Raw genomic sequence first — 95,569 nt, forward strand, 5'->3', positions numbered from 1 at the left:
CGGGTTCCGGGCGGGGGTGGTCGTCACCCGGGCCCTGCGGGACTTCGGCGCCGCCCACCCGGATGTCGAGGTGCACGCCCGTCGGGTGGAGTGGGACGACCAGGAGGAGCTGATCCTGGACGGGACGGTCGACATCGCCTACGTACGCCGCCCGGTCCGGGAGCAGGGCCTGAAACTGCTGCCGCTGTTCAGTGAGGCCCGCGTGGCGATGCTTCCCGCCGACCACCGCCTCGCCGGAAAACAGGAGCTTTCCCTGGCCGACCTGGCGGACGAGCCCCGGCTGAGTTACGCCACCCCCGCCACCCCCGCCGGCCCCGACGACCTGCCGATCCGCACGATCGAGGAGAAGTTCGAGTGCGTGGCGAGCGGGGCCGGCATCACGCTCGTACCGGAGTCCGTGGCCCGGCAGTACTCGCGCCCCGACATCACCTACGTACCCGTCCCGGAAGCGGACCCGGACGAGGTGCTCCTGGCGTGGGAGGCGAGCCGCAGGTCACCGCTGATCCCGGCGTTCGTACAGGCCGCAGGGGCCTGAGGCGGGGCCCCTCTGCGGCGCAGGGGGCGCTCCCCGCCGGTCGGGGCCCCGCCGCCGTGTCGCGGGGAGCCGGTCAGCCCTGGGTGGCCGCGGCCTGCAGGGCGATGCGGTCCTCACCCGCGTACACGTTCATGGAGCTGCCCCGCAGGAAGCCCACCAGGGTCAGACCGGTCTCCGCGGCCAGGTCCACGGCCAGGGACGAGGGCGCCGACACCGCGGCCAGCACGGGGATGCCCGCCATCACGGCCTTCTGCGCCAGCTCGAAGGAGGCCCGGCCCGAGACCAGCAGGATGGTCCGGGACAGCGGCAGGTCCCCGTTCTGCAGCGCGCGGCCGACGAGTTTGTCGACCGCGTTGTGCCGCCCCACGTCCTCGCGTACGTCGAGCAGCTCGCCGTCCTCGGCGAACAGCGCCGCCGCGTGCAGGCCCCCCGTCCGGTCGAAGACCCGCTGGGCCGCCCGCAGCCGGTCGGGGAGGCTCGCGAGCAGCTCGGGATCCACCCGGACCGGGGGAGTGTCGGCGATGGGCCAGCGGGCCGTCGTACGGACCGCGTCCAGGCTCGCCTTGCCGCACAGGCCGCAGGACGAGGTCGTGTAGACGTTGCGCTCCAGGGTGATGTCGGGGATCGCCACGCCCGGCGCGGTGGTCACGTCCACCACGTTGTACGTGTTTGAGCCGTCCACCGTGGCGCCCGCGCAGTAAACGATGTTCTGCAGGTCCTTCCGCTCGGCCAGCACACCCTCGCTGACCAGGAATCCGGCGGCGAGCGCGAAGTCGTCGCCGGGGGTGCGCATGGTGATCGCGAGCGGCCTGCCGTTGAGTCTGATCTCCAGGGGTTCCTCGGCGACGAGCGTGTCCGGACGGCTGGAGACCGCCCCGTCCCGGATTCGGATCACCTTGCGTCGTTCCGTGACTCGTCCCATGTCCTGATCAGCCCCGGTTCTGTACGTGCTGGTAGCCGAAACGGCCCTTGATGCAGAGGTTGCCGTGGGTCACCGGGTTGTCGTGCGGGGAGGTGACCTTCACGATCTCATTGTCCTGCACGTGCAGGGTGAGGTTGCAGCCCACTCCGCAGTAGGCGCACACGGTCGTCGTCCGCGTCTGTGCGGACTCGTCCCAGGTACCCGCCGCGCGCATGTCGAACTCCGACTTGAACGACAGGGCTCCCGTCGGGCACACCTCGATGCAGTTGCCGCAGTACACACACGCCGAGTCGGTGAGCGGCGCGTCGTGCTCCACGGCGATCCGGGCGTCGAAGCCGCGCCCCGAGACGGAGATCGCGAAGGTGTTCTGCCACTGTTCGCCGCACGCGTCCACGCACTTGTAGCAGAGGATGCACTTGTCGTAGTCGCGTACGTACAGCTCGTTGTCGATCTTCGGTGACTCGTCCACGCGGGCCGCGTCCGGGCCGAAGCGGTCCGGTTTCGCCTCGTACTCCTTGATCCAGTCGGCGGCCTTCGGCGTCGTGGACAGGTCGACCGAGGACGCGAGCAGTTCGAGGACGATCCTGCGGCTGTGCCGGGTGCGCTCGGTGTCGGTACGGACCTCCATGCCGGCCTCCGCCTTGCGGGAGCACGCCGGTACGAGCGTTCTGGACCCCTCGACCTCGACGACACAGACCCGGCAGGCGTTCCTGGGCCGCAGTGTGTCTCCCTGGCACAGGGTCGGGACGTCCTTCCCGGCCGCCCGGCAGGCGTCCAGGATCGTGGCGCCCTCGGGGACCCTGGCCTCCTGCCCGTCGATCGTGAACTCGACGAGCCGGCGCGGCACCCCGAGCGGTATCGCGGTCATTCGTACGCCCCCAGACGGTCGATGGCGGATTCCACGGCGTTCCACGCGGTCTGCCCGAGACCGCAGATCGAGGCGTCCCGCATTGCGCGGCCGACCTCCCGCAGCACGGCGATGTCGTCGGCCGCGTCTGCGCCCGTGCGCTCCGCGATCCGGTGCAGCGCCTCCTCCTGGCGCACGGTCCCGACCCGGCACGGCACGCACTGGCCGCACGACTCGTCGCGGAAGAACTCCGCGATCCGCAGGAGCAGCCGAGGGAGCGGAACCGTGTCGTCGAAGGCCATGACGACGCCCGAGCCGAGCGTCGTGCCCGCCTCCCGGGTGCCTTCGAAGGTGAGCGGGATGTCCAGCTCGTCGGGGCGGACGAACCCGCCGGCCGCGCCGCCCAGCAGCACGGCGCGCAACCGGTCCCGTACCCCGGCCAGCTCCAGCAGCTCACCCAGGGTGGCGCCGAACGGCAGCTCGTAGATCCCGGGCCGGTCGACGCTGCCCGACACACAGAACAGCTTCGGCCCGGTGGACCTCTGCGTACCGGTCGCCGCGTACGCCGGTGCGCCCATCGTCAGGATCGGCAGGACGTTGACCAGGGTCTCCACGTTGTTCTCGACGGTGGGTCTGCCGAACAGACCCTTCTCCACGGGGAAGGGCGGTTTCGAGCGCGGTTCCCCCCGGTAGCCCTCGATGGAGTTGAAGAGGGCGGTCTCCTCGCCGCAGATGTACGCGCCCGCGCCCCTGCGGATCTCGATGTCGAAGGCGTATCCCTGGCCGAGGATGTCGTCGCCGAGCAGTCCCCGCGCGCGTGCCTGCGCAAGGGCGTGCTCCAGCCGGCGCAGGGCCCGCGGGTACTCGCCGCGCAGGTACACATAGCCCTGGTGAGCGCCGATCGCGTACGCGGCGATCGTCATCGCCTCGACGAGCGCGTACGGATCGCCCTCCATGATCACCCGGTCCTTGAAGGTGCCAGGCTCGGATTCGTCGGCGTTGCACACGAGGTAGTGCGGATGGTCGGGCTGGGACGCGGTGGCCTGCCACTTGCGGCCGGTGGGGAAGGCGGCGCCACCCCGCCCGGCCAGACCGGAGTCGGTGATCTCGCGGATGACCCCGGCGGGGCCGAGCGCGAAGGCCCGGCGCAGGGCCGCGTAGCCGCCGTGGGCGCGGTAGTCGTCGAGCGAGGACGGGTCGACGACGCCGACACGGCGCAGCAGTGTCAGTGACGGGTCACCTGCCTGGGGGACCGCCATCGCCGCCGGTGGCTCATCGGGCGCCGAGTCGGGTGCGCTCGCGGCGAGGACGGCGGCTTCGACGGTCGTCGGCGCCGACACGGCCGTACGCACCGGATCCCCGGCCCTGACCGCGAGCGCGGCCGGGGCGCGTTCGCACAGGCCCAGGCATGGACTGCGCTCGACCGAGACACCACCTGAAGGGCCCAGCCGGGACTCGATCCCGGCGCACATCTCGCCCGCCCCGGCCGCCGCGCACGCGAGGTCCGTGCATATGTGGAGCACGGTCGCGGGACGGGGCTCGACCGAGAACATCGCGTAGAACGTGGCGACCCCGTACGCCTCAGCCGGCGGCACGGTCAGCCGCCGGCACAGATAGCCGAGCGCGCCCTCGCTGATCCAGCCGATCCGGTCGTTGAGGGCGTGCAGCCCCGGCAGCAGCAGATCGCGGCGCTCGCGGGCCTCGCGGCCGCCGCGCGCCCACCTCAGGTCGGCGTCGGACCGGTCCGCGCCCTCCCACGAGGACTCCGGAGGGCCCAACAGGGCGTCCACGGCCGCCCGTTCCTCGTCCGTGGGTTTGCCGTCGCCGAAGTGCAGGTCCACCACATCACCTCACGTGAATCGGGGCCGGAAGCTTCTCGATCCGGATCGCCGACGCCTTGAACTCCGCCGTGCCCGCGATCGGGCAGTTGGCCTCGATCGTCAGCTGGTTGGTGTCCACCTCGTCGGGAAAGTGCATGGTCATAAAGGCGAGCCCCGGGCGGAGGGCGGTGTCGACCCACACGGGCGCCACGACCGATCCGCGCCGCGAGGTCACCCGGACCTCCTCGCCCACCACGATCCCGTACCGCTCGGCGTCCTCCGGGCACAGCTCGACATACTCGCCGCGCCGCAGCGGGGAGGCGAAACCGCCGCTCTGCACCCCGGTGTTGTACGAGTCCAGCCGCCGCCCGGTCGTCAGCCGGATCGGGTACTCCTCGTCGGTGAGGTCGACCGGCGGATCGTGCCGGACGATCCCGAACGGCGCGGGCATGCCACGCCGGCCCGGGTCCGTTTCCCACAACCTGCCGTGCAGATAGGCCGGTTCGAGCTTCTCCGTGGTGGGGCAGGGCCACTGGATGCCCTGGTGCTGTTCCAGGCGCTGGTACGTCATTCCGTAGTGGTCCGGCGACACCGACCTCAGCTCGTTCCAGACGGCCTCGGCGTCGGCGTACTTCCACTCATGACCGAGCCGTGCCGCCAGATCGCAGATGATGTCGATGTCCTCGCGTGCCTCACCGGGCGGGGTCACCGCCCTTCGTACACGCTGAACCCGCCGCTCGCTGTTGGTGGTCGTGCCGTCGGTCTCCGCCCATCCGGCGGTCGCGGGCAGCACGACGTCCGCCAGTTCGGCGGTCTTCGTCAGGAAGATGTCCTGCACGACGAGGAAGTCGAGCGCCCGGAGCCGTCGCACGGCCTGCTCGCTGTCCGCTTCCGACTGCGCCGGGTTCTCGCCGATGCAGTAGACGGCCCTCAGCGTGCCCTCGTCCATCGCCTCGAACATCTCCGTCAGGTTCAGCCCGTAGTGCGGCTGGATGACGGTGTCCCAGGCGGATTCGAACTTGTGGCGGGCCTCCGGGTCGAGGATGTCCTGGAAGCCGGGCAGGCGGTTGGGGATCGCGCCCATGTCGCCGCCGCCCTGCACGTTGTTCTGGCCGCGCAGGGGCTGCAGGCCCGAGCCGTAGCGGCCGACATGGCCGGTGAGCAGGGACAGATTGATCAGCGCGCGGACGTTGTCGGTGCCGTTGTGGTGCTCGGTGATGCCAAGGGTCCAGCACAACTGGGCGCGTTCGGCGCGGGCGTAGGCGTGGGCCAGTTCCTTGATGGCGCGGGCCGGTACGCCCGTCACCTTCTCGGCGAGCGACGGTGTCCACGGTTCGACGAGCTCCCGGTACTCCTCGAAGCCGGTCGTCGCCCGTTCGACGAACGCCTCGTTGGCGAGGCCGGCGTGGATGATCTCGCGGCCGATCGCGTGCGCCATCGGGATGTCCGTGCCGACGTTGAGGCCGAGCCAGCTCTCCGCCCACTCGGCGGTGGAGGTGCGGCGCGGATCGACCGCGTACATCCGGGCCCCGTTCCTGATCCCCTTCAGGACGTGCTGGAAGAAGATCGGGTGGGCGAAGCGGGCGTTGGAGCCCCACATCACGATGACGTCGGTGCGCTCGATCTCCTCGTACGACGACGTCCCGCCGCCCGAGCCGAAGGCGGCCGACAGGCCCGCGACGCTGGGCGCGTGGCATGTGCGGTTGCAGGAGTCGACGTTGTTCGTACCCATGACGACGCGCGCGAACTTCTGCGCCACGTAGTTCATTTCGTTGGTCGCGCGGGCGCAGGAGAACATGCCGAATGCGCCCCGGGCCGCCTCGAGGCCCCGCGCGACGCGCTCCAGCGCCTCCTCCCAACTCGCCTGCCGGAAGGGTTCGTCGCGGGAGTCCCGTACGAGCGGGTGCGTGAGCCGGGTGTAGGTCCTGGGTTGGCGTTTCCTCATGCGGCGCTCCTCAGCGCGAGCAGGTCCGAGATGGCGTGCACGGTGCGCAGGGTGGGCACTTCGATGCCGGTGATCTCCGCCAGCTCGACGACAGCGGCGAGCAGGACGTCGAGTTCGAGCGGTTTGCCGCGCTCCAGGTCCTGGAGCGTGGAGGTGCGGTGGTCGCCGACGCGTTCCGCGCCCGCGAGGCGCCGTTCGATGGAGACGCCGACGGCGCAGCCGAGGGCCTCGGCGACCGCGAGTGTCTCGGTCATCATGATCTCGATGACCTTGCGGGTGCCGCCGTGCAGGCACATCTGCCGCATGGTCGCGCGGGCCAGCGCGCTGATCGGGTTGAAGGAGATGTTGCCGAGCAGCTTGAGCCAGATGTCGTTGCGCAGGTCCGGTTCGACCGGGCACTTCAGGCCGCCGGCCTGCATGGCCTCGCTGAACTCCAGACAGCGGGCCGAGACACTGCGGTCGGGCTCGCCGATGGAGAAGCGGGTGCCTTCCAGGTGGCGGACCACGCCCGGCCCTGCGAGCTCGGTTGCCGCGTAGACCACACAACCGATGGCCCGTTCGGGCGCAAGCACCGCACTGACCGCGCCGTCCCGGTCCACGCTGTCCACGCGGTGGCCGTCGTAGGGGCCGCCGTGCCGGTGGAAGTACCACCAGGGGATGCCGTTCTGGGCGGCCACGACCGCCGTGGTGTCGTGCAGAAGGGGCTCGATCAGCGGTCCGCACGCCGCGTACGAGTTGGCCTTCAGGCCCAGGAACACATAGTCGGCCGGGCCGATCTCGGCCGGGTCGTCGGTGGCGTGGGCGTGCGCGGTGTAGTCGCCGCGCGGGCTGAGCACCTGCACCCCGTGCCGCCTCATGGCCGCCAGATGCGGTCCACGGGCGACGAGGTGCACATCGGCGCCCGCGCGATGGAGCGCGGCACCGACGTAGGCGCCGATCGCACCGGCGCCGAGGACTGCGACTTTCACGAGAACACTCCGTTCGGTCGAGGGAGTACCGCGGAGGTGGGGATGCCGAAGCAGGATGTCTGATTCCGGGATGCCGAATCTTGTCGACGGAATATTGTCTACAGTATGGGGGTTGGGTCGGCAAGGGCCGGCGCAGCACAGGAAACCGGTTGGGCCCCCTGCGATCATCAGCGTCTATCAGCGCGACACACCCGCCACGCACGACGCGTTCGAACTGACCGTGGTCTTCGCCCGCTTCCTGCTCCCGCAGATCTTCTTCTACGGCGTGTTCAGCATCTTCGGCCAGGTCCTCAATGCCCGGAACCGATGCGGCGCCATGACGTGGACCCCGGTCCTCAACAATCTTGTCCTGATCGCCATGTTCGGCCTCTACCTCGGCCTGATGACCGCCCCCGAACAGGTCTCGGACATCACCGACGCCCAGGTCGGACTGCTCGGAGCCGGGACAACACTCGCTCTGGCCCTCCAAGCACTCGCCTTGATCCCCTACGCCCACGCGGCCGGTTTCCGGTTCCGGCCGCGCTTCGACTGGCGCGGCACCGGTCAGCTTCATCGCAGCGTTCACCAACATCATCGGAACGACCCCGGGCCGCTCCCGAACCAGTCGCCAGACCACCGCCCACGCATCTCAACTCCCGACGGTGGTCAAGTAACCGGCTCCAGCCGCTATTGGTGCGGCATCCAGGCGATCGGCCACAGGAATCCGGTCGCGCGGCTGCAGGTCCGCACCGGCAACGGCCGGCGGCAGCGCGGAGACCCTCCTCGCGTTGAGTGACCGATCAGGGTCTCCGAGTCGCCAACTGTCAGCAGAGAACCCGCAAACCGGAGATCAAAGAGGCCACGCGGCCATCAGGTCCAGCTGCGGCTCCCGCCAACTGTCGATCAAAGTCACAGGTGGGTGTGACCGTTCACCGCACCGTGGATACCGCTCACCGCATACGGTCGACCTGACGGTTCTCAACTTCCGTTCCTCCGCCTACCGTTCGGGATCATGAGCCCCCCAGTCGCTCCCCCGGGATGGAGCCGTTGGCTGGTCCCGCCCGCCGCTTTGTCCGTTCATCTCTCCATCGGCCAGGCCTACGCCTGGAGCGTGTTCAAACCGCCCCTGGAATCCGCCCTCCATCTGAACGGCACCGAGAGCGCGCTGCCCTTCCAGCTCGCCATCGTGATGCTCGGCCTGTCGGCCGCGTTCGGCGGGACGCTCGTCGAACGCAACGGGCCGCGCTGGGCGATGACCGTCGCCCTGGTCTGCTTCTCGTCCGGCTTCCTGATCTCCGCGCTGGGCGCGGCGAGCGAGCAGTACTGGCTGGTCGTCCTCGGCTACGGGTTCGTCGGCGGCATCGGTCTCGGCATCGGCTACATCTCACCCGTGTCCACACTGATCAAGTGGTTCCCGGACCGGCCCGGCATGGCCACCGGCATCGCCATCATGGGCTTCGGCGGCGGCGCGCTGATCGCCTCGCCCTGGTCGGCGCAGATGCTGAAGTCGTTCGGCACCGACCACTCCGGTATCGCGCTCGCCTTCCTCGTGCACGGACTGTCGTACGCCGTCTTCATGCTGCTCGGCGTCCTGCTGGTACGGGTGCCGCGGACCGAGGACCGTACGAGCACAGCGGCCGGGCCGAGCGCGTTCGAGGGTGTGCAGGTCTCCGCCCGCAACGCCGTGCGCACCCCGCAGTTCTGGTGCCTGTGGATCGTGCTCTGCATGAACGTGACCGCCGGCATCGGCATCCTGGAGAAGGCTGCCCCGATGATCACGGACTTCTTCGCGGACACCTCCACCCCCGTGTCGGTCTCCGCGGCCGCCGGCTTCGTCGCGCTGCTGTCGGCGGCGAACATGGCGGGCCGCATCGGCTGGTCGGCGACCTCCGACCTGGTCGGGCGGAAGAACATCTACCGCGTCTACCTGGGCGTCGGCGCGCTGATGTATCTGCTCATCGCGTCGTTCGGTGACTCCTCCAAGCCCCTGTTCATCCTGTGCGCGCTGGTGATCCTCTCCTTCTACGGCGGTGGATTCGCGACCGTCCCCGCCTATCTGAAGGACCTCTTCGGGACGTACCAGGTCGGAGCGATCCATGGCCGGCTGCTCACCGCCTGGTCGACGGCCGGTGTCCTCGGGCCGCTGATCGTGAACTGGATCGCCGACCACCAGAAGAGCGCCGGCAAACACGGGTCGGCCCTCTACAGCGTGTCCTTCATGATCATGATCGGGCTGCTCGTCGTCGGGTTCATCGCCAATGAGCTGGTCCGGCCCGTCCACCCCCGCCACCACATTCCCGCACCGAAGGAGGCCACCGATGGCCGGCGAGAGCAGCCCGCCTGACCGACGTGCCCTGATCGCCCTTGCCTGGCTGTGGGTGGGGGCGCCACTCTGCTACGGCCTCTACGAGCTCGTGCTCAAGGCCAAGCAGCTGTTCACGGGGTGAGGCCCGGACGGCCGTACGGGACATGCTCGGGCGTCCGAGAAGCTGCGGGAAGCCGACAACACGGGCGCCCGATTCCTGTCGCTTCACATGCCGCCGTACCCGTGAGTCACTGATCAGACTGGTGGATCCCGCTACCCACGGCAACGAGGGGGAACCACCCATGTTCGGCTCGCGCATCGCCGCCGTCGGCCACTACCAGCCCGCCAGGGTACTCACCAACGAGGACCTGGCGGGCATGGTCGACACCAGCGACGAGTGGATCAGGACCCGGGTCGGCATCCGGACACGTCATATCGCCGGGCCCGACGAGCCCGTCGACGAACTGGCCGCGCACGCCGCCGCCAAGGCGCTCGCGGCGGCGGGCCTCGCGCCCGGCGACATCGACCTGGTCGTGGTCGCCACCTCCACGGCCATCGACCGCTCGCCGAACACGGCCGCCCGGGTCGCGGCCCGGCTCGGCATCCCGTCCCCGGCGGCGATGGACGTCAACGTCGTCTGCGCCGGCTTCACACATGCCCTGGCCACCGCCGACCACGCCGTGCGCGCGGGCGCGGCCACCCGGGCACTCGTCATCGGCGCCGACAAGATGTCCGACGTGACGGACTGGAGCGACCGGACCACCTGCGTGCTGGTCGGGGACGGCGCCGGAGCCGCCGTCGTCGAGGCATGCACGCCCGGTGACGGGCCCGGGATCGGGCCCGTGCTGTGGGGCTCGGTGCCCGAGATGGGGCACGCGGTGCGCATCGAGGGCACGCCCCCGCGGTTCGCCCAGGAGGGGCAGAGCGTTTACCGGTGGGCGACCACCCAGCTGCCGCCCATCGCACGCCAGGTCTGCGAGCGGGCCGGGATCGCGCCCGAGGACCTCGCCGCCGTCGTGCTGCACCAGGCGAACCTGCGCATCATCGAGCCGCTCGCCGAGAAGCTCGGCGCCGTGAACGCGGTCGTCGCCCGGGATGTCACCGAGTCCGGGAACACCTCCGCGGCCAGCATCCCGCTCGCTCTGTCGAAGCTCGTGGAGCGCGGGGAGATCTCGGGCGGTGACTCCGTGCTGCTCTTCGGGTTCGGCGGGAACCTGTCGTACGCCGGGCAGGTCGTCCGGTGTCCGTGAGCGGTCGCCGGGCGGTCGTGTCGAGCCGCCTCTGAGGGGCCGGGTCAGGTCGTCCCCGGGCGGCCGTACCGAGCCGTCCCCGAGCTGCCGTGTGACGAGGCCAACTCCCCCCGTCCCTGACCATTGTGCGCCGTAGACTGTAGACGAAAGACAATCCATACTGGCTTTCCGGCTACTGCGCTGCCGTTGCCCTGGAGGGGGACCGCGATGTTGTCGACAGGACTGCCGCAGGGGGCGGTGCCCAAGCTCGAGCGGCCCGGTCCGCTGCGCGACCGGGTCTACGAGGCGCTCCTCGAACTCATCACCACGCGTGCGCTCCAGCCCGGTCAGCATCTCGTCGAGAGCGAGCTCGCCGGGCACCTCGGGGTCTCCCGGCAGCCGGTGCGCGAGGCGCTGCAGCGGCTGAACACCGAGGGATGGGTCGATCTGCGGCCCGCCCAGGGGGCGTTCGTGCACGAGCCGACGGAGCAGGAGGCCGACCAGCTCCTCACCGTTCGTACGCTGCTGGAGGCCGAGGCGGCCCGGCTGGCCGCGGCCCATGCGGGCAGCGCCGGCATCACGGCCCTGGAGGAGCTGTGTGCGGAGGGCGAGAAGGCCGTCGCCGCCGACGATGTGGACGGTGCCGTCGCGATGAACGCCCGCTTCCACGCGAAGATCATGGAGCTGGCGGGCAACGCCGTCCTCGCCGAACTCGCCGCACAGGTCGACCGCCGGGTGCGCTGGTACTACACGCCGGTCGCCCGGCAGCGCGGACAGCAGTCCTGGGTCGAGCACCGCGCGCTGATCGCCGCGATCGCGGACCGTGACGAGCAGCGTGCCACGCAGCTCATGCGCGAGCACACCGAGCACACGCGGCAGTCGTATCACGCACGGGCGCAGTCCTGAACCTGCTTCCTGCCGGGGCTCCCGGGTCGGTTGCCCGGGCCGGACCCGTGCGGAACCGACTTTGTCCCGTGAGTGGAGAAAGCCGGCAGCAATCCGTGCGCAACTTCGTCCCAGCCCCGGCAGCCGCTGTTCCCCTCGAAAGCCCGACAGCGGTGGCCGAAATGAGGCGGGGAGGGGTTCGTGCGACGCATGACGGCACGACCTGCGAACGCACATCAGGCCCGGCTGCTCAAGCTGTTGCGCGACGGGACCCAACTCCCGGGCTCAGCTGGGTGATCAGGTGTCCGCGCGGGACTGGGGCTCGCCCCGAGGAGCGCAAGGCACAGGCGCTGCTCATGCTGGAGTCCGTCACCCGCAACGTCTCGGTCTCCTCCCTGTCCCGCTTCTCGCGCGGAGGCCGGCTCGACCGCGGCGCCGAACTCGGCGCGGCCCGCGCCGCCACTCGCGAGGTGTCGCTGCGCCCCGACAACCCCTCCGTACCGATCCGCACGCTCTCCGGCGGTCGGCGCCCGCCCGCGAACTCGACGAGCACCGCACCCTCTCCCTTCTGGCGGTGCTCGCCGTGCGGTGCCGTCAGCCCGCGGTCTGCGGCTGAGGAGCCCGCGTCACCTCTCGGCTTCGCCCCGGCTGCCGCAGCAGCAGGGCGATCACCGCCGCCACCATCGAGACGGCGCCGGCCAGCGCGTATGCGCCGTTGTAGCCCCAGGCTCCGACCACCATGGAGCCGAGGCCGCCGCCGAACAGGCCGCTGATCAGCTTGCCGCTGTACACCAGCCCGTAGTTGGTGGCGTTGTAGTTCTCACCGAAGTAGTCCGGGGTCAGCGCCGCGAACAGCGGGTAGAACGCGCCGCCGCCGAAGCCGGAGAGGAAGGCGAAGAACAGGAACAGCCACTCGCTCCTGACGTCGCCCGCCCAGATCACGCCGAACTGGGCGAGCCCCAGGACCACGATGACGAACACCAGGGTCGGCTTGCGGCCCCACCGGTCGGACAACCAGCCCACGACCCCGCGTCCGATGCCGTTGATGACCGCCATGACGCCCATCGACGACGCCGCGACCAGGGGACCGAAGCCGACCTCCTTGGCGAAGTCGACCTGGAACGAGATCCCGAAGATCGACACGCCGGCGGTCATCACGATGGACACCCACATCAGGGGCAGCATGCCGGTCCTGATGGCCTCCTTCGGCGTGTACTGCCGTGCCGCAGGGGGGTTCTTGACGAGGCTCGCCGCGTTCTTCCGGTTGCCGGATCGGGTCAACGGATCGATGTCCGCGGGCCACCAGTTCTTGGGCGGGTCCTTGAAGAAGAACGCGCACGCGAAGACGACGACCATGATGTAGCAGCCGATGAGGTCCAGCACACGGTGGTAGTTCGCGGTGTCGAACGCGTAGTTGAAGATGAAGATGAACGGCAGCGAGCCGTAGGCGAATCCGCCGTTGACGAACCCGGTCCGTGCGCCTCGCCGCTCGGGGAACCACTTGCCGACCATGTTGATACAGGTCGCGTAGACCAGGCCGGCGCCCAGCCCGCCGATGACGCCGAAGCCCAGGATGGCGAGCCACACGTTGCTCAGGTGCGACAGAGCGAGGAAACCGGCGACGCACATCGCGGAGCCGAGGAACATTGCCTTGCGGGCGGTCAGGATGCCCTTCTCCCGCAGCCAGCCGGCGGGGAAGGCGATACCTGCCTGGAAGAACACCCAGATGCTGAGGATCCAGAAGGTGTTGCTCTGTGTCCAGCCGTGCGCATGGGACAGGGTGTCCTCCGCGGAGCCGTACGCGTATTCGAAGACGCTGATGCCCATCATGGCGATCCACGGCAGATACACCATGAGCTTGCGGGAGTGGCCGAGGATGTCCCGGTCGGTCTCCCCGATGCGGTAGACACGGCCGTGAGCGTCGGTCACTTCGCGATAGGGACGGTGCGCGGCGTCGGGGCCGGCCGATGAGCTGTTCGTTGCCATGGGGTCTGCCGTCATGTCACGCCATCTCCTCGCCGAGCGGGTGCGGGTTGGGGACGATGCGCCGGACGTCGGGCCTGCCCGGTGCCTTGAGGAAGAGGGCCAGCACTGCGGAGGCCAGGCCGATGGAGCCCGCAAGGACGAACGCGCCGTGGTAGTCCCACTCACCGACGACGACCGCGCCCAGTCCGGACCCGACGAGCCCTGAGATCAGCTTCGAGCTGTAGACCATTCCGTAGTTGGTGGCGTTGTTGTTCTCGCCGAAGTAGTCCGCCGTCATGGCCGCGAACAGCGGGAAGATCGCGCCGCCGCCGAAACCGGAGATCATGGAGCAGACCAGGAAGAACGGCATGCTGCCCACCTGGCCCGAGACCAGCACGCCGAACTGGGCCGTGCCGAGCACGATGCAGACGATGATCAGCGTGTTGCGGCGGCCGTAGCGGTCGGAGATCCAGCCGATGACGCCGCGCCCGGTGCCGTTGACGATCGCCTTCAGGGACATCGCCGTGGCGACGATGCCGCCCGCGAAGCCCATGTCCTTGCCGAACGGAACCTGGAAGGCGATCCCGAAGATGTTGATACCGGCCGTGCACAGCAGACAGAACCACATCATCCACAGCACGGGCGTACGGGCGGCCTCCCTGGGGGTGTACTGCCTGACCGCCGGGGGGTTCTTCTCCAGCGCGCGGCGGATCTTCGGATCCTGGGTCATTTTGAGGGGGTCGACGTGTGCCGGCCACCAGTTCTTCGGCGGGTCCTTGAAGAACCAGCCTGCCGTGGCGACCACCAGGCACAGTCCGATGCCGACCCAGCTGAGCACCACCTTGTAGTTGCTCAGGTCGAGCACGGAGGTGAACAGGAACACGAAGGGTACGGATCCATAGGCGAAACCGCCGTTCACGAAGCCGGTCTTGCCGCCCTTGCGCTCCGGATACCATTTGCCGACCATGTTCACGCAGGTCGCGTAGACGAGGCCGGCACCGATGCCGCTGCACATGCCGAAGCCGAGGTAGGCGACGATCACGTTCGGCGCGAAGGCCAGCGCAAGATAGCCCAGCAGCGTTCCGCAGGCGCCGATCAGCATGGCCGTGCGGGCGGGCAGTCTGCCGCTCTCCCGCAGCTGTCCGGCGGGGAAGGCCACGGCCGCCTGGAAGAACACCCAGACGCCCATCAGCCAGAAGATGTGTCCGCTGCTCCACAGATGAGCTTCGTGGAGCGTGTCCTCCGCCGATGTGAACGCGTATTCGGCGGAGCTGATGCCCATCATGCCCACCCAGGGCAGGACGACCATCCATGTACGTTTACGGCCCATGATGTCGACGTCCGACTCGCCGATCCGGTACACACGGCCGTTGCGGTCCGTCACCTCTCTGTAGGGGACGGTTGTCGATATATCGGTGGATGTCATATTGCCCAGCACCCCTTGCTTCGAAAGTTCTGGCCAGCGCCCCCTGTCCAATGCCTTTCGTGCGCGCACGGGTCCGGAGGGCGGTCGACGCGCACCGTCGGCCGCCCCCGCGTTCACTCACCTCATGAACCGCCCCCCAACAGGCCCGCCGCCCGCGCCGAGCGGGCTGCGTTTCGTCCGGGGGCAACCCCCGGGCCTCCGGCCGATTCTGCGTGTGCCGGGGTCATCGCAGGACCCCCGCCGCCCGCGCCCAGCGGGCTGCGTTTCGTCCGGTGCAACCCCCGGGCCCCCGGCCGATTCTGCATGTGCCGGGCCATCACAGGACCCCCGCCGCCCGCGCCCAGCGGTACTTCGCGCCGAGTACGGCCACCGGCTTCTCGGTCGTGTACGGGTATGCCACGACCCCTCGCTCGTACAGGTACTGGCAGGCCTCCTCGACCTCGACATCACCGGCGAGCGACGCCACCACCGGCTTCTCGACGCCGCGCTCCCGGAATTCGGCCACCACGCGCGCGGTGAGTTCGGCGAAGACCATCGGAGGGGTCACGATGGTGTGCCAGTAGCCCAGCACCAGCGCATGGATGCGGGGGTCCTCCAGACCCAGTCGGATCGTGGCCTCGTACGTCGACGGCGGCTCGCCCCCCGTGATGTCCACCGGGTTGCCCGCCGCTCCGAAGGGCGGGATGAACTTCCTGAAGGACGCGTCCAGGTCAGGCGGGATCTCCATCAGGGACAGGCCGTTGTCGGTGACCGCGTCGGACAGGAGTACGCCGCTGCCGCCGGCCCCGGTGATGATCACGACGTTGTCACCCTTGGGGGTGGGCAGCACCGGCAACCCGCGCGCGTACTCCAGCATGTCGTTGAGCCCGGGCGCCCTGATGACGCCGGCCTGCCGCAGGATGTCGTCGTAGACGGCGTCGTCGCCCGCGAGTGCCCCGGTGTGCGAACCGGCGGCCTTCGCACCCGCCGCCGTGCGGCCCGCCTTCAGGACCACGACCGGCTTCTTCGGGACGGTCGCCCGTGCGGCCTCCACGAAGGCGCGCCCGTCCTTGAGGTCCTCCAGGTGCATCGCGATGCACTCGGTGTGCGGGTCCTCGCCGAACCAGGTCAGCAGGTCGTCCTCGTCGAGGTCCGACTTGTTGCCGAGCCCGACGATCGCTGAGACACCGGTCTTCGTGGTGCGCGCGAAGCCCAGGATGGCCATGCCGATGCCACCGGACTGCGAGGTCAGCGCGACCCCGCCCTTGACGTCGTACGGCGTGCAGAACGTGGCGCACAGGTCCTGCCATGTCGAGTAGTAGCCGTAGATGTTGGGACCGAGCAGCCGGATGCCGTACCGCTCGGCGATCGCCACGATCTCGGCCTGCAGTGCGTGCTCGCCGGTCTCCGCGAACCCGGAGGGGATCAGTACGGCGTTGGGGATCTTCTTGCGTCCCACCTCCTCCAGGGCCGCGGCCACGAACTTGGCGGGTATCGCGAAGACCGCCACATCCACCTCACCGGGAACGTCCGTGACACCCTTGTACGCCTTGCGGCCCAGAATGTCATCGGCCTTGGGATTCACCGGATGGATCTCTCCGGAGAAGCCGCCGTCGATGAGGTTGCGCATGACCGAATTGCCGATCTTGCCCTGTTCGTTGGAGGCGCCGATCACGGCGATGGAAGACGGCTGCATCAACCGCCTCATGGAGGTCAGGATTTCGTCGCGCGTGTAGCGGCGGCGCTCCTGGGGAGGCGCCTCGGAGATGATCACGCGGATGTCCGCCGCGACCGCGCCCTCCGGGGTGGCGATCACCGGGTTGAGATCGACCTCGGCGATCTCCGGGAAGTCCGCCACGAGTTGGGACACCCGGCGGATCTGCTCGGCGATCGCCCACCGGTCCACACCTGCCTGTCCGCGCACTCCGCGCAGGATCTCGGCCGAGCGGATCGAGTCGAGCATGGACAGTGCCTCGTCGGCGTCCACGGGCGCGAGCCGGAACGTGACGTCCTTGAGGACCTCGACGAGCACTCCGCCCAGCCCGAACGCCACGACCTTCCCGAAGGTGGGGTCCGTGACCGCGCCGACGATGACCTCCTGCCCCTGGGGGAGCAGCTCCTGAACCTGAACACCCTCGATGCGGGCATCAGGGGCGTAGGCGCGTGCGTTCTCGATGATCTTGTGGAACGCGGCGCGTACGTCCGTGGCGCCCTCCACGCCGACGATCACACCGCCGGCGTCGGTCTTGTGCAGGATGTCCGGCGAGACGATCTTCAGTACGACGGGCCCGCCGAAGCGCGCCGCGTACGCCACCGCCTCGTCGACGTCCGTCGCAAGCTCCTCGCCCGGTACGGCGATGCCGTAGGCGTCGGCGATCACCTTGCCCTCGGGCGCGGTGAGCGCGCTGCGCCCCTCCGCCCGCACGGCGTCGAGGAGCGACCGCACCTTCAGCACCCGGTCTTCGGCCATCACGTCAGATCACTCCGTTCGACTTGAGCAGGCGCAGCTCCTCGTCGCCGAGGCCCAGCTCGCCGATGTAGATCTCTTCGTTGTGCTCGCCGAGCAGCGGTGAACCGGTCACCTCGACGGGGGAGTCGGAGAGCTTGAGCGGGCTGCCCACGGTCACGAACTCGCCGCGCTCCGGGTGCGGTACGCGCACCACCATCTCGTTCTCGGCCAGTGACTGGTCCTCGATGATCTCCTTGGTCGACAGGATCGGCCCGCACGGGATGTTGTGGGCGTTGAGCCGCTCCAGCACCTCCCACTTGGGGAGCGTCGACGACCACTCCTCGATCAGCTGGAACATCTTGTTGAGCTTCGGCAGCCGGGCCTGCGGCGTCGACCACTCGGGGTCGTCCGCGAGTTCGGGCCGGCCGATGAGCTCGCTGATCGGCTTCCAGCCGACGGGCTGCACGATGACGTACACGTAGTCGTTCGGGCCGCCCGGCGCGCACCTGACGGCCCAGCCCGGCTGGCCGCCGCCGGACGCGTTTCCGGACCTGGGAACCTCCTGGCCGAAGTCCTCGTTGGGATATTCAGCGAGCGGCCCGTGTGCCAGGCGTTGCTGGTCCCGCAGCTTCACCCGGCACAGGTTGAGTACAGCGTGCTGCATGGCCACGTTGACCCGCTGCCCACGCCCGGTGTGCTCCCGCTGATACAGCGCGGCGAGTATCCCCGCCACGGCGTGCACACCCGTCCCCGAGTCCCCTATCTGGGCCCCCGTCGCCAGCGGCGGCCCGTCCTCGAAACCGGTGGTCGACATCGACCCGCCCATGGCCTGCGCGACGACCTCGTACGCCTTGAAGTTGGTGTAGGGGCCGTCGCCGAACCCCTTGATGGAGGCATAGACGATTCGTGGATTGATCTCCTGGATGCGGTCCCAGGTGAAGCCCATGCGGTCGATCGCGCCCGGTCCGAAGTTCTCGACCATGACGTCGGAGCGCCGGATCAGCTCGGTGAGGATCTCCTTGCCGCGCTCGGTCTTGGTGTTGAGGGTGATGCTCCGCTTGTTGCAGTTGAGCATCGTGAAGTAGAGGGAGTCGACATCCGGGAGGTCGCGCAGCTGTCCCCGCGTGATGTCACCGGTCGGCGCCTCCAGCTTGACGACGTCCGCGCCCAGCCAGGCGAGCAGTTGGGTCGCGGAAGGTCCGGACTGCACATGGGTCATGTCCAGGACACGGATGCCTTCGAGAGCCTTGGTCATGACAAGCGCTCCTCACTTGTACATGGTCTGGTTCATGGTTCCGGGGGCGTATGCGTCCGGGTCGACCCAGACGTTGATCAGCGAGGGCTTCCCGGACTCGCGGGCGCGCCGGAGCGCTGGGCCGATGTCGGCGGGGTCACGGACCTCCTCGCCGTAACCGCCCAGCATCTGGGCGAACTTGTCGTAGTGGACGTCGCCGAGCGTGTTGCCGACCCGTTGGCGTTCCTCGCCGTACTTGGCCTTCTGGCCGTAACGGATCTGGTTCATGGAGGAGTTGTTGCCGACGATGCCGACGAAGGGGAGGTTGTAGCGGACGAGGGTCTCGAAGTCCCAGCCGGTGAGGGAGAACGCCCCGTCACCGAACAGAGCGACGACCTCCTTGTCGGGCCGCGCCTGCTTGGCCGCGAGCACGAACGGGATACCGACGCCGAGGGTGCCCAGCGGCCCCGGGTCCATCCAGTGACCGGGGGACTTGGGCTGGACGACCTGGCCGGAGAAGGTGACGATGTCGCCGCCGTCTCCGATGTAGAGCGAGTCCTCGGTGAGGAAGTCGTTGATCTCGCTGACCAGGCGGTAGGGGTGAATCGGTGAGGCGTCCGACTTCAGCTGAGGCAGCCGCTTCTCGATCGCGGTCTGCTCGGCGGCGCGCAACTCGTCGAGCCACTCCTTGCGCTTGGACGCGCCCCCATTGCTGTATCCATTAAAAGCGTGCCCGGAGGCCGCCTCGGTCACCGACTTCAGAACGAGTCCCGCGTCACCGACGATCCCGAGGTCGATGTCCCGGTTCTTGCCGACGGTCCGGTAGTCGAGGTCGATCTGCACGACGGTCGCCTGCTGCGACAGCCGCTTGCCGTAGCCCATGCGGAAGTCGAAGGGCGTACCGACGACGACGATGACGTCCGCGTTGGAGAAGGCGTACCGCCGCGACAGCTGGAAGTGGTGCGGGTCGCCGGGCGGCAGGGTGCCGCGTCCGGCGCCGTTCATGTACGCCGGGATGTTCAGGGTGCGCACCAGGTCGATGGCCGCCTCGGTGCCTCGGGTCGTCCACACCTGGCTGCCCAGCAGGATCGCCGGCTTCTCGGCATGGACAAGCAGGTCGGCGAGCTTCTCGACGGCCTCGGGGTCGCCGGCGGAACGGGTCGAGGCGCGGTAGTGCCCGGCCTTCGGGATACGCGCTTTCTCCCGCGGCACCTTGGCGTCGAGCACATCGCGCGGAATCTCCAGGAAGGAGGGCCCGGGCGCGCCGTGATAGCACTCCCGGAACGCCATGGACACCATGTCCGCCGCGCGCGCCGTGTCCGGCACGGTCGCCGCGAACTTGGTGATGGGCGTCATCATGTCGACATGCGGCAGGTCCTGCAGGGACCCCATCTTGTGCTGGCTGAGCGCTCCTTGGCCACCGATCAGCAGCATCGGGGACTCCGCGCGGAAGGCGTTGGCGACACCGGTGACGGCGTCGGTCGTACCGGGACCCGCCGTGACGACCGCGCAGCCGGGTTTGCCGGTGATGCGCGCGTAGCCGTCGGCGGCGTGGGCGGCGACCTGCTCGTGGCGTACGTCGACGACCTCTATGCCTTCGTCCACGCACCCGTCATAGATGTCGATGATGTGGCCGCCGCACAGGGTGTAGATGACCTCGACACCCTCCGCTTTGAGTGCCTTGGCGACCAGGTGCCCACCGGAGATGAGGTCCTGGCTGTTGTCGTCGGGCATGGCGAAGTCCTGTCCCTTCGTAGGGGGTTGGAACGCTCTCGCGGTACATTGCATACAGTCGACGAATACTGTATGAAGCTTGTTATCCCGCATCCGGTGGGTGGTGTCCAGGGGGCGTGCGGCACTTTTCAGACAGGAGCCGGAATGGACCTGTACGAGTACCAGGCAAGGGAACTCTTCGAGGAACACGGCATCTTGGTGCCACGGGCCGAGGTCACGGACTCGCCCAAGGAGGCCCGTGAGGCCGCCCGCAGGCTCGGCGGCCGCGTTGTCGTCAAGGCACAGGTGAAGACCGGCGGCCGCGGCAAGGCGGGCGGGGTCAAACTCGCCGCCGACCCGGCCGCCGCCGAGCTCACGGCACGACAGATCCTCGGCATGGACATCAAGGGACACACCGTCGGCAAGGTGATGCTGGCCCAACCCGTCGACATCGAGACCGAGTTCTACGTCTCCTACGTACTCGACCGAGCGGCGGGCAGCTTCCTCGCCATCGCCTGCGCGGAGGGCGGTATGGAGATCGAGGAGGTGGCGGCCGACAGGCCCGAGGCCGTGGCGCGGATTCCCGTCGACCCGGCCGAGGGCGTCACCTCCGCCAAGGCGGCCGAGATCACCGAGGCCGCCGGGCTGCCGCCGAGGACCGTCGACGTGCTCGTACGGCTGTGGCAGGTGCTCGTCCGCGAGGATGCCCTGCTCGTCGAGGTCAACCCGCTCGTGCGCACGCGTCAGGGACAGATCCTCGCGCTCGACGGCAAGGTCACCCTCGACGACAACGCCCGTTTCCGGCAGACCCGTTGGGGCGCCGGGGCCGCGGAGCACGACGACCCGCTCGAGGCGCAGGCCGCGGCCAAGGGGCTCAACTATGTGAAGCTCGACGGCGAGGTCGGCATCATCGGCAATGGCGCGGGCCTCGTGATGGCAACCCTCGACGTCGTGGCCGGCTGTGGCGCCCGCCCTGCCAACTTCCTCGACATCGGCGGCGGAGCCTCGGCCCGGATCATGGCCGACGGGCTGTCCGTCATCCTCTCCGACCCGGCCGTGAAGTCGGTCTTCGTCAACGTCTTCGGCGGGATCACCGCCTGCGACACAGTGGCCGAGGGCATCGTGCAGGCCCTGGAATCCGTCCAGTTGACCAAGCCGCTCGTGGTCCGTCTCGACGGCAACAACGCCGCGCGGGGCCGGGCGATCCTCCACGACCGGGCGCACCCCCTGATCCAGCAGGCCACCACCATGGACGGCGCCGCACGGCGCGCCGCCCAACTCGCCGACGCCGTCTGAAGGAGCCCGTCATGGCCATCTACCTCACCAAGGAGAGCAAGGTCCTCGTCCAGGGCATGACCGGCGGCGAGGGCATGAAGCACACCCGCCGCATGCTCGCGGCAGGTACGGACGTCGTCGGCGGAGTCAACCCGCGCAAGGCGGGCCGTACCGTCGACTTCGACGACCGTGCCGTCCCGGTCTTCGCCTCGGTACGCGAGGGCATGGATGCGACGGGAGCCGATGTCACCGTCGTCTTCGTCCCGCCCGCCTTCGCCAAGGCGGCCGTCATGGAGGCCGCCGACGCGGGCATCGGCCTCGCCGTCGTCATCACGGAGGGCATCCCGGTGCACGACTCGGTCGCATTCCAAGCCCACGCCAAATCGAGGGGGACGCGGATCATCGGCCCCAACTGCCCGGGTCTGATCACCCCTGGCCAGTCGAACGCGGGCATCATCCCCGCCGACATCACCAAGCCGGGCCGTATCGGACTGGTCTCCAAGTCGGGCACGCTCACCTACCAGCTCATGTACGAACTACGGGACATCGGCTTCTCGACGTGCGTGGGCATCGGCGGCGACCCGGTCGTCGGCACGACCCACATCGACTGCCTGGCCGACTTCGAGGCCGACCCCGACACCGAACTGATCGTGATGATCGGTGAGATCGGCGGTGACGCGGAGGAGCGGGCGGCCGAGTACATCCGCGATCACGTGACCAAACCGGTGGTCGGCTACATCGCGGGCTTCACCGCACCCGAGGGGAAGACGATGGGGCACGCGGGGGCCATAGTCTCCGGCTCCTCCGGCACGGCGCGGGCGAAGAAGGAGGCTCTGGAGGCGGCAGGGGTGAGGGTGGGCGGTACGCCCACCGAGACAGCGCGTCTGGTGCTCACCCGACTGGAGACGGGGGAGTGATGTCACTCATAGTTGACGTCAGGTTACTTTCCGGTGTGACGCCGCCTCGCTAGCTTCGTCAGTACGACGTCTTCCCGCAGCCATGTACGACCTCCCACCCGTCGCCCGCCGCCACCTCTCCAAGGAAGACCCTGCGGGCCCTTTTTCTCTCGACTGTGCACCGAGAGCGGAGCAATCGAATGGCACCCACCCTCACCCTCAAAGCCGGTACGTCCTGGTCCGACGCCTGGCGGCGCTGCCTCGCCGTTGCGCCCGAGGCCTTCCGGGACGACCGCGTCCTCAACCTCTGGGACTCCTCCTGGCAGACGGACGGCCGGGCACTGCCCGCCACCAGCCCGGTCGACGGCACCCCCATCGCCGGCCCGCCTCGCCTGGACCGGGCCACCGCACGGCGCGCCGTAGGCGCGGCCCTCAATCAGCACCGCGCCTGGCGTCATGTACCCCTGCCCGAACGCCGGTCCCGGGTCGCCGCGACCTTGGACGCCCTCACCGAACACCGTGAACTGCTCGCCCTCCTCCTCGTCTGGGAGATCGGCAAGCCCTGGCGGCTCGCGCAGGCCGACGTCGACCGGGCCATCGACGGCGTGCGCTGGTACGTCGACGGAATCGAATCGATGGTCGGTGACCGGTCCCCGCTGGACGGCCCGGTCTCGAACATCGCGAGCTGGAACTATCCGATGAGCGTGCTCGTTCACGCAATGCTGGTACAGGCCCTGGCAGGCAACGCGGTCATCGCCAAGACCCCGACCGACGGCGGTGTCGCCTGTCTCACCCTGGCCTGTGCGCTCGCCGCACGTGAAGGAATCCCCGTCACCCTCGTCAGTGGCAGCGGAGGTGAGCTGTCGGAGGCGCTGGTTCGGGCGCCCGAGATCGGCTGCGTCTCCTTCGTCGGCGGCCGCGACACAGGCGCCGCGGTGGCCACGGCCGTCGCGGACCTCGGTAAGCGGCACATCCTGGAACAGGAGGGTCTGAACACCTGGGGCATCTGGAACTACTCGGACTGGGACGCTCTCTCCACCGTGATCCCCAAGCTCTTCGACTACGGAAAACAACGCTGCACGGCGTATCCGCGCTTCGTCGTCCAACGGTCCCTGTTCGACGAGTTCCTGACGGCGTACCTGCCGGCGGTCCGCACCCTCAGGGTCGGCCACCCACTGGCCGTGGACAAGCGTGCCGACCCGTACCCGGAACTGGACTTCGGCCCGGTGATCAACGCGGCCAAGGCGAAGGAGCTGACCGACCAGATCGCCGAGGCGATCGACCGCGGCGCGATCCCTCTGCACCGCGGCAGGCCGGAGGATGCGCGCTTCCTCCCCGGTCAGGACACGTCGGCGTACGTCCACCCGGTCACTCTCCTCAATCCACCCCGGTCCTCCCCCCTCCACCATGCGGAGCCGTTCGGCCCGGTCGACACGATCGTCCTGGTCGACACGGAGGCGGAGCTGCTGGCGGCGATGAACGCGTCGAACGGTGCGCTGGTCGCCACACTGTCCACGGATGACAGGGCGACGTACGGCCGCCTGGCACCGCAGATCCGCGCCTTCAAGGTCGGCCACGCCAAACCGCGTTCCCGCGGCGACCGCGACGAACTCTTCGGCGGCTTCGGCGCGTCCTGGCGCGGGGCGTTCGTGGGCGGCGAACTGCTTGTGCGTGCGGTGACGCAGGGCCCGGCGGGGGAGCGGCTGCCGGGAAACTTCCCGGATTACCAGCTCATGCCGTGACGGCTGGCCGGGTGGTGCATGAGGCCGGCGGACGCCTCCCGGCGATGATCTCGTCGGCCAGCCACCGTGCGACACCCGGCGGGTAGGGCCGAGGCAGATTGAGCACAATATGGTTCATCCCGGCGGCGACGAGCTCGTCCACAGTCGCGCGCGTCGTCGCCGGGTCGTCGTACGACACGAGGAGTTGCACGGAACGCGTGATCTCGCGCGGATCACGCCCGAGGTCGGCGCAGTGCGCGTCGAGCACGCGCACGCGCTCGGCGACGAACTCCACGCTGTTGTGCGGCGGTCCCGGGATGTTCCACATGTCGGCGTGCTCGGCGACCAGCCGCAGCAGACGATTGCCCCAGCCGCCCATCAGCAACGGAGGCCCTGGTCGCTGCACGGGTTTGGGCTCGCACCGTGTGGCCCTCAGCCGATAGTGGCGCCCTTCGAAGTCGAAGACGTCCCGGGTCCACATCCGCTTGAGGATCTCGACGGTCTCGCCGAGTCGGGCGATTCCTTCCGCCGGTGGGATCAGCGTGAGCCCGTACGCCTCGTACTCGGCGATCGCCGGATTGTCCCCGGTGATCCCGCCCGCGCCGGGCGGCTGATGGGTGCCCCCGACGCCGATTCCCAGGACCAGCCGACCGCCGGAAACGACGTCCAAGGTCGAGGCCATTTTGCCGAGGACCGCGGGCGGGCGGATCCGGTTGCTGGTGACGAGCACCCCGAGGCGCAGCCGCTGGGTCTGAGCGGCCAGTGCGGAGAGCAGGGTCCAGCTCTCGTGCGCCTGCCCGTCCTTGGGTCCCGCGATGGGTTGAAGGTGGTCCCAGAGCCGGGCGTCCTCGATTTCGGGCACGGCATCGGCTTCCAGCCAGACGCGGCGGATGTCCTCGTAGGAGACGTGCATGGGGGCGGTCTTGATGCCAAAGCGCACAGACGTCATGACAGTCAGCATACTAAATCATCAGTACTGCTGACGATCAGTGCCGGATACAGTCAGGGCATGGCCAGTGATCAGCTCCCGGCGCCCCTGGAATCCCGGCTCGGCTACCTCCTCAAGCACGCGCAGCAGCGCTTCGCCCGCTCCTCCGCCGAGGCACTCGCACCTTTCGGGATCGACGGACATGAGCTGGCCGTCCTGGTGGTCCTCGCCGGCGAGGATCCGCTGTCCCAGGTGGAGGTGGCCGCCCGGCTGGGCGTCGACCGCACCACGATGGTGGCGCTGGTCGACGGCCTGGAGCAGCGCGGCCTGGTGGAGCGGCGACGTAGCGTGCAGGACCGACGCAAGAACATCGTCGAGCTGACCGCTGCGGGCGAGGAGTGTCTGCGACGGGGTGAGCGAGCTCGCCGCGAGGCAGAGCGCCGTTTCCTCGCCCCACTGGACGAGGAGGAGGCGGCCTCGCTTGTAAGGGCCCTCCAGCGCCTCGTGGCTACGGAGCGCATCGCGGAGTGAGGGTTTCGTTGCCAAAAGTAATCAATCCGGTCCGGGGTCCTCGGGCTGCACTTCCCCGTGCACGGGACGGATACGCAGGTGAAAGGTACTTCGAAACCTTGGTATTGTTGTCCCTGTCGCCGCGGGGAGCACCCCAAGGCGGCAGACACCTGGTCCGGGTGGCGGAATGGCAGACGCGCTAGCTTGAGGTGCTAGTGCCCTTTATCGGGCGTGGGGGTTCAAGTCCCCCCTCGGACACAGAGTGGGACGTTCACGAGATCGTCCCGAAGCGTTCACGAATTACCGGTCGAGTCATGTGACTCACCGGTATTTCGTCGTTTCTGGGGCCTCGAGCCTCGTGATCGGCTCGATGAGGGGGTGAGGCGGTGGCGGTCCAGGTACTGCGCCTCTCACCTGCAGAAACAGGACATGCCTGCGCGACGGCTGGTAGCCGTGGCGCAGGCATGTGGGGTTTTCAGGGGGCGGAGCGCGGCGGAGGTGCGTCACTCGCGTGGCGGAGGCTCGACCTCCTCGGTCGGAAGCGGTCGCGCCAGGGGCGGGTCGGAGGGCTCACCGGGTTGGGTGACGGCGCTCTGCGTGCTGGCCTTGCGGGGCTGGATGCCCTGGTCGCGGAGGAACCGTCGGATGGCTCTGAGGTTCGCCACAAAGATGATGACGGCATTGAGCAGGGTCTGTGCGACGCGTCCGTGCGGCAGGCGGAGCTGAGGATTGGCGATGCTGTCGAGGGCGGACTTCTTGAGGTTGCCGTTGCCGCCCTCGTTCTGACTGCGCAGTCCGGACCAGGCTTCCTGCCACAGAGGGGTGAACAGGGGGTATTTCTGCCGCCACTTCGCCAATACGGTGCCCGGCACGGTGATGCTCTTCCCCATGCAGATGTCTGGGTAGACGGGGGTGTCCCGCTTGGGCCTGGGGATGGTGGGCAGGGCTGCCGGGGCACGGACAGTAGGGGCGTCGAGGTCGACGACGGTGGACGGGCGTGGCTGGGGCCGGCGGTAGCAGGTGACCGTGGCGTGCGGCCCGAGGGCGGGGCACTGTCTGCGCTGGTCCCCTGCGGGCCCGTACTCCTTGATCTTGGTCTGGTATTCCTTCCGGGACTGGATCAGGTTGAGTGCGTGGGCGCGGTCCTCGTCCGTGCGGCTGTCGATGTATGTGGCGCCCGCAGTGATGAGCGGGGCGGGCATCAGCGGGCAGTAGAACTCGCCGCCGACCAGCCGCATGCCGCGGAACTCTCCCTGTCGGTCGACCTTGTCGTCGTTGTAGTGCTTCACCGCGTTGAGGCCGAGTTTGAGCAGCTGCAGATGCAGGTTGTGAGGCTTGGCCTGGGTGATGCCCCGGTCGGCGCAGAACAGGTCTTTGACCAGGCCTCGTTCGAAGGCCGGCTGGATGGCGCGCAGGGCGGCCGGGCCGGGTTCGGTGCCCGGGGTGTGAAGGATCATGCCGAGGCAGACCGCCGGGTAGGCGCCGGCGAGGTCGCCATGGCCATGGCCCGGGAACGCGGCCATCATGGCGTAGCGGAACTCTCTCTTCTCCGGCGCCTTGGCCCTCTTCTCCTGTGTCGACTTGGTCTTGCGAGGCGGTGGCTTGTTCGCCGTGCCACGCCGGGTGCCAGTGTTCGTGGAAGCCGCAGGTTTGCCGCTGGGTCCCGCCTTCTTCTGCTTCTTCTGCGTTCCTCCCTTCACGTACATCCCGGCGGTGATCTCAAGCGAGGCCCGGTCCTGGTGGTAGTCCGGCTCTTTGCCCCAGACCGGGACCGGAGTGTCGTCGACCGCGATGTGGCCAGGCCACCGAGCGAAGTCGCCGCGCCGGTAGGAAGCCATCACCGGAGCGAGAACCAGATCCTGGGCGATGGCCTCCAGATTGCGCACGGTGTCCTGATTGGCGCGGGCATTCCACTTCCGTCGGATCTTCTTGGCCTCGCTGAGCGACAGCCGCTTGCGGCGGTCGTGTGGTGCCGGGTCGAGGCGCCGGGTCATCGAGGCCCAGGACCGGTAGACGCGCTTCGACGTCGCGTACTGGTGGTGCGCGACGCGGTCGATCTCTTCTCGGGTTGCACCCTCGGGGATGTGCAGGTCGACGTTGGGGACGTCAAGGAGGGCCTTGGATCCTGGAGACAGGGCGAAGAAGAGTGTCTCCCATGCGTCGTTGATGTTCGCGCTCTTGCCCATGTACTGCGACAGGATCAGGCCGATCAGCACTGTGCGGAACGGGAAGCCCTTCGGGCCTGGCCGGTGCTCGTTGGAGGGAAGGCGTTCCAGTACTCCGCTGTGGCGCACGAGGTCGAAGACCTGCCTCACAACGCGGTCGCTGAGGGTACGGCCGGGGGCCTGCGGTGCAGGGCGTAAGGCGAGGCCGGTACGCCGGCAGGGTTTGTCCTCCGGGTTCTTCCTGCTCATGCCGCCGCCCCCCTCAACAGATCGGATGCCTCCGCTTCGGGCACGTCGTGGAGGAAGACGAGGTATCGCGAGAGGCTGTGCAGGGTCCCGAGTCCCGACGCTTTGAGGATCACCTTCAGCGGAATACCTGCATTCAGCAGTTCGACGAGCCAGGTCGTACGCAGCCGCTGGGTCTGCAGCACTGCACCGTCACAACGGCCGATGATCCGCGGATACCTGGCCAGCCAGTCCGATGCGATGTGCTTGCTGGTGCGGTCCTGCCAGTCTGGCCGGAAGGCGTACGCGTCTGCCGGGATGTGGGCGGCTTCCGCCAGCAGCAGTTCCTCGTAGGCGTACCGGCATACGACAGTGCGCGGACGGCGCCCGTGCACCTTGACCAGTGCCCGGCCGGTGGGGCCCGCGAGGATGTCCCGCCCCTGAACGTACACAAGATCCTCAACGGCGAGCCCGCAGCCGACGCCGAGACAGAACAGAAGACAGGCGTTGCGCCGCTGGGCGGGGGTGGGCAGGCTCTGCGCCCAGATCAGCCAGTAGGCGATTTCCGCCGGCGGGTAGGGGGCCACTGGGGCGGCGGTGGCCTTCAGCCGGATCGGCGGATGCTGTCCGAGCTGGTCCAGCAGGAGTGCTTCGGAGGCCCGGCGCAGCTGGCTGCTGCAGGTTCGGCGGCTGTTGGCGGCCATGTCGCGGCAGCCGACGAGGATGAATCGTTCGACGGTGCTCTGGTCAAGGATCACCGAGGGTTCGAGCGGGAGGCCCTGGGCCTCGACCCAGGCGACCAGCCGTGCGAGCGGCGTCATGACCACGTCTGGGCCGTAGGGTCCCGCTGCGACCGCCATGAATCCCAGCGAGCGGACGACCGGAGCGATGCGGCGCCACTGGGCGGGCGGCACCGTCTCCGCCTTCGGTGCGTAGGCCAGCAGGCGATTCGACACAGCGACCTCCAGGCGCAAGGTCCATGACAGGTGGCCGGTTAACCGGCCGCTGGTGTCAGTGTCGATCACGATCTGAAGGAACGCATCTTTATGACCGGAGGCCGAGCGCGCACGGCGCCGCCATGGAGCTACGCCGTCGATCCGGAGGAGTGGCCGGATGCCCGGATCGCCGGGGAGCCCGCCGCGGCGGTGGTCCAGACGATTGCCCGCCGCCTCGCCGCCGCCCTGCGTGAGAGGCCGGAGCTCTCGCTGCGTGCACTGGCCGCACAGAGCAACGTCGGCAGACAGACCATCGGCGATCTGCTGGCGGGTGCCACCTGGCCGGATGTGCTGACGGTCTGCCGACTGGAGCGCGCCCTGGGCCTGGCGCTCTGGCCCGGATCGAATGCGACCCAATGTGCTCATGACTGATCCCCAATTGCCTATTTGAGGCCAGTCGTGCACGCTCAAGTACGGAATGGCGCAGACGCCCTATAGCGCCACCCGTGGGAGCGCTAGAGTGAACGTGCGCGACGGACCGGAACCCTGCTAGGAGAAGCGTCCGTTCGCGTGTTTGGCGGCCTCCCTCGACCGCTAATCGAGGGAGGCCTGCTTGTTGGGTTAGGGTCGTTCTCGGGTGGATCAAGCAGCCCGGGATGACAGCACGGCCCGGAACATTCCCGGTGCTACGTTTTCCACCTCGCCAAGTTGCTTCATGCGGTTGAGGGTTTTTCCTACGGATGAGCGGACCGTCGCGTCCGCTCCCGGGCGCACCGCCGCCGCGATATCGGTGATGGACATTGCCTCTTGAGCGGCGCACAGGAGTGTGAGGATCGCATCGCGCATGCTTCCGTTACGCGGTGGCCCCAGGGCCCGAGTGCCAATATCCGGGCGCGCATCTTCGGGCGAAGGATCCTCGTCGGCGACGGAAACTTCAGACGGACCCTCCCGGGAAGGCTGGGCGGTTTCCGCGTCCTCGCCAGTGTCCGGCGGCTCTTCGCGGACATCGGTGGATTCGACGCCCTGGCACATCATCGCGTACACAGCTTCCAATGTCGCCAATTCGCCGCGCAGTGAAGTGATCAGCTCCTTCACGGCATGCAGGGCCTGACCGATGTAGACACCCTTGTCTGACGCAGGTGCGTTGGTCTGGTATCCCGCCATAGCGAACTCCTAAGGAAGGTCGCTGCCCAGTGTAGGGACGGCACACTGTGGCACGCACGCAGTTCCTGTGAGGCGCTATCAAACGGTCAGCAGTGCGCTCAAGCACGGCAAGTCCGGTCGGGGTTAGCGCAGGACTCGACCCGTCTTGGCGCAGAGTTGGCTCGTCGGGTTCGTGCGATGCCGCACCGGAACTGGTGAGACGTGCAACCACAGAATTCTGACGTGTGGATTCTGTCGAAGCTCCCGGTCTCCGGGAACGTTTGAGCGTTACGGTTCCTTCATGGTGGATGGCAAGCATCTGTCGGCGACAGAGGCCTTGGCGTCGGTGACGAAGGCCCTGGATGTTCTAGTCCTGGCGTATGACCGGGGGGAAGTCGGTGTTACCGAAACCGCCCGGGAGCTCGGTATCTCACGTTCCACCGCACACCGCATCCTGGTCACCCTGCAGCGCACAGGTTTCCTGCGCCACGATCCTGGCCAGCACGGATACTCAGCGGGGCCGCAGCTCGTACGTATGGGACTGGCCGCGATCGCCCAGCTGGACGTCCGACGACAGGCGCGCAGACCCCTGGAGGAGCTCTCCGAGAAGCTGCAGGAGTCGGTGTGCCTGTACTCCCTGGATGCGGCGGTCGTCCGACTACTCGACGGAGTCGAGTGCCGGCATGTCCTGCGCGTCAGCGTTCCGCTCGGACAGGAGCTCCCTGCCCACGTCACAGCGGCGGGCAAGGCCCTGCTCGCACTGCGCGACCCGGCAGATGTACGCGCGACACTCCCGGCCGTGCTCCCTGCCACGGCGGCAGGAAGCATCACTGAGTGGCCGCTGCTTGAAGTGGAGTTGGAGGAAGTCAGAGTCCGGGGATGGGCGGCAGACCTCGAAGAAAGTGCACACGACCTGCACGGCGTAGGCGTGGCCATCCGTAACCGCATCGGGGAACCGCTCGCCGCGATCTCCGTGTACGCGCCCGCCGTACGTCTGCGTGAACAGGACATGCCAGCGGTTGCCACGGCCCTGCAGGAGACCGCCACCACGATCGCCAGGGCAAAGTGACAGCGGGTTCCGAGGTGCCGGGACTCAAGGCCCCAACGTGATCCGCCCGTCCGGGATCCACCCCTCCAGGTATCCCGTCAACAGCACATCCACATCTGGCAGATCGCACCGTGTGCACAACTCCTGCCACTGCTCAGGCCCCGCCCAGCGTGTCGCTCCCCTCCAGGACAGATAATCCGGCGGATCACCAGCTTCAGCGAGACGAAAGACGAACACGTGCGCCTCTCGACGGCTCCGGCCTACGGGCACAGGCACCTGAGCCCAGCGGCATCCTTCAACAGCGCCCCCGCGCACCGGCATCGCGCCGACCACATCGCGGAGTACGCGCACTGCCACCTCACGGTAGGTCTCTGTGGCTCGGGCGGATCCTGAAGGGAGCACCCATCGGGGAAGAACTCCAGACAGGTCGTCTGCCACCAGCGCAAGCCGCCCGTCCGAGCTCAGCAACGCGACGAAAACCACCCGCCGCATCCTGGGAGGCGGCACGGCAGGGAGCCCCGAACTCTCGGCAGCGTCCAGGAAGACAGGCACAGTCCGATCCTGACATGCGGCCGCTTAACCGGCCACTCGTGTCCCGGATCGACGCGAGTTTCATCTCTAAGCTCAATGCGGTGAGTGTGATCCGTCGCCCCTGGGCAGCCCACAAGCCGTACGGAGATCGGCCTGGCTGAGCTTGAGACCGGTGTTGTTGAGCGACTCGAAGATGCGGTGCACGTTGTCACCGCGCTCGGCGGTGACGGCGACGAGCGTGAGCCTGGAGGTGATGGCATGCTCGAAAGCGGTAGGCGGCGGTCACTCGGTCCCCGGCAGCCTGATCCGCTGGGGTGTCCAGGATGTGCGCGGCGTACTGCGGACGGTCGGCCTGCGTTGGCAGCAGACGGTACCGGTCGGCGCCCTTGCGGCGCTTGTTGATCAGGTATTCCTCGTCCACCCGCTCGGCTTCGTCAGGTTCGGAATCCGCGATGTGATCACGGATCGCGGCCAGCGCCAGTGTCGTGAGGCGCTGCTGTCCGTCCACCACCAGCCAGCGCGGGAGCGTCGGCTCGTTCTGCGGCGAGGGCGCGAGGACCACCGAGCCGAGGAAGTGGGTGCTCCTTTTGTCCCCGGGCTCCACCAACTCCGCCTGCTCCAGGATGTCGTCCCACAACTGCGCGAGTTGTTTCTCCGTCCAGGAGTACGTCCTCTGGCAGAGCGGCACTTGGGACTGCTGTGCCCGCCCCTGTACGAGATCGGCGAACAACGTCTCCTTCGCCTGCAACTTCGCGCCCCCTCTTCACCGATGACCTTCGTCATGCGTCGGGCGGGCACTCTATGACGTCACGCCGGACGGCACGGTGATGCTTATAGTCACCCCGCCGGACTCTCCTGAGGTGTACCGGCCCCCACTCCGGCCTCCACCAGGAACGGACTCGCCTCGCCCGACCACGACACGTACAGACAGTCGCGCGCTCTGGTGCAGGCGACGAACAGCAGGCAGCGCTCCGACATCATGTCCGTCTCGTGCTGCTTGGCGTCCAGCTCGGCCGGCGTCACCGCCTTCGCGAAGGGCACGGCACCGTCGTTGGCGCCGATCACCGCGACGCAGCGGAACTCAAGTCCCTTGAATGAGTGCATGGTTCCGACGCGTACGGCATCCGCCGCGCCCGCGGTGTCGGCGGACCGCAGCGATACGGCGGGGATGCCGGCGGTCTTGAGGTGGGTCACCGCCTTGGCGCACGTCTTGTTGAACCGGGTGCTCACCCCGATCTCCTCGGCGTCGACTCCCGCATCCAGCCACGTCCGCACTTGGGCGACCAGAGCCGCGAGTTCGACGTCCTCGTCCGCCGCCGCGTGCACGGCAGGCCCGTCGCCGTGCAGGGCGGAGCGGTATCCGAGCAGCGTGTCGTCGCGGCCCTCGTCCTCCAACTGGGCGATGGGACGGCCGATGAGCAGGGCGGTGGACCAGCGCAGGATCTCCTGGGTGCTGCGGTAGTTCTTGCGCAACTTCACCGACCGCCCGGTGACCTTGATGCCGAGCGACTTCAAGGACACCTTCGAGTCGTAGATGCGCTGGTGCGGGTCGCCCGCGATGAACAGGTCGTCCGGGCGGGCGGGCACGGCCGCGCGCAGCAGACGCCACTGCGCCGGGTGCAGGTCCTGCGCCTCGTCCACCACCACATGCCGGTATTGCGGCCCCTTCTCCGCCAGCAGCCGCGCCGCCTCCGCGCAGGTCTGCAGCCAGGTCCGGGCCCCGTCCGCGGCCAGGCCGTTCGTGAACCGCTCCACTGTCTCCCACACCAGCGGCCGCTCGGCCGCCGTCAGCCGGCTCCCGCGCCCACGCCGGTCCGCCGACTCGTACTCGGCGAGGCTTCGGATGTCCTGGGCGAGGATGACGTGCCGGTACTCCTGGGCGAGGAACTGCGCGCTGCCGGGGAAGCCGGTCGCCTTGGCGGCCTTGCCCCAGCGGCTCTCCTCCTCGTTGTTCATCAGCGGCCGCAGAGCCACCGCGCCCGGCGCCTCTGCGACGACCCGGCTGGCGAATCCGTCCACCGTCGAGATGTCCACCTTCTCGCGCAGTTCCAGGTCCTCCACCAGCGACTCGAGGCCGGAGCGGAGCGCGTTGACGAGCGCGTTGGTGTAGGTGGTGAGCAGGATGCGGTCCCCGTCGCGCAGGTGCCCCAGCAGGTGCTTGACGCGGTGCAGGGCGACGACGGTCTTGCCGGTGCCGGGCCCACCGGTGACCTGGGCCGGCCCCGAGTACGACGCCCGGTAGGCCACCTTGCGCTGCGAGGGGTGCAGGAACACCCGCCAGGCCGCGAACGGCTTCTCCAGGATGTCCCGCAGTTCCTCCGGCGCCGTGACCAGCGCGATGCGCGCCCGGGTGTGCCGGATCGCCGTCTCGTAGTCCTGCGTGTCCACCGGCTGCGTCGACGCCTGGAGGGCGGGCGCGACGATGTCCTGCCACACCTCCTCGATCGGGATCCCTTCGGCGAGGTACTGCAGCACCTCCCGCTGGTCCTGCGGCAGCAGCGGCGCGAACACCTCCAACTGCTCCTTGTCGACGAGTGACCGCGCCTGCCGCAGCGTCTCGTCGTCGATGCCGAGAGCCTTAAGGTCCCCGTCGGAGAACTCCGCGAACAGCCGCTTCGGGGAGCCCTCCGCGACCCGCTCGTACGCCGGCGTGAGCTCGTCCAGGGTCGCGGCGTCCCGGATCTCGACGGCCCGCGTCACCTCGTTGATGCTGGCCTTCTGCTTCTTCGCCCAGGCGATCGCCTTGTCGTGCTGCATGACCCGCAGCAGGATGAACGTGTCCCCGGTCGGCGGAGCGAGGACCACACCGCGCCAGAACTGGTCGATGCGGATCGTCCGTATCTGCTTGTCCTTCGCGTTCGTCAGGCTCTCCAGCTTCAGCCCCTGATCCTTGAAGAGCTGATCGAGGGTGAGCTGGTTGAACTTCTCCCAAGCCTCGAGCACGCCCTTTCTGACCGGGGGCTGGAGCTTGGGGAGTTCGGCGAAGAAACCGATGTCGAAGGCGAGCTGCGGCATGAGGGGATCCTAAGGGCCGGGCGGGGTGCGATGCGGGCGGAGTGCCAGGTCAGGGGGAGGATCTGGGGCTGCCACCGTCGAGATCCAGACGGATCACGGCCAGCGTCTCGGCGACCTCGGCGGTGAGTTCGTCGTCCGGGCCGAACACCATGCACAAGTCCTCGTGCAACGGCTCCAGGACGTCGAAGGCATCCGCGGCCCGGCCCTGCGCGAGCAACAGCATGCCGATGTCGCGCCGCAGTTCCACGGCCGTCTCGCTCATGTCGCCGTCCACGGACCGGACGACGTCGAGGACATCGTGCAGTCCCGCCAACGCCTCAGTGACCTGCCCGAGTTCGCCCCGGCAGCGCGCCGCCTGCGCCCGGCTGTCCAGCGCCTCCTCACTGCCCGGGCCGCTCACCCGCCCGTACGCGTCGGCGAGCGCCTCGAACTCGGGCAGCGCGGCCCGGTGGTCGCCCGCCAACTGGCGGCTGACCGCCCGTCGCATACGCAGCCCGAGGACCGCCTTGTTCTCCGAGCCGAGGGCGCGCGCGGCGGGCTCGATCATCTCGCCCACCACCTCGGCGGCCTGCGCGTAGCGCTCCTCCTCCAGCAGGGCGCGGTAGTGCGCGTGGACCTCCCGGATCTGCTCCCGCAGCGCCTCCCGCTCGGCCGCCGGAACGGCGGGCGGGAGACCGGGCCCGGCGTCGGCACCGGCGGGCCGTGCGCCCGCGGTGCCGGCGCGCGAGCGGGGCGCGTACGGGCGGCGGAAGATCCCGGTCGGGTCGGGCGTCCCGGCGGGCCCCGCCTCCTCGGGCGTCGACTCATCGCCGGGCGGGGGCAGGAAGGGCCGCAGCCGCTCGTACACCTCCTGCACGTCCGCCGGACGCGCCTCGGGCGCCTTGCGGAGCAGGTGCAGGACCAGGGTCTCGAGCTCCGCCGGCACCTCGGGACGCAGTTGCCGCAGCGGCGTCGGGGTGGCGTTGACGTGCTGCATCATCAGTTGCCACTCGCTGTCCCCGGCGAACAGCGGCCGCCCGCAGAGCAGTTCGTGCAGCACGCACCCCAGCGCGTACAGGTCGGCGCGCGGTGTGACCCGCCCGCCGCGCACCTGTTCCGGTGCCATGTACTGATGCGTCCCGATGGGGCTGCCGGTCGCGGTCAGCTTGGTGACGTCCGTCCGCAGGATCGCCGCGATGCCGAAGTCGAGCACCTTCACCGTGCCGTCCCGGGCGACCAGGATGTTGCTCGGCTTCAGGTCACGGTGCACCACGGGCACGTCGTGCGCGTACGACAGCACGGTCGCCACCTGCGCCGCCACGGCCACCGCCCAGCTCACGGGGAGCGGCCGCTCCGGGTGCACGTACGCGGTCAGCGGCACGCCGTCGACCAGCTCCATCACCAGGAACAGTTGCTCGTACGACTCGTCGAGCACCGCGTCGTACACCTGCGGTACGCCCGGATGCTGGATCCGTGCGGTGATCCGGGCCTCGCGCCGGAACCGTTTCTCGAACTCCTCCGCCAAGTGCGGCGACGCCACGGCCTGCGGGCGGATCAACTTCACCGCGACCGGCCGGTCCAGGACGGTGTCGTAACCCCGCCACACGTCCCCCATGCCGCCGTGGCCGAACTGCTCCAGCAGTTCGTACCGTCCCGCGATCCGCCGTGGCTCCGGCACCTGGTCCCCGCCCCCGCCCCCGTCGAGTTACCGAAGTGGTCTTCGATGCGCTGGAAAGCAGTTTCGCGGGTGCGGGTTCCGCGCGTCCAACCGGGTCGCGGGCGACCTACGTGATCAGGTCACGCGGGGTGGCGCAGTCGGCGGCCCACTCCGCCCAGACGGTCTTACCTGGCCCGCCCGTGGCGCGGGGCGACCAGCCCCACCGGTCGGCCAGCGCCTCGACGAGCAGCAGGCCGCGCCCGCCGTCGCCGTCCGGCGGCGCGGTGGGAATGTGGGGCACGCGTTCACCGCGGGTGTCGCTGACCTCGATCCGTACGGTGCCGGTGGCCGGGTCGGCGGTGAGCAGGACGTGGAAGTCCCGGCCGGCCACGTGTCCGTGTCGGACGGCGTTGGCGCACAGCTCCGCCGCGACGAGGGTGACGACGTCGTGCGCGTCGCTGTCGTACGGGATGCCCCAGGCGTCGAGCCGGGTCCCGCACAGCCGCCGGGCCAGGCGGGCGCCGCGCGGGGTCGAGCTGAAGCACATCGCGAACTTGTGCACGGTGAGGGGTGATTGTGCTGCGGTCATGCACTCACGGTGGTGTGTCGTGGCATGGAGTCACCAGGGGTGACGCGCTGACGTCGGCCCTTCGTACGGGGCGGGTGGGCGCTCTGTACGTGGTGGTACGCAAGTACGCGGGGAAGGGGCCGCACCCACTTGCGGCCGTGCTCGCTGGGCCGGCGGACCGGTCAGTGGGTCAGGACAAGGACGAGGACGACGACCGCTGCCACCGCCGCGAAGACCTTCCTCCGCCCCTCCTCCGACACCCGCCGCCGGACGTCGAGTCGTCCGTCACTGCTTCGGAAGACGTAGAACTCCAGGTTGTCGGAGTAGGGCGGCGACGCCTTGACGACCGTGAGCCGCTTGATCACGACCTCTCGCTCCTTCTCGCCCTTCCGTAGGCGCAGGTGCGGTTCGAGGGCCGAGCGATGGTCAGGGGAGAGGTCGTCGGGAAGCGGATCGTGAATGCCGAGCCGGTCCGTGTGCCAGCCGCCCGAGCCCAGTTCCGAGGCCACATGCCGGGGCCGTGGGACAGGGGGTGACACTCTCTCGGTCTGTGAGGGCCACTTGATCCGTCCTGCCGTCCAGGACGTCAGGTTCCCGTGTCCAAGGCAGGTGGCGCACTCGACGGTGCCTGTCCCCTTGCACGGTACGCAGGGGATGCGCCCACTCGCCTGGCACTCCTGACACCTGACCTTCCCCCAGCCCCGGCACCCGGGACACGCGCTGTCGGGTGTCTGGCAGGCCTCGCAGTTCACCCGTTCGTCGGGTCGGTCGGCCCGGCCCGGCTTGGGAGGCCTGGGCGGGGTGCTGGGCAGACCGCCGTGCTTGAGGGTTTGCGTGCATGCGGTGACGCCCTGGCACACGGTGCATACGTGGGCGGGCTCGCACGGGCGGTACCTCATGCCGTTGCAGTCGGCACACCGCCGCCGGCCGTTGCCGCAGTCACAGGACCGGAGATGCACCGTGCCGCGCTTGACCAGGTCGAGCGGCCGGTCTCCGGGCTTCTCGTGCGGGCTCAGCTTGTAGTTTTCCAGCACGTCGTACACCGGTCGCTCCGAGAGGTCGACGGCGCCGGGCTCGTGCTGTGTCCCCTCGGTGCGTTGCTCGACGCGCCGGGTGACGGTGCCTTCAAGCAGGTGCAGGCGGGTGAGGTGGAAATCCGCAGGGGCCGCGCCAAGACGCCTGCTCCGGCCGCGTGCCAGGAAGGCGCTGAGCGCCGCGCGCACCTCGTCGTCGGACGGATCGTTGGGTGCCACCACGAAACTCGCTCCCCCCAAGTAGCGCCTCTCCCGCCCGAGACAGAGGCCGGACCGGTGCCGAGCGACCCCAGTGTGACGGGACAGGGCCCGCCGCGAAAGGGCGCGAAAAGGGAGAGCTCATGTTGCCGCCCGTCCGCGCGGCGCGCGCAGCAGTCTGTGCCGGAAGCGGTGCTCACCAAGCCTGGCCACCGCGGGCACGGCGGGCGGCGCGTCGGCCCCTGGGCGTGGCGTGACCTGTGGTGATGCCACGACGTTAACCCATCGGGGCGGGCTCGACCCCTGTGTCCGGCGAGGTGCGGCAAGAGGTGGGCAGGGCGGTGACCGTGAGGGACATGGAAGCGGAGCAGCGGCAGCAGCGGCCGGAGGACGAGCCGGGGACGGGCGTGGTGACCGCGTTCGGGCGGCAGTTGAAGCTGCTGCGGGTCCGGGCGGGGATGGATCGGGCGGAGTTCGGCAAGCGGGTCGGCTACTCGGCGGACACCGTGGCGTCGATCGAGCAGAGGAGGCGGATCCCGCAGGCCCGGTTCATCGAGCGGGCGGATGAGGTGCTGGGGGCGGGAGGGTTGCTCACGGCGTTGAAGGAGGAGGTGGGGCGGGCTCAGTATCCGGCCTACTTCAGGGACGCGGCTCGCTTGGAGGCCCGGGCTGCGGGCTTGAATCTCTACGCGGTCTACGCGGTTCCGGGCTTGTTGCAGACGGAGGACTACGCACGAGCCGTCTTCCAGATGCAGCGTCCTCTGCTGCCCGACGACATCATCGAACAGCGCTTGGAAGCCCGCTTGGCCCGACAAGAGGTCTTCAGTCGGCGGCCCGCGCCGCTGATGAGCTTCGTGATCGAGGAGGCGGTTTTACGGAGGCCGCTGGGCGGTCGGAGGGTCATGCGGGGGGTCCTGGAACAAATCCTCCTGACAGCCCAGTTGAGGCACGTTGAGGTGCAGGTCATGCCGACCAACCGTGAGGACAACGCCGCCTTGGGCGGGCCCTTTACGCTGATCGACACGGACAAAGGCCAGCGGATCGCGTACGCAGAGGTACAGGACGACAGTCGGCTCTACACCGAGGTGTCCAAGGTGCGTGAGCTGGAGGCCCGGTATGGCATCCTCCGATCACAGGCCTTGACGCCGAGCGAGTCAACCGCCTCCATCGAGAAACTGATGGGAGAGCCATGATCGTTCGCATAGCGCACGCCGTGCCAGAATCCGCCTGGTTCAAGAGCAGCTACAGCACAGGTGGCGGCGGCGAATGCGTGGAAGTCGCTGCCGCTTCCGGAGCCGTCCTCGTCAGGGACTCGAAGCGGCCCGCAGTGGCCCGGCTCGCATTCGGCCCCGAAGCGTGGACCGACTTCGTGCGGCTGGCCGCCGGGCACTGAACCGGCCGACCTCCGACCGTGCGGGGCCCGGCGCACGCGCTGCGCCAGGCCCCGCCCGCTTCAGATGTCGTCCAGCCCCTCCTCCCGGCGGATCATCCGCCAGGCCGCGCGGCGGGCGCTGCGGTCGAGGTTGGACTTGAAGTCACGGTCCGTACCGAAGTACCGCTTGCCGAGGGTGTCGATCGTGGAGACATGATCCATCATGTTCTCCTCGAACTTCTTGTCGAAGACGATGCCGAAGTTCTCCTCGTCGTTGACGAGGGCGGCGGCCCGGACCTTCGGGTCCTTCTTCGTGGCGTTGAAGGCCGGGAGGACGTCCTCCTCGGTGAACTCCGTGCCGAACTTGGCGTTGAACTTCTCGATCAGCTCGGACAGCAGTGACTTCTCGGAGTCCTTTGCGCCGCCCGCCCCGTCCCCGAAGCCCTTGAGCTCGGCGGGCCCCTCCGGGTTGAGGGACACGTCGTACTCGCCGGTCTTCTCGACGCGCAGGTGGCTCAGGTCCACCTCACCTATGTCCACTCCGCCGTCCGCGAGGCGGGGGAGCCGGTTGAGCAGGTAGCGGCCGTAGAGGTACAGGCGCTCCAACTCGGCGTCCTGGTAAGGCACGATCTGCGCGAGGAAGCCGTACTTGCGGACGTAGTCGTTGAGGTTGGCCCGGAAGTCCTCGGCGGCCTCGACGTCGTCCTCCTCGTCGCTCTCCAGGAGCTGGGTGAAGCGGGTGACGGCGGGGGACAGAAGCCGGTACAGCTCCGCGTGCAGCTTCGCCCACTTGGACTGGGAGCCGCCCGCCTTCTCCTGCGCCTCGAAGTACGCGGCGACGAACTCGTCCATGTCCTGCTCCGAGATGACCGGCGCGGACATGACGCGGCTCTGGGCCGAGTACAGGAGGTTCGGGTCGGAGGGCAGGGTCTGCGCCTCCTCGAAGTACGGGCGGAACGCTTCCCTGATGTCCTCGGCGTCGTTGACGAAGTCCAGGACGGCGAGGTCGGCCTGGGACTTGCGCTCGGCGGTGCGGTTGAGGCGCGAGAGGGTCTGCACGGCGGCGATGCCGGTCAGCGTCTTGTTGACGTACATCGTCGTGAGGAGCGGCTGGTCGAATCCGGTCTGGTACTTCTCGGCGACGACGAGGATCCGGTACTCCTGCTGCCCTTTGCCGCCGGCTTTCGCGGCCTTGTCGTCGGCGCGGGTGTAGCCGAACGTCTTCGGCAGCGCGCTTTCCGACAGGCCGCCGTTCTCCTTGCTCTCGGTGGTCTCCTCGCCGTCGATGGTGAGGGACCCGGAGAAAGCGACCAGGACACCGAGGTCCGGGTACTTGGTGTCGTAATCGCGGTCGGCGATGTAACTGCGGATGGCGCGGGCCATCTGCACGGCGGAGAGGCGGGAGGCCGTGACCACCATGGCCTTGGCGCGTCCGCCGAGCCGGCCGCGAGTGTGGGCGACGAAGTGCTCGACGATCACTTGGGCGTGCTGGGACACCGTGTGCTCGTGCATGAGCGCGAACCGGGCGAGCAGGCTGTTGGCCTTGGAGGGGTCGACCTCCTTCTCGTCGCGGTTGAGGTTCGCGAGCTTCCAGTAGGTGTTGTAGGTGACGTAGTTGCGCAGCGGATCGAGGATGAAGCCCTCCTCGATGGCCTGGCGCATGGAGTAGGTGTGGAAGGGGCGGTAGACGGTCTTGCCGTTCTCCACGTCTTCCGTGCCGAAGAGTTCGAGCGTCTTGGACTTGGGCGTGGCGGTGAAGGCGAAGTAGGAGAGGTTGCCGGCCCGGGAGCGCGCCACCGCCTTCGCCTTCAGTTGGTCGTCCAGGGTGACCGTGGTCGCGCCCTCGTCGTCCGAGTCGGCGTCCAGGCCGAGGTCGCGCAGGGCGGACTTCACGGCGGTGGCGGCGTCACCGGACTGCGAGGAGTGCGCCTCGTCGACGATGATCGCGAAGCGGCTGCCCTTGATCTCCGTGGGGTTGCGCTTGATGTAGTCGAGCAGCGCCGGAAACGAGTGCAGGGTGACCGTGACGATCTTCCCGGTGTCCCGGGAGAGGGCGCGGGCGAGCTGCTCGCTCTTCGCCCCGTGCTTCTCGTCGACCTTCACGACCAGGCCGTCCGTCTGCGAGAAGCTGCCGACGGTCGCCGAGAGCTGGGCGTCCAGCGCGCGGCGGTCGGTGATGACGATGACCTTGTCGAAGACCGGCTCGCCGGGCTTGATACGGCCGTCGGCGAGGGCGTCGGGCCGCAGGACGGCGGGATCGTTGCGGGCGTGCAGGTCGCTGAGGCGGTGGGCCAGCCAGCCGATGGTGTTCGACTTGCCGGAGCCGGCGGAGGCCATGACCAGGTAGTTCTGCCCGGCGCCGTGCACGGACGCGTGCGCGGTGAGCTCCCGGACCACGTCCCACTGGTGGAAGCGGGGGAAGATCGTCGACTTGGTGGTGCCGCCGCCGGGCGTCTTGTGCTTCTGCTGGTGCACGAAACGTTGGAGCAGGTCGAGCCAGTTGTCCCGCTGCCAGACCTGTTCCCACAGGTAGGAGGTGGCGTACGTGCCGTGGGCCGTGGGCGCCGGGTTTCCGGCCCCGCCGGGCTGGCCGGGGCCGTCCGAGCCGGTGTTGAACGGCAGGAACTGGGTGCTCTTGCCGCGCAGTTGCGTGGTGACGAACACCAGGTCCGGGTCGATGGCGAAGTTGGCGATGACGCGGCGGGTGAAGATCAGCTCGGTCGGGTCGCGGTCGGTCCGGTACTGCTCCTTGGCCTGCTCGACGCCCTGCCCGGTGAGCGGGTTCTTCAACTCGGCCGTGGCGACCGGGATGCCGTTGAGGAACAGAGTCAGGTCGAGCCGGTGACCCCAGTCGGCCTGCTTGGTGGCGTAGGGGAGTTCCCGGACGACGGTGAGCCGGTTGGCCCGATAGCCGTCGAGAACGGAGTCGGCGGAGATGAGGTTGGGCTTGAAGTAGGCGACGCGGAGCCGCACGCCCCGGTCCTTCACGCCGTTGCGGAGGACGTGCAGCAGCCCGTCATCGGCGATGGCCCGGTCGAGCCGCTGAGCGAAGCCACGCTGCGCCTCGTTGGGGTTGCCGCCGTAGACGGTGAGCAGTTCGTCCCACTCGTCGGGCTGGGTCGCGCCGATGAAGGTGAACAGCTCGTTGGTGTCGAGCCCGAGGTCAGGTCGGTAGTCCTTCGGGTTCGCCTCCCGCCAACCCCGCTCGCAGAGCGCGGCGACGATGGCGGACCCGAAGGCCGACTCGTCGTGCACGGGGCTCATACGGTGACTCCTTCGGTTGCGTTGCGGCCGCTGGCGGTGGAGACGTCGAACTGGCCGGTCACGGCGGCGGTGATCAGGGCTTGACGGCGTTCGGCGATGAGTACCCGCTGTCGTACCAATTGCTTTTGCAGGCCTTCGATATTCGTCACATGGACTCCTAGTCGACTAAGTCGACGGGAGGCTTCATGCAGCCTGGGCAAGGGAATTGGAACGCCACGCAACCGGTCTGCCTTGATGCCGAGTGCTGTAGACCCAGTGGCGCGGAGTTCCAATTCGGCCTGTCCTTGAGGTGACCGAAGGTACCAGTAGAGCCAAGTAGGTGAGCACAATTCTTGGTTGGATCTGAGCACGATGACGCGCTGTGCCAGCGCAATGTACGTATTGCTGATCATGGCTACCTGGCCCAAGGGTGCCTCTGTGGTCAGCAGTACGTCGTTTACTTCTAGCAAGCCCCGACGCATCCAATCCTTGTAGGCGTCGGCGGCGATGTATTCCCGGCTGGCTTCGAGGGCAATGCGACCCTCTCGAATATTCTTGGCGGTGACAAGCGGGATCCCGGAATCCGTCTTTTCTGGGGTTGCTCCGCGGTAGTCAATCCATCGCTTTACTGCTCGCCGCAAGGGGACAATGGAGACTTCGTTTTCCTCGTCAAACGTGAAGCACTCCGCGATCAATGCAGATTTGCGCTCTTCAAGTAGTCCAGTGAGCCTGTCGGAGCGGTCGTTGATGTGCGCAAGATTTGCGAGTTCGGAGTCGAGGAAGTCGGCAATTCGGCGTTGCATCTCCAGATCGGGAAGCGGAACCGGAACTTTGAGAAACTGTTCGGGGTGTACCCTATTGAACCCAGTCCCCATTCCGCGAGAGATTCCCGAAAAAACTCCGGCGTAGATCGGATCTCTGAGGAGGTGCACTAGGAACCTCGCATCTACTACCCGTGGATTTGGGCGGAAGATTGCATAGTCGGGACTGATGATTCCGGAAGACGCGGCCAATCCGAATACGCCATTCCATGCCTGCATCTTATTCATGACGATGTCACCACCGCGGAATCTATTGTAGCCAACGTAAGAGTCGGCCACAGAAACCCCTTGACGTTCGTGATCGCGTGGGAGCACGCCGCGTTCCCTGCTGAGCATGTGCAATTGCTCGGTGCCAGTCGTACTGGGTTCGTCAACATAGGAGACGAGAGCGCCAATCCGGGTGGTAGGCCAGGTATCGGGAATGTGGGCCCAGTCAAACCCCACTACAGCGCTGGTCACTCGGTCACCTCGCGAAGAAGCTCCTGAATCTCCGCCTCCAGCGCCTTCAGCTCCGCGTCGATCTCCGCCAGCGGTCGTGGCGGCTCATAGGAATAGAAGTGACGAGTGAATGGAATCTCGTACCCGATCTTCGTCTTACTGTGGTCGATCCACGCATCCGGCACGTGCGCATGGACTTCCCGCACCAAGTACTCGTCGGCGTCCTCATCCAAGGGCACATTTTCGTAATCCCGAAGGTCTGTATCCGGTTCGGGCTGCGCCTTGACCACCTGCACCTCGCCCTCTGGGTCCCGCGCCCCGATGATCTCCCTCAGCGCCTTGTTGAATGGCGCCCCCGTCGGCCACGTCCCGCCGGCCTGGACCACCGCGTCCTTCAATGCGAGCCAAGCCTCCTGCTTCGTGCCCCAGCTCGACCCCATCAGGGACTTGAAGGCCTCCGCCAACACCGCAGCCTGCGGCAGCTTCTGGATGGCCTTCGACGCCTTCAGTGCCGCCAGCGTCTCCTCCGTCACCTCGAACCGCAGCTTCAGCGGACGCTCCACCGTGATCCGCTGGTAGCCGAAGTCCTCGTTGGCGAAGACCTTCACCTTGCCGTGCAGCGGGTGCTCCGTGTCCCCCGCCACCGCCAGGGCCTCGCCGTACAGCTTGACCACCGTGGCGATCTGGTCCTTGCCCAGCGCCTTGCGCTTGTCGCCCAGCGACTTCCGCATCTTCTGCCACTGGTCGCGCGCGTCCAGCAGCACGACCTTGCCCTTGTGGTCCGGGCTCTTGCGGTTGGTCAGGATCCAGAAGTACGTCGAGATGCCGGTGTTGTAGAAGAGCTGGTCCGGCAGGGCGACGATGCCCTCCAGCCAGTCGTTCTCCAGGATCCAGCGCCGGATCTCCGACTCACCCGAGCCGGCCGCGCCCGTGAACAACGGCGAGCCGTTGAAGACGATGGCGAGGCGCGAACCGCCCCCGCCGTTCACGTCCACCGGCTTCATCTTCGAGATCATGTGCTGGAGGAACAGCAGCGAGCCGTCGTTGATGCGCGGCAGCCCTGCCCCGAAGCGGCCGGCCTCGCCGAGCGCCTTGTGCTCCTGCTCGACCTCGTCCTTGACCTTCTTCCACTCCACGCCGAACGGCGGGTTGGCCAGCATGTAGTCGAAGGACTTCCGGGCGTGCCCGTCGTCGGAGAAGGAGTTGCCGAAGGCGATGTTGTCCGGGTCCTGGCCCTTGATCATCAGGTCGGACCGGCAGATCGCCCACGACTCGGGGTTGAGCTCCTGCCCGTAGACCTCGACCGTGGCGTCCGGGTTCAGCTCCTTGATGAGGTCGTCCATCGCGGAGAGCATGCCGCCCGTGCCGCAGGCCGGGTCGAGGACCGTGCGCACCGCACCCGGCAACTGCAACGCGTCGCCGTCCGGCGCGACCAGCAGCCGCACCATGAGCTGGATGACCTCACGCGGCGTGAAGTGCTCACCGGCCGTCTCGTTCGACTGCTCGGCGAAGCGGCGGATCAGTTCCTCGAAGATGTAGCCCATGTTGTGGTTGGGCACGACCTCGGGACGCAGGTCCAGGTCCGTGAACTTGCCGATGACCTGGTAGAGCAGCCCCGCGCTGTCCAGCCGCTTGATCTGCTGCGCGAACTCGAAGCGGTCCAGCACGCCCCGCGCGTTGTCGGAGAACGCCCCCACGTACACCATGAGGTTCTGCGCCGCGTTCTGCGGGTCGTTCGCGATCTGCTTCAGGGTGAGCGTGGAGGTGTTGTAGAAGGAGTGGCCGGAGGCCTTGCGGAGGAACTTGTCCGCGACGATGTCCTGGCCCTCGAACTGCGCCACGGTCTCCGTGACCTTCTGGCGTGTGGGTTCGAGCACGCACTCCAGTCGCCGCAGCACCGTGAACGGCAGGATGACCTTGCCGTAGTCGGACTGCTTGTAGTCCCCCCGCAGGAGGTCGGCGACGGACCACGCGTGGTTCGCCAGCTCCGTGTGCTTACTGCTGTTCAACTGGATCCACGGATTCCTTCCGAAATGTCCCAACCCCACCGCCTGGGCCGAGCCCAGCCGAGTCGATCGGCCGGCCGACCGGGACGGTCCGACAAGTGTGGTCTATGCGTGAGAGGCCGTGTGCCTAATGGGGTGAATCGCCACCCCGTTCGCCCGCCTCCGCCGCGCTCGCCGCCTCCCGCGACGGCAGCAACTGGCCGCCCGTGAGCCCGCCCGCCAGCAGCCGTGCCGTCTCTTCCGCCAGCCGCGTCGCACGCTGGGCCTCCGCCCGCAGGTCGTGCACGTGCCGGAACGCCTCCCCGTACCGCCGCTGCTCCTCCAACGGCAGCAACGGCACACGCAGCCGACCCGGGCTGACCGTCAGGACCGTGCTGCCGGTCGACGCTCCCGCGATGTTCTCCTCCGCGCCCAGGAACCCCGCGAGGAACCAGGCGTCCAGGCGTGCCGGGTCCGGCCGGAAGAGGTGGACGTGGGGGCCGAGCAGCGCGCCGGCGTCCGCCTCGTCCGCCACCCGGGCCATCGGGCCTTCCGTGCTGGCGACCGCCCGTACGAGCACGTCGCCGATGGCGATCACGGGTGCCGTGTCGTCGTACAGGCCCATCGGGTCCCCGGTGGGACCCGACCCGGTTGCGATGTCGGAGCTGGTGAGCACCGGCCGCGTCTCGGGCCGCCCGCCCCCGCCGGTCCCGCCGCTCGCGGCCTGCGCGCGGGTGCGCACGCTGTCCGGCAGGTTCCGCAGCACGGTGAGCGCTCCGCCGCGCGTGAGGTCGGAAGCGGTCGCCGTCCGCCACTGGCGGGCCGCGGCGCCCGCGGCGCTCCACGCCTCCTGACCGGCCGTCCGCCCGAGGGACTTCGCGGCCTCGACGAGACCCCGGCGGGTGGCGTCGACCTCGGCCGACAGTTCCGCCGGGTCGACCTCGGTCCGTGACGCCCGTACGAGTCGCGTCGGCGTCAGGTCCACCACGTCGTCGAGCAGGTCCACCACGCCGACGGCGTGCGCGACGCCGGGCTCGCCCTCGAACGTGTCTGGGCTCTCCGTGAACGCCCGCCAGGCGTCCAGCGCGCGCGCCGTGATTCCCTCCCAGTCCGGGGCGGCGGACCTGCTCCCGCCCCGCGTCCGCGTGCTCACCGTCGTCGTCCCGCCGTGTCCGGCCGCCGTCGCCGGCTCCGCCGCCGTGTCGACGAAGAGGACCGACTTGCGCTCCGGGCTGCCCGGTTCGGGGCGTTGCAGTACCCAGATCTGGAGGCCGACGTGCAGGGGGACCGACGCGCCGGGAGGCAGGGCGATCACCGCGCGCAGGGCGCCGCTGCGGACGAGTTCGGCCCGTACGCGGCGGCCTGATGCGCGGCCTGCGGTGGCCGGCGGGAGGAGCAGGGCCGCGTGGGCACCGGGAGTGAGGTGGGAGAGAGCGTGCTGCACCCACGCCAGTTCCGATTCGGCGCGGGGCGGTACGCCGTACGCCCAGCGGGGGTCGTAGGCGAGTTCGTCGTGGCCCCAGTCGCGGTCGCCGAAGGGCGGGTTGCACAGGACGGCGTCGGCGAGGAGGCCTGGGAAGGCGTCGGCGCGGAGGCTGTCGGCGGCGTGGACGGTGACCGTGGCCTCGGGGGCGGTCAGCATCAGGCTCACGGCGCTGCGGCGGGCCTGCACGGGAAGCGTGTCCTGGCCGTACAACTCGCTCGCGCCCCTGCGGGCGGCGGCCGCCAGGAGGGTGCCGCTGCCGCAGGCCGGGTCGAGGACGCGGGCGGGGGAGCCGGGGATCAGGCGGGCGAGCAGGTCGGCGAGCGGGGCGGGGGTCTGGTAGGCGCCGGAGGCGGCGCTGTCCTCCAGTTCCCGTTCCGCGAGCACGGCCAGCGCGGCCTGGCCGCCCTCGTCGCGTACACACGCGTACAGCGCGCGCAGCACCGGCGCGTCGCCCGGCTCGTAACGGACGGCCTCCGCGGCCGGTACGGCGTCGGCTGCTGCGGCCGCGTCCCGCTGCGCGCGGGTCGCGAGGTCCGCGTCCGGCAGTCGTAGGGCGGCCGTCAGCTCCTCCGGTGAGCGGCCAGCCGCGGCGAGGACGAGCAGCAGCAGGTCCTCCGGTGTGCCGCCGCCGTTCTGTGCGTACAGGCGGAGTGTCGTGCGCAGTTCCTCCGACGGGCTCGCGGCCGAGGTGTGCCCGCGGGAGGCGAGCCAGGCGCGCACGGCCTCCAGGTCGTACAGCGGGCTGCTGTCCGTGCCGCCGGACGGCGCCGGGAAGTCGTCGTGCCGGCGGCGCCAGTTGCTGACCGTGGCGCGCGTGACGCCCGCGATGCGGGAGATCTCGGCGGCGGTCACCTGGGCGGGTGACGCGGATGGCTGGGGCATGGGTGTGGTCCTGGGCCTCTCGGAAGCGGACGTCAACAACCTACAGCACCCGTCAAATCTGTCAACCTGTTTGACAGTGCTTTCAGGGTGCTGCTTATCTGGAGGTGCTTCCGGTGGAAGTCGCCGCCCAGCAGGTCTTCGTGCTGCGGGCTGCCCCGCCGACCTGTCGGCCTGCCGCCGCGCCGACCTCATGAAACGGAGAACGCCATGACCTTCCAGCAGCCCGCCCCCAGCAGCCCGGCTACGACCCGCAGGGCTTCACCGGCCTTGCCGCGCCGCACGGAGGGGGCCAGGGTGAGCGCCGCAAGAGACGGCTGAAGTACGGCGCTGTCGCTCTGGTCTCGCTGTTCATCGGCGTCGGGATCGGTTCGAGCGACGGTTCCGCCGACAACACCGGCAAGGCGACGGCCGGAGTGAAGGCCGCCCCCCGCCCCACGGTCACCGTCACCGAGACCGCCGCGGCCGCCGACCCCAAGCCCGCGCCGACGGTGACCAAGACGGTGACCGCCAAGCCGAAGAAGACGCACAAGTCCGGGCCGGCGGCCAGCTTCTCCGGTGAGGGGGAGTACCTCGTCGGTGAGGACATCAAGGCCGGCACCTACAAGACGGCCGGGCCCGACGACGAGTGGGGCTGCTACTGGGAGCGCGCCAAGGACGCCAGCGGTGAGTTCGGCTCCATCATCGCCAACAACAACCTCGACGGCCCGGGGCGCGTGACGCTCAACAGCGGCGAGTACTTCAAGACCAACCGGTGCCAGGAGTGGAAGCTGGTCGGCTGAAGCGCGAAGGTCCGGTCCCGGTCACCCCTCTCGGTCTGGAAGGCCCATTCGTGACGATCACCGAGCACACAGAGCTGACCCGTCGCTTCGCCGACGACTTCACCGCCCTGCAGGAGGCCGTCCTGGCGCGAATGAACGGGATCTGCGCTCCTGAGGTTGCTGTGGCCTTGGAACATCCTTCGCTCGCCGGTCCCATCGCCATCGCTCTCGCCCACGCCGATGTCCTCGCTCGCGGGGCTGTCTGGCGTGCGGAGCTCTCGACACAGTCCCCGGAGCGGCTGCGACGGCTGCGGATCCACGCGCGCAAGGTGCGACGGGCCCGGTCGCAGGCGGAGGCCCTGTGCAAGGAGCAGCGTGCCCGCCGTCTCGCCGGCCGCTCGTGGCCGATGGACGTGCTGGAGGTGAGGGTGGCGCGCAGGGCGTTCCCAGCGGCCTTCGCCGAAGCTCTGCGGCAGGAACTCCGCGACAGGGGGCTGCCGGACGGCACACCGCAGGCGCCCGAAAGCGACCTCGCCCGCTGGGTCTGGGACCAGCGGACGGCAGGCGACGAACTGCTGCCGACGCCGGTGCGTGAACTGCTGGACTGTGACGACGACTCCTTCGTCCAAGAACTCCTGCGCGATGCCCGGGAGGACGAGAACCCCCACCTCACGCATGACGCGGTGGTCGAACGGTGGAGTCGCCACGCCCGTGCCGCGGTGGCCTGGGGCCGCTACGCGATCGGCCGGGCCGAACGGGACGTCCTCACCTGCTCTCTCTCCGCACGGCGCACCGGACTTGACGCTTTGGAGGACGCCTACCAGGACACCGCGGTTCTCGCCGCCCGGTTCCGCGAAGCCCGGCTCCGGGTCACGGAACTCCACGACCGGATGCAGGTCTGCATGACGACAGGGCCGTTCGCGGACCTCATCGCGCAGTGTCGCGCCGCGGCGCCGGCGCGCTTCGCGGACGCCGAAGCCGAGTTGTGGCACAGCGTGCGTGAGCTGATAGAGAGGCACCGGACGAACTGCCCCGAACGCGCTGATGGCTGCCCGCGCTGTCACTACGCTCTTGCCACCCTCCTCGCCGACACGGGCGAAGAAGGCGACGGCGAACATCCGACGGCAACGAATCCGGCCGATGGGGACCGCTACGCCGTGCTCGCCGACCTACCCGACACCGCAGTCGTGGCCGTCGCCGACGCGGCCGTCGCTGACGAGTCCGCACTGTGCGGCTACGGCTGGGCTGCCGAAGACGGGACCGCCGGTTACGGCGACTCCTTGGCCTCGAGCAGCGGTGAAGCCGAAGTCATCGGTATCTGCGAGGCCGCCCTCAGCCTCCTCGAGCACCACGAGGATGCGCCCGTCGTCCTCCTGTGCGACAGCGCACAGGCGGTCGGCGTCGTCGATGCGGCCCTGCGCTCCGTCGCCCCGGCAGCGGCCCACCGCACTCTCCTCTTTCCGGAGAGCCGGCAGGTCATGGACAGCCTGTTGCGCCACCGCCATCGCCACCGTGTCCAGGTCCGCTGGTTGAAAGGCCACATCGGACATGACCTCAACGAAGCCGCCGACGCTTTCGCTCGCCTCGCCCTCCGCCGAGTCAGCGGCCGCATCCCTCTTTCCGCCGCCCGGAAGGAGGAGGCGCGGATCCGACGCTCGCTCGGGTCCGGCCCCCTGTCGGCCGCTGCCTGAATCCATTCCTCTTCATGCCCTCACAGCACTCGACGAAGGGAACTGTTTAAGGGGCGACTTCAACTGGCTTTTTGATCAAGCCCGTTCAGAAATCACGGGGAGATGCGAGAACATCTGGGGACTCACCCGGTCGGGGAGCCATGGATCGAAACCTCCACGGCCCAGCGTGGGTAAAGGTGATCCTCAAGGAGATGGGGACGGTCAGACATACCGCCCGTTCCTCGGCAGGGAACCTTTGGTTGTAGGGTAAATCAATTGGATTTCCTGGGGGCTCGCGGTGGGGGCTGTGATCGCTTCAAATACATCACTCTTGGTGAGGTTTTGGCCATGCCTTCCGGGTGGTCGTGCGAGCACTGCAAGGGACGCTCGTGGAAACGGTGGGGGATGAGTGCGACGTCTGTGCGTGTCGGGCGCCGTCGGGTTATGTCGGAGGCAGTCAGTAGAGGGTGCGCCTGAGAGGGCGTTCGGCAGTGACCCGTTGTCAGTGGCGGGTTCAGGGTGACGCGGAAGACCGTTCCATGCCGGGGAGTTCACGAACAGGGCATTGGAACCTCTCTTTTGGGGACAGAGTGGACCATTCTTATCAGGCGTGGCAGGAAGTGCTGGCCGAGGAGTTCTTCGGACGACAGCACGCCGGCCACCCGACGCTGTTCTACATCGACGACGAAGTGGAGCAGGAGCTCAGGCACGGACACGGCATGGAAGAGCCCCTTGCCCAGTGCGTGGGCAGGTTCCTGCGGTTGGGGACCGCGGAACCGTACCGTGCGCTGGAGGACTACCGCTGGCGTATGTGGCAGCAGGACAAGGACGGCGTGCCCGCCTTCCTGCCGCTGCTGGCCTGCTCGGTGATCGCCGCGTCCCGGATGGTGAACGACCGGAACCACCGGGCCACCGCCTACCATGCCCGCTTCTCCCAGTTGTTGACCGGCGACGAGAAGCGACTGGGCAGCCAGCAGTACGAGCCCATCTCCCGCATGTGGCAGGTGCTGGCCTCCTGGCAGCACAGCCAGAAGGGCGCGCGGGGCCTCTGCACTCTTCCCGCCCCGGCCGACCTGCCCTCCAACCGAAGCATGATCGGGTTCGCCCAGTCCCAGTCGCTCCTCAGCGGCGCCGACCGGTCCTTCCTGCCGAAGCTCTTCCGGTCGTTGCGGGAACACGGCACGACCTGGCCGCTGCCGGGGGAGACGCTGCTGGCCCAGATCGAGATCCGGGGCATGGAGCAGCACTTCTCCAAGGGCTTCTGCAACGCTCTGCAGGAGGAGGAGTTCCGTCCCTTCCTCGCCAAGCTGATCGGCAACTACGCCGCTTCCTGGGACGGTTCGGACGCGCTGGTGCCCACCGGTGTCACCCGGGCCGAACTGCTGGTGCGGCTGGACGCGGGCCGTCTCAGGTGGGTGGCGCGCCTGCGCTCCCCGGAGCAGAAGAAGCGCATCGAGCTCAAGGACGGCGTCGTCCTCGATCAGCTCGGCGACACCGCCTACTATGAGGTGACGGGCTTGCCCGCCCCGAGCGCGGACACCCTCACCCGGGGTATCCGCCGCGACGGGGACAACCTGGTGCTCAGCCGCCCCTCCTCCTCCGTCCTGGTGCTCGCGCGGGACGACGTGCTCGGTGTCTGGGCCGGCACCGACGGCTTCCGCCCGGGAGAGGCGCACGTGGTGCTCGCCGCCCCGAGTGCGCAGCGGGACGTGCAGCGGCTGTTGGACAAGGCCGCGACCACCGGCCGGAGCGCCGACACCAGCAAGCTGGCCTGGGTGCCGCAGGGCTGGTCCCTGCACAAGCCCGTCACCTTCGACGACGCGGTCATCCTGCGTCGGGCGCTCCGGGAGGTCCAGGGCGCGGTCGGCCTCCTGCAGCCCCCGGCCCAGTTCAAGCTCCGCCTCGAGGGCGGTCTGAAGCTCGCGCCCTCGCTCGATCCCCACCTGTATCTGCGGGGAGGCGAGCCGCAGGTGGTCCTCCCGGACGCTGTGGAAGGCACGGGCACCCTCCTGATCGACGGAGAGGAGCGGCCCGAGCTCAGGAAGAGGATCGCCGCGGGCCGCCCCGTCCCCCTGGCCGTGCTCCGGCTGGAGCCGGGCCGCCACACGGTGAGCTACGCAGGCGCCGAAGTCGGCTTCGCCACCGCGGACCAGGCCGTCGTCGAACCGAGGATGACCAAGGTCTGTGGCTTCACCGTCGTGGACGGCAAGGCCTCGGAGTCGCCCTCTCTTCTCTTCGAGCAGACCCTGTCGACCGGCATCACCGGTGCCGACTGCACGGGCGCCACCACCCAGGACGCGACAGCAGCGATGGAGCTGTGCCGTCGTGACGCGGACGAGGTCCTGTTCGCGGCGGCCGACGGTCGACTGTGGACGTTGGAGGCCCCGGAACAACCGGACTGGTGGGCAGAACGTCTTGCCGACACCCCCGCCCCGCTCCGCTTCGAGGCCGACTTCCACGGCATCGGCGGCTGGCTCCTGGAGCGCCGGAGCGGACGCTGGAAGGGCCGCCCGGTGAACCCCGGAACACCGAAGCCGAAGACCGCCGGCAACCCGCGGGCCTGGACCCGCGCCGTCCTCAACGCCCAGCAGGCGTCCGTCGACCTCTCGTGGGCCGCGTACGTGCAGGCAGCGAAGGAGCTGGACCGATGACGGGACCGATGAGCAGCACCGAGTTCGGCGGGATCCTCCTGCGCTGGCTGAGCGAGAGCCGCAGCGGCAAGGCGTCCGCACTGCGCGACGGTGTCCGCAACCAGGCCCAGGCATGGGGCCTGGAGCTGGCGGAGTACGCTGACTGGGACTGGATGCGCAAGGTCGCAGCCCTCGGCTTCATCGACGTGGACCTGCGCGCCGACCGCTGGTCGGTCGCCCCGCCGGTGCTGACCAGGCTGCCCCACGCCGACGGGCTCGCCGTGCTGACCGGCGCGCGCACCGCGCGGATCAGTATGCGCGTCGAGGAGGCGGCGCAGGAGTGGATGGAACTGATCGCCGTCCCTCACTGGCCGGAGGCAGGTGAGGCTCCGCTGCCCGACACCCTCCTGTTCCAGTACGAGGACCCGCGGATCCTGTGGGAAGCGGCGGAGTTCTTCGGGGCCCGCTACGTCCCCTGCGCCGCCCTGCAGTTGATGGAACTGCTCCCGCAGGCGGCACCGGGCCCCGAGTCCGCACCGCCCGGTGGGAGCACCGCCGACACGCTGGAGAAGTACGAGTTGCGCCGCCAACGGTTCGTCCCCGTCGCACGGGACGACGAGGACGGCCTGTACCGGTGGCGCGGAGCCGACTACGCCCGCCTGACCCGCGTCCGTCGCAACGGCGTCTTCCACGCGGTGGAACGCGAGACGGGCATCTACCTGGAGCTCGCTCGCCGCCGCACCGGCGCGATGCGCTGGCGGCCGGAATCCGGCAAGGGACGCGCCGGCCTGGGCCGACTCTTCGTAGACCGGTACGCGCCCCTGCCCGCCCTGCATGAGCGCGCGGTCGTCCTGTGTAGCGGCTTCCCGCCCTCGACGGGCAAGCAGGCGCAGACCCGCGCGTACGACAACGTGCCGAGGGCGCTGGCCGAGGCGATCGCGGCCTCGCTGCAGCAGAACCTGGAGACCATGCCGCGACAGGTGGCGGCCACCGTCGGGAGGACCGAGTGAGCGCGGAACAGCGGACAACGGCGGTGATGAACACCGATGTCCAGGACGTCATGGGCACCTTCGACGACCTGCGCAGCGCGCTGTTCCGCTATTACGACACCCCCTTCAGCGTCGACGATCGTTCCGTCATGGAGGAACGGCGCAACCTGCTGGACCGGGACAACGGGGCGTGGCGCGACCCGCTGATCGAGCTGCGACCGCAGTACGCCTCCCAGGGCGTCAGCATCGCGGAGTCCTTCGCGGAAGCAGGGGCACACCCCGATGCGGCCGATTTCGCCCGCTTCACCCTCCCCGACGGCGTGACCAGCCTCTACCAGCATCAGCACGACGCCTTGGTCGCCGCCTGCGAGGGCAAGGACTTCGTGGTCACCGCGGGCACCGGTTCCGGCAAGACGGAGTCCTTCCTGCTGCCCGTCCTCGCCGACCTGGTCGCCGAGTCCGCCCACTGGCAGGGCACTCGTGCCGTGCAGCGGGAATGGTGGCAGGGGGACGGCGACCACGTGCCCAGCCGACAGAACGAGCACGGGCATCCCGCGGCCATGCGCGTGCTGATTCTCTATCCCACCAACGCCCTCGCCGACGACCAGTTGGTCCGGCTGCGGAAATCGCTGGACAGCCGTGAGGCCCACGCCTGGCTGGACCGGAAGCGCAGCGGACACCGCTTCTACTTCGGCCGCTACACCGGAGCCACCCCTGTCTCCGGCAGCCGCGATTCCGAGCCGGCGACCTTCCGTCTCCGGCAGTACCTGCGAGAGGTCCAGGAACGGCAGCACAAGGCCGACGAGAAGCTCGACGAGGAGCTGCGGCCCTTCATCCCGCGCCTCGGCGGAGCGGAGATGCACGCCCGCTGGGACATGCAGGCCGCGCCACCGGACATAATGATCACCAACTACTCGATGCTGAACATCATGCTGCTCCGCAAGCAGGAGGAGCACATCTTCAGTGCCACGAGGAAGTGGCTCGAGCAGACCCCCGGCGCCCGCCTCACCCTGATCCTGGACGAGCTCCACATGTACCGCGGCACGGCCGGCACCGAGGTGGCCTACCTGCTGCGCAACCTCCGCCACCGCCTCGGCCTCGACAAGAACCCCGAGAAGCTGAGAGTGCTCGCAGCCTCCGCCTCCCTGGAGGCGGGCCGGGACGACGACTTCCTCGACGGGTTCTTCGCCCTGCCCGGCTCCCGGCGCGTGATCATCCCCGGAAAGGCGAGGGAGATCCACGGCGAGGGCGACCTGGCCGCTCAGACCGAACGTCTCTCGCAGGCCGCGAAGGCTCCCGTCACCCAGGACGAAGCCGTCGCCCTGGCCCGAGAGACCGGCCTCGGTCCGGCGCTCCAGAGCGCACTCACTCCAGGCGGCAAGCCTCGTGCTCTGCCCGCCCCCGAACTGGCGGAGAAGCTCTTCCCGGGCGTCCCGAAGGAACAGCGCCAGGACGCTCTCCACGGCGTGCTGCGTATACTCGGCTCCGCACAGGACACCGAACTCCCCCAGCTCCGGGCCCACTTCTTCTTCCGGAACATCGAGGGCATCTGGGCCTGCTCCGATCCGAACTGCCCCCACATCCCCGTGGAGCACGGCCCCGAACGCCGGGTCGGCCGGCTCTTCGCCGAGCCCACCTCCCGCTGCACCTGCGGCGCCCGCGTGCTGGAGCTTCTCTCCTGCCAGGCCTGCGGCGACCTCATGCTCGGCGGGTACGCCAGCCCCAAGGACACCCAGCGGCGCAAGTTCACCGGTGCACTCCACACCGACTTCCCGGACCTGGACCTGCTCCCCGACGAGGCCAGCGGCGCACCCACCGCGGCGAACTACATCGTGTACTGGCCGCGCACCAAGGGCCTCGGCCTCGACGACCCCAGTTGGCACGCGGGCCTGTCCGACGGCGGGCCACAGGTCGAGTTCGCGTTCCGTCGCAGCGCCTACCAGCCCGCCACCGGCCGCCTGGAGAACCGGGACGTCCAGCACACGGGATGGTCGTTCCACATCTCCGTGCCCCTGGACAAGGAGGGCAGGAAGCCGGCCTACGACCCGGCCCGGCTGCAGGCCTTCCCCACCCGCTGCCCCGCCTGCGGCGACGACTGGGAGATCAAGTACGACAGGGACGGCCGTTTCGTCCCGCTGGAATCGCCTGACCGGCTGCGCAACGCGCCGGTCCGACGGATGCGCACCGGCTTCTACAAGATCAACCAGGTGTTGGTGACCGAAGCGCTCGGCCACCTTCCCGATGGCCGGCGCAAGGCGATCGCCTTCTCCGACAGCCGTGACGACGCCTCCGAACTCGCCAGCGGTCTTGCCCTCCGCCACCACCAGGACCTTCTCCGCCTGCTCAGCGCCCAGGCCGTCGAGAGCCAGGGGGATCCCTTCGGAGACCTTCAGACGGTGAAGGGCCACTACGCCGGTGAGCCGGTCGATCGTGCGGCTGCCCGCGCCGCCGTGGCACGGATGCGGGACCGCGACCCGGCGGACTGGGGACGCCTGAAGGCGATCCTCACCGACGACCTCGACGCGGAACCGGAACTCCTGCCGGACCTGGAGCGGAAGTTCTCCGAACTGCCCTCCCTGGACGACCTCGCCTCCGACCTCGAAGGCATGCTGCTGAAGTACGGCACCAATCCCGCCGGTCCCGCGGCCTCGCTCCAGCAGACCTCGGCCGGACAGCCCTGGACCGCGCTCTACAACTGGGAACGGGATCGGGCAGCGGTGACGGAGACCCAGGCGCAGGAGGATCTCCTCAGCCGCATCCGTTCCCGCCTCCGCCTCGAGACCATCGGCAGCCTCTTCTCCGGCGGCGGCCGTGACTTCGAATCGCTCGGACTCGGCTGGCTCTGCCTGCGCGACGACCGCTCACCCTTGGAGATCGGCCCGGACAGCGACCAGGCCGTGGCGCGTGCCAGCCTGAGGATTCTCGGCCTGATGCGGCGCTTCACCCGGATACGGGCCTCGCTGCAAAGGCCGCCCGCGCCCCTGAAGCGTTTCTGGACGCAGGTGGCCGAACGTCAGGGCACCGATCTGCAGACCATCCAGGACCGGGTACTCGGCGTGTGGAAGGACGCCGTGGTCGACTACGTCATCAAGCCGGAGAAGGTGGCACTCCGCCCCGGCGAGAACAAGACATGGACGTGCCGTTCCTGCCACCGGCCGCACCTTCACCCGGGCGCGGGGCTGTGCACCAAGTGCCAGACTCCGCTGCCCACCGTGCCTCAGCAGTACGACGGAGTCCTCGAAGACGACTACTACGCATGGAAGGCCGCCCACCGCACCGGTGACTTCCCCCTGCGAACCGCGGAACTGACCGGCCAGACGGACCGGTTGGAGGCCCAGCGTCGGCAGAGCCTCTTCCAGGACGTCTTCCTCGGCGACAACGATGTTCCACAGGCGGACGGCCTGGAACTGCTCTCCGTGACCACGACCATGGAGGCCGGAGTCGACATCGGCCCCCTCAACACCGTGATCATGGCGAACATGCCGCCCACGCGCTTCAACTACCAGCAGCGCGTGGGGCGTGCGGGCCGACGCAACAGCCCGGTCGCCGTAGCTCTCACCGTCTGCCGTGGCCGCAGCCACGACGAGCACTACTTCGCTCGACCGGAAGCGATCACCAACGATCCGACTCCGCCGCCCTACCTGGTCCTCGGCATGGTTTCCGTCTTCCGCCGGGTCCTGCTGGGAGAGGTCCTGCGCCAGGCTTTCGAGCCCCTGCAGCCGGAGGACCGCCGGAAGGGGCCGGACATGACGACCAACGTTCACGGACAGTTCGGCCTCGCCGCCGACTGGCCGACGCACCGTTGCGCCGTCCGCCGCTGGATCGCCGAACATTCGGAGCGCATCAGGGCCGCTGCCGCCGCACTCCGGAACGGAACACCGGAGAACGTCGCCGCCCTCGACCCGGTATCCGCCATCGGCGAACTCCTCGCTCAGGTCGACGAGGTGGCGACTCGGACGGTCGGCCACCCCGACCTCAGCCAGCGTCTGGCGGAGGCGGGCCTTCTGCCGATGTTCGGCTTCCCGACCCGCTCCCGCCTCCTCTACCGGAGCATCCCGCAGAAGACCTTCCCCTGGCCGCCGGCCGACTCCGTCAACCGCGACCTGGCCGTCGCCCTCAGCAAGTTCGCACCGGGCAGCGAAACCCCGCAGGACGGCCGCCTGCTCCGTTCCAGGGGAGTGGTCTCCCTCGTGCCGAGCGGCCGCGGAGTCCAGGCCGCCGAAGACCCCTTCGGACCGGAACAGTTGGTCGCCATGTGCCGGATCTGCTCCCACGTGGACCCGCAGGCCGTCGTCGACCCGGAAACCGGGAGCGCCGGCACCTGCCCCGCCTGCGGCGCGGAGAGCAAGTACTACAGGGCCGTCCCCTTCCGGGAGCCCGCAGGCTTCCGGGCTGCCCACGAAGCACGGGACTACGACGGCTACCGGGAGATCGGCTCCAACGCCACCAGCGCGCGTACCGCCACCGACCTGGAGAAGACCGCCCCGCGCATCCACCGTGCCGCCGACGACTGGATGGTCGTCCACACCGGCAGCGGCGACCGCTACATCGTCAACACCAACGCCGGAAAGCTCTTCAGGTTCGTCAAGAACACCGGCCCGTGGCGCGGATACCTGGCGCTGGACAGCCCCAAGGCGGAGGCCGACCTGGAGATCGCCCTCGGCGCCACCCAGCACACCGACATGCTCTTCATCGGAGCCAAGGGCGCCCTCGACACGATCCGGGGCCTCCGCTTCGACATCTCGAAGTCCCAGCAGATCGACGGCTTCCCCGAGGCCTACCACGGGCGGCGCGCCGCCTGGTACTCGCTCGCGGCCCTGCTCCGCCGTGCCGCCGCCCCGCACCTGGACGTGCAGCCGGAGGAACTCCTCAGCGGCATCCACGGCTCGGACGCCCCGGTGGCAGCTCCGGTCATGGCCTACCTGGCGGACAGCCTCGACAACGGAGCGGGCTTCAGCACCTACCTCGGTTCGCAGGACCACATCGAGGAGTTCCTCCAGGCTGTCGACCGCTACGTGCACGACCTGGAGGCCGACCGCCATGCGCTGAACTGCCGCAGCTCCTGCTACGCCTGCCTGCGCGACTACGCCAACATGCGCCTCCACCCGCTGTACGACTGGCGGCTCGCCCGCGATCTCACCGACGCCCTGCGCGGTCGGAAACTGCAGATCGATCCGAACGAACACGCCGTCCTGCTGAAGGGCTGGGCGGACGAGGAGCCCAACGTCAGTCTGAAGGAGACCGCTGTCGGACCGGTGGCGCTCTTCACGTCGGACTTCACGGGCGAGCCCGTCGCGGTCGCCGTCAAGCATCCTCTGGAGTCCGCCGCCGATGAATGCGGGAACGAACGGCTGCGGGCCCTGCGCAACGAGGTCCGTGATGGAGGCCTCGCCACCAAAATCGCCTTCGCCGACTCCTACAGTCTGGACCGGACCCCTGCCGCGGTGATCGAGCAGGTGCACATCTTCGCGGAGGAGATCTGATGACGTCAGGAATCCCGCTGGGAGCGGGCCACGACGAGCAGGCCCACCGGGAGGAACTGCGGCAGCGCGAGATAGCCCGCCGCCTCGCCCTTCTGCAGGCCCGCCGGGCCCAGGACCGGACCGCCGGGAGAGTCCCGCAGAGCGCGGAAGGCGCGGGCGGCCCGGCTCCGGTCGTTCCGCCGCAGAAGCAGCCGGAACCGGAACCGGCCATGCCCCCGCCGGTCCCCGAAGGATTCACCGACCGACATGCCTGGGAGCGCGCCCGCTCCTTCGCCCAACTGGTGCTGCCCGACGCACTGAAGACGGAGCCCAGGACGCTTTCCGCGCGGAGGCTGGCGCGGGCCGCGGCCGACGCAGCGTCCCGGCAGGAAGATCCGGTCTCGGGCGTCTCCCTGCTCGCGATGGCACAAGACCATGGGCTGGACGTCTTCGACGGACGGCTCGACGACCGCGCCCGCGCCCTGTTGGACGACAAGCCGCTGCCGCTCCTGGGCGAGCCGGGCAGTATGTGGCAGATCTACCAGGACGACCGGCGCCTGACGGAGACCAACCTGCCGGCTCCCCGGCAGAGGGCACTCCTGGTGAAGCTTCCCCGGCCGCTCCTCGACGACTACATCGACGAGGAGTGGATCGGCGCGGTCCCCGAGCGTGACGGCACCTCCCGTGCCGCCTACTTCCGCGCCCGCCTGGACCCGGCGTCCCTCACCGACGAGGAGATGGACCTGTTGGCCTGGCCCCTCGAACGGGAGCGCCGGGAGGCGGGCTCGGGAACGGAACCCGGCCCTGACTGGCCGCAGGACTGGCGCCTGCTGGTCAGGCTGCAGGCCAACGACGTCAAAGCGATCACCGAGGAGTGGACCGACCTCCTGCCGCCGACGCAGAAGCTTCTCGACGCCCTGCGCGAGGTGCGGCGCACCCGAGAGGTGCCGGACGACCTCGTCGCCGACGAGCGACTGTGGGTTCTCCTGGAGCGGATACACCCCAGCGTGCACAGTACGAGCAACAAGAGATTCAACGGCTGGATCGGCGTGCGGACCCTGGTGAGGGCCGTGCGGCAGATGCACCGTGCCCTCCTCCGCGGGGACGAAGAGACGGCGGAACAGCGGAGGAAGGCGGCACTCACCATGGCCGCGAGGCTCCGGCACCACTCACAGCCGGTGCGCTGGGAGGCCCAGAACGTTCAGGCCTACTTGCGTGCCGACCAGGAGGTGACCGAGTCCCTCAAACTCCTGGAGCAGGACGCGGAAGGCCGTCCCCCCGTGCCGGACCAGCTCGGCGGAGGTGCCGTGGCCGCGCTGCGGAAGAATCGGAGCTTCCTGAAAGACCGGCCCCTCGGTGAACGCGGGCAGCCGCTCAACCCGCATCTGGTGCTCGGCGTGCCGGACGGGGCGGACGACTGGAAGAAGGCATGGCGAGCGCTGCGGAAGGAGCTCGACGACAGCGGCCGCGTCCGAATCAACTGGGCCAAGGACGTGATCGAGAAGGCCGAGCGGGAGGAGCAGGAAGTACCCTCGTTCACCGTCCCGCTCGCCCCGCACCGCTGGAAGGACCCCCTCGGCACGAGCCCGCGGCTGGAACTTCCGCCCGAGCCCTTGCAGAGGCTCACCGAGCCGCCCACGGACAGCGACCGCGCGTGGTCTCGCACCGAGGCGGCCCGAGAAATAATCACCAGGGCGACGGAACGCCTTTCCTTGGCTGCTGAAGAGATCGCAGCCCTTGAAGATCCGGAGAGCGGTACATCGTGACTAAAGGTCGCAGGGCGCGCGAAGCCCGGAAAAAGCGCGCATCTTTTGCAGGTCAGGAACCGTATTCCGGAAATGACGAACCCAAAGCGGCTGACATGCAACCCTGGAAGTTCACCGCCAGCGACATCCCTAAGCTTGCAGCGGGAGCTCTGGATGCGCCAACGATCCTCAAGTCCATCAACGACTCACTCCTGCCCGCAGTGGAAGAGGAACTGGAGCGCATGGCTGAGACCTTGGGCACCCTTCTTGGAAGCAATGGGGCAGAGGGTGATCCTGTCGGTGTCATCCGGGCTGAGTTGATGAGGCGTGTCCTTCCTCAAATTTCCGATTCTGTGCGGAGCGGTGTGATGGAGGGAATGAGGACCCGCCAAATGCACTTGGCTCAGTTGGCTGCGATCCACCGTCAGACTCTGGAGTCCAAGAGCCTGAGGATCGTATTGGCGCGGATCGATCACGAGTTGTCGCGGGCCGGCTTGGAGATTATCGGGAAGGCCGATGATCATTCAATGTTCAATGTGGTGGAAGATCCACCTGGGGCAATGAGCTCTGGACCGGTTGCATATGAAGTTGCGGCGCCGGCTTACGTCGACAAGGAATCCGGAAAGCTTGTCGAGCGTGGGTGGCTCAAAGCCGTTCCCAAGAACTCATCGCCGGTACCCGCAGCGGAAAAGATGAAGCCGGGGCAGAGGCGCAGAGCCACGCACACGGAGGCGGGTGGCAAGCAGAAGAAGGATCTCAATGGGGGGCCTGATGATTCTCCGCACAGGAAGAAGATTCATCGGGGTCAGACATCTGGTGTTCGGCAGGAGCCTCAAGAAAGTGGCGATCGGCACGTTCCCGAGGAGGGATCGCGTGGCGGTTCCTGGTCTCCAACTGGTTCGCAGGACATGACGACAGGCGGTCGTGCGCAGAAGAAGACGAGTTATCGGCAGTCGTTGCGCGCTGCGGCCAGCAAGCAGATGAACCAGAGAGGCACACGATGAGTTTTGGCATCGACTTCGGTACGAGTAACTCGGTTGTTGCTCGCTGGAACGGGCACACCACCGAGGTGCTGCCGATCGACAGTGACAACGTGCCATCCCAATGGCGTCAACCGGAATTCGAGCAGCTCTTCCCCTCCGTGCTGTCCGTCCGCGACCTCCAGCGCACCCTCTGCTTCGGCTGGGAGGCGAAGACCGGCACCAGCCAGCCGCTCGACGCCGTGAAGCGGATGCTCGGCACCCGCTCCGGTGCCGAGAGGGACAGCGGCGACACCGACGGCTCCGAGGCCGCGGCCCAGCTCGAGGAGCACCACGTCTGGGTCGGATCGGAGACATTCCACAGCACGGTCGCAGCCGCCTCCCTCTTCAGCCGTATGAAGGAAGGCGTCTCCGCCCAACTGCTCGACCTCTCCGACGCGGTCGTCACCGTCCCCGCCAACGCCACAGGTGGCGCCCGCTACCGCACCCGCGCGGCGGCAGCGCTCGGCGGAGTGAAGGTCCGGGCCCTCCTCAACGAGCCCACAGCGGCTGCGATCTCATACGTCCGCGACGTCCCGATCCCGGGCCGTTTCCTCGTCTTCGACTGGGGCGGCGGTACCATCGACGTCACCGTCCTGGAGTACGACGACGGCCTCTTCGAGGAGCAGACCTCCCGCGGCATCACCGCCCTGGGCGGCCTGGAGTTCGACAACGCGCTGGCCAAGCTGATCCAGCAGAAGATCGGCCTGACCGCGGACCAGCTCACCAAGGCCGAAAAACGCCGGTGGCGCCGTTCGGTCGAACTGACGAAGATCGCCTTGTCCTCCGTGCCGATGGACGGCGCGCTCTTCTTCGACCTCCCGGTCGGCCTCGCCCCCTCGATCTCGAGGCGTGAGGTGAGGGTCACCGCGGCCGAGTACACCGAGGCGATCAGCGCGCTCATCACCCGAGCCCTGGAGCCGGTCCAGCAGGCTCTGGAAGACCTCGCCATCACCGCGGACGACATCGACTCCGTGCTGATGATCGGCGGCACCTCGCAGATCCCCCAGGTGCGTCACGCGCTGGGCGAGCTCCTCGGGCACGACCGCATCGTCGACAGCGGCCTGTGCCGGCCCATGACCGCCGTCGCCCGAGGCGCCGCTATCTACGCGGCCTCCCTGGATGGCGAACTCGGCGACGACAGAGACTTCTCCCTCGTGACCAGCTACGACCTGGGCACGGCCGTCAGCGCGGGCGAACAGAAGGGCTTTCGCGCCATCATCCGACGCAATGCCACGCTCCCCGCGGAGGGTTCGTCCACCTTCTACCCGAACATGCCGGGCGCTTCGTCCGTGCGCGTGACGGTGATCGAAGGGGAGGTCGGCTACTCGGCTGACAGCGACCGTGCCTTCCCCCTGGCCAACATCGAGGTGGATCTCCCCACGCGCGAACAGGACAGCCGGCGGAACAAGATCGAGATCAAGTTCCGCTACAACGAGAGCGGCATCCTGCGCTTCACCGCCACCCACGCGGAGACCGGCGTGGTGCTTGCCGAGCGGGAGATCGACTCCTTCGGACCCGACGGCACCCCACTGCAACACGGTCTCGACGATGAGCTGACCCGCCTCCTGGCCCATACCGTCCGCCCGTTCGCCGACGGCTCCTCCACCGTCCGGCACCTCTCGGCAGCCGAAACGGCCAACGCCCGCCCCGCACCGATCGACATGTCCGTGCGCGTAGTGGAGGCCGACCCGGCCGTGACGATCAACGGCGAGCCGCAGGGCTTGGTGACGGGGGGACTTTGACCAGCCTCTGCACTTTGGTGGGTGAATTGCGGGTGCGCCAGAGCGCGCTCCACTGTTGCGGCAGATAGCGGGGGCCAGCGGATCCTGTCGCTGGCCGCCGGTGGCCTGGACGCCCGCCTTGCCCAGGCCCCCGGCGGCGAACTGGACCATCTCGACTTCTTTCAAGCCCTCTGTCAGGACGAGATCACTCGACGCGAGACCGCCACCTTCGAACGCCCCCGCAGGACGCCGCCCGCTCTCAGCACCTCGTCTGCCCTGTCGATCAGCTCCGGCTTGCGGATGCGTCGGCCGAACTCGACCGACGTGATCTGGTCCTCCCACAAATCGGTCTCGCTGGCCCGCACCACGATCCGCCGGTCCCGGCCACCGTTGCATGTGTGGGCGCCGCCCCTACGTTGTGAGATCGTCAGTTCACGGGGAGACAGAGCCCGTAGCTGCATAAACGAGGTTCGTGCCGTTCATGTCGGGCGGCAGCCACTGTTTTTGGAACACAAGGGGGAGACGATGACGGACGATCGCAAGGCAGCCGTTCCGGTGTGGACGCTGGCGACCGGTGACGTCCGGGTGCCGGCAATAGCCGGAAACGAGCCGATGACGGCTGAGCGCCTGGCTGAACTGCGCGGGGTGCTGGCCGCCCTGGCCGCCGCGCCGATCGCCACACTTGAGGTGCATCCGCTGCCCGACAAGCTCGACCGCAGCCGAGGTATCCCGCTCGATGCCGCGAGTCCCCTGGCGCAGCACCTGTCACAGTTCATCACGCAAACGACCCGAACTTCCCTTACAGCGGCCAGGGCGACTGCTGCCGGCGAAAACCTCTATCGCATGGTGGTTCCGGCGAAGGTCGCCGCCCAGTTTGGTCAGGGCATCGTTCGCCCGATGGCGTCGAAGGCGGCGGCCGGTGGCATCCACAGTGCACTCATGAACTCGACGGGCATCGCCGCCAATGCGACGTTCGTGCCAGTCGGTAAAGCGGCGGCAGCAGGCGCGGTCGGCGGAGCCGGTGCGACAGCCGGTGTCGCGGCCGCCGGCAGCGCGGCGCTCACCGTGGCCGCGCCGCTCGTGCTCATGGCCGTAGCGGTGGGCGTGAGCGCGCATGCCGACTACAAGCGCCAGCAGGCTATCGAGCACATCACAGAACTGCTGGAGCAGCTGCACGAACAGAAGCTCGAAGAGGAGCACAGCGAACTCGACGGCTGCCGCGATGCCATCGACAAAGCCACCGCCATTCTGCTCGACCAGGGCAAGCTCGGAGTCTCCCTGGGACTGGACTCGGCAGTGCACGCCATCAACACGGCGCTGGGCGCCGCTGACCGCCGCCTCGCCCGGTGGCAGAGCGCACTCGACAAGCTGCCCGAGGGCAAGTCCGTAGAGATCAGCACGCTGGCCAAGTCGTTCCCCGGCGTCGACGAGCATGGCGGCATGTTCCGCGCCCACCTCGAACTCGCTGCCCTGGCCATTGCGCTGAAGCGGCGGGTCGTCGTCCTGCAGGCTGTCGAGCATGCCCAGGACAACCCTGACAACTTGTTCGAGAACTTTACCCGCGAGCTCAAGCGCGACCAGCAGCGCCTCGACGAACTGGAGTCGAGCATTGCCGGTGTCCTGGAACGCTTGTCGGCGCTGGAGCTGGCAGGTCCGCAAGGTCTGCGGCCCGTCTTCACGACCGGTGAAGTCGATCGCCTGATGCGCGCGGCAAACCGGATTCGCAAGCTGGGCGACGGCGTCATGGTCAACAGCCGCACGACAGACGTGGCGATTGAGATTGCCCGCAACAAGGACGGCTCCGTGGTCGTGTTCCCTGCGCTGTCCGCGTAGGCGTAGGCGCGCTCGCACTCACGTGGTGCGTGGTGCGGGGTTGCCCGAAACCTCGAACGCGATGATGGCCTACGGCCACGCGGTCGACGTAACTGAGGGTGATGCTGGCATTTGCGACCGGCCTAGCTTGGTCCGAGGTGCAATCGGGCATAGGACTCTCCAGCCCATGCTGCCTGCGAGCTGTGAGACGCAGAGAGTGCCTGCATGAAAGCTGGGCGGACGAGCCACCTCAGGGGCACAAGCGCATCCCATCAAAACAATTGCGTGTGCATATTCTCGGGGGATGATCTTGCGACGCGCGGGAACCTCAACATCAATTAGCCCTGTTGTGGCTGGTCAAAGGATCTCGTGAACGACCCACAGAGTTGCCCCACGGCGCCCGGTTCCGGGCAGGGGACATTGGCACCCGCTTCCGGCTCCCGGCCGGGGCGGGTGTTGGTCGTTGCGGTGCCGTCGGCCTGGCTTCTCCCTTCGCGGGCGTTTCGGTGGGCCGTGCTTTGGTCAGCTGATGGTGATCCTTTCTTCCTGGGGCGTGTCCGCGGTCAGGGTTCTGGTCGCGGGGTCGTAGGTCAGGGGCAGGTGTGGCAGTACCTGGTCTTCGCGCAGGTAGGCGTTGGGGGCGCGGCTGGGGGCGGGCTGGGTGGCGCTGGTGTGGCCGTGGCGGCACCGGTATCCAGGACGGTGGTGAGTCCAGTGGGACTCCATGCGTCGGCCGCAGATGCCGCAGCACAGCAGCCCCGCGAGGAGATACGTGCGTCCGGATACCGTCTCCCGGCGGGCGTGGAGGTTCTGGACGTTGATGAAGTCGGCCTCGCTGACCAGTGCCGGATGGGCGGGCCGGGCGGAGATGATCCAGTCAGCGGGGGTGTTCCAGCGCATGACGTCGTGGTGGCCGAGTGTGGTGTTGGCGGGGTCGATCAGGTCGTGGTCGGTGCGCTGACGGTTCCATACCTGGCGGCCGGTGTAGCGGGGATTGGTGAGGATGGCCCGCACTGTGTTCAGTACCCACCGCTGACGGTTACGGTGCGGGTTTCGGGTGGGGTCTGCGGCTGCCGGGCAGGGGATACCGGCGTCGTTCAGCGCGCGGGCGATACGGGCGATGCTGTGCCCGGCCAGGCGCTGGGCGAAGATCCAGGACACGATCGGCCCGCACTCGGGATTGGCATCCAGACGCTGCATGCGGACACCGCGGCGGGCAAGCGACCGGTTGGGGTGCGGACCGGCATCAACGAGGCGGTAACCGTACGGCGGGCGGCCGCCGAGATATCGACCCTGGTCGCGTGTTTGCACGGTCATCGCGGCCCGCACCCGGATCCGGGCGCGGGCGATCTCCCGCTTGGACAGGATGCCGAGCAGGATCATCAATTCCTCCTGCCCGCCGACCTGCGGGTCGACGGCTCCACCCAGTTTCGGCACCCACACCTCGACGCCGTAGTGGTCGAAGAGCGGAGCCGTGGTCGCGAACTGGTTGCCGTAGAAGGCCCGTTCACTGGAGCCGATGACAATGGCATCGAACTCCCGGTCGGGATCGGCCATCGCCGCCAGCAGCGCGGCGGCTTGGGGCCGCCGCGCCCAAGGGATGGTGCGGCTGCGGCCGGTGTCGAAGAACTCGGAGACGATCCGTGCGTGCCCGGACATCAGGGCCTGCGTGCCAAGCAGTTGCCAGGCCTGCGACGTGGCGGGGTCTTGATGGTCCTCGGTCGACACTCGGCCGTAGAACGCAAACCGCAGACCACTGGCGGACGGCATGCCGACCGCCCCGGCGACGCCATGCGTCGAGATATGGCCGTCGTCCTTGACGATGCCCTGCGCACTTGATGCCTGTGAGGCAATGAGGATTTCTAAATGAAATGATCTCGTGAGCTGACTCAGCCCAGGAGGTTCTGCGAGCCGCGATGAGTCCTGCGGTGTCCGGCGGTCGTACGGTCGAACCCGTTACTGAGGAGGACTTCTGATGCGTAGCGTGACCTATTCCATGAGCGTCTCACTTGACGGCTACATCGTTGGGCCGAACGGCTGCTTCGACTGGACGGTGCCCGACGAGGAGGTCTTTCGCTTCGCCACCGACGAGGTGCGAGAGGTCGGCGTCCACCTGTTGGGGCGACGGCTGTACGAGACGATGGTGTACTGGGAGACCGCCGACCGGGATCCATCGCTCGACTTCTCGACGCTCGAGTTTGCCGCGATCTGGAAGTCGCTGCCCAAGGTGGTGTTCTCCACCACGTTGTCGACGGTCCAGGGCAATGCCCGCCTGGCCTCCGGCGGCCTGGCGGAGGAGATCGAGCGGTTGCGAGCCGAGCCGGGAGAGGGTGACATCGCGATCGGCGGCGCGACTCTCGCCGCCGAGGCGGCCACGTTGGGTCTGATCGACGAGTACCGGGCCAGGGTCTACCCGGTGCTGGTCGGCGGTGGCGTTCCCTTCTTCCCCAGGCATGAGCGCCGGGTGGATCTCGAACTCCTCGAGACCCGCACCTTCAGCTCGAGAGTCGTCTACCTCCGCTACCGCGTGACGCGCTAGCCGTAGGACGGCGAGTTCGCCGAGCACCCTGCGGTAAGCCCACGATGGGTTTCCCGTAGCAGGGCCCGGTGCGGTGGGGAGTGGTCACGGGATCGGTCCTTCGTGTTTGGCGATTGCAGTATTGTCCCCGCCCGTGTGTAGGGGCGGGATCACGCAGTGGTGGGCGTGTGTGGGTCGGTGATGGGGGTGAAGCGGGCGGGTGCGTGGTCGATCGGGAGGTCGGGGCGCCAGGCGGTGAGGATTTGGGCGCTGCACTCGAACAGGTCCGGGGGCAGGGCGTCCAGAGGCCACCAGCGCCAGTTGCCGACGCTCTCGTCGGGCTGGTTGGTCGGTTCCCCGCGCCAGCGGGTGACGAGTGCGCCGAAGGTGATGCGGACGACGTCGTCGACCCGGTCGAGGAGCATGCCCAGGAGACGGACGTCGTCGGGGTCGGCGTAGAGGCCGGTCTCCTCGGCGAGTTCGCGTACGACTGCCTCCTGCAGCGTCTCGCCCGGCTCAACGGTCCCGCCGGGCAGCTCTCGTGTGCCCAGCCGGTGTCGGCCCAGGAGCAGGCCTTGGGGCCCGAGCAGCACGGCGCCGACGCCTACTGCGGCGCTGGCGACAGGTGGCTTCGCGGTGCGGGGGCGTGCGGTGATGCGGGCGGGTCGGTGGGCCTGGAAGAGCCGGTAGGAGGCGTGGTTGTTGTCCTGCGGCGCGTCGAGGACGGTGACGTCCTGCACGCGGAGCCCGTGCTGCTCGAGCAGGTCTTCCCACACCTCGGGTGTGAGCACCCACATGTGCACGGTGAGGTCGCCCCCGTCGGCCAGGTGCAGGATCTCCGGGCGTGGGGTGACGGTGGAGGTGGGGCCGTCGCCGGCGGAGTTGGTGTGCAGCACGGTGAAGTACAGCCGGCCTCCCGGCTTGAGGGCGGTCGCCAGGGCGGGCAGGAGCCGGTGGGGGTTGAGGAAGTGCAAGGTGCTCAGGGAGTAGATCACGTCGTACGGCGCTGCCGTGTCCAGGTGCTCGACGGCGTCGGCGTTGACCAGCCGCAGTCCCGGCACGTCGGGGTAGCGGGTGCGGGCCCGTTCGATCTGGCTGGGGGAGGCGTCGACGGCGTCCAGGTGTGCGCCGTAGGTGCGGGCGAGGTGTGCGGCGTGCCGGGCGGGGCCGCAGCCGAGGTCCAGGACGCGCAGGCCCTCGAGGTCCCCGAGGATGCCGTCCCCTGGTCCGCCGGCCCCCGGACCCCAGGTGATCTGGTCCACTTCCGTCAGGGGTGTACCGCGCCGCAGGTGGTGTGTTCCGTAGGCGTCCCAGGCGAGGCGTGTGTGTCGTTCGATGTCCAACGCGTGGTCTCCCATGTCGGGTTCAGGGGCGGAGTGCGTAGCAGCGCAGCACGTTGAGATCGGCGGTGCGTACGACGGACCAGCCCGCGGTGAGCGTCTCGGCCTCGGCGACGGTGATCCCGAGGTGCTTGCAGGGGTCGCTGTCCTCGCGGCGGCCGGCGAGTTCGGTGACGACCCAGAAGGTCCCGCCGGGTGCCAGGACCTTCCGGACGCGGTCGAGGAAGGCCGGCTTGTCGTCCATCCATCGGTAGACCAGGCGGCAGGTGACGACCGCGTACGCGCGGTTTGGCAGGGTGTTGACGTCGTCGGCGGCGAAGTCCATCAGATGCCAGGTAGGCCCTTCGCCGTGCTGGTGGCTCCGGGTTTGCCGGGCTGCCGCGGTGATGGCGCTGGGGGAGAAGTCGATGCCGGTGGTGCGGTAACCGAGCTCGTGGAGGTGGTGGGCGAGGGCGCCGTCGCCGGTGCCGATGTCGAGGGCCGGGCGTCCACGGCCGGGTCCGACATGTTCCGCCAGAAGCGTGGCCTCGGGCCTGCTGACTTCCCGGTACCGGCGTCCGCCGGCCCAGAGCGGCTCCCAGTAGTCGGCGGTGGCAGGGGTGGTCGTCATTCGGCTCCTTCGCGAGCGGGCGGGACAGCCGAGGCCGTGATCCTGGTGGGCATCGGCGGACGTTTCGGACGGAGCGCAACAGCAGGACGAGGATGCCTGAAGGAGCGCACCGAGCGCGAGGGGCGGTGCGCACGTCGAGCAGATGGGCAACCAGAACACCGGCGATCGCGACAGCGAGCGGATAGGAGCCGGCAATCACTGCAATCACCGTGGTGCTGACGGCCTGCATCTGCCCTGGAACTGCGGATGGCACAGGGCTTGCCACATCGGCAGTTCGGCCCAGTGTTGATGCTGACCGCCGTGGCCCGGTCCTACGCCGGATCGGTGGGGTGGTGTGTGTGGAGGGTGAGTCCGGTGATCCGGCCGGATTGGATGACGGGACCGTGCTGTACGCCTCCACTGATGGTGTTGTGCACGGTGCTTGGTTGTGTATCCAGCCCGCCTGCTGCCTGCCGGACGCGCGTACGCCATCCTTCAGCGATGAAGCCCGATCCAGAACCCTGGTACAGCACTTGTCGGCGATTCCTGAAAACTGGTTCTGGATCACTTTCCGTGCCGGGGCCACGGAGGGTCACCACAACCGCGATCATGAACGGCCGTGGCTGATGTACTCCTCCAGGACCTGTGGTTCCACCAGGTCGACGATGTCGTGATTGAAGGCGTCGTGTCCGACGACGAGTTGGTGGTCGTGCGGGCCCGGACGGCCGCCATACGAGTTGCGTGTCCGGCGTGTGGAACGACGTCGGCCCGGGTGCACAGCCGGTACGTTCGCCGGCTTGCCGACAGCGCGGTCGGCGGGCGTCCGGCGCTGATCGAGTTACGGGTTCGGCGGTTCCGCTGCGCTCAACAGGACTGCTCGCAGGCGACGTTCGCGGAGCAGGTCGACGGACTGACATTCCGGCATGGCAGGCGAAGCGCCGGGCTGCAGGCGGTGCTGGAGCGGGTGGCGGTGATGCTGGCCGGCCGGGCCGGTTCCCGTCTGGCCCAGGTGCTGGCCGCCAAGGTGAGCCGCTCGACCCTGTTACGGCTGATCCGCCGCCTGAAGGACCCCGAGAGCGCCATACCCCGGGTTCTCGGGATAGACGAGTTCGCGCTGCGCAAGGGCCACAACTACGGCACGATCCTGCTCGACATCGAGACACGGCAGCCCGTTGATTTGTTGCCGGACCGCACCACGGCGACGGTGGCGCGGTGGCTCGCCGAGCATCCCGGCGTCGAGGTGATCTGCAGGGACCGTTCCACCGCCTACGCTGAGGCCGGACGTCTTGGTGCCCCGGACGCAGTGCATGTCGCGGACCGGTGGCACATTTGGTCGAACCTCGCCGAGGCCATCGAGAAGACCGTCGTCCAGCACCGTGTCCAGCTGCGCGAGCCTCAGGACACCGCCACTGCCGCGACCGCCGCGGCCCTGGAGGGACTGGACCTCGACTCGGCTTCTGCGGAACCGCGGACCGCCGGCCGCCTGTCCGAACGGGTCCGTGAGCAGCACGAGGCCGTTCACGCTCTGCTCGACCAGGGCGTTCCATTGCGAGAGATCGGCCGCCGACTGGGGCTGGCCCGAAACACCGTGCGCCGCTATGCGCATGTGGCCAGCGCGGACGAACTGCTGGTCGGACGGTGGACCGGTCGCACCAGCATCCTCGACCCCTACAAGCCCTACTTGCACCAGCGGTGGGCCGAGGGCTGCACGGTCGCCCGCCGTCAATTCGAGGAGGTACGCGAACGCGGCTACCCTGGTGGCGAGAACGTCGTGAAGGTCTACGTGGCCAAGCTGCGTGCAGGCTTCCCGCCCACCCCGCCCCGCAAGGCTCCGTCCGCGCGGGATGTGACCAGCTGGCTCACCCGCCACCCCGACCGCCTCCCCAACGACCAGGCCCAACAGCTCAAGGCGATCCTGGCCCGCTGCCCCGCCCTCGACCGCACCGCCCACCACGTCCGCACGTTCGCCGAGATGATGAACGACCGCCAGGGCAAGCACCTCGACCAATGGATCGCCCAGGTCCAGGCCGACGATCTTCCCGCTCTACACACCTTCGTCACCGGCCTGGGCCAGGACCTCGACGCCGTCATCGCCGGGCTCAGCCTCCGTTACAGCTCCGGGGCCGTCGAGGGCCAGAACAACAAGATCAAGATGCTGAAGAGGCAGATGTTCGGCCGCGCCAACTTCGACCTCCTTCGCAAGCGAGTCCTCCTCACCGCGCGAGGCCGTTCATGATCGCGGTTGTGGTGACCCTCCGTGGCCCCGGCACGGAAAGTGATCCAGAACCACTTTTCGCGAAGCGTTGACAGCACTACCCTCAACGTCCGGACGCTACCGGTAGTTCGTTAATTCCGGCGGTGGCGTGGGTTGACGTCAGGTCGGGTTGGTCGTAGGCCGGTGATGGGAGTCAACTGCCTTGCTGGAGGCTGCAGATGACCGCTCGCCGTTCGTGTCCGCCCGCACCCGGTCCGTTGGAGGAGTACGCGGCCCGGTTCGACGACCTCTTCTTCAGCCTGGCTCAGCGGCGGGGTTTTCGTGAGTACCTGACCGGGCTGCTGGCGCCGCGGGAGCGGAACAAGACGATCACCTGCCTGGCAGGGGCGGAGCCGGTGACCGGCGCGGGGATGCCGGGGGTGCAGCGGCTGCAGTTCTTCCTGTCCGAGTCGCCCTGGGAGGCCGAGCAGGTCAACGACCGGCGGCTTGAACTGCTGCGCGAGCAGCAGGCGACGGCTCCGCACGACGGCGGGGTCATCGTGATCGACGACTCCGGGGACCGCAAGGACGGCACCGCCACCGCGCACGTGGGCCGGCAGTGGCTGGGCCGGTTGGGCAAGACCGACAACGGCATCGTCACGGTGACAACGGTGTGGACCGACGGCCGCGTGTACCACCCGCTGCACGCGACTCCCTACACCCCCGCCCATCACTTCGCCCGTGGCCGGTCCGATCCGGCCTTCCGTACGAAACCGCAGCTGGCCGCCGCTCTCGCGGCCCGCGGAAAGGAGGCGGGCTTCGGCTGCCGGGCCGTGGTCGCCGACTGCGCCTACTGCTACTCCGTCAGCAACGACTGGTACCTCGCACTGCGCGAGGCCGGACTGGCTTACGTGGTGGCGCTCAAGCCGCGCAACGGTGTCTGGGCCCCGGCCGACCAGCCGCACACCCCCATCGAGGCCGCCCACGCCCTGACCTGGAAGAATGCCAAGAGTCCCGGCGAGTGGACGCCAGTTGAGCGTCACTTCCGCGACGGGCACACCGAGACCTGGTGGGCCGCCGACGCCCGCCTGGGCGGCTATGGCCCCGACTCACCCTGCCGGCTGGTCGTGGCCACCACCGACCCAGCCCGGCTGCCGGAGAAGGCCACCTGGTACCTGGCCACCAACCTGCCTCATCCCGATGCAGCCCACGCCGCCACCAGCCCGCACCCGCCCGCCGACCTCGCCGAGATCGTCCGCCTCTACGGACTGCGGCCGTGGATCGAGCAGAGTTACAAGCAGGTCAACGACGAACTCGGCTGGGCCGACTTCCAAGTCCGCTCCGACCGCGCCATCCGCCGCCACCAGACCCTGGTCAACTGCGCTTTCTCCTTCTGCTGGGACCAGTGGTTCGCCCCACCCGGACCACTGGATACCAGCGCGCCGGACCCCTGCCCCGACGGCGGGCCCGAGAGGGGGATCAACCGAACCCCACCAGCCCCAACAGCCTTGCTGGCCCAGGGCCTTACGAGCCATCCGTTTCTGGCTCACCCCCGCCATCACCCTCAACCGGTGGTGGCGAGCCTGGACGGACAAGGACCCACCCTCCGAGCTCCAGGCCCTGATCGACGCAGTCACCACCGGACACGGCATTGATCTCTACCGCCGGATTTAACGAACTACCGGTAGAAATCTTTAACGGCTGCGTCCGGGCCCGTGGTCACTTCCGTCGGAGGCCGCCGCGTTGAAGTGCGTCTCCATGGCGCTGATGAGCCTGGATCCGACCGGCAAGGGTCGGCGCCGCTGGACAAGCCGCTGGAAGGCGGCGTTGAACGCCTTCCAGATCGCTTTCGAAGGCCACACTCCCACGAGCCACTGACACCTCTACAACCAAGATCAGCCGTTGAATTGACACAACCCGCTGAGACGGCGACAGACCTAACGGAGTCCTGTTAGTCATACTCCCCGGTATGGCTGTGGTGATGGTTGAGGCCCTTGCTTAAGTGCTTGTCCCGGTCGGCCTTGCCGCGGTCCCGGGCGGGAGTGGTGTGCTGGTCCCGGCCGCGGGCACGCCCACGGGATGCGTGCGGTTCCAGACCGCCTCGGCCGTCGCGTGGTGCCTCCGTGCCGTTGTACGTGGCAGGCGTGCTCGTGCCGGTGGGAGTCGTCGCGGCAGGCGGAGTCGGGTTGTGCTGCGTGCCGGGTGAACTCCGAGGAAGCCGTGCCGGGTGGTGGGGGAGCAGGGGCAGGTGGAGTCCGGCATGGTCGGCGGCGACCGCGACACCGCCGAAGGCAAGGGCGGCGAGTGCGGCAGCAGCGGCTGCCCGGATGGCGCGGCGCCACACGGTAGGAGCGGGGTTCCCGGCCGCGCGGAATTCCGCGACGGCCGCGTCCTCGCCGGCCAGCGCGTCGGCAGGGTCCGGTGTTGCCGCTGCCGTGAGGAGGGCCGCCAATGGGTCCTCGGCTGGACCTTCGCCGCGCGCTGCTGCGTCCAGGAGGTGTTCGGGGTCGTCGGCGGCCGGGGCTCGGCTGATGGGGTTCGGTCGGATGGGATCTGAGGGGATGTCGCTCATGTTGCCTCCCCCAGGGTCTTGGCTGGAGATGCTAGCGCAATCGTGGGTCGTGACGGTCCGCGGGAGTGGTCACTGGAGGCCTTGGGGGCTGGTTGCAGTCTTCGGGCGAGATTACGCAGTCCCCGGTGGGCGGCGGTGCGTATCGCGTCCGGCCGTTTGCCCAGTATTTTCCCGGCGGACGGGGCGGACAGTCCGACGACGACGCGGAGCAGGATCGCTCGCGCCTGGTCCGGGGGCAGCTCGGCGATGAGGGAGAGTGCGGAGGCGGTGGAGATACTGTCGACCGCCTCCCGCTCGGTGTCGTTGCCTGCGGCCTGATGCGGCATGTCCTCGATGGGCAGCGGGGTACGGGGCCGGCGTCGTCGCAGGTGGTCGACTGCGCGGTGGTGGGCGATGGTGGCTGCCCAGGCGCGGAACTCGTCCCCGCCGCCGCGGAAGCAACGCATGTCGCGGGCGATTCTGGCCCAGGTTTCGGAGGCGACGTCTTCGGCGTCGGCGTGGCCGACCAAGGCGCGGAGGTAGTTCAGCAGCCGTGGTTGGACGGCTCGGTAGAGGTGGCGGAAGGCGTCCTCGTCGCCGGCTCGGGCGCGCTCCACGGTGGCGTCGAGTGCATCGCCGGTCGGGCTCGGTCTGCCGGAGTCGGGGTCCTGATCCCTGCTGCCGCGCCCCTCAGGCATTGGCACCGTTGTTCGTGCCGATGGGTGTGTGGCACGTGGCCCGGCCGAACTTGCCCAGCGCCGAAGAGCTGTTGACGCGTCGTCCGTCGATGGCGATGGAGCAGGTGGCCTGCCCGCCCTGCTGGCCGAGAACAAGGCTGAGAGTCACCTCTCGGCGGCCGGTGGGGGCTTGGACCGTGGTGTGCCAGGGCAGGGCGGCGTGGGCGCTTTTGCCGCCTGTGGACGTGGACCAGTTGACGTCTGCGGTGCCGCGGCCGTCGACCGTGAGCGTGACGGCGTGTGGGGCGTCCAGACCGGTGGCCTTGGCGGGCCGTGGGGTCTCGCTGCAGCTGGTCAGGCACAGCGCGGGAACGAGGAGCAGGAGTGCGCCGGTCCGGGTGGGACGTCTGCGGGTCGATGCGGCCATGGCCGTTCTCCGTTCGGTGAAAGGGCGGATGGAAGGGCGAGAAGTGCGCATCGTTGATCTTGGGAGCGATGACCGGAGGAGTTATACAACGCCCGTTCGGCTTTGCTGTAGAGGCCCAGTTGCAGCTTTTGCCGGGACTGTGCGGGCAATTGGGGGCGATGACGGCCATCTCGCGACCTATCTTGTGATGTGGATCACCATCCTCGGTGTGGGTGTCACGATCTCAGACCCCGTTGCGGTGCTCGGAGTTGGTGGGCGCGAACGGCGCGGTCACCAGCCACCAGAGGGGTGTTGGTCGATGCACCGGTTGAAACGGCTTGCTGCCTGCATGGCGGTGTCGGCTGTGTTCGCGACGGGGATACCGCAGTCGGCGTCCGCGGCCGAGCACGCCGTCGCCGTGCAGGCCTCGACTTCGGGGTCTGGGCCGCACCATGGCTCGAACTACAGCTGGTGGGATCCGCGCAGCTGGTTCAAGGACGACGACAAGAGCGTCAAGGCCGAGTCGACCACGTTCAAGTGGTCGCGGCCGAAGGGTCGCTCGACTCCGCGTGTGCATGTCGATCCGCATGCCCGGCGTATCGCGGAGCTGACGAGGCGGCGGACGGCGAACGAGTCGTTCTACCGACTTTCCGACGGCCGGGTGCAGGAGGTCGTCTCCGCCGTCCCGCTGCACTACCGCGATGCGCACGGGGCCTGGCAGACGATCAGGACGGCGGTCAGGCCGGTGTCCCACGGTGCGTTCTCCGTGGGCAGTGAGGCCAACGCGTTCCACAGCTACTTCTCCGGCCGTGCCTCGTCACTGGTCCGCATAGAGCAGGGCTCGAGCTTCGTGCAGCTGGCCGCTGACGGCGCCCACACCAGGGCGCCGAAGGTGTCCGGGGACACGGTGGCGTATCCGGGTGCGTTGCCCGGTGCAGACCTTCGTTACCAGGTCGAGCCGGGCGGGCTGAAGGAGAGCATCGTCCTGGCCAAGGCGCCCACGGCCGCGACGGCTTACTCGTTCACGTTGAAGGTGAGCGGGTTCACCCCGCGGCAGCGCCGTGACGGGTCGATCGCCTTGACGGGCGGCGAGGCGGGCCGAACCGCGTTCGTGATCCCCGCGCCTTATATGTCCGACTCGAGGGCTGACGCCTCGTCGCCTTATGGGACGGCGTACTCCACGAAGGTGTCGCAGTCGATGCGCTGGGATGCCAAGTCGGGCATGCTGCGGATCACGATCCGGCCCAACGCGTCGTGGCTGGCGGATACGCACCGGCGGTATCCGGTGGTGATCGACCCGACGATCCTGGTGGCGCCGACGCCGTCGCAGGCGTCGAACGTGATGATCTCCTCGGACGGGCCGGCCACCAACTACGGCACCAGTTGGCGGCTGTCGGTCGGTACCACGGCGACCGGTGCTTCCCGTGCACTGATCAAATTCCCGTTGCCGTCTGTGCCGGCCGGCACGACGATCACGTCCGCGTCGCTGAACCTGTACTACGACCAGACGCACACCACTGCGGCCAACGCGGTGCCGCTGGAGGCGCATGCGGCGACGGCCGCCTGGGACCCGACGACCGCGACCTGGAACAGTGCGAACGGCATCACGGGCGCGCTGGCCGGCACGGCGACCAAGGCCGCCTACACTCAGGACGTGTGGAACTCCTACTCGGTGACCTCCACCGTGCAGGGCTGGCTCAATGGAACTTCGCCGAACTACGGGTTCGTGGTGAAGGCGGCGAACGAGTCGGCGCTCTCCCAGGGCGGCCCGCGGTACGAGGGCAGCATCTACTCCTACGGCGGTGAGACCGCCAACTACCCCCAGCTGGTGGTCACCTATGGCGTGCCCGGGGTGACGCTGAACCCGCCGTCGGTGATCCACTCCACTGGCGCCGAGCTGTCCTGGAACACCTACACCAACAACACCGGTAGCTCGGCAAACGACATCGTTGAGTACCAGGTGCACCGCAGCGTGTACCAGACCTTCACTCCCTCCGCCTCCACCGAGGTCGCCCCGGTCGCGGCCGGGACGACGAGCTTCGTGGACACCACCGCGCAGCCCACACCGACCTCCAGCAGCGACCCGTACGGCAACGCCTACTACTACATGGTGGTCGTCAAGACTGCCTCCGGTGCGCTGATCCCGGCACCGACCCAGCTGGTCCGGCTGCCGAAGGCCGGACTGACCACGGTGATCCTGCGCGGCGGGTCGGCCACGACGCTGTCCTCGGCGAAGCCGACCACGGTGCTCAACACGCTCTCGGACGGAACGTCATCGGTGCCGCAGCAGTGGCTGGAGGTCGGCGACAACTCCTCCACCTACGGCAACGCGCGGACCGTGTTCGACTTCGGGGCGCTGCCGTCCACAATCCCGTCCACCGCGACGATCATGGACGCGCACCTGAAGGTGTGGCAGGAGCAGACCACCACGGGAACCTCCGGGGCCGTCTACGAACTGCACGCGCTGAACCGCAGCTTCACCCAGTCGCAGGCCACCTGGAACAACGCCAACTCCACCACCGCGTGGACAACCGCCGGTGGTGACTACAACGCCACCGCGGACGGCACCATCTCCGGACTGACGAACGATCCGAACCGGCAGAAGTTCGACGCCACCGCGATCGTGCAGGGCTGGGTGAACACCCCCAGCTCCAACCACGGCCTGGAGGTCAAGCTCGCGAGCGAGGTTTCGACGGCACCGCAGGAGCGGACCCTGTTCGCCGGGCCCAACACCGCCGAGCCGGCGCTCGCGCCCCAGCTGGTGGTGACCTACCTGGACGCCACCACCGACTCCACGTACTACGCTCCGATCACCCCGACCAAGATGGTTCCGGGCACCACCTACACCGTGCCGGTCACCATCAACAACACCACGTCCTCGACCTGGTCGGCCTCCAACGAACAGCTCACCTACCACTGGACCCTGCCCGACGGAACAGACGTCACCAACACCAGCAACCAGCTGGCGACCGCACTGCCGTCGGACATGACGCCCGGCGCACAGCAGACGCTGAACGCCCAGGTCACCCCGCCGACCCCGACGGACACCAACGCCAAGGGCGCGTTCACTCTCGCCTGGGACATGAAGAACACGTCCACCGGCTCGTACCTGTCCAACAGCGGGGGCATCGGCTCGCTGAGCCAGGCCACCGGCGTGGAGGAGCCCGGCTCCAATCAGCTGGGCCTGGAGAAGTTCTACCAGTACACGACCCGGGCCACAGGTGCCGGATCCGCGCTCTACACCAACGATTCCTCCGGTAACACGGTCTGGAACTACAACGCCTTCTCCAACCCGTCCCGCGGCTTCGCGACGTTCGCGCGGATGTCGTACAACTCGCTCGACACCACCGACTCCACCCTCGGCTACGGCTGGTCGCTGCAGACCTCCACGCCCACCCGGCTCGGCACGCCGCTGGACTTCCACCCCAACCCGAACCCGACCGAGGTCACCATGACCGACGGCGACGGGACGTCCCACGTATGGACGTGGAACTCGAGCACCAGCACGTGGACGTCGCCGCCGGGCGTGCATCTGTATCTGCAGCAGTTGGCGTCGTGCGGGCCGCAGATCACCAACTCCCGTGCATGGGAGATGACCCGGCCGGACCGCACCCAGTTCTTCTACGACTGCGAGGGCTTCCCGACCGCGGTGGTGGACAAGAACGGCAACGAGGCCGACTTCACCTACAGCTCGCGCAAGTCGGAGAACAAGCCGGAGGAGTTCCTCTCCTACATCACCGACCCGACGGGCCGTAAGACGCTGACGGTCAACTACTACAACAAGGGTGACAACTACAGCTACATCGACTCGACGGGGAACCTGGTCAGTGACACCAACCTGACCAACCCGAAGATCATCGACCACATCAAGTCACTGGTGGACATCTCCGGCCGTGAGATCGACTTCTACTACACCACCCAGGGCCTGATGGCCCGCATGGTCGACGGCGCCGGCAACTCGGCCGCCAAGACGTTCAACTTCACCTACGACGCCACCCAGGGCAACAAGAACGTCAAGCTCACCCAGGTCACGGACCCCCGTGGTCACGCGACGCAGATCTCGTACTACGACCCGTCGACCGACCCGAAGTTCCACTGGTGGACGCAGAACGTCACCGACCGCCTGAACCACACCACCGGCTTCTCCTACACCGAACCCGGCGCGATCTCCGGGGCCCAGGTGCAGACCGCGATCACCGACGCCGACAACCACACGACCACGAACCAGGTCGACTCCACCGGCCGCCTGATCCAGTCGGTCAACGCCCTCAACCAGAAGACCACGCTGGCCTGGGACGCGGACAACAACGTCACGTCGCTGACCGAGGACAACGGCGCCCAGACCACCTGGACCTACGACCCGAACACCGGCTACCCGCTGTCCAAGAAGGACGCGCTGGCCAACAAGAACAACACGGCCGCCGAGACCTACACCTACCAGACGTCGCTGTCCGGCCACATCGCCGACATCACCGACAAGACCAGCCCGGCGGGCCGTCACTGGCACTTCGCCTACGACACCAACGGCAACCTGACGTCGGTCCAGGACCCCAACGGCACCAAAGCCGGCTCCGGCTACACCACCAGCTACACGTACGACGCGACCGGTGAGCTGCTGACGGCCACTGACGCCAACAACCACACCACCACCTACTCCAACTACGACCCCTCGGGTTACCCGGACACCAGCAAGGACCCGCTGGGCAACACCACGACAGCCGTCTACGGCCCGCGCGGCGAGGTCACCTCGGCCACCGACGCCCTCGGCCACACCACCACCCAGAACTACGACGTCTTCGGCCGCCCCCTGGACGGCAAGACCCCCAAGGACCAGGCCAACGGCGTCTACATCACCACCCCGGCACCGGTCTACGACGCCAACGACAACATCACCCAGAAGACCGCGCCCAACGGCGCCGTCTCCACTGCCGTCTACGACGCGAACGACCAGGCGACGTCCTCGACGCTGCCGCAGGACACCTCCACCTCGCCGACCCGTACCACGACCTACACCTATGACGCGGTCGGCAACCAGCTGACCGTGACGACTCCGGACGGCAACGTCTCGGGTGCGCAGGCGGGCTCGTACACGACCACGACCGCGTACGACGCGGCGAACGAGCCGGTCACGGTGACCAACGCGGCCGGGAAGAAGACCACCACGTCCTATGACGACGTGGGCAACAAGACCCAGGTCACCGACCCGCTGACCCACACCACCAAGACCGCCTACGACCTGGACCACCGACCCACCACGGTCACGGACGCCGCGAACTACACGACCTCGACGGCGTACGACCTGGACGGTGCGCAGATCTCGACCACCGACCAGAACGGCAACACCACGCTGTACACCAACGACCAGGACGGCCGCGTCACCCAGGTCCAGGTCCCGCACACCAGCTCCGGCGGGACGATCACCTACGACACCACGCAGTACCAGTACGACCAGGTCGGCAACAAGACCGCGACGATCTCGCCGCGTGGTGTGGCCTCCGGCATCGCCAACGCCTACACCACCAAGACCAGCTACGACGCGGACAACCGCAAGAGCGCCGAGTTCGGGGCGTACAACCCGAATGACTCCACCTACAACACCGCGCCGGAGACCGACTACAGCTACGACGCCGCCGGCCGTCTGACCAAGGTGACCGCCCCGCCGTCCGGAGGGAGCACGGTCAACAGCGTCACCACGACCTCCTTCTGGGACAACGGCTGGACCAAGTCGTCCACCGACCCGTGGGGGATCACCACCAGTTACGACTACAACGCGCTTGGGAAGCAGACCTCGCGCACCATCACCTCCGCGGGCGGCTCCTCCTCGCGTACGCAGGGATGGGGCTACTACCCGGACGGCAAACTGCAGTCGCACACGGACAACGGAGTGCCCGTCGGCCTGCAGGTGGAGATGGTCGACAACTCCGACGCCCAGAACACCGGCAGCACCGGCACCTGGTCGGCCGCGACCAACGGCACCGGCTACCAGGGCTACAACTACCGAACCCATGCGGCTGGTTCGGGCACGGACGCCTTCACCTGGAACCTCAGCATCCCCGAGGACGGCACCTACCAGGTCTACGCCCAGTTCCCCGGCGTGACCGGGGCCGCGACCACCGCGCAGTACACCATCAACTACAACGGCGGCTCCGCCACCTCGACGGTCGACCAGACCAAGAACACCGGCACCTGGGTCTCCCTGGGCTCCTACTCCTTCACCCAGGCGGGTACCGGCCAGAAGATCAGCCTCGCCCAGAACGCCGGCGGCACGGTGGTCGCGGACGCGATCAAGGTGGTCCGGAACAACTCCGGTGACACCCAGCCCAACCCGAAGTCCTTCACCTACACCTACGACCCCAACGGCAGCCTCACCGACCTGGCCGACAACTCGCCGGGTGCGCAGTTCAACGACTACGCCTACACCTACGACGGCCTGAGCCGGCTCACCCAGCTGCAGGAGAAGCTGTCCGGCACGGTCAAGCACACCACCGGCTTCACCTACGACGACGCGGGCAATCCGCTCAGCGAGACCCACGACGCGTCCAGTGCGAGCTACACCTTCGACGTCCGCAACCTGCTCAGCCAGGTGGTCAACAAGGAGACCTCCACGGACAGCGGGAAGACGACCAGCTACACCTACACGCCGGCGCTCAAGGTCGCGACGGAGACCAAGGCCAACGGCAACGTGGTGACCAACGCCTACAACCTGGACAACTCACTGGCCGGTTCGGTGGAGAAGACCTCCGGCGGCACGGTGGTCGCCCAGCACACCCTGACCTACGACCCCAACGGCAACCAGACCCAGGACGTCTCGGTCACCCAGAACGCCGACAACAGCAGCGCCAGTCTCAACCGCACAGCCACCGACACCTACACCCCGCGCGACCAGGTCGCCTCGGTCACCAACTCCGACGGCAACAACAACCAGAGCTACACCTACGACCTGGCCGGCAACATCACCTCGCAGACGGTCGGCGGCACCACCACGACCAACGTCTACGACCGCAACCGGCTGCTGACCGCAACCGCGGGCGGAACCACAGCCGACTACAACTACGACCCCTTCGGCCGCACCGACACCGTCACCGCCGTCGGCACCGTCATCAATCGCTACACCTACGACGGCTTCGACCACATCGCCAGCGAGGCCAAGTACACCGGTTCCGGCACGGTCACCACCAACTACACCTACGACCCGTTCGACCGCACGGTCTCCCAGACCGACAACGCGGGTTCCTCCAACGCCAAGACCACCAACTTCGACTACCTGGCCACCTCAAAGTCCCTGGCCGACGAGTCGGTGGGCGGCACGGTCACCAAGAGCTACCAGTACGCCTCCACTGGCGAACGCCTGGACCAGATCGTCCACAACACCGACGGCACCGAAACCCCGACCTACTACACCTACAACGCGCACACGGACGTCCAGGCCATCACCGGCGCGAACGGCAACACGACGGCGACCTACGGCTACACCGCCTACGGCAAGGACGACACCAGTCAGGACACCGGCGTCGACAAGGGCACCGGAACCGGCGCCACCGGGACGACCGCTGCCACCCCGTACAACGTCTACCGGTTCAACTCCAAGCGCATCGACGGCGACACCGGCAACTACGACATGGGGTTCCGAAACTACGACCCCAGCATGAACCGCTTCCTCACCCGCGACATGTACGAGGGGGCGCTGGCCGACAGCGGAATGACGACCGACCCCTTCACGGGTAACCGGTATGCGTTCGGCGGCGGCAACCCCCTCAGCAACATCGAAGTCGACGGCCACATGTTGATCGACGACAACGGCTGCTCGGGGACCGTTGCCGGAATAGAAGCCTGTGAGGCCCGCCAGGATTCCAGCCAGTCGGGCACCGCACCCGGCGCCGGGAAGTACTACACGAACGACACCCCGATCACCATCCCGACGGAGAACAAGGAGGACTACCGTCCGTACGACTCCTCGTCGTGGTGGCAGGACCTGCTGGACATGGACCACGACCAGGACCTTCTCGACATCATGTCGGTGGGCTCCGAAGCGCTGAGGCACGGCTACGGCTACACTGACGCCGCCAATCTGCTGGATCACTGGCTCGACGGTTCTGGCACCGCGTACCAGATCGACCCGAAGAAGATGATGAACGACGTCGGAGGATTCAAGGCCAAGGTGGATGAAGCGGTCGCCAAGGGGCTTGCCTCGGGCGATGGGAACTTCAACACCGGATGGCAGTCGAGCAGCGTCGCCAGGAATGAGAAGGAACACGGCGACAAGGGCCCCGCGGTGCAGAACTGGTGGTACGCGCTGAACGGCTACCAGTACGACGTGAGCGGTACCTCCACAGCCGTTGACGGGACGACCGTGGAAACGATCACGGTGAATGTCTTCAAGCGTTACAACTGGGGCAATGTCGCGGGGGGCGAACCGCGCGGCAACGTCGGCCCTGGACACCTGATCGAACAGAACGACCTGGCTCAGCTCAACGCGGACGGAATGGCCCAGGACTACAACGTCTGGGGTTCCTACAGCTACACCCTGGGGGGCTGACATGAGCGACTGGCACCCCCCTCGCCGCGAGACGGCCGGCGGGAACTCGCGGGCCTCGCGGGCCTGGCGCTCAGCAGGCACGGCCATGGCCGCAATGCTGGTCCTCGCCACGGCGGCCTGCCAGAGTCAGCACAAGAGTTTCCCAGGGGCGCTCCAGGGCCAGGACACGGATGTCAGCGCAACGGAGGCGTTCGACCACTACGGCATCAAGACGCCGCCTTCAGTGCGGAGCCTGCGCTATTCCGCACTGTCGTCGGATGACACCTACCCTCTGGTCGCGCTCTTCGCGGTCGACTGCGGGGACGTCCCGGCGTTCGTTTCCCGAAGCTCACTGCGCCGGGTGTCGTACGCACGTTCCGACACTTCCGACGTCGATGTCTTCGCCAAGCGCTACGGCTGGGTCAGCCCGACGTCGGACGACAGTTGGTATGAGCGGGACTTCGGCCGATACCAGATGATCGAGGCGCTTGTCCACCAAGCGGCAGGGAAGTGCACGGTGTACCTGACCGCGTAATCCATGAACGTCTCGGGCCGCGCCATTCACCCTGGCGCGGCCCGCAGGCGTTCTGCGGCTCATGGCTCCCACGGATTGGATGGTCGGTTTCAGGTGTCTGTCGGCTCTGTGCTCGTCAATGCCTCCGTTGTCGTGTCGGTCGTTGCGTCTTTGGCGGTGGCACCGAGGACCATTCGTCGTCGCACGGGGGAGGCCCCTGGCATTCGTGCCGTGCGCGCGGCTTCCATCGGTCCGGGAATCGCACTGATCGCCGTCGCCCTGCTGATCTACTTGAACCAGGTGTTGTTCACCGTGTATGTCGTGCGTGTACACGGTGGAGATGCGTCGTTCATAGCGCGGTACCTGCCGGACGGCTGGTTCGCGTTGGCCGACAGGAATCCGCTGATTCGGTGGCTCGCGGAGCACTTCCCCGCACCGGAGCTCCTCGCGCCCTCGGTGCTGCGAGTGCAGGCGTTCCTGGAACTGCCCTTCGTGCTGCTCGCGTTCGCGACGGTGCTGCGCTGGCTGGACCGCGGCCTGTACCGGAGAGTGGCCCGTTCACCGCTGATCTGGCTCGCGGCAGCCTCTTACACGGCGGTGTTCTGTGCCGCCGAGTGGGATCTACGCAATCCCTACACGATCGAGGACATCGCCATCAGGCTGGTTGCGGCAGTGGTGACGCCGCCCCTCATCATGGCGCTCGCCGACCGGGAACGCGAGGACAGCCCGCCGGTGTCCGTGTCCGGGCTCCTGCTGTTCGGTGCTTCGCTGTGGGGACTGGGGCATTTGGTACTGGTTGTCTACGACACCGCACTGCTGTACAACCTGGGAAAGCTCCGGGCTGAGCTGCCGGGGGCGGCAGTGGCACTGGCCGTGCTCGTGGCGGTACGGGCAGCCGCGTCCAGGTTTCCCGGGCATGCAGCTGTCGGCGCAGCGGTGACGACCGTCGGGAGTGGGCTGCGTTGGTCGCTGGCGTTGTTCTTCGTACCCGCCCTGGCAGTGCGCTACGGGGTGAATTTCGGCAGCCCGCTGCTGGCGGCAGCGGCGGGAGGTTGCGTGCTGCTCGTGGCTGCCGTACGTGCCGTACGCGAAGGGCTGGGCGATCGGCGGCTCCTGCGCAATCCCGAGCGCCTGTCCACGGGGGTCGGGCAACTCGGCTTCGCCGCCGCCGCAGGGTTCGTTGCCGCATACGCGGCCGTCCACTGGGCGACCGACACCTATTACGAAGCCGCTTTGCTGAGAGCCATGTGCGTATTCCTCATCACGGCGATCGCGGTCTGTGCTGTCACCGATGAGATTCTGCACAGAATGATGCGGAAGAGTTCACTGTCGAACGGTGAGGCGTGATGGCAATGCCGGGGGCAGTAGTACCGTGCCTGCTTGTGGCCACGGTTCTGGCGCGGCTGAAGGCGCGTCGGATCCGTAGGCGGCGGGCTCGCCTTCCGGTGGAACAGGGTCTTTCCGACCTCCATTCGTCAGCGGCCGCAAGCGCCTGACCGGGCTGTCGGTTCGCTCTGTCCGGTGTGAGAGGGATACAGCGGTGGACACGGAGCGGACGGGTCAGGCGCTCACCGACGAGTCCGGCGGTGAGGCCGGTCCCCGGTGCGGGCCGGCCGGGCGGCCCCGCGGCAACGGCCGGCCCCGCCGCACCTGGCTGAGCTGGACCCGGCGGATCGCGCTCGGCCTGCTCCTCGCCCTCCTCGTGCCCACGCTCGCCGTCGCGGGTACCCTCCGGCTGAACTACGCGGGCGACCCGGCGCCGGGGACGTACACCCGGAACCGGGACGCTCTGTGGCTCGGCCACGCCTGGGTCGACGGACGCAAGCGCGACACGGACCTGGATGCGCTCGAGCGCCGCCTGCGCGGCACCGGAATCCGCGACCTGTACGTGCACGCGGGCCCGTTGGAAGACGACGGCACGCTCCCCGAGTCCGCCTACAAAAACGCGCGCTGGCTGATCAATGCCGTACACCACGAGCTACCTGGCGTACGCGTCCAGGCCTGGCTCGGCGACGAGCTCGCGAGCGAGGGACCGGTCGGCCTGCGACTGGAACGGCAGGCGACACGGGCTGCCGTGGTCCGTTCCGCCCGCCAGGTCCTGGCGGGCGGGTTCGACGGCGCCCATGTCGACCTCGAGCCCCTGCACTCGGGCGACCGCGACTACCTCGCCCTCCTCGATGCTTTGCACCGCGTCACCAGGGCCCACCACGTCCCGCTCTCGGTGGCAGCCCCCCAGATCGACCCCGTCCCCGCACTCCACTCCTTGGCGGGCGGTCTCACCGGACATCCCAAGTGGTGGTCTCAGCAGTACTTCGGCCAGGTCGCGCGCCGGGTCGACCAGATCGCGGTGATGTCGTACGACACGGCGATGCCCCTCCAGAGCCTGTATGGAGGCTATGTCGCCCAGCAGACATCTCTGGCTCTCGAAGTCACCCCACCCTCGACGGACCTGCTGATCGGCCTGCCCTTCTACCACGAGGACGACATCGGCCACCACGCGTCCGCCGAAACGGTCACTGTCGCCGTCCGCGGCGCCCGCCTGGGCCTCTCCCGCACGGACGCGGACCGCACCCACTGCGGCGTCGCTCTCTATGTGGACTTCGCCGCGACCGCGGCGGACTGGGCGGCGTACCGCGAGCGCTGGGTACATCGACTCAACGGCTGATCGTAGAGGGAATGTGATTGTCGATTGAGGCTCTGGCTGTGATCAGGTTGGGTTCGACACCTGGAGCAGCCCTTGTGCCACCACGACCGTATCGTCAGTGGTCAACTCGCCCCTCGGACACAACGATTGACGATACGGTGACGAGGGCCTCGACCTTACGGTCGCGGTCCTCGTTGCGTTTTCGTAGCTGATAGCGATGCCCAGGGCGTCGTAGAGCGGGCCTTTCATCTCGACGGCGGCAGTCTGGATGCGCTGTGCAATATCTCCAAGACTCTCAGTGATCTCCCGGAGCTGGCGCGTGTCGAGCGGGGATTGCTTCTTCCGGGTGACGGCGGAGTGCGCGTCGAGCTTCTTCTGCGCCGCGTCCTTGTCCCGCTGGGCCTCGTTGATCCACTGGGTGACGACGGCGGGGGTCGGCTCCGGAGTCGAGGGCGGCCTGGTAGCGGGCGAGCCGCCGCTCGCACTCCTTGATCGCCTGGCGTGCTTGGGTCTGCTCGGGGGTCTGGGACTGTGCGGTGCTTGCTGCGGCGCTCGCGTGGGTGAGCGCTTCGATGGTGGCGGAGAGCCGGTCCGGGGCGAAGGCCCGGGCGATCCACTCATCCAGGGCCTGGCACAGGATGTCTTCTCTCAGGTAGACGGTGCGCGGGTGGGTGAGGTCGGGATAGAGGGCGGCTTCTTCCTCTTTGAACTCGCAGCGGCAGTAGACGTGGCTGCGGATGGTGGCGGGCTGCATTTTGCGCCCGCATAGGCTGCACCGGACCCGGCCGCGCAGAGCGTAGGGGCGCGCGCCCCGCTTGCCGGCGCGCTGTGTGCGCACGGTGCGGGCGGCATCGAAGAGATCGGTGCTGATGATCGCTTCGTGGGCGGGCTCGATGGAGTGGCTCCACTCCTCGACGGGGTTGTGCGTCATGTGGGTGCGGTGGCCGAGGGTGACATCGTCGACGTCGAGGAGGCGTTCTTCCTAGCGTTGCTTGTTCCAGACCTCGTGGCCGGTGTAGCGGAGGTTGAGGAGGATGGCGCGTACGGCGCCCTGCTGCCATGCGGTCTTCTTACGGTGGGGATTGCGGGTGGCGTCATGGGCGGAGGGGCAGGGGATGCCTTCCCGGGTGAGCTGGGCGGCGATGGCGCTGTAGCTCATGCCCTCCAGTACAGACGGAAGAACCGCAGCACGACGGGTGCGGCGGCGGGGTCGGGCTCGAGCTTGTGGATGCGCTGACCGGTGGCGGCCTTGGACGGGTTGGGGTGGGGGCCTGCGTCGGCGATCCGGTAGCCGTAGGGAGGCCGCCCGTCGAGGTAGCGGCCTTGGAGCTGGCCCTGGGAGCTCATGGCCCGGCTCACGCCATGGCGATCTGGTTGACGGAGAGGAGGATCTCGATGGGGCCAGGCTCCTCACGCTACCGCGCGGTGGTCGCCCGTCGTCCTACGATGAGTGAAGATCACATGCGAAGGGAGCGTGAAATGATCTTCATCACGGCCAAGTTCCGGATCAAGCCGGAGTACGCGGAGAGGTGGCCCGAGATCTCCCGTGAGTTCACGGAGGCCACTCGCAGTGAGCCCGGCTGTCTGTGGTTCGACTGGTCGCGCAGCCTCGACGATCCGACCGAGTATGTGCTCGTAGAGGCGTTCCGGGACGGTGACGCCGGTACCGCGCATGTCCAGTCCGACCACTTCAAGTCGGCACAGCAGACCCTGCCACCCCACCTGGTCGAGACGCCGCGAATCGTCAACGCGGCCCTGGAGCAGGATGACTGGTCCCTGCTCGGGGAAATGGCAGTCAAGGGCTGACGGAGTCGCGGAGGGGCAGGGAAACACGACTGCCGCGTTCTCCCGCGCCGGGACATGTCACTCACCGCCACCATGTGCGTGCGGTGCCAGGGCCTCGCCCACCGCCTCGCCGGAAGACAGTGGATCCACGTCGCCATCCGGCGTGTCTCGGCCCACCTCTGGCCAAGACACCCGGGTCGCCGGGGCACGAGGCCGGCCGGCGGCTGGGTAACCCTGTCCGGGGTACGTTCAGCAGGAGTAGGCAAGTGCTGTTGCCGGGGCCCACGAAATGATCTGATGAAAGTCCCTGCCAAGCGTCGCTCCGGTAACCGCCCGGGTGCCGAGCCTGCGGCAGACCATGGTGCGCCTGCACCGGGCCGTGTCGACTGCCTCGCGCATGACAACAAAGGACTGCCCCTATGGAATACCGTCATCTTGGCCGCAGTGGTCTGGTCATCAGCGAGATCGCCTACGGGAACTGGCTGACCCATGGCTCGCAGGTGGAGGCGGACGCGGCGACCGCGTGCGTGCGCGCGGCGCTGGACCTCGGCATCACCACCTTTGACACGGCCGATGTCTATGCGGCAACGCGTGCCGAGTCGGTGCTGGGCGATGCGCTGAAGGGCGAGCGCCGTGAGGGGCTGGAGATCTTCACCAAGGTGTACTGGCCGACCGGGCCGGGTCGCAACGATCGGGGGCTCTCCCGCAAGCACGTCATGGAGTCGATCGAAGGGTCGCTGCGACGCCTGCGGACCGACTACGTGGACCTGTACCAGGCGCACCGGTACGACGTGGCCACGCCGCTGGAGGAGACGATGGAGGCGTTCGCCGACATCGTCCACTCCGGCAAGGCCCACTACATCGGCGTTTCCGAGTGGCCCGCGGAGGAGATCCGGCGTGCTCACGCGCTGGCGCGGGAACTGCACATCCCTCTGGTGTCCAATCAGCCCCAGTACAACGCCTTGTGGCGGGTGATCGAGGGGGAGGTCGTGCCCACCTGCGAGGAACTGGGCATGGGTCAGGTGGTGTTTTCTCCGATCGCGCAGGGTGTGCTGACGGGCAAGTACGAGCCCGGTCGCCGGCCCCCGCAGGGCTCGCGGGCCACCGATGACAAGGGCGGGGCCGACATGATCGCGCGGTGGATGCGCGACGAGGTGCTGGAGGCCGTTCAGCGGCTCAAGCCGCTGGCCGCCGAGGCCGGGCTGTCGCTCGCGCAACTGGCCGTGGCCTGGGTGCTGCAGAACTCCAACGTCTCGGCCGCCATCATCGGTGCCTCGCGTCCGGAGCAGGTCGAGGAGAACGCCAAGGCGTCCGGTGTCGTGCTGGAGGCTGACCTCACGGCCCGCATCGAGGAGGTCCTGGAGCCGGTTGCGGTCACCGACCCCAAGCGGGTCCACGACAATGTGCCCCAGCGCCGCCCCTGAGGCGTCGACGCCATTGCGGTGATCGGCAGCCGCGACCTCTCGGGCCTCCAAGCCGGTCTCCGTGAAGCGTCACAACAGCACGCCCCCTGCCTCCTCACAGCCGAATGAGGTGGCCTGGGGAGCAGCACTCCACAACGGCGGCCCCTTTCGACGGACGGTCCGCTCCCTCCGCACATCCGAATCACACACAGTGGCTGGATCGCATGACTCGTTTTCAGGACCGGGTGGCAATCGTCACGGGCGCAGGAGCTCCGGACGGGATCGGTGCCGCGGTGGCGCGGGGACTCGTCGCGGAGGGCGGCCGGGTCGTGTTGTGCGCGACCTCCGAGCGGATCCACGAGCGTGCCGCGGAATTGGGCGAGGCTGCTGTGGGTGTGGTCGCCGACCTGACACTCGAAGGAAGCGCGGATGCCGTGCTGCACGCCGCATTCGAGCGATGGGGTCGGGTCGATGTGCTGGTGAACAATGCGGGCATGACCTCGGTGACCTCGGGCTGGGACGCTGACGGGGACGTCGCCGCCCTGTCACTGGCGGACTGGAACGCGGCCCTGGCCCGCAATCTGACGACGGCCTTCTTGATGTGCCGTGCCGTGGTGCCCGCCATGAGGGCGGCTGGATACGGCCGGATCGTCTCGGTCGGCTCCACCACGGGAACGGTCACGGCGATGCCGGGGCAGGCCACCTACACAGCGGCGAAGGCCGGCCTGGTGGGGCTGTCCCAGGCGCTCGCCCTCGAGGTCGTCAGGGATGGCGTGACGGTGAACATCGTGGCTCCCGGTTATGTGGCGACCGGTTCACAGCTGGAGTTCGAGGCCGCGGCCGCCGCGGCGGGGCCGTTTGGACGCAGCGGCACGGCGGAGGAGATCGCGGCGTGCGTGCTGTTCTTGGCGCATGAATCGGCTTCTTTCGTCACCGGCACGGTCCTGGTGGCGGACGGCGGTCACCATCTCCCGGAGACCTGGCCCGCTTCGTGAAGCCGAGGGGCCAGGCATCCTCCTGTCGCCCCTGCCCTGGTGCTGACCCACCCCTGAATCTTCGGGATCTCAGTCCGACAACCGCGAAGCCCCGGGGTCCCCTTGTTGCCGGTGATTCGACATTCGGCTGTTGCGAGGTCGGAGCGCACCGAGCCGAAGGAGTGTTCACATGCCTGTGCGCCCCGCCTTCCATCTGGCCATACCGGTCGATGACCTTGACGTTGCACGCCAGTTCTACGGAGATGTCCTCGGGCTGAGCGTAGGACGGTCCACTGGCCACTGGATCGACTGGAACCTGCATGGCCATCAGGTGGTGACTCATGTGGTCCCCGGTGGCCCTGTGCCCGCTGGGAACAGTGAGGTCGATGGGCATGCGGTGCCCGTCCCACACTTCGGGCTGTTGCTGTCGACCGAGGACTTCCATGCGCTCGCCGAGCGACTCCGTGCGGCGGGTACCGAGTTCGTCATCGAGCCTTACCTCCGATTTTCCGGCGAGCCGGCGGAGCAGTGGACGATGTTCCTCCACGATCCGGCCGGCAACGCGTTGGAGTTCAAGGCGTTCCGCGACGAGTCCCAGGTCTTCACGCGATGAGGCGGGTGCTGGTCACAGGGGCGTCGCGCGGGATCGGCCGGGCGGTGGCCCTTGCGTTCGCTGAGCGCGGGGACCGCGTGGGAGTGCACTACGCGACCAACCGCGCGGACGCCGAGGAAACGCTGCGGCGACTGCCCGGTTCCGGTCACGCCCTACTCGCGGGCGATCTTGGCGATCCGCAAGCGGCGCGGGAGATCGTCGACGGTGCCGTGGAGAGGCTGGGCGGGGTCGACGTGCTGGTCAACAACGCCGCCGCCGCACCGTCCGACAGCACCCGGCACTCCGTCGCCGACGTGTCCTATGAGGACTGGCAGCTTGTCTGGCACCGCATGGTCGACGTCAATCTGCTCGGCGCGGCGAATGTGACCTACTGCGTCGCCCGGCACCTCATCGGCCGCGCCGGTACAGGCAGCATCGTCAACATCGGTTCGCGCGGTGCTTTCCGGGGCGAGCCCGACTTTCCCGCGTACGGTGCGAGCAAGGCTGCACTGCACGCCTTCGGGCAGTCGATGGCCATCGCGCTGGCACCGCACGGCATCGCGGTGACGTCTGTGGCGCCAGGCTTCATCGCGACCGAACGGCAGGCCCCGAAGATGGCGGGCCGAGGCGGCGAGACCTTGCGCGGCCAGAGCCCGTTCGGACGGGTTGGGACGTCCGAGGAGGTCGCGGCCGCGGTGCTCTACCTGGCCTCACCGGAAGCCGCCTGGTCGTCCGGAACGGTACTCGACCTCAATGGCGCCTCCTACCTTCGGACCTGAGGACTCGCGGACACATCGGCACTGGTTCGTGCGTCATCCTGACCATCGCGCACGTTGCGGAATGCTCCCGCGTCCGCTGGTCAGTGCCCTGTAGCCCACGCCCTGTCTTCACTGTTGTGGGATTCGTCTGACTACCTGCGCACAGTGTTCGGATTGCCATGCCCGCGACTGCGGCTCACAGGTCAGCCGTCCGATTCCGGCAAGTCTGTGGTCAGCCCACGACGGCCTTGAGTTTTTCTCCCGTCTGCCTCCGGCCCGCACACCGTGGAGCGGGCCAGGCTCCAAGCGTCCCAGTAGTCATGTGGGCGCGCTCCACACCGATCCGCCTCGCCGGCCACGGCGACGACCCATCCGAGCCGCACGTCTTTCGCAGCCTCGACTGAGTCCACAGCCGTCCCACCCGGACTCAGCGAGCAGCGGGGGTCGTCGAGCGGTTCCTCTTCGCCCACCCGACGCGTACCCGTCGTGTGCAGACGGCATCGCGAACCTGCACGGGCTGCTGCCGAACGAGCGGGTCGCTGGGGTAGGTGGGGAGTGGCGGGCTGTGGGCCGTCGGCTCAGCGGTTGGGTGGGGCTACCAGGCCGGACTCATAGGCGCGGACCACGAGTTGGGCGCGGTCACGGGCGTGGAGCTTGGCCATGGCCCGGTTCATGTGGGTCTTGGCGGTCAGTGGGCTGAGCACCAAGCGGTCGGCGATCTGGTCGTCGGACAGGCCCCGCGCGACGAGGGCGACGGCCTCGCGTTCGCGGCCGGTCGGCTCTTCCAGCTGCGTGCCGGTATCGGTGGGGGGCGGCTGGGCAACGCGCCGGTTGATCGGCTTACCGGGATTCTTGCAGAAAGCCCCGGCGTTCAGGCCGGGGATGTATGCATCTCAAGGCTGTTCTGACGTGCACTTTAGAGCGGACGTTTTTGCTGCTCGATGTACTGGCGGACGATCGCCAGCGGTGCTCCGCCGCACGATGCGGAGAAGTACGAGGGCGACCACAGGTGCCCGTGCATGATGGCGCGGTTGATCTGCCCGGTGAACTCTCCCCCAGCCTTCGGCCGGGAGGTACCCCCAGCCGTATCCGGCGAGCGGAGACGCCCTTGAGGCTGTTGACCAGCTTCGAGACGGCGACCTTGGGCGGGTAGTGCACCAGGAGGTGGACGTGATCGCGTTCACCGTTGAACTCCTTCAGCTCCGCTTCGAAGTCCCCGCAGACCTTGCGCATGACCTCTTCGCAGCGCGTCAGCATCTCGTCGTTGAAGACTCCGCGTCGGTACTTCGTCACGAAGACCAAATGCACATGCATCGCCGAAACAACGTGCCTGCCACGCCTGTAGTCGTTCTGCTATCCATGAGACCAATCGTAGTCAGGCCTTGTAGGATCTTGGGTGTGCAGCTCCGCTACAACTACCGGGCCTACCCGGACGCCTCCCAGCGCCGTGCGCTGGCGAGTGCGTTCGGGTGCGCCCGCGTAGTGTGGAACGACTGCCTGCGCGACCGGAAGGAAGCGCACGCGGCAGGACTGCCGTATGTGAAGTCGGCCGACCTGTCCCGGCTTTGCATCACCCAGGCCAAGCGCACCGAGGAACGCGCCTGGCTCGCCGACGTGTCAGCGGTCGTCCTGCAACAGTCCCTGCGGGACCTGGATGCCGCCTACAAGAACTTCTTCGACTCGATCAAGGGCAAGCGACAGGGCCGCAGGGTCGGCCCTCCCCGCTACAAATCGAAGAAAGACACCCGGCAGTCGATCCGCCTCAACACCAACGCCTTCTCCCTGATGGAGAACGGCACGGTGTACGTGGCCAAGGTCGGCAACCTCAAGGTCACGTGGTCCCGTCGGCTTCCGGCCGCACCCACGTCCCTGACCGTCACCAAAGACAGCTCCGGCCGGTACTTCCTCAGCTTCGTCGTGGACACCGAGCCGGACATCCTCCCCGGACTGGACACCGACGCCGGTCTCGACCTCGGTCTGTCCGCCTTCGCCGTCCTGTCCGACGGCAGCAAGATCGACAGCCCCCGCTTCCTGCGCCGGGCCG

The 95,569-nt window shown here is 68.3% G+C and carries 68 protein-coding genes, 1 tRNA gene and 5 pseudogenes; 39 read left to right on the forward strand and 35 right to left on the reverse strand.

Annotated features, from left to right (window positions below):
• A partial coding sequence (locus tag ABT186_RS23545; RefSeq protein ID WP_351926692.1) for a LysR family substrate-binding domain-containing protein occupies window positions 1–535 on the forward strand: 535 nt, incomplete at its 5' end.
• A gap of 73 nt (window positions 536–608) precedes the next feature.
• On the opposite strand, the gene fdhD is transcribed toward ABT186_RS23545, so the two are convergent.
• From fdhD to ABT186_RS23570, 5 genes are read right to left on the reverse strand one after another with little or no spacing between them, the layout of a single operon-like run.
• Window positions 609–1,457, reverse strand: coding sequence for a formate dehydrogenase accessory sulfurtransferase FdhD (gene fdhD, locus ABT186_RS23550; protein WP_351228070.1), 849 nt, complete (start codon window positions 1,455–1,457; stop codon window positions 609–611).
• A 7-nt stretch (window positions 1,458–1,464) separates the two neighbouring features.
• A complete protein-coding gene (locus ABT186_RS23555; RefSeq protein ID WP_351228068.1) occupies window positions 1,465–2,325 on the reverse strand; it encodes a 2Fe-2S iron-sulfur cluster-binding protein in 861 nt (286 codons plus the stop codon).
• On the reverse strand, window positions 2,322–4,145 hold the full coding sequence (locus tag ABT186_RS23560; RefSeq protein ID WP_351926694.1) for an NAD(P)H-dependent oxidoreductase subunit E: 1,824 nt from the start codon (window positions 4,143–4,145) through the stop codon (window positions 2,322–2,324). The genes ABT186_RS23555 and ABT186_RS23560 overlap by 4 nt, the downstream gene beginning before the upstream one ends.
• A gap of 4 nt (window positions 4,146–4,149) precedes the next feature.
• On the reverse strand, window positions 4,150–6,069 hold the full coding sequence (locus ABT186_RS23565) for a molybdopterin oxidoreductase family protein (protein WP_351228064.1): 1,920 nt from the start codon (window positions 6,067–6,069) through the stop codon (window positions 4,150–4,152).
• Window positions 6,066–7,037 (reverse strand): 2-dehydropantoate 2-reductase, encoded by a 972-nt coding sequence (locus tag ABT186_RS23570; protein ID WP_351926696.1) that lies wholly within the window; start codon window positions 7,035–7,037, stop codon window positions 6,066–6,068. Before ABT186_RS23570 ends, ABT186_RS23565 begins: the two co-directional genes overlap by 4 nt.
• A gap of 172 nt (window positions 7,038–7,209) precedes the next feature.
• Here ABT186_RS23570 and ABT186_RS23575 point away from each other — a divergent pair.
• The 6 genes and pseudogenes from ABT186_RS23575 to ABT186_RS23600 all read left to right on the forward strand — a co-directional run.
• Window positions 7,210–7,602 (forward strand): annotated as a pseudogene (locus tag ABT186_RS23575) (lipid II flippase MurJ); the annotation flags it as partial.
• A 426-nt stretch (window positions 7,603–8,028) separates the two neighbouring features.
• Window positions 8,029–9,360: an OFA family MFS transporter gene (locus ABT186_RS23580; RefSeq protein WP_351228060.1), complete on the forward strand. Its 1,332-nt coding sequence runs from the start codon at window positions 8,029–8,031 to the stop codon at window positions 9,358–9,360.
• Window positions 9,335–9,463 (forward strand): MFS transporter small subunit, encoded by a 129-nt coding sequence (locus ABT186_RS23585; protein ID WP_351228058.1) that lies wholly within the window; start codon window positions 9,335–9,337, stop codon window positions 9,461–9,463. Before ABT186_RS23580 ends, ABT186_RS23585 begins: the two co-directional genes overlap by 26 nt.
• A 160-nt stretch (window positions 9,464–9,623) precedes the next feature.
• Window positions 9,624–10,571 (forward strand): beta-ketoacyl-ACP synthase III, encoded by a 948-nt coding sequence (locus tag ABT186_RS23590; RefSeq protein WP_351228056.1) that lies wholly within the window; start codon window positions 9,624–9,626, stop codon window positions 10,569–10,571.
• 207 nt (window positions 10,572–10,778) lie between these two features.
• Entirely contained in the window at window positions 10,779–11,456 is a 678-nt protein-coding gene (locus ABT186_RS23595; RefSeq protein WP_351228054.1) for a GntR family transcriptional regulator, read from the forward strand.
• Between the two features lie 290 nt (window positions 11,457–11,746).
• Window positions 11,747–11,974 (forward strand): annotated as a pseudogene (locus ABT186_RS23600) (sugar ABC transporter ATP-binding protein); the annotation flags it as partial.
• Between the two features lie 55 nt (window positions 11,975–12,029).
• Here the strand turns inward: ABT186_RS23600 and ABT186_RS23605 are convergent.
• From ABT186_RS23605 to ABT186_RS23625, 5 genes are all read right to left on the reverse strand, one after another.
• Window positions 12,030–13,436 (reverse strand): OFA family MFS transporter, encoded by a 1,407-nt coding sequence (locus tag ABT186_RS23605; RefSeq protein ID WP_351228052.1) that lies wholly within the window; start codon window positions 13,434–13,436, stop codon window positions 12,030–12,032.
• A 1-nt stretch (window position 13,437) separates the two neighbouring features.
• The gene (locus ABT186_RS23610) at window positions 13,438–14,826 is read right to left on the reverse strand and encodes an OFA family MFS transporter (protein WP_351228050.1); all 1,389 of its coding nucleotides are present in this window, start codon (window positions 14,824–14,826) and stop codon (window positions 13,438–13,440) included.
• A gap of 316 nt (window positions 14,827–15,142) precedes the next feature.
• A complete protein-coding gene (locus ABT186_RS23615) occupies window positions 15,143–17,275 on the reverse strand; it encodes an acetate--CoA ligase family protein (RefSeq protein WP_351926766.1) in 2,133 nt (710 codons plus the stop codon).
• 4 nt (window positions 17,276–17,279) lie between these two features.
• Window positions 17,280–18,509 (reverse strand): formyl-CoA transferase, encoded by a 1,230-nt coding sequence (gene frc / locus ABT186_RS23620; protein WP_351926698.1) that lies wholly within the window; start codon window positions 18,507–18,509, stop codon window positions 17,280–17,282.
• A 12-nt stretch (window positions 18,510–18,521) separates the two neighbouring features.
• Entirely contained in the window at window positions 18,522–20,222 is a 1,701-nt protein-coding gene (locus ABT186_RS23625) for a thiamine pyrophosphate-binding protein (protein WP_351236538.1), read from the reverse strand.
• 144 nt (window positions 20,223–20,366) lie between these two features.
• Between ABT186_RS23625 and sucC the strand changes: the two genes are divergently transcribed.
• The 3 genes from sucC to ABT186_RS23640 all read left to right on the forward strand — a co-directional run bounded on the left by sucC (window position 20,367) and on the right by ABT186_RS23640 (window position 24,114).
• Window positions 20,367–21,497 carry an ADP-forming succinate--CoA ligase subunit beta gene (gene sucC / locus ABT186_RS23630; protein ID WP_351236540.1) on the forward strand — a complete coding sequence of 377 codons (1,131 nt, stop codon included), beginning with the start codon at window positions 20,367–20,369 and terminating at the stop codon, window positions 21,495–21,497.
• A gap of 11 nt (window positions 21,498–21,508) precedes the next feature.
• Entirely contained in the window at window positions 21,509–22,393 is an 885-nt protein-coding gene (gene sucD, locus ABT186_RS23635; protein WP_351236541.1) for a succinate--CoA ligase subunit alpha, read from the forward strand.
• Window positions 22,394–22,572: 179 nt separating this feature from the next.
• A complete protein-coding gene (locus ABT186_RS23640; RefSeq protein WP_351926700.1) occupies window positions 22,573–24,114 on the forward strand; it encodes an aldehyde dehydrogenase family protein in 1,542 nt (513 codons plus the stop codon).
• On the opposite strand, the gene ABT186_RS23645 is transcribed toward ABT186_RS23640, so the two are convergent.
• Window positions 24,104–25,042: an LLM class flavin-dependent oxidoreductase gene (locus ABT186_RS23645; protein ID WP_351926702.1), complete on the reverse strand. Its 939-nt coding sequence runs from the start codon at window positions 25,040–25,042 to the stop codon at window positions 24,104–24,106. The two genes, ABT186_RS23640 and ABT186_RS23645, sit on opposite strands and share 11 nt — an antisense overlap.
• Before the next feature lie 60 nt (window positions 25,043–25,102).
• Here ABT186_RS23645 and ABT186_RS23650 point away from each other — a divergent pair, with 60 nt between their 5' ends.
• Window positions 25,103–25,552, forward strand: coding sequence for a MarR family winged helix-turn-helix transcriptional regulator (locus ABT186_RS23650; RefSeq protein WP_351236547.1), 450 nt, complete (start codon window positions 25,103–25,105; stop codon window positions 25,550–25,552).
• 152 nt (window positions 25,553–25,704) lie between these two features.
• Window positions 25,705–25,789: transfer RNA gene (locus ABT186_RS23655), tRNA-Leu, on the forward strand.
• A gap of 245 nt (window positions 25,790–26,034) precedes the next feature.
• On the opposite strand, the gene ABT186_RS23660 is transcribed toward ABT186_RS23655, so the two are convergent.
• Window positions 26,035–27,945: a hypothetical protein gene (locus ABT186_RS23660; protein ID WP_351926704.1), complete on the reverse strand. Its 1,911-nt coding sequence runs from the start codon at window positions 27,943–27,945 to the stop codon at window positions 26,035–26,037.
• A complete protein-coding gene (locus tag ABT186_RS23665) occupies window positions 27,942–28,946 on the reverse strand; it encodes a hypothetical protein (protein ID WP_351926706.1) in 1,005 nt (334 codons plus the stop codon). The genes ABT186_RS23660 and ABT186_RS23665 overlap by 4 nt, the downstream gene beginning before the upstream one ends.
• Window positions 28,947–28,967: 21 nt before the next feature.
• On the opposite strand from ABT186_RS23665, the gene ABT186_RS23670 reads away from it, so the two are divergent.
• Window positions 28,968–29,288: a helix-turn-helix domain-containing protein gene (locus tag ABT186_RS23670; RefSeq protein WP_079259476.1), complete on the forward strand. Its 321-nt coding sequence runs from the start codon at window positions 28,968–28,970 to the stop codon at window positions 29,286–29,288.
• 210 nt (window positions 29,289–29,498) lie between these two features.
• Here the strand turns inward: ABT186_RS23670 and ABT186_RS23675 are convergent, their stop codons facing one another.
• On the reverse strand, window positions 29,499–30,020 hold the full coding sequence (locus ABT186_RS23675) for a hypothetical protein (protein ID WP_351926708.1): 522 nt from the start codon (window positions 30,018–30,020) through the stop codon (window positions 29,499–29,501).
• A 280-nt stretch (window positions 30,021–30,300) separates the two neighbouring features.
• Here ABT186_RS23675 and ABT186_RS23680 point away from each other — a divergent pair, with 280 nt between their 5' ends.
• Complete coding sequence (locus tag ABT186_RS23680) at window positions 30,301–31,068, forward strand: IclR family transcriptional regulator (protein ID WP_351926710.1); 768 nt, start codon at window positions 30,301–30,303, stop codon at window positions 31,066–31,068.
• Between the two features lie 718 nt (window positions 31,069–31,786).
• On the opposite strand, the gene ABT186_RS23685 is transcribed toward ABT186_RS23680, so the two are convergent.
• The 5 genes from ABT186_RS23685 to ABT186_RS23705 all read right to left on the reverse strand — a co-directional run bounded on the left by ABT186_RS23685 (window position 31,787) and on the right by ABT186_RS23705 (window position 38,053).
• Window positions 31,787–32,326 carry a DUF262 domain-containing protein gene (locus ABT186_RS23685; protein WP_351926714.1) on the reverse strand — a complete coding sequence of 180 codons (540 nt, stop codon included), beginning with the start codon at window positions 32,324–32,326 and terminating at the stop codon, window positions 31,787–31,789.
• Window positions 32,327–32,415: 89 nt separating this feature from the next.
• Complete coding sequence (locus tag ABT186_RS23690) at window positions 32,416–34,593, reverse strand: UvrD-helicase domain-containing protein (protein WP_351926716.1); 2,178 nt, start codon at window positions 34,591–34,593, stop codon at window positions 32,416–32,418.
• A gap of 49 nt (window positions 34,594–34,642) precedes the next feature.
• Complete coding sequence (locus tag ABT186_RS23695) at window positions 34,643–36,187, reverse strand: serine/threonine-protein kinase (RefSeq protein ID WP_502973296.1); 1,545 nt, start codon at window positions 36,185–36,187, stop codon at window positions 34,643–34,645.
• Between the two features lie 169 nt (window positions 36,188–36,356).
• Window positions 36,357–36,818 (reverse strand): ATP-binding protein, encoded by a 462-nt coding sequence (locus ABT186_RS23700; RefSeq protein ID WP_351926720.1) that lies wholly within the window; start codon window positions 36,816–36,818, stop codon window positions 36,357–36,359.
• A gap of 161 nt (window positions 36,819–36,979) precedes the next feature.
• Window positions 36,980–38,053 (reverse strand): DnaJ-like cysteine-rich domain-containing protein, encoded by a 1,074-nt coding sequence (locus tag ABT186_RS23705; protein WP_351926722.1) that lies wholly within the window; start codon window positions 38,051–38,053, stop codon window positions 36,980–36,982.
• Between the two features lie 332 nt (window positions 38,054–38,385).
• Between ABT186_RS23705 and ABT186_RS23710 the strand changes: the two genes are divergently transcribed.
• Together ABT186_RS23710 and ABT186_RS23715 are read left to right on the forward strand one after the other, a co-directional pair.
• Window positions 38,386–39,222, forward strand: coding sequence for a helix-turn-helix domain-containing protein (locus tag ABT186_RS23710; protein ID WP_351926724.1), 837 nt, complete (start codon window positions 38,386–38,388; stop codon window positions 39,220–39,222).
• Window positions 39,219–39,422 (forward strand): DUF397 domain-containing protein, encoded by a 204-nt coding sequence (locus tag ABT186_RS23715; protein ID WP_351926726.1) that lies wholly within the window; start codon window positions 39,219–39,221, stop codon window positions 39,420–39,422. Before ABT186_RS23710 ends, ABT186_RS23715 begins: the two co-directional genes overlap by 4 nt.
• A gap of 60 nt (window positions 39,423–39,482) precedes the next feature.
• On the opposite strand, the gene ABT186_RS23720 is transcribed toward ABT186_RS23715, so the two are convergent.
• From ABT186_RS23720 to ABT186_RS23735, 4 genes are all read right to left on the reverse strand, one after another.
• A complete protein-coding gene (locus tag ABT186_RS23720; protein WP_351926728.1) occupies window positions 39,483–42,665 on the reverse strand; it encodes a type I restriction endonuclease subunit R in 3,183 nt (1,060 codons plus the stop codon).
• Window positions 42,662–43,924, reverse strand: coding sequence for a restriction endonuclease subunit S (locus ABT186_RS23725; RefSeq protein ID WP_351926730.1), 1,263 nt, complete (start codon window positions 43,922–43,924; stop codon window positions 42,662–42,664). Before ABT186_RS23725 ends, ABT186_RS23720 begins: the two co-directional genes overlap by 4 nt.
• Window positions 43,921–45,912, reverse strand: coding sequence for a type I restriction-modification system subunit M (locus ABT186_RS23730; RefSeq protein ID WP_351926732.1), 1,992 nt, complete (start codon window positions 45,910–45,912; stop codon window positions 43,921–43,923). The genes ABT186_RS23725 and ABT186_RS23730 overlap by 4 nt, the downstream gene beginning before the upstream one ends.
• 124 nt (window positions 45,913–46,036) lie before the next feature.
• Complete coding sequence (locus ABT186_RS23735; RefSeq protein ID WP_351926733.1) at window positions 46,037–48,256, reverse strand: N-6 DNA methylase; 2,220 nt, start codon at window positions 48,254–48,256, stop codon at window positions 46,037–46,039.
• A 413-nt stretch (window positions 48,257–48,669) separates the two neighbouring features.
• Between ABT186_RS23735 and ABT186_RS23740 the strand changes: the two genes are divergently transcribed.
• The 8 genes from ABT186_RS23740 (at window position 48,670) to ABT186_RS23775 (ending at window position 64,274) form a co-directional block, all read left to right on the forward strand.
• Window positions 48,670–49,035 carry an Rv1352/Rv1906c domain-containing protein gene (locus ABT186_RS23740; protein WP_351926735.1) on the forward strand — a complete coding sequence of 122 codons (366 nt, stop codon included), beginning with the start codon at window positions 48,670–48,672 and terminating at the stop codon, window positions 49,033–49,035.
• Window positions 49,036–49,085: 50 nt separating this feature from the next.
• A complete protein-coding gene (locus ABT186_RS23745; RefSeq protein ID WP_351926737.1) occupies window positions 49,086–50,705 on the forward strand; it encodes an RNase H family protein in 1,620 nt (539 codons plus the stop codon).
• Window positions 50,706–51,274: 569 nt separating this feature from the next.
• A complete protein-coding gene (locus tag ABT186_RS23750) occupies window positions 51,275–53,335 on the forward strand; it encodes a hypothetical protein (RefSeq protein ID WP_351926739.1) in 2,061 nt (686 codons plus the stop codon).
• Window positions 53,332–54,324 (forward strand): hypothetical protein, encoded by a 993-nt coding sequence (locus tag ABT186_RS23755; RefSeq protein ID WP_351926741.1) that lies wholly within the window; start codon window positions 53,332–53,334, stop codon window positions 54,322–54,324. Before ABT186_RS23750 ends, ABT186_RS23755 begins: the two co-directional genes overlap by 4 nt.
• Complete coding sequence (locus ABT186_RS23760; RefSeq protein ID WP_351926742.1) at window positions 54,321–59,786, forward strand: DEAD/DEAH box helicase; 5,466 nt, start codon at window positions 54,321–54,323, stop codon at window positions 59,784–59,786. Before ABT186_RS23755 ends, ABT186_RS23760 begins: the two co-directional genes overlap by 4 nt.
• Window positions 59,786–61,531 (forward strand): hypothetical protein, encoded by a 1,746-nt coding sequence (locus ABT186_RS23765; RefSeq protein WP_351926744.1) that lies wholly within the window; start codon window positions 59,786–59,788, stop codon window positions 61,529–61,531. The genes ABT186_RS23760 and ABT186_RS23765 overlap by 1 nt, the downstream gene beginning before the upstream one ends.
• Window positions 61,528–62,514 (forward strand): hypothetical protein, encoded by a 987-nt coding sequence (locus ABT186_RS23770; protein ID WP_220645412.1) that lies wholly within the window; start codon window positions 61,528–61,530, stop codon window positions 62,512–62,514. Before ABT186_RS23765 ends, ABT186_RS23770 begins: the two co-directional genes overlap by 4 nt.
• Window positions 62,511–64,274 carry an Hsp70 family protein gene (locus ABT186_RS23775; protein ID WP_351926746.1) on the forward strand — a complete coding sequence of 588 codons (1,764 nt, stop codon included), beginning with the start codon at window positions 62,511–62,513 and terminating at the stop codon, window positions 64,272–64,274. Before ABT186_RS23770 ends, ABT186_RS23775 begins: the two co-directional genes overlap by 4 nt.
• Window positions 64,275–64,447: 173 nt before the next feature.
• Here the strand turns inward: ABT186_RS23775 and ABT186_RS48015 are convergent, their stop codons facing one another.
• The gene (locus ABT186_RS48015) at window positions 64,448–64,621 is read right to left on the reverse strand and encodes a hypothetical protein (RefSeq protein WP_502973295.1); all 174 of its coding nucleotides are present in this window, start codon (window positions 64,619–64,621) and stop codon (window positions 64,448–64,450) included.
• Between the two features lie 157 nt (window positions 64,622–64,778).
• Between ABT186_RS48015 and ABT186_RS23785 the strand changes: the two genes are divergently transcribed.
• Window positions 64,779–66,086 (forward strand): hypothetical protein, encoded by a 1,308-nt coding sequence (locus ABT186_RS23785; protein ID WP_351926748.1) that lies wholly within the window; start codon window positions 64,779–64,781, stop codon window positions 66,084–66,086.
• 501 nt (window positions 66,087–66,587) lie between these two features.
• Here the strand turns inward: ABT186_RS23785 and ABT186_RS23790 are convergent.
• Window positions 66,588–67,835, reverse strand: a complete 1,248-nt coding sequence (locus ABT186_RS23790; RefSeq protein ID WP_351926750.1) for a recombinase family protein — start codon at window positions 67,833–67,835, stop codon at window positions 66,588–66,590.
• A gap of 205 nt (window positions 67,836–68,040) precedes the next feature.
• On the opposite strand from ABT186_RS23790, the gene ABT186_RS23795 reads away from it, so the two are divergent.
• Window positions 68,041–68,604 carry a dihydrofolate reductase family protein gene (locus tag ABT186_RS23795; RefSeq protein ID WP_351236829.1) on the forward strand — a complete coding sequence of 188 codons (564 nt, stop codon included), beginning with the start codon at window positions 68,041–68,043 and terminating at the stop codon, window positions 68,602–68,604.
• A gap of 149 nt (window positions 68,605–68,753) precedes the next feature.
• Here the strand turns inward: ABT186_RS23795 and ABT186_RS23800 are convergent, their stop codons facing one another.
• Window positions 68,754–69,926 carry a bifunctional class I SAM-dependent methyltransferase/NUDIX hydrolase gene (locus ABT186_RS23800; RefSeq protein ID WP_351926752.1) on the reverse strand — a complete coding sequence of 391 codons (1,173 nt, stop codon included), beginning with the start codon at window positions 69,924–69,926 and terminating at the stop codon, window positions 68,754–68,756.
• Between the two features lie 22 nt (window positions 69,927–69,948).
• On the reverse strand, window positions 69,949–70,533 hold the full coding sequence (locus ABT186_RS23805; RefSeq protein ID WP_351926754.1) for a class I SAM-dependent methyltransferase: 585 nt from the start codon (window positions 70,531–70,533) through the stop codon (window positions 69,949–69,951).
• Between the two features lie 598 nt (window positions 70,534–71,131).
• Between ABT186_RS23805 and ABT186_RS23810 the strand changes: the two genes are divergently transcribed.
• The 3 genes and pseudogenes from ABT186_RS23810 to ABT186_RS23820 all read left to right on the forward strand — a co-directional run.
• Complete coding sequence (locus ABT186_RS23810) at window positions 71,132–72,748, forward strand: ISL3 family transposase (protein ID WP_351926756.1); 1,617 nt, start codon at window positions 71,132–71,134, stop codon at window positions 72,746–72,748.
• 197 nt (window positions 72,749–72,945) lie between these two features.
• Window positions 72,946–74,361 (forward strand): IS701 family transposase, encoded by a 1,416-nt coding sequence (locus tag ABT186_RS23815; protein ID WP_351926758.1) that lies wholly within the window; start codon window positions 72,946–72,948, stop codon window positions 74,359–74,361.
• Between the two features lie 50 nt (window positions 74,362–74,411).
• Window positions 74,412–74,584 (forward strand): annotated as a pseudogene (locus ABT186_RS23820) (IS256 family transposase); the annotation flags it as partial.
• A 73-nt stretch (window positions 74,585–74,657) separates the two neighbouring features.
• Here the strand turns inward: ABT186_RS23820 and ABT186_RS23825 are convergent.
• From ABT186_RS23825 to ABT186_RS23835, 3 genes are read right to left on the reverse strand one after another with little or no spacing between them, the layout of a single operon-like run.
• Complete coding sequence (locus ABT186_RS23825) at window positions 74,658–75,278, reverse strand: hypothetical protein (protein ID WP_351926760.1); 621 nt, start codon at window positions 75,276–75,278, stop codon at window positions 74,658–74,660.
• Complete coding sequence (locus ABT186_RS23830) at window positions 75,275–75,955, reverse strand: RNA polymerase sigma factor (RefSeq protein WP_351233927.1); 681 nt, start codon at window positions 75,953–75,955, stop codon at window positions 75,275–75,277. The genes ABT186_RS23825 and ABT186_RS23830 overlap by 4 nt, the downstream gene beginning before the upstream one ends.
• Complete coding sequence (locus ABT186_RS23835; RefSeq protein ID WP_351233928.1) at window positions 75,948–76,361, reverse strand: hypothetical protein; 414 nt, start codon at window positions 76,359–76,361, stop codon at window positions 75,948–75,950. The genes ABT186_RS23830 and ABT186_RS23835 overlap by 8 nt, the downstream gene beginning before the upstream one ends.
• A 328-nt stretch (window positions 76,362–76,689) precedes the next feature.
• Here ABT186_RS23835 and ABT186_RS23840 point away from each other — a divergent pair, with 328 nt between their 5' ends.
• From ABT186_RS23840 to ABT186_RS23855, 4 genes are all read left to right on the forward strand, one after another.
• Window positions 76,690–84,876 (forward strand): DNRLRE domain-containing protein, encoded by an 8,187-nt coding sequence (locus ABT186_RS23840; RefSeq protein ID WP_351926762.1) that lies wholly within the window; start codon window positions 76,690–76,692, stop codon window positions 84,874–84,876.
• Window position 84,877: 1 nt separating this feature from the next.
• Window positions 84,878–85,390 carry a hypothetical protein gene (locus tag ABT186_RS23845; RefSeq protein ID WP_351233931.1) on the forward strand — a complete coding sequence of 171 codons (513 nt, stop codon included), beginning with the start codon at window positions 84,878–84,880 and terminating at the stop codon, window positions 85,388–85,390.
• A 108-nt stretch (window positions 85,391–85,498) separates the two neighbouring features.
• A complete protein-coding gene (locus ABT186_RS23850) occupies window positions 85,499–86,716 on the forward strand; it encodes a hypothetical protein (protein WP_351233933.1) in 1,218 nt (405 codons plus the stop codon).
• Window positions 86,717–86,909: 193 nt separating this feature from the next.
• A complete protein-coding gene (locus tag ABT186_RS23855; protein ID WP_351233935.1) occupies window positions 86,910–88,034 on the forward strand; it encodes a glycoside hydrolase family 18 protein in 1,125 nt (374 codons plus the stop codon).
• 274 nt (window positions 88,035–88,308) lie between these two features.
• On the opposite strand, the gene ABT186_RS23860 is transcribed toward ABT186_RS23855, so the two are convergent.
• Genes ABT186_RS23860 through ABT186_RS23870 form a run of 3 tightly spaced genes read right to left on the reverse strand, consistent with a single transcriptional unit; the run spans window position 88,309 to window position 89,360 of the window.
• Window positions 88,309–88,944, reverse strand: coding sequence for a hypothetical protein (locus ABT186_RS23860; protein WP_351233937.1), 636 nt, complete (start codon window positions 88,942–88,944; stop codon window positions 88,309–88,311).
• 51 nt (window positions 88,945–88,995) lie between these two features.
• Window positions 88,996–89,172 carry a recombinase family protein gene (locus ABT186_RS23865; RefSeq protein WP_351233939.1) on the reverse strand — a complete coding sequence of 59 codons (177 nt, stop codon included), beginning with the start codon at window positions 89,170–89,172 and terminating at the stop codon, window positions 88,996–88,998.
• Entirely contained in the window at window positions 89,169–89,360 is a 192-nt protein-coding gene (locus tag ABT186_RS23870) for a hypothetical protein (protein WP_351233941.1), read from the reverse strand. Before ABT186_RS23870 ends, ABT186_RS23865 begins: the two co-directional genes overlap by 4 nt.
• A 132-nt stretch (window positions 89,361–89,492) precedes the next feature.
• Here ABT186_RS23870 and ABT186_RS23875 point away from each other — a divergent pair, with 132 nt between their 5' ends.
• The 5 genes from ABT186_RS23875 (at window position 89,493) to ABT186_RS23895 (ending at window position 93,546) form a co-directional block, all read left to right on the forward strand.
• A complete protein-coding gene (locus ABT186_RS23875; protein WP_228620813.1) occupies window positions 89,493–89,819 on the forward strand; it encodes a putative quinol monooxygenase in 327 nt (108 codons plus the stop codon).
• Between the two features lie 398 nt (window positions 89,820–90,217).
• Window positions 90,218–91,222 (forward strand): aldo/keto reductase family protein, encoded by a 1,005-nt coding sequence (locus ABT186_RS23880; RefSeq protein WP_351233943.1) that lies wholly within the window; start codon window positions 90,218–90,220, stop codon window positions 91,220–91,222.
• A 203-nt stretch (window positions 91,223–91,425) separates the two neighbouring features.
• Window positions 91,426–92,196 carry an SDR family NAD(P)-dependent oxidoreductase gene (locus ABT186_RS23885; RefSeq protein WP_351233945.1) on the forward strand — a complete coding sequence of 257 codons (771 nt, stop codon included), beginning with the start codon at window positions 91,426–91,428 and terminating at the stop codon, window positions 92,194–92,196.
• A gap of 169 nt (window positions 92,197–92,365) precedes the next feature.
• Entirely contained in the window at window positions 92,366–92,788 is a 423-nt protein-coding gene (locus ABT186_RS23890; protein WP_351233947.1) for a VOC family protein, read from the forward strand.
• Window positions 92,785–93,546: an SDR family NAD(P)-dependent oxidoreductase gene (locus tag ABT186_RS23895; RefSeq protein ID WP_351233948.1), complete on the forward strand. Its 762-nt coding sequence runs from the start codon at window positions 92,785–92,787 to the stop codon at window positions 93,544–93,546. The genes ABT186_RS23890 and ABT186_RS23895 overlap by 4 nt, the downstream gene beginning before the upstream one ends.
• Before the next feature lie 557 nt (window positions 93,547–94,103).
• On the opposite strand, the pseudogene ABT186_RS23900 reads toward ABT186_RS23895, so the two are convergent.
• Window positions 94,104–94,367: pseudogene (locus ABT186_RS23900) on the reverse strand (response regulator transcription factor); the annotation flags it as partial.
• A 74-nt stretch (window positions 94,368–94,441) separates the two neighbouring features.
• Window positions 94,442–94,839: pseudogene (gene tnpA, locus ABT186_RS23905) on the reverse strand (IS200/IS605 family transposase).
• An 84-nt stretch (window positions 94,840–94,923) separates the two neighbouring features.
• Here tnpA and ABT186_RS23910 point away from each other — a divergent pair.
• The coding region (locus tag ABT186_RS23910) for an RNA-guided endonuclease InsQ/TnpB family protein (RefSeq protein WP_351926764.1) at window positions 94,924–95,569 on the forward strand (646 nt) is incomplete at its 3' end.

It is taken from the genome of Streptomyces sp. NPDC001634, assembly GCF_040298185.1.
Taxonomy (GTDB): Bacteria; Actinomycetota; Actinomycetes; order Streptomycetales; family Streptomycetaceae; genus Streptomyces.

Bases quoted from the DNA above. Each gene is read 5' to 3' on its own strand.
- fdhD (WP_351228070.1), bottom strand. From the start codon at position 1,457: ATGGGACGAGTCACGGAACGACGCAAGGTGATCCGAATCCGGGACGGG.
- ABT186_RS23555 (WP_351228068.1), bottom strand. From the start codon at position 2,325: ATGACCGCGATACCGCTCGGGGTGCCGCGCCGGCTCGTCGAGTTCACG.
- ABT186_RS23565 (WP_351228064.1), bottom strand. From the start codon at position 6,069: ATGAGGAAACGCCAACCCAGGACCTACACCCGGCTCACGCACCCGCTC.
- ABT186_RS23580 (WP_351228060.1), top strand. From the start codon at position 8,029: ATGAGCCCCCCAGTCGCTCCCCCGGGATGGAGCCGTTGGCTGGTCCCG.
- ABT186_RS23585 (WP_351228058.1), top strand. From the start codon at position 9,335: ATGGCCGGCGAGAGCAGCCCGCCTGACCGACGTGCCCTGATCGCCCTT.
- ABT186_RS23590 (WP_351228056.1), top strand. From the start codon at position 9,624: ATGTTCGGCTCGCGCATCGCCGCCGTCGGCCACTACCAGCCCGCCAGG.
- ABT186_RS23595 (WP_351228054.1), top strand. From the start codon at position 10,779: ATGTTGTCGACAGGACTGCCGCAGGGGGCGGTGCCCAAGCTCGAGCGG.
- ABT186_RS23605 (WP_351228052.1), bottom strand. From the start codon at position 13,436: ATGACGGCAGACCCCATGGCAACGAACAGCTCATCGGCCGGCCCCGAC.
- ABT186_RS23610 (WP_351228050.1), bottom strand. From the start codon at position 14,826: ATGACATCCACCGATATATCGACAACCGTCCCCTACAGAGAGGTGACG.
- ABT186_RS23615 (WP_351926766.1), bottom strand. From the start codon at position 17,275: ATGGCCGAAGACCGGGTGCTGAAGGTGCGGTCGCTCCTCGACGCCGTG.
- frc (WP_351926698.1), bottom strand. From the start codon at position 18,509: ATGACCAAGGCTCTCGAAGGCATCCGTGTCCTGGACATGACCCATGTG.
- ABT186_RS23625 (WP_351236538.1), bottom strand. From the start codon at position 20,222: ATGCCCGACGACAACAGCCAGGACCTCATCTCCGGTGGGCACCTGGTC.
- sucC (WP_351236540.1), top strand. From the start codon at position 20,367: ATGGACCTGTACGAGTACCAGGCAAGGGAACTCTTCGAGGAACACGGC.
- sucD (WP_351236541.1), top strand. From the start codon at position 21,509: ATGGCCATCTACCTCACCAAGGAGAGCAAGGTCCTCGTCCAGGGCATG.
- ABT186_RS23640 (WP_351926700.1), top strand. From the start codon at position 22,573: ATGGCACCCACCCTCACCCTCAAAGCCGGTACGTCCTGGTCCGACGCC.
- ABT186_RS23645 (WP_351926702.1), bottom strand. From the start codon at position 25,042: ATGACGTCTGTGCGCTTTGGCATCAAGACCGCCCCCATGCACGTCTCC.
- ABT186_RS23650 (WP_351236547.1), top strand. From the start codon at position 25,103: ATGGCCAGTGATCAGCTCCCGGCGCCCCTGGAATCCCGGCTCGGCTAC.
- ABT186_RS23660 (WP_351926704.1), bottom strand. From the start codon at position 27,945: ATGAGCAGGAAGAACCCGGAGGACAAACCCTGCCGGCGTACCGGCCTC.
- ABT186_RS23670 (WP_079259476.1), top strand. From the start codon at position 28,968: ATGACCGGAGGCCGAGCGCGCACGGCGCCGCCATGGAGCTACGCCGTC.
- ABT186_RS23675 (WP_351926708.1), bottom strand. From the start codon at position 30,020: ATGGCGGGATACCAGACCAACGCACCTGCGTCAGACAAGGGTGTCTAC.
- ABT186_RS23680 (WP_351926710.1), top strand. From the start codon at position 30,301: ATGGTGGATGGCAAGCATCTGTCGGCGACAGAGGCCTTGGCGTCGGTG.
- ABT186_RS23690 (WP_351926716.1), bottom strand. From the start codon at position 34,593: ATGCCGCAGCTCGCCTTCGACATCGGTTTCTTCGCCGAACTCCCCAAG.
- ABT186_RS23695 (WP_502973296.1), bottom strand. From the start codon at position 36,187: ATGGGGGACGTGTGGCGGGGTTACGACACCGTCCTGGACCGGCCGGTC.
- ABT186_RS23700 (WP_351926720.1), bottom strand. From the start codon at position 36,818: ATGACCGCAGCACAATCACCCCTCACCGTGCACAAGTTCGCGATGTGC.
- ABT186_RS23710 (WP_351926724.1), top strand. From the start codon at position 38,386: ATGGAAGCGGAGCAGCGGCAGCAGCGGCCGGAGGACGAGCCGGGGACG.
- ABT186_RS23715 (WP_351926726.1), top strand. From the start codon at position 39,219: ATGATCGTTCGCATAGCGCACGCCGTGCCAGAATCCGCCTGGTTCAAG.
- ABT186_RS23720 (WP_351926728.1), bottom strand. From the start codon at position 42,665: ATGAGCCCCGTGCACGACGAGTCGGCCTTCGGGTCCGCCATCGTCGCC.
- ABT186_RS23735 (WP_351926733.1), bottom strand. From the start codon at position 48,256: ATGCCCCAGCCATCCGCGTCACCCGCCCAGGTGACCGCCGCCGAGATC.
- ABT186_RS23755 (WP_351926741.1), top strand. From the start codon at position 53,332: ATGACGGGACCGATGAGCAGCACCGAGTTCGGCGGGATCCTCCTGCGC.
- ABT186_RS23765 (WP_351926744.1), top strand. From the start codon at position 59,786: ATGACGTCAGGAATCCCGCTGGGAGCGGGCCACGACGAGCAGGCCCAC.
- ABT186_RS23775 (WP_351926746.1), top strand. From the start codon at position 62,511: ATGAGTTTTGGCATCGACTTCGGTACGAGTAACTCGGTTGTTGCTCGC.
- ABT186_RS23785 (WP_351926748.1), top strand. From the start codon at position 64,779: ATGACGGACGATCGCAAGGCAGCCGTTCCGGTGTGGACGCTGGCGACC.
- ABT186_RS23790 (WP_351926750.1), bottom strand. From the start codon at position 67,835: ATGCCGTCCGCCAGTGGTCTGCGGTTTGCGTTCTACGGCCGAGTGTCG.
- ABT186_RS23795 (WP_351236829.1), top strand. From the start codon at position 68,041: ATGCGTAGCGTGACCTATTCCATGAGCGTCTCACTTGACGGCTACATC.
- ABT186_RS23805 (WP_351926754.1), bottom strand. From the start codon at position 70,533: ATGACGACCACCCCTGCCACCGCCGACTACTGGGAGCCGCTCTGGGCC.
- ABT186_RS23815 (WP_351926758.1), top strand. From the start codon at position 72,946: ATGACCGCTCGCCGTTCGTGTCCGCCCGCACCCGGTCCGTTGGAGGAG.
- ABT186_RS23825 (WP_351926760.1), bottom strand. From the start codon at position 75,278: ATGAGCGACATCCCCTCAGATCCCATCCGACCGAACCCCATCAGCCGA.
- ABT186_RS23830 (WP_351233927.1), bottom strand. From the start codon at position 75,955: ATGCCTGAGGGGCGCGGCAGCAGGGATCAGGACCCCGACTCCGGCAGA.
- ABT186_RS23835 (WP_351233928.1), bottom strand. From the start codon at position 76,361: ATGGCCGCATCGACCCGCAGACGTCCCACCCGGACCGGCGCACTCCTG.
- ABT186_RS23840 (WP_351926762.1), top strand. From the start codon at position 76,690: ATGGCGGTGTCGGCTGTGTTCGCGACGGGGATACCGCAGTCGGCGTCC.
- ABT186_RS23845 (WP_351233931.1), top strand. From the start codon at position 84,878: ATGAGCGACTGGCACCCCCCTCGCCGCGAGACGGCCGGCGGGAACTCG.
- ABT186_RS23860 (WP_351233937.1), bottom strand. From the start codon at position 88,944: ATGACGCACAACCCCGTCGAGGAGTGGAGCCACTCCATCGAGCCCGCC.
- ABT186_RS23865 (WP_351233939.1), bottom strand. From the start codon at position 89,172: ATGAGCTACAGCGCCATCGCCGCCCAGCTCACCCGGGAAGGCATCCCC.
- ABT186_RS23870 (WP_351233941.1), bottom strand. From the start codon at position 89,360: ATGAGCTCCCAGGGCCAGCTCCAAGGCCGCTACCTCGACGGGCGGCCT.
- ABT186_RS23875 (WP_228620813.1), top strand. From the start codon at position 89,493: ATGATCTTCATCACGGCCAAGTTCCGGATCAAGCCGGAGTACGCGGAG.
- ABT186_RS23880 (WP_351233943.1), top strand. From the start codon at position 90,218: ATGGAATACCGTCATCTTGGCCGCAGTGGTCTGGTCATCAGCGAGATC.
- ABT186_RS23885 (WP_351233945.1), top strand. From the start codon at position 91,426: ATGACTCGTTTTCAGGACCGGGTGGCAATCGTCACGGGCGCAGGAGCT.
- ABT186_RS23890 (WP_351233947.1), top strand. From the start codon at position 92,366: ATGCCTGTGCGCCCCGCCTTCCATCTGGCCATACCGGTCGATGACCTT.
- ABT186_RS23895 (WP_351233948.1), top strand. From the start codon at position 92,785: ATGAGGCGGGTGCTGGTCACAGGGGCGTCGCGCGGGATCGGCCGGGCG.